Genomic DNA, 113,704 nt, shown 5'->3' on the forward strand with positions numbered 1-113,704 from the left:
ACGCTGGCCGGCGCCGCGCTGCGCAAGGGCGTGTCCCGCTTTATCCCCTTGCTGGGAGCAGTCAGCGTAGGGGCTTACGCCTATTACGACACGCTGCAGGTGGCGCACAATGCCGTCGCCTTGTTTGAAGATAAAAATGATGGTCAGCCCGCATAAACAATGCGCGAGCAGCTATCAAAAGAGGAGCGAATTTGGACATTCTGCACAACCTGCAATGGGTATTGCCCCTGCGCTCGCCCGCAGCCACCCAGCTGGCCGTCGCCTTTTCCTGGCTGGGCTATGCCACCTTTCTGATGTTCTTCATGGCCATTGGCTACTGGGTCTGGAACAAGGAGCGCTTCTACCGCCTGCTGCTCATCGTGGCCGGCAACGCGCTGCTCAACGCCTATGTGAAAGACCTGTTTCAAGACCCGCGCCCGCCGCTGGAGCTGCGCCTGGACGATCTGGTCGGCGCCAGCTACGGCCTGCCCAGCGGCCACGCCCAGCTGGCCGTGGCGCTATGGATGTGGTTGGCCTGGGAGGTGCGCCGCGCCTGGGTCTGGTGGGCCTGCAGCGCCATTGCGCTGGGCGTGATCTTCAGCCGTCTCTACCTTGGGGTGCATGACCTGGAGGATGTGCTCGTGGGCGCAGGTCTGGGTAGCGCCGGCCTCGTGCTGTTTGCTTGGGCCCTGCGGCAGTCCACCCGATTGCACCGCTCCCTCCCCCTGCAGTTGCTGGCCATCGTCGGCGTCGTGGCGCTGGCCCTCATCACCTGGCCGGGCGGCGAGCCGCCGGACTATGTGCCCATGCTGGCGGCCTGGCTGGTGATGGCCACGACGCTCCTGAACTGGGACCGACGCCATTGGCAGTTTACCAACCCGCAAGCCCCTGCACGTATCCTCGCTTGCGCACTACTGGGTGCTGCGCTGTTCTGGGGCGAGCAAAAGCTGCTCAAAACCTTGGGTCTGCACCTGCAGTGGAACCCCATGCTGTGGTCCGCCGCCAAGGGGGCCGTCAGTGGCGCCTTTGTGGCCTTCTTCGTTCCCTGGGTGCTGCACATGGTGCGCCTGGCGCCCGGCAAACCCTTGTAATGTTGTTGTTCTGATTCCCTGTTTCCATGGCCAAACTGTTTTTCCGCTATTCGGCAATGAATGCCGGCAAATCCACCTCGCTGCTGCAAATTGCCTACAACTACGAGGAGCAGGGCCAGACCGTGCTGCTGTTCACCGCCGGCATTGACGACCGCAGCGGCCACGGCCGCATCGCCTCCCGCCTGGGCCTGGAGCGTGATGCCCAGGTGTTTGACGCCCACACTGATTTTTGGGCCCTGCTGCAGGGCCAGAAGCAGCTGGCCTGCGTGCTGATCGACGAATCACAGTTCCTCACACCGGCCCAGGTCAGCCAGTTGCACCGCATCGTCCATGCGGAAGGCATCCCGGTCATCTGCTTTGGCCTGCGCTCGGACTTTCAGGGCAACTCTTTCCCCGGTGCAGCCCAATTGCTCACGCTGGCCGACGACATCGAAGAGATCAAGACCATCTGCAGCTGCGGCCGCAAGGCGACCATGAACATCCGCCTGGATGGCCAGGGCCAGCGCGTGCGCGAAGGGCAGCAGGTGGAGATTGGCGGCAACGAGCGCTACCAGCAGGTCTGCGCACGCTGCTTTTACACCGGGGCCTGAGCCGGGAGGCCCGCTTCAGTCGGGCGCGCGGTATACCAGCACCTTGAGCGCACGGGCGTCCGACACATCGGCAAACGCGACCGGGTTGGCGATGCGCTCCACGAACTGCAGCCCCGGCGCCTGCTCCTGCATGGCCGCGTGCAGAAAATCAGGGCCCAACTCGGGCGCGTTGAGGCACAGCAACGCATGGCCGCCGGGCAGCAGCAGCTCGGGCAGGCGGCGCAACAGGCGCGCGTAATCCTTGGTCGCCACAAAGCTGCCCTTCTGGTAGCTGGGAGGGTCCAGCACGATGAGGTCATACGGGCCGCAGCGCGTGATCTTGCCCCAGGTGCTGAAGATGTCGTGCGGCAAAAAGCTCACGCCCGTGGTCAGGCCGTTGCGGCGGTGGTTTTGCTGGCCAATGGCGAGTGCGCCCTGGCTCATGTCCACATTCACCACCTGGCGCGCGCCGGCCTGTAGCGCCACCACGGAAAAGGCACAGGTGTAGGCAAACAGATTGAGCACGCGCACACCAAAGCGCCCATCCTTGCGCTCAGCAATGTGCTCCCGCACCCAGCGCCGGCCTTCTGCCATGTCGAGAAACAGGCCATGGTTCTGGCCGCGCATGAGGTGCACCAGGTAGCTGCTGCCCTGCTCGGTCACCCAATGCGGCTCGGGTACGCTGCCCGCCATGCATCGCGTCTCAGTACGCCCCTGCTGCTGCCGGCACTGGAACACCCAGTTCAAGGACTGCCCTGGGGCCAGCTGCTCCCAGCGTGCGACCAGCGCAGCGTGCACCACAGCCAGATCTTCCTCGGATACAGGCTCAAAGCTGGTCAGCAGCCAAACCGGCGCAAACCAGTCCAGCGCCAGATGCTCACACCCCGGGTACAGCCCGCCACGCCCGTGGAAGACACGGCGCGCATCGTCCGACAGATCTGCGGTGGCGATGGCGTCGAACAGGGCTTGCATGCGAAAAAAAGGGAGGGCAGAAAAGAAGAAAGGACTTAGCTCCTTGCGAAGCTAAGTCCTTGATTCATTGGTCGGTGTGAAAGGATTCGAACCTTCGACCCCTTGCACCCCATGCAAGTGCGCTACCAGGCTGCGCCACACACCGATCGAGCCTCAAATTATAACCTGTGTTTTGACCGGTTTCAGGCTGCTTCAGCAAGAAGTTCACGAATCTCGAACAATTCGCGTTTGAGCTGCACCAATTCCATGGCCGGCAAATCAGCTGCTTCGATGTCCGCAAGCTGGCTGTCCTCAAAATCGTCCAGATCCATATCGTCGACCTCGACCACTTCAAGACCATCCAATGGCACCTCGCCGTTGCGTTTTTTGTCGCGCTCGCTTTGCAGGAGCTCCTGCATCTTGTTGCGCGCACCACTGATGGTGAAGCCCTGGTCGTAGAGCAAATCGCGGATGCGGCGGATCATCAGCACCTCATGGTGTTGGTAGTAGCGTCGGTTGCCACGCCGCTTCATTGGGCGCAGCTGCGTGAACTCCTGCTCCCAATACCGTAGCACGTGGGGTTTGACGCCGCACAGATCCCCCACCTCACCGATGGTGAAATAACGTTTGGCCGGAATGGGGGGGAGCGTTTTCTCCATTGAAATCAATGCTGTACGAGGCAAAGCGCAGAGGTTACTCTAACTTTACCCGGAGTGCAAAGCCCAAATGGATAGGCCCGAAAAATAGGGCCCGAGTGTGGCTTAAATCACGTTGACGACTTTGCCTTCGTCCTGGATTTGTTCTTTGAGCTTATGACTAGCGTGGAAGGTCACCACGCGGCGCGCGCGAATCGGGATGGCCTCGCCGGTACGCGGATTGCGACCAGGGCGTGGCGCCTTGGTGCGGATCTGGAAGTTGCCGAAGCCCGATATCTTCACATCGGTGCCGTCCACCAGACTTGCCGCTATCAGATCGAAGAAGGCATCGATCATGTCCTTGGACTCGCGCTTGTTCAGGCCAATCTGCTCGAACAGCATGTCCGCCAGTTGGGCCTTGGTCAGGGCCGGCGTTTCCAGACTTTCAACAGAAAATTCCATGGCGGATTGCACCTTCTGCGCTAGTAAGGGACTGCTCATACGCGCTGACGAGCGCCCACGGCGGCCGCCAGTTGCTCCACCACGGCCTTCACCGCGGCATCGATCTGCTCTTCGGTCAGCGTAGCCTCTTCGCTATTGAGCGTGAGGCGCACAGCCAAGCTGCGGTCGGTCGCGCCTTCCGTGGCCACGGCGTCCTTGGCCAGCTTGGGGCGGTACACGTCAAACAGCTGGGCATCGCGCAGCAGGCCAGCCGTGGGTGCGGCCCAGACGGCGGCCATCAGGGCGGCGTGGGTCACGCTGTCAGCCACCACCACGGCGATGTCGCGCTGTACGGCCTGGAACTTGGCCACGGGCTTGAACTCGGGCACGGCGCGCGCCAGCACCGCGTCCAAAGCCAGCTCGAACACCACAGGGGCGCTGGCGAGCTCATAGGACTGGCGCCACTTGGGGTGCAGCTCGCCCACATGGCCGATCACCTTGCCACCCAGCACCATCTGGGCGCAACGGCCGGGGTGCATGGCGGGGTGGATGCCGGGTGCGAACTCGGCCTCGAGGGGCGCGAGCAGCGCTTCCACATCGCCCTTGACGTCAAAGAAATCCACGCCCTGCTCCTTGCGGCCCCATTGCAGCGCATCCGCGCCACCACTGGCCAGGCCGGCGATGCGCATGGGCTGGTCAAAGCCTTCGACGCTGCTGTCGGTGCTTTTCACCGACGCATCGCGCAGGAACACGCGGCCGAGTTCGAACACGCGCACACGCGGCGCCTTGCGGGAGGCGTTGAAGCGCAACACCTGCAGCAGCGAGCCGATCAGCGAGGAGCGCATCACGCTCATCTGGCTGGCGATCGGGTTGAGCAGCTTGATCGGGTTGGGGTTGCCGGCGAGCTCGTGCTCCCAGCGCTCTTCCACAAAGCTGAAGTTGATGGTTTCCTGGTAGCCCATGGCGGCCAGCGCGCGGCGCACGGCAAACGGGCTGCGCTGCGCCTCGGTGCGGATCTTGGCAGTGATGGGGGCCTGCGGCGGTGTGTGCGGCAGGTTGTTGTAGCCCACCATGCGCGCCACTTCCTCGATCAGGTCTTCCTCGATCTGCAGGTCAAAGCGGTAGCTGGGCGGGGCCACGGTGACGGTGCCCTCGCCTTCGGTCACGGGCAGGCCTAAGCGTTTCAAGGCGTCGGCGCATTGCGCTTGCGTGAGCGGCATGCCAATCACCTTGACGGCACGTGCCACGCGCAGCGTCACGGGCGCGGGGGCCGGCACATTGGGGCTTTGGTCATCGACCGGGCCACAGACGGTCTCGGGCGTGCCGCAGATGTCGATGATGAGCTGGGTGATGCGCTCGATGTGCTCCACCGTCTGCACCGGGTCCACACCGCGCTCGAAGCGGTGGCCGGCGTCGGTGGAGAAGTTGTAGCGGCGCGAACGACCGGCAATCGCCTTGGGCCACCAGAAGGCGGCTTCCACATAGATGTTGCGCGTGTCGTCCGAGACGGCGGTGGCGTCACCGCCCATGATGCCGGCCAGCGACTCAACCTGGGAGGCGTCGGCGATCACGCCGACCTTGTCGTCCACGGTGATGGTGTTGCCATTGAGCAGCTTGAGCTGTTCACCGGCCTGGCCCCAGCGCACGTCCAGGCCGCCGTGGATCTTGTCGAGGTCAAAGATGTGCGAGGGACGGCCCAGCTCAAACATCACGTAGTTGGAGAGGTCCACCAGCGGGCTCACGCTGCGCTGGCCGCAGCGGGCCAGGCGATCCACCATCCATTGCGGTGTCTTGGCCTGGGTGTTGACGTTGCGCACCACGCGGCCGGAGAAGCGGCCGCAGAGGTCGGGCGCGCTGATCTTCACAGCCACCTTGTCTTGCGTGCCCACGGCCACAGGGGCAATGGGGGCTGTGATCAGGGGCGCGCCGGTCAGCGCGGCGACTTCGCGCGCCACGCCATACACGCTGAGGCAGTGCGCCAGGTTGGGGGTGAGCTTGAGCGTGAACAGGGTGTCGTCCAGGTCCAGGTACTCGCGGATGTTCTGGCCCAGGGGTGCGTCCAGCGGCAGCTCCATCAGGCCGCCATGGTCTTCGGAGAGCTTGAGCTCGCGGGCAGAGCACAGCATGCCCTGGCTTTCGACGCCACGTAGCTTGCCAACCTTGATCAGGAAGGGCTTGCCGTCCTCACCGGGCGGCAGCTCGGCGCCCACCAGGGCGCAGGGCACACGGATGCCCACGCGCGCATTGGGCGCGCCGCAGACAATGTTCAGCAGCTCAGTCTGGCCCACATCGACCTTGCAAACGCGCAAGCGGTCGGCGTTGGGATGTTGCTCGGCTTCCTTGATTTCGCCCACCACGATCTTGGTAAAGGGCGGGGCCACGGGCTGGAGCTCCTCCACTTCCAGGCCGGCCATCGTCAGCGTTTCGGCCAACTCGGCGGTGGAGAGAGAGGGGTTGCAGAAAGTGCGCAGCCAGGATTCAGAAAATTGCATGGTCGGTCAGGCGAGAAATTTGACGGTGGGCGATGGAGGTCGTATCGCAGTTACTGAAACTGGGACAGGAAACGGACATCGCCGTCAAAGAACAGGCGCAAGTCATTGACGCCATAGCGCAGCATGGTCAAACGGTCGGGCCCCATGCCAAAGGCGAAGCCGATGTACTTCTCGGGGTCCAGGCCCATATTGCGGACCACATTGGGGTGCACCTGGCCGGAGCCGGCCACTTCCAGCCAGCGGCCGGCCAGTGGGCCGGTCTGGAATTGGATGTCGATCTCGGCGCTGGGCTCGGTGAAAGGGAAGAAACTGGGGCGGAAGCGCAGAACCAGGTCGTCCGACTCAAAGAAGGTGCGGCAGAAATCGGTGAAGACGAACTTGAGGTCCTTGAAGCTCACCGCCTCACCCACCCACAGGCCTTCGCACTGGTGGAACATGGGCGAGTGCGTGGCATCGCTGTCGACACGGTAGGTGCGGCCCGGCGCAATGACGCGGATTTCGGGCATGTCACCGGAAAACAGGCCGTCGGCGGACGCGCCGGACGCGGCGCGGTATTTCTTGACATGCTGCACCGCGTAGCGGATCTGCATGGGGCTGGTATGGGTGCGCAGCAGATTGGGCGCAGTCTCCGAGCCACCTTCCACATAGAAGGTGTCGTGCATGGAGCGCGCGGGATGGTCTTCGGGCGTATTCAGGGCCGTGAAGTTGAACCAGTCGGACTCAATTTCAGGGCCCTGGGCCACGTCGAACCCCATGGAACCGAAGATGGCCTCGATGCGCTCGAGCGTCAGCGAGACCGGGTGCAGACCGCCCTGCCCGCGCTGGCGGCCCGGCAGCGTCACGTCCAGCGCCTCGGCCTGCAGTTGCGCCTGCAGCTCGGCGTCGGCCAGGGCCTGCCGGCGCTCGGTCAGCGCAGCCTCGATGGCCTGCTTGGCCAGGTTGATGGCGGCACCGGTGGACTTCTTTTCTTCCACGCTCAGGGCGGCCATGCCTTTCATCAACTCGGTGATGCGCCCCGACTTGCCCAGGAACAGGGCCTTGGCATTTTCCAGATCGGCGGGCGTCACGGCCTGGGCAAACGCTGCCTTGGCGGTGTCAATGAGGGCATTCAACTCGGTCATAGATTCGGAGAACTTCTTTAACAGTAAGAAAAAGGGCTAGTGCTCTTTCAAGCGCTAGCCCTTGTTTCTGGTGCGCGAAGCGCTACAAAACGTGTAGCACCCCGCCGCGAACTCAAGCAGCCAGTTTGGCTTTCACTTGTTCCACGATGCCAGCAAAAGCAGCCATGTCATGGATAGCGATATCGGACAGGACCTTGCGGTCGATCTCGATGTTCGCCTTCTTCAGGCCATTGGCAAACTGGCTGTATGTCAGGCCGCACTGACGGGCTGCAGCGTTGATACGCGCAATCCACAGCTGACGAAAGACACGCTTCTTGGTACGACGGTCACGGTAGGCATATTGCCCAGCCTTCATTACTGCCTGTTTGGCGATACGGAAGACATTACCGCGGCGACCACGGAAACCTTTTGCAAGGGCCAGAACTTTTTTATGGCGGGCGCGAGCCGTTACACCACGTTTGACGCGAGGCATGTGATTACTCCTTGTTCGTCGTTAAATTAAATGCCTTGGCCGGGCAACATCTGCGCCATATGACCCATGTTGGTCACGTGCACATTGGTTGCACCACGCAGGTGGCGTTTATTTTTGGTGGTCTTCTTGGTCAAGATGTGACGCTTGAAGGCTTGACCGCGCTTGACGGTACCACCGGGACGGACGCGGAAGCGTTTCTTCGCCGCGCTCTTGGTCTTCATTTTGGGCATGTAATGCTCCTTCTACTTTGTGCTCGTGAGGCGTCTGGAAACTGCTTCCAGCCTTGTTGGCCCCGAGCCACTTGTGTGGCGAGTTCTTAGGCTCTCCACTGCAGCAGACCTTGCAGTCTGCTACTTCATTTTTGCCAGTGACCGTACTGGCAAAAAGAATTCTTATGCCGCAGCCGCTGGCGTGTCCGCCGCCGGCTTGGCCACTGCACCTGGCTTCTTGCGGCCTGGTGCAATCATCATGATCATCTGGCGACCTTCCAGCTTCGGGAATTGCTCCACGATGATGGTGTCACCCAGTTCGTCGCGCATACGCTGCAACATGGCCAGACCAATTTCCTGGTGGGTGATTTCGCGACCCCGGAAACGCAAAGTGATCTTGCACTTGTCGCCTTCGGCCAAGAAACGCCGGATGTTGCGCATCTTGATGTTGTAGTCGCCGTCATCGGTACCCGGACGGAACTTGATTTCCTTGATCTCAATGACCGTCTGCTTGGCTTTCGCTTCCGCCGCCTTCTTCTGCTCCTGGTACTTGAACTTGCCGTAGTCCATCAACCGGCACACAGGCGGGTTGGCAGTTGCCGCAATTTCAACCAGATCCACATCCAGCTCGCCTGCCATGCGCAGGGCTTCCATCAGGCTGACGACGCCCAGCGGTTCATTCTCGGGGCCGGAGAGGCGTACCTCTGGGGCCATGATTTCCCGGTTCAGGCGGTGTTTGCGTTCTTCACGCTGACGGCGGTCACGAAATTCAGTAGCGATGGCTCAATCCTTCACAATTTTTGCTACACAAACTGTAGCGGTTGCTGCACAGCGCACGCGGGCAAACCTATTACTTGGGCAAAGACTCAAGCCGATTTGTTGGCAATGTCGGCGAGGATTCTTTGTACAAAGGCCTCTACCGGCATTGCACCGAGGTCTTGACCACCCCGGGCGCGCACTGCGACAGCGCCTGCCGCCATCTCCTTGTCGCCAATGACAACCAGATACGGCAGCTTTTGCATCGAATGCTCCCGTATTTTATAGGTTATTTTCTCATTGCGCAGGTCTAAATTGACCCTAAGCCCTTGATTTTGCAGCGTTTTAGCCACGGAGCGGGCATATTCGGCTTGGGAATCGGTGATATTGAGCACCGCCACCTGCACCGGCGCCAGCCAAGCTGGGAGGGCACCGGCACTCTCTTCGACCAGAATGCCGATGAAGCGCTCCAGGCTGCCCACGATGGCGCGGTGCAACATGATGGGGCGGTGGCGCGCACCGTCTTCGCCCACGAATTCGGCGTCCAGACGCTCGGGCATGTTGGGGTCGACCTGGATGGTGCCGCACTGCCAGGGGCGGCCCAGCGCGTCCTTGAGGGTGTATTCGATCTTGGGGCCGTAGAAGGCGCCCTCGCCCGGCAGGTACTCAAAATCGCAGCCCGAGGCACGCAGGCCCTCAGCCAAGGCGGCCTCGGCACGGTCCCAGCTCTCTTCGGTGCCGATGCGCTTTTCCGGGCGCGTGGAGAGCTTGTAGATGATGTTGGTGAAGCCGAAGTCCTTGTAGACCTTCTGCAAGAGCGTGGTGAAGGCCTTCACCTCGGCCTGGATCTGGTCTTCGGTACAGAAGATGTGACCATCGTCCTGCGTGAAGGCGCGCACCCGCATGATCCCGTGCAGACCACCCGAGGGCTCGTTGCGGTGACAGTTGCCGAACTCGCCAAAGCGCAGCGGCAGGTCGCGGTAGCTCTTGATACCCTGCTTGTAGATCAGGATATGGCCCGGGCAGTTCATGGGCTTCAGGGCGTAGTCGCGCTTCTCGGACTCGGTCACGAACATGTTTTCGCGGTACTTGTCCCAGTGGCCGGTCTTCTCCCACAGGCCCTGGTCCAGGATCTGCGGGCCCTTGACTTCTTGGTAGCCGTTGTCGCGGTAGACCTGGCGCATGTACTGCTCCACGTTCTGCCACAGCGTCCAGCCCTTGGGGTGCCAGAACACGGTGCCGGGCGAGTGCTCGTCGATGTGGAACAGATCGAGTTCGCGGCCCAGCTTGCGGTGATCCCGCTTTTCGGCCTCTTCCAGCATAGTCAGGTACTGCTGCAAATCGTCCTTGGTGGCCCAGGCCGTGCCGTAGACGCGTTGCAGCATCTCGTTGCGGTGGTCACCACGCCAGTAGGCGCCCGCGACCTTCATCAGCTTGAAGAACTTCAGCTTGCCGGTGCTGGGCACGTGTGGGCCGCGGCACAGATCTTCGAACTTGCCCTCGCGGTACAGGCTCACATCTTCATTGGCGGGGATGCTGGCAATGATCTCGGCCTTGTAGGCCTCGCCAATGCCCTTGAAATACGCCACCGCCTCGTCGCGCGGCAGCACGCGGCGCACCACGGGCTCGTCCTTGGCGGCAAGTTCGGCCATCTTCTTCTCGATGGCGGCCAGGTCCTCGGGCGTGAAGGGACGCTTGTAAGAGAAGTCGTAATAGAAGCCGTGCTCGATCACCGGACCGATGGTGACCTGGGCGTCGGGGAACAGCTCCTTGACGGCATAGGCCAGCAAGTGGGCGGTGGAGTGACGGATCAGCTCCAGGCCGTCGGCGTCCTTGGCGGTGACGATGGCCAGGCTGCTGTTGGCGGCGATGGAGAAGCTGGTGTCGACCAGCTTGCCGTTGACCTTGCCACCCAGAGCGGCCTTGGCCAGGCCGCTGCCAATGGAAGCTGCCACTTCGGCAACCGTTACCGGGCCGGGGAATTCGCGTTGGGAACCGTCGGGGAGCGTAATTTGAATCATGGTGTACCTAGGAAAGAGTCGAGAGCCAAAAGAAAAAGCGCGGAACAGTCCGCGCTTTACTATGAATTTGGTAGCTGCTTGCGCACAAGGCGCGCGGACTACGGCCTTATTCGCTTCTGAATGTCGCCGGTGTAGTTCGCGGTGTCATAACCAAACTGCCTTTCTCGCTCTTACATAAAAGTGGAAGCCGGATTTTACCCTGAGCCCGGCCCAGGGCCAAACCGCCCGCTGCACACAAGCAACGAAACCACACCGGAATCAGGTCTGCTCCGGTTCTGCCGATAAGCACAGGACATCCCAAATTCCGTCTCCATGCGCATCTCCAGCACCACCGCCCTCCCCGCCACCTGGCTCGCCAGCACCGCCCAGCGCGCGATCGCGAGCACCGTTGCAGCGGCCGCCCAAAGTACGGCCACCATCTCAGCCGTGACCGCCATCGATGCGTTGCATATGACCCAGTTGCCTGCCGGACTCAGCGATGACGACGCCACCTACGAGGCACTGGGACGCATACGCCTCACGGCCGGCCAGATGCAGGCTTGGGAGCAGGCGCCCAACGACGCGGTGAGCGACCTGCTGGCGCGCAACAGCAGCAGCCAAGGCACGGCGCAGCGCCTCTCCGGACTGGGTAGCGCCCTGCTGGAGCAAATCGGCAGCGGCAACAGCCAGTACCGGCAGACCGTGGTCAACACGGTAGCCCCCAGCACACGCAGCCAGATCAGAACCCAGGCCACGCTGGCCATCAACGCGCTGCAGACCCAGCCCAGCGCCAGCGTGGAGCTGCGCGTACAGACCCAGTCGGGCAGCACAGTCGCGCTGCGCCTCGTGGACCAGCAGGAAGGCGGCAGCGGCGGCACGGGCATCGCTGCCGAAATCCAGGTCGACGGCACGCTGAGCGCGGCCGAGCAGGAAGCCATCAAGGCACTGGCGGGTGGCTTCGAGCAAGCCCTGCGCGGCCTGGCCAGTGAAGAAACCCAAGTGGACCTGGCCCAGCTCACCCAGTTCGACAGCTCGCTGATCACGCGCCTGGACCTGAAGACCCAGATCTATGGCCGCGACAGCTACGGCGCGCGCATCCAGAAGCTGGCCGCCACCGTGCACGCCGATGCGACGACGCGTGAGATCAAGCTCAAGCGCCCCGAAGGGGAGGTCAGCATGTCGGTGGACCTGCGCCAACCGGCCTTCTGGGGCAGCGCAACGCAAAAGGCCAAGGCGGTGGACCAATACCTGGCGCGCTTTGACCAGGCCGCCACGCGCGGCCATGCAGACCGCGGCCTGGCTCAGCTCTTCAAGTCCGCCTTCAGCGCGCTCACCGCCTCCTATGGCACGCAGGCCACGGTCAGCCCGGATGCACTGGCCGCTGAAGACGCCAGCTGGCTCACCGGTTTGGCCGACTTCAAGACCCAGTTGAACGCCACCTCCAAGGTCAGCAATCCGCGCAAGCGCCAGGAGGTGGACCGCTTCCAGTACAGCGTGGACCAGACCACCACTGATATTCAGGGTGGCGCCGGTGCGCGCACCGTGACGCAAGCGCAGGACGCCCAGCTCAGCGCGGCCTACCACCAGTCGCTGTTTTCCTCGGGCGTGCCCTATCTGGACGACAGCGCCAATTCGCAGAACTACTTCTACAAACAGGTGGACGATCGCAGCAGCACCGAGGTGCGGCTGCAGTACGACAAGAACGGCCTGGTCGCTGCCAGCCTGACGCGCCTGGTCGAGCAGTCGCTGCGCATCCAGAAGTTTGAGCTCGACAAGCTGGTCGACGACCAGACGCACACCAGCCAGCAGCCCAGCGTCACCGACCTGCTGCCGCGCCTGCGCACCCTCAAGGACCGCGAAGCGCAGGGCGAGATCACGCCCGAGGAAAAGGCGCAGCTACTGGCCGACTGGAACGACGCCGTGTTCCAGGCATAAAAAAGCCCGGCACACCGTGCCGGGCTTTGACTGCGAAGGCCTCCTCGGGCCGTTCTTCTCTTCTTAGTGGAACTGCTCTTCTTCGGTGGAACCGGTCAGCGCCTTCACGGAGGAAGAGCCGCCCTGGATCACGGTGGTCACGTCGTCGAAGTAACCCGCGCCCACTTCCTGCTGGTGAGACACGAAGGTGTAGCCCTTGTCGCGTGCGGCGAACTCAGGCTCTTGCACCATGTTCACGTAGTGCTTCATGCCTTCGCCGTTGGCGTAGGCGTGGGCAAACTGGAAGGTGTTGAACCAGTTGATGTGGATGCCGGCCAGTGTGATGAACTGGTACTTGTAGCCCAGCGCGGACAGCTCTTCCTGGAAGGAAGCGATCTGGCTGTCGTTAAGGTTCTTCTTCCAGTTGAAGGAAGGCGAGCAGTTGTAGGACAGCAGCTTGCCGGGGCAGGCAGCGTGCACAGCCTGGGCGAACTCGCGGGCAAAGCCGATATCGGGCACGCCGGTTTCGCACCACACCAGATCAGCGTAGGGCGCGTAGGCCACGCCGCGGCTAATGGCTTGTTCCAGGCCGTTCTTCACGCGGTAGAAGCCTTCTTGCGTGCGCTCGCCGGTCAGGAAAGGCTTGTCATTGGCATCGTGGTCAGAGGTGATCAGGTTGGCGGCCTCGGCGTCGGTACGGGCCAGCACGATGGTGGACACGCCCATCACGTCGGCAGCGAAACGTGCGGAGATGAGCTTTTCGCAGGCCTCTTGCGTGGGCACCAACACCTTGCCGCCCATGTGACCGCACTTCTTCACGGCAGCTAGTTGGTCTTCAAAGTGAACGCCAGCCGCGCCGCTTTGAATCATGTTCTTCATGAGTTCGAAGGCGTTGAGCACGCCGCCGAAACCGGCTTCGGCATCGGCCACGATGGGAAGGAAGTAGTCGATGAACTCCTTGTCACCGGGGTTGATGCCACGGCCCCACTGGATTTCGTCGGCGCGCTTGAAGGTGTTGTTGATGCGGCGCACCATGGTGGGCACGGAGTCGTAGGCGTACAGCGACTGGTCGGGGTACATGGTCTCGGAGGTGTTGCCGTCAGCGGCAACTTGCCAGCCCGACAGGTACACGGCTTCCAGGCCAGCCTTGGCCTGCTGCATGGCCTGGCCCGCAGAGATAGCGCCGAAAGCGTTGACGTAGCCCTTCTTGGCGCCGCCGTTGATCTTTTCCCACAATTTTTCAGCACCGCGCTTGGCCAAGGTGTGCTCGATCGGCAGCGAACCACGCAGGCGGACCACATCGGCAGCGGAGTAGCCGCGCTTCACACCCTTCCAGCGAGGATTGGTCGCCCAGTCTTTTTCCAGCGCGGCGATCTGCTGTTCACGGCTCAGTTGCGAGTTGAGGTTTTGCGTCATGAGAACACTCCTAGGTTGGTTGATTGGCTGTGCACCTTTGCATTGCAATTCTGGTGCCCATGGGTGAATTCTATGTCTTATATAAGACATATTTTCAATCTTGTGTCTTATATAAGAGTTAAATTTAATTCATATAAATCAAATACTTATTTAATTCATTTCTCAATACAAAACACCATCAATGCATATGAAAAATCAAGATGCAGATTTCTCATCCAACGTTTCACCATAAGAAAAGGGCTGACGCCTATCGAAATGCGTCAGCCCTGAGGCGGTGCGTGGCTGCACCGCGCGGGTGCTGGATGGGGACGTGGCCTAGAAGAAGTTGGCGTAGCGCGCCAGTTCCCAGTGGCTGATGTGCTGGGTGAACGCAGCCCACTCGGCGCGCTTGAGTGCGAGGAACTGGGCGCAAAAAGCCTCACCCACTCCGGCGCGCAGCACCGTGTCCTGCTCCAGCGCCTGCAGCGCAGCGCGCAGATCCGCCGGTAGCGTGGCAGGCATGGGCCCGCCCTGCTGAGCGCGCTGGTAGAGGTCGTCAGCCACGGGCGTAGGCACCGGCAAGGCCGCGTCCATGCCATGCAGGCCGGCCACCAGCGTGGCTGCGATGGCCGCGTAGATATTGCAGGAGGGGTCGGGCAGGCGCCATTCGAGCCGGCCGTCAACCACCCGCACCAGGCAGGTCCGGTTGTTGTCACCATAGGCCTTCCAGACGGGCGACCAGGTGGTGCCCGAGGCGCTCTCGCTCACGGCCAGACGCTTGTAGCTGTTGACCGTGGGCGCGCACAGCGCGGCCAGCGCGTCAGCGTGGTGCAGCAGGCCAGCGGCAAACTGGTGACCCGCCGTGCTCAGGCCCAGCGCGCCCAGCGGGTCGGCAAACACCGAGCGGCCTTCGGCGTCGGTGATGCTCATATGGAAATGCAGGCCGCTGCCCGGCGCATGCGCCAGCGGCTTGGGCATGGCACTGAACACCATGCTATGACGCTCGGCCACCGCGTGGGCGGTGAGCTTGAACAGCATGTAGCGGTCGGCTGCGGCCAGCGCGTGGTCGAAGCGGTAGTTGATCTCGTACTGGCCGCAGGCGTCTTCGTGGTCGATCTGCTGCAGCTCAAAGCCCAGCTCCACCAGCGTACTGCGCATGTCTTCCAGCCAGACCGCGTTGCGGTGGATGGATTTGAGGTCGTAGGACGGCTTGGCCAGTTGGTCCTGCGTGTCGGCCACCTGCCATTGGCCTCCGGCCTGGCGCAGCAGGAAGAACTCGGGCTCCACGCCCACCCAAAGGCGCCAGCCACGCGCCTCCAGAGGCGCTAAAGCGCTTTTGAGTACCTGGCGCGAACAGGTGTCAAGCGCCTCGCCGCCGGCAAAGCCATCGCAGACGGCGCGCGCGACGCCAGGCAGAAAGGGCAAGGGCTGCAGCGACTCGGGCTGCACGCGACCGTAGTACTCGCTGCGCGGGCCCATGCGCGGCAGGCCCGTGCCCCAGATGCTGGGGCCGGCAAAGCCTGCACCCACCTCCACCCACTCCTGCAGTTTCTCCAGCGGCACCAGCTTGCCCTTGGCCACGCCATGGATGTCGCAGAACTGGGTCAGGATGCTGTGCACGCCCCGGGCTTGCAGGGCGTGGATGATTTCGGCGTAGTTATGCATGAAATTGGCCTCTAGCCCCCGTGGAATGTGCGCGAGAAGCTATGAAATAAGTAGCAAAACTGCTGCCGGTGCAGCACGGCTCCGGCTCACACCGGGCTGTCGATGCGCACCCAGGTGGTTTTGGTTTCGGTGTATTTGTCGAAAGCGTGCAGGGACTTGTCGCGCCCTACCCCGCTTTGCTTGAAGCCGCCAAAGGGGACGGTGATGTCGTCCTCGTCGTACTGGTTCACATGCACGGTACCCGCACGCAGCGCGCGCGCCACGCCATGGGCCTTGTTGATGTCACGCGTCCAGACGCCAGCCTGCAGGCCGTAGGCGCTGTCGTTGGCGATGCGCACCGCCTCGGCCGTGTCGGTGAAGGACAGCACGGACAGCACCGGGCCAAAGATTTCTTCGCGCGCAATCGTCATGTCGGGACGCACGCCGTCGAAGATGGTGGGCTGCACATAGCAGCCACCACTCTCGGCCAGCGCCTGTTCGCCGCCGGCCAGCAGCTTGGCGCCCTCGGCGCGGCCGCTCTCGATATAGCGCAGCACGGTGGCCATCTGGGTCTGGTCGACCACGGCACCCATGATGGTCTCGGGCAGCGTGGGGTTGGCTGGTGCATAGGCGGGCACCAGGGCCAGCGCTTTTTCCAGAAAGCGCTCCTTGATGCCGGCCTCGACCAACAGGCGTGAGGGCGCGTTGCAGCTCTCGCCCTGGTTGAAGAAGATGCTGCCCACAGCGGCCTCCACGGCCTTGTCCAGGTCCGGGCAGTCCGCAAACACGATATTGGGCGACTTGCCACCCAGCTCGGTCCAGGCGCGCTTGAGGTTGCTCTGCCCGGCCATCACATGGATCTGCTTGCCCACGCGCGTGGAGCCGGTGAAGGCGATGCAGTCCACATCCATGTGCAGGGCCAGCGGCGAGCCGGCCTCGGCACCAAAGCCCGGCAGCACGTTGAAGACGCCGGCGGGGATGCCCGCCTCCAGCGCCAGATCGGCCAGGCGCAACGCCGTGAGTGGCGATTTCTCGCTGGGCTTGAGCACCACGCTGTTGCCAGCGGCCAGGGCTGGCGCGATCTTCCAGGCCGCCATGATCATGGGGTAGTTCCAGGGCACGATGACGCCCACCACGCCCACCGGCTCGCGCGTGATGAGGGCCAACGCCGTCTCGGCCGTGGGTGCAATCTCATCGTAGACCTTGTCCACCGCCTCGCCATACCAGCGGATGCAGTTGGCCGCGCTGTTCACGTCCACCGCGCGCGCGTACTTCACGGGCTTGCCCATGTCCAGCGTCTCGGTCAACGCCAGGGCGTCTGCGTTTTCCAGCAGCAGGTCGGCAAAGCGGATCATCACGCGTTTGCGCTGTGCGGGCGGCAGACCGCGCCAGCGCTTGTCCTCGAAGGCGGCACGGGCGGCGGCCACAGCGCGGTCCACATCGGCCGCGCCGCACTGCGCTACCTCAGTCAACACTTGGCCGTCCACCGGCGAGACGCAGGCAAAGCGTGCGCCGCTGTGCGCATCCACACGCTTGCCATCAATCAGGGCCCGTCCATCGAACTGCATGTCTCGCTCCTCTTGTGTGTATTTATCGTGCGGCCACGGGCTCCACCCGCGCCGCAGCGGCGATCTCGCGCTCGCGCTTGCGCGTCTGGCGCGCCACCCATACGCTGTAGCTGATGATGACGATAGTTACCGTAGTGATGAGCAGCGTGGCAGCGGCGTAGATGGTGGGATTGATGCCGCGACGCGCGTAGCCGAAGATGACCTGGGGCAGCGTGCTCACGCCGGGGCCGGACAGGAACTCGGAAATCACCACGTCATCGAACGACAGCGTGAACGAGAGCAGGAAAGCCGCCAGAATGCCCTGCGCGATATTGGGCAGCGTGACCAGGAAGAACACCTCGTAGGGCTTGGCGCCCAGGTCCATGGCAGCCTCTTCCAGCGAGCGGTTCACCTCCAGCAGGCGCGACTGCACCACCACCATGCCGTAGGCCATGCCCAGCAGCGTGTGGCCCAGGATGATGGTGAGCATGCCGCGTTCGGGCCAGCCGAGCAGGTTCTGCGCGCCCACCATGAGCAGCAGCAGCGACAGGCCGATCACCACCTCGGGCATCACCAGCGGCGCATTGACCATGCCGGAGAACACGGTGCGTCCCAGGAAGCGCCGGTAGCGTACCAGCACAAAGGCCGCGAAGGTACCCAGCACGGCCGATAGCACGCCGGTGATGGCAGCCACCTGTAGCGAGAGCCAGAAGCCTTCGACGATCTTGGTGTCACGCGTGAGCGCCTCGTACCAGCGCAGCGAGAAGCCGGTGAAGTTGGCGTCCTGGCGCGTGCTGTTGAAAGAGAACACCACCATGAACAGCAGCGGTGTGTAGAGAAACAGGTAGACCAGCAGCATCCAGCCCTTGCCGAAGTGCTTGTGCAATGCATTCTTCATGGGGGTGCCCTTACTTCTTGCCAGCACCGTCTTGCGACTCGCCGGTGTAGTGGTAGTAGATGGCCAGCGGCACGATGATGAGCGCGATCATGACCACGGCCAGCGCAGTGGCGCGCGGCCAGTTGTTGCTGGTGAACATCTCGTCCCAAACCACGCGGCCAATCATGATGTTCTCCGGTCCGCCCAACAGCGAGGGAATCACGAACTCGCCAACAGCCGGAATGAACACCAGCATGAAACCGGCCACGATGCCCGCCTTGGAGAGCGGCACGGTGATGAGCCAGAAGGCCTTGAAGGGTGTGGTGCCCAGGTCGTAGGCAGCTTCCAGCAGGCGGAAGTCCATTTTCACCAGATTGGCGTAGAGCGGCAGTACCATGAAGGGCAGATACACATAGGTCATGCCCACCAGCATGGAGACATTGGTGTAGAGCATCTGCACTGGCTCGCTGGTCAGCCCCAGCGCCATGAGCAATTGATTGACAACGCCCTGGTCGGCCAGGATGCCCTTCCAGGCGTAGACGCGCAGCAGGAACGAGGTCCAGAACGGCAGCATCACCATCATCAGCAGCGCAGGCCGCACACTGGGGGCGGAACGCGCAATGAAGTAGGCAAAGGGATAGCCGATGAGCAGGCACAGCACGGCGGTGCACAGCGCATACCAGATCGAACGCAGGTAGGCTTCGATGTAGATGGTCTGAAACAGCGCGCCGTCCTCCGTGCTGCGGAAGATGGACCAGTAGTTCTCGTACTTGAGCTTGAGCAGGCCGGTGGCGGTGTCCCAAATCGGCTTGAAGGGGCTGATGTCGTTGCCCATGTCCACAAAGCTGATGTAGAACAGGATCAGGAAGGGCAACAGAAAGAAAACCAGCAGCCAGGTGTAGGGCACGCCGATGACGAAACGGCGGCCGGGCATGGACAGTGAAAGAGGAAGGGATCGCATGGCGGTCGTCCTCAGTCGCGCAGCACCACGGCCGCGCGATCACCCCACCAGAAATACACCTGGTCATCCCAGGTGATGTCGGTCAGGTCCTGGCGCGAGGTGTTGGCCTCGGTGATCTTCACGCGGGTGCCGTCTGTGGCCACCACGATGAAGGTGTTGTAGGAGCCGAAGTAGGCAATCTCCTTGACCTTGCCGGTGAAGACGTTGTGGTCGACAGGCGGGCGAGTCTTGCTGATTTCGATCTTCTCGGGGCGCACCGCAATGCCCACGGGCATATTGAGCGTGCCGCTCACGCCATGGCCCACGCGCACCTCGCCAATACCGGTGATGGCGGCGCAATGGTCCACCTCGTCCACGCTGAGGCGGCCCTCGAACATGTTCACATTGCCGATGAAGTCGGCCACAAAGCGGTTGGCCGGGTGCTCATAGACCTCTTCGGGTGTACCGACCTGCAATACACGCCCCTTGCTCATGACAGCGATGCGGCTGGCCATGGTCATGGCCTCTTCCTGGTCATGCGTCACCATCACGCAGGTCACGCCGACCTTTTCGATGATGTTGACCAGCTCAAACTGGGTTTGCTCGCGCAGCTTCTTGTCCAGCGCACCCAAGGGTTCGTCCAGCAACAGGAGCTTGGGCCGTTTGGCCAGGCTGCGTGCCAGCGCCACGCGCTGCTGCTGCCCGCCGGAGAGCTGGTGCGGCTTGCGCTTGGCGTAGGCGCCCAGCTGCACCAGGTCCAGCATCTCGCCCACGCGCTGCTTGATCTCGTCCTTGGGCAGGCCCTCGCGCTTGAGACCAAAAGCCACGTTCTCCCAGATGTCCAGGTGCGGAAACAGCGCATAGCTCTGGAACATCATGTTGATGGGGCGCTGATAGGGCGGCAGATTCGCCACGTCCTGACCGCCCAGCAGAATGCGGCCCGAGGTCGGCGACTCGAAGCCGGCCAGCATGCGCAACAAGGTGGACTTGCCGCAACCGGAACTGCCCAGCAGCGCAAAAATTTCGCCCTGCGCGATGGAGAGGGACACCTCGTCCACAGCCACCGCCTCGTCAAAGCGCTTGACGAGCTTCTCCGTGACCAAATACCCGACCTTGTCCGCTTGCATTGCCATGGTGAGAGAACCCTTGAACTTGTCTCAGAAACAAAAAGGGCTGTTCATACAGTCCGTACAAACAGCCCTCGCTGGTAGGCCTAGGCCTGCAGAGGCTTACTTGCCTTTCTTGAACGCATTGAATGCGTTGGCCATGCCTTCACGCGCTTCGTTGGTGAAGCTGCTGGGCGGGATCATCTTGCTGAAGTAGTCGGCTTCCACAAAGATTGACTTGTTACCGGCAATTTCAGGCTTGATCTTGTCAACTGCCGCCTTGTTGCCTGTGTTGTAGTTCATCTCGTTGGTCATCTGGGCGGCGTTTTCAGCGCGCAGATAGAAGTCGATGAAGGCCAAGGCGTTGTTCGGGTGCTTGGCGTCCTTGGTCAGCGCGATGGAGTCGATGAAGATCAGCGCGCCGGTGCTGGGCAGCAGGGCTTCAATCACGTCCTTGGAGCCGTTTTCCTTGGCGCGGCCGGCAGCGATGTTGATGTCGCCAGCCCAGCCGATCACGGCGCAGGCCTTGCCGCCTGCCACGTCGTCGATCATGGTGGAGCTGAACAGGCGCACGTCCTTGCGCACCTTGGCCATCATCGCAGCGGCCTCCTTGTAGTCAGCCGCGTTGTTGGAGTAGGCGTCCTTGCCGATGTAGTGCAGAGCCACAGGCAGGATTTCGGTGGGCGAATCCAGATAGGCGATACCGCAGGACTTGAGCTTGGCGGTGTACTTGGGGTTGAACACCAGGTCCCACGCGTTCTCGGGCATGGGCATGCCGCCCAGGGCCTTCTCAACCTTGGTCTTGTTGATGCCCACGGTGGTGAAGCTCCAGGCCCATGGCACCAGGAACTTGTTGTCCGGGTCGGCCTTGGTCATGGTGGACATCAGGGCGGGGTCCAGATTGGCCAGGTTCTTGACCTTGGACTTGTCCAGGGGCTGCAGCAGGCCGCCTTCGATCTGGCCCTTGGCGAACACGGTGCCGGGCACCACAATGTCATAGCCGGTGTTGCCAGCGACCAGCTTGGCGTGCAGGGCTTCGTTGGTTTCGAAGGTGTCGTAATTCACCTTGATGCCGGTTTCCTTTTCGAACGCGGCGACCATGCCCTCTGGAATGTAGTCGGGCCAGTTGTAAATATTGAGCACCTTTTCTTCGGTGTTCGCAGGCGCAGCAGGCGCACTGGCAACCGGTGCCGCTGCGGGGGCCGCAGCAGGCGCTTCTTCTTTCTTACCGCAAGCAGCCAAAGCCACTGCTGTCAGCGCAAAAGACCAGAGGATTTTGTTCATGGCGGGTGAATCTCCAATAAAAGAGCGTTGGGTTAGGGACAGTCAAATGCTTAAAAACTATAAGCAAATTTCAGACCAAAAATGATTATAGGAGCGCAAAAGCGCCTATTCACACCAAACCGCGTGCCTTCAGGTCCCTATGGGTCAAATCCAGCGCCTGACGGATCAGACGCATCATCTCGTCAATGTCGGAGCGGGTCATCACCAGTGGTGGCGCAATGATCATCCGGTCGCCCACGGCCCGCATGATGAGCCCGTTGCCAAAGCAGTGGCCACGGCAGACCATGCCCACCGCATACTCCTCGCGGAAACGCTCCTTGGTCGCCTTGTTCTTGACCAGCACCAAGCCGCCCACGAAACCGCAGGTTTCGGCCTGACCCACCAGCGGGTGCTCGTTGAGCTCGGCATAGCGCTGGGCAAAGTAGGCCCCCGTCTCACCGCGCACCTTTTGGGGGAGCTGCTCTGCCTCCATGAGGTCCAGATTGGCCAGCGCCACGGCACAAGCCACGGGGTGGCCGCTGTAGGTGTAGCCGTGGTTGAACTCGCCGCCCTGCTCTATCAACACCTTGGCCACGCGGTCGCCCACCATGACACCGCCCAGGGGGATGTAGCCGCTGGTTACCGCCTTGGCAAAGGTCACCAGATCGGGCTTATAGCCAAACTTCTCGTAGGCAAACCAATGGCCCAGGCGGCCAAAGGCGCAGATCACCTCGTCGCTGATGAGCAGGATGCCGTACTTGTCGACAATGCGCTGGATTTCTGGCCAGTAGGTGGCCGGTGGGATGATCACACCGCCCGCACCCTGCACCGGCTCGGCGATGAAGGCGGCCACCTTGTCCGGCCCCACGGCCAGGATTTTTTCCTCCAGCCAGCCGGCTGCGCGTATGCCGAACTCTTCGGCTGTCTCCCCGGGCTTACCGTTCTCGTAAAAGTAGGGCTGCTCGATGTGCGTGATGTTGGGGATGGGCAAGTCGCCCTGCGCGTGCATGCCGGACATGCCGCCCAACGAAGCGCCGGCCATGGTGCTGCCGTGGTAGGCGTTGTGGCGGCTGATGATGACCTTGCGCTGCGGCTGGCCCAGCAGGTCCCAATAACGGCGCACCATGCGCACATTGGAATCATTGCTCTCGCTGCCGCTGCTCGAATAGAACACATGCTGGAAGCTGCGTCCGCCCACGGTGGGCGCCAGCCCGGCCAGGCGCGTGGCCAGCTGCACGGCCGGCACATTGGTGGTCTGGAAGAAGCTGTTGTAGTAGGGCAGCGTCATCATCTGGCGCTGCGCCGCATCGGCCAGGGCCTGGCGGCCATAGCCGACGTTGACACACCAGAGGCCGCTCATGGCGTCCAGGATTTGCTTGCCCTCCGAATCCCAGACATAGATGCCCTCGGCGCGCGTGATCACGCGCGCGCCCCGGCCGGACAGGTCCTTGAAGTCGGTAAAGGGATGCAGAAAATGGGCGCTGTCCAGGGACTGGATCAGAGCGGTGTCAACAACAGTGTTCATGGCGGCTCAGGTCGTTGGAGTGGCTTACACGTGCAGCAACAGGTGCTCACGCTCCCAGGGAGAAATCACTTTCATGAACTCGTCGAACTCGAGTTCCTTGATCTCGGAGTACACGGTGATGAATTCTTTGCCCAGCACCTCATGCAGATCGGTTTCCTTGCGCAGCCAGTCCAGCGCTTCGCCCAAGCTGCGCGGCAATGCGTAGGGAGAAAGGTAAGCGTCACCGCGCATCTCGGGCTTGGGCTTGATCTTATTCTTCAGGCCCAGGTAGCCGCAGGCCAGCGTCATGGCCATGGCCACATAGGGGTTGGCGTCGGCACCGATCACGCGGTTTTCCACGCGGCGCGCGGCTGGCGCCGAGATGGGCGAGCGGATGCCCACAGTGCGGTTGTCATAGCCCCACTCGATATTGATGGGCGCGGCCGTGTTGCGCGAAAGGCGGCGGTAGCTGTTCACATAGGGCGCCACCAGCACCATGGCGGCCGGGATGTAGCGCTGCAGGCCGCCGATGTAGTGCATGAAAGCCTCGGAGGGCGTGCCATCCTCGTTGCTGAATACGTTCTTGCCACTGGCGATGTCGATCAGGCTCTGGTGCACATGCATGGCACTGCCGGGCTCGCCCGCAATCGGCTTGGCCATGAAGGTCGCATACATATCGTGGCGCAGCGCGGCCTCGCGCACCGTGCGCTTGAAGAAGAACACTTCGTCGGCCAGACCCAGGGGCTTGTTGTGGAAGAAGTTGATCTCCATCTGCCCGGCACCGACCTCGTGGATCAGCGTGTCCACATTGAGCTCCATCTTGTCGGAGTAGTCGTAGATCTCCTCGAACAGCGGATCGAACTCGTTCACAGCGTCGATGCTGTAGGCTTGGCGCGAGGTCTCGGCGCGGCCGCTGCGGCCGATGGGCGCACGCAGCAGGGTGTTGGGGTCAGTATTGCGCGCCGTCAGGTAAAACTCCAGCTCCGGCGCGACGATGGGCTGTAGGCCCTCGGCCGCGAAAAGATCGCAGACCCGGCGCAGCACGCTACGCGGTGCAAAGGGGACGAGTTTGCCTTCGTGGTCAAAGCAGTCGTGGATCACCTGGGCGGTGGGGTCGGTGGCCCAGGGCACGATGCGCACCGACGAGGGGTCGGGACGCAGCTGCATGTCCTTGTCGGTGGGGTCCACCACGTCGTAGTAGGGGCCACTCTCGGGGAACTCGCCGGTCACCCCCATAGCGACGATGGCCTGGGGCAGGCGCATGCCGCGGTCTTCGGTGAACTTGCCGCGCGGCAGGATCTTGCCGCGGGCCACCCCCGTCAAGTCGGGCACCAAGCACTCCACCTCGGTCACCCGGCGTTCATTCAGCCATTGCTCCAAATCATTGAAGCTCATTGTTTTGTTCTCGCTCATCACGATCTCCTTGCGACACACCACCCAGAGGGTCTGGAATGGAGCCAAAGCCACTGTAGCAGTGCGCGCTTCGTTAAAACCATTCTGCTGCACAATTGGCAGAAAAATAGAGCCATTTGGCAAAACCTGATGGTGCCACTTTAACCACATCACCAAAGCCCCTCCATGCTCTGTGAATGGCTGCTTGCCGATATGCATCAGGGTGCGACCAGCACCGCCCTGCCCCTGCACCGCCAGCTCTATGAAAGCCTGCGCCGCGCCATCCTGCAAGGCCACCTGAGCGGCGGCGACCGCCTGCCTTCCAGCCGCGAACTCACGCAGGACCTGGAGCTCTCGCGCAATACCGTCATGACTGCGCTCAACCAGCTCAGCGCCGAGGGCTATCTGGTCAGCCGCGTGGGCAGCGGTACCTATGTCAACGACCAGCTGCCTAGCCCGCGCCGGCGCAGCAGCCGCGCGGCCAACGCAGGGGCGCGGCTGTCGCGGCGCGGCCAGGCGCTGGCCACACAGTTCACCTCGGCCGCGCTGGAGATACAGCCCTTCACGCCGGGCGTGGCCGACTTCAGCGCCTTTCCGGTCGCGCTCTGGCAACGTCTGCAGAACAAGCACTGGCGCATGAGTCACCCCGACATGCTGGACTACTGCTATTCGGGCGGCCACGCCCCGCTGCGCCGCGCCGTGGCCGACTACCTGCGCATCTCGCGCAGCGTGCCGCTGGACGTGGATCAGGTCATCATCACCAGCGGCACCCAGCAATCGCTGGAACTCTGCGCCCAGCTGCTGGCCGACCATGGCGACACCGTCTGGCTCGAAGACCCGGCCTACTGGGGCGCCGTCAAGGCCTTTATGGCGACCGGCCTGCGCACCCATGGCGTGCTGGTCGACGCCGACGGCATGGCCCCCACCGCCACCGATGAGCGCCACCCGCCACGCCTGATCTACACCACGCCCTCGCACCAGTACCCCACCGGCGCCGTGATGTCACTGGCGCGCCGCCAGCAGCTGCTGGCCCTGGCGCAGAAGCACCAGGCCTGGGTGCTGGAGGACGACTACGACAGCGAGTTCCGATTCAGCGGCCCGCCCATGTCCTCGCTGGCCGGCCTGGCGCCCGACGAGCGCGTGCTCTACCTGGGCTCCTTCTCCAAGGTGCTCTACCCAGGCCTCAAGCTCGGCTACCTGGTGGTACCCAAGGCGCTGGCACCGGCATTTCGCCAAGCCCACTACGACCTCAACCGCCCCGGTCAATTGCCGCTGCAGGCCGCGCTGGCCGAGTTCATTGCGCTGGGCCACTTTGCCAGCGCACTGCGCAAGGCGCGCCACAGCTATGCGCAGCGGCGCCAACAGTTGCTGGACGCATTGCAGCCCTGCCTGGGCCCGCAGGCCCAGATCAGCGGTGCCGAACAGGGCCTGCACCTGTGCCTGCGCCTGCCCGCCACGGTGGATGACCAGGCGCTTGCGCTGCGCATTGCGCAAAAGGGACTGACCGTGCGCGCGCTTTCGGCCTACTGCCTGCAGCGCAGCGACGCACGCGGCCTGGTGATCGGCTACGGCTACGCAACGCTGCACGACATCGCGCAGTGGGGGCCGGTACTGGCCACCGTAGTGAAGAAGGAGTTGGGCTCCAAACCGGGTTACAGCACGTCGCGCAAGCGGTGATACAGCATGCCCAGCACCAGGCTGGGCGTGCGCAGCCAGGGTCCACCCGGAAACGGCCGATGCTGCAGGCGCGCAAACAGGTCAAAGCGTTCGGCCTGACCGGCAATCGCCTGGGCCGCCAGCTCGCCAGCCAGCCCGGTGAGCGCCACGCCATGGCCGCTGAAGCCCTGCAGGTAATAGAGGTTGGCGCCAAGGCGGCCGAAATCGGGCGCGCGGTTCATGCTGATGTCCACAAAACCACCCCAGACATAGTCCACGCGCGTGTGCTGCAAGGCAGGAAAGATGCTGGCCATGCGCCGCGCCATGCGTGCCTGCAGCCCGCTGGGCGTGCGCGTGGAATAGCTCACACGCCCGCCAAACAGCAGGCGCTGGTCGGCGCTGCAGCGGAAATAGTCCAGCACAAAGTTGTTGTCGCAGACCGCCGCCCCCGAAGGAATCAGCGACTGGCACACGGCCTCGGACAACGGTTCGGTGCCGATGATGTAGGTGCCTACGGGCATGGTGCGCGGCGCAAGCTCGGGGGCCACGCGCGGGCCGTACTCGGGCAACATGCAGTTGCCAGCCAGCACACCGAAGCGCGCGCGCACGGAGCCTTGCGCCGTGCGCGCCCACAGCGGCTCGCCGCGCTCCAGTGCGGTCACGGCCGAATGCTCGAACACTTGCACGCCCAGCGCCTGCGCCGCACGCAACAGGCCCAGGCCGTACTTGAGCGGGTGCAGATGGCCGGAGGTGTTCTCCACCGCCGCAGCGCAGTAGCGCGTGCTGCCGATGTGCTGGCCCACCTCGGCGCCAGAGTAGAAGGCCGATTCAAAACCATAGCGTGTGCGCAAGGCCGCTGTCTCCGCTTCGAGCGCGCGCGCCTTGCGCGCCGAATCGGCCACCGTCATGTAGCCCTTGTGCAAGTCGCAATCGATGGCAAACGTACGCACGCGCTGCTCCAGCAGTGCCACCGCGTCCAGCGACATGTCCCAAACCTGACGCGCTGCGTCCAGGCCCAGTTGCGCCTCAAACGGCCCCTGACCGCTGGCCACCCCCACAATGAACTGCCCGCCATTGCGTCCCGACGCGCCGCTGCAGACCCGGTCGGCCTCCAGCAGCGCCACGCGGTAACCGCGCTGCGCCATCGCAATCGCCGCCGACAGGCCCGCAAATCCACCGCCCACCACCAGCACATCGGTCTCGATATCGCCCTGCAAAGCCGGCAGCGCGGGCGGGCGCTGCACGCTGGCCTCGTAGTAGCTATTGCGGTTGAGCTGGGTGTCGGACTGCAGCAGCATGGTGCCTCCGCTCAGACTTGGCGCTTGGCGACCTGCGAGGCCAGGTAGGTCCAGACAAAGGTGGCCGCTGCGTTGCTGGTGAGCTCGGCGTGGTCATAGGCCGGGGCCACTTCCACACAGTCCATGCCCACAAAGTTGAGGTCTGCCAGGTCTTCTAGCAGGGTCAACACCTGCGAGCTGCTCATGCCACCGGGCTCGGGCGTGCCGGTGCCGGGCGCAAAGGCCGGGTCCAGGCAGTCGATGTCCAGCGTCAGATAGCAGAGCTGCTGGCCAATGCGCGCACGGATCTGCTGCACCACGTCCTGCAGGCCCGCGCCGTCGCGGCCACGCAGTGAACGCGCGGTAAAGATCAGGCCGCCCTGGTCCTGCACATACTCGCGCGCCGCGCGCGTGCCGCTGGAGCGCAGGCCGATCTGGACCGTCTGGCTGGGCACCACCAGGCCTTCCTGCAGCGCCTCGTAGGTCCAGGTGCCGTGGCCCGAGGCCTCGCCAAAGTGGTCTTCCCAGGTGTCGCAGTGCGCGTCGAAGTGGATCAGCGCCACCGGCCCGTGCTGCGCATGCAGCGCGCGCAAGAGCGGCAGCGTGACCGAGTGGTCGCCCCCCAGAAACACGCAGTGATGACGCGCCATGAGAGCCGCCGCCTGGGCCTGGATGGACTCCCGCACCTGTGGCAGCGCGCCCGCATTGGGTAGACGCAGATCGCCCGCATCACCCAGTACCTCCAGCGGCGAGACACCAAACACCGGGTGCAGGCCGTCGCAGAGCATGAGCGAGGCGCGGCGGATTTCCTGCGGGCCAAAGCGCGCGCCGGGGCGATTCGTCACCGCGCCGTCAAACGGAATGCCGGCCAGCGCAAAGGGCTGGGCCTGCAGGGGGTGGCTGGCCAGAAAACGATTGCTGTTGTTGGCGTAGGCAAATTCTCCAATGGCCATAGGGTCCTCGTAGCGTGAAAACGGATTGGCACGCACGTTAACGCAAAACCGGCGCCGCAATGGAGCCACTTGGCAACTGGTTCATGGGGACGCATGGTGTAGGCTTGCCGCTTTGCCCTGACTACCGCGCCACGCATGCCCCACTCCACTTCCGCCCCGAACCGCCTGCTCGCCTACTTCTTCCTGGCCCTGAGCATGGCGCTGGTGGGCAGCTATGTCGCTCTCTCCAAACCCCTGGTCGCCGCCCTGCCCGTGTTCCTGCTGGCCTGGCTGCGCTTTGGCATTGGCGGCCTGGCCATGCTGCACTGGCTCAAGCGCCCGGCGGGCGAGCCTGCCATGACGCCGCACACCAAGGCGCTGGTGTTTCTGGAGTCGCTCTTGGGCAACTTCCTGTTTTCCATCTGCATGCTGTTTGGCGTGAGCATGACCAGCGCTGTCTCGGCTGGCGTCATCATGGCCACCATTCCGGCCGTGGTCGCGCTCATGAGCTGGATCTTCCTGCGCGAGCGCATCGGCCTGCGCACCTGGCTGGCCGTGGCCTGCGGTGCGCTGGGCATTGGCTTGCTTGCGCTATCAAAACAGGAGCTATCCGCGCACACGTCATCGGGGCCAGAAGGCGATTTGGCACATAACAAGGCACTACTGGGCAATCTGCTGGTGTTTGGCGCCGTGGTCTGTGAGGCAGCCTATGCCGTCATCGGCAAGAAGCTCACCGGCGCGCTTTCACCCAAGCGCATCACGGCGCTCATCAACTTCTGGGGCTTTGTGCTGATGACCCCCATGGGCGCATACGCGGCCTGGCATTTCAACTTTGCCGGCGTGGCCACGGGCTCCTGGGTGCTGCTGGTGTTCTATGCGCTGGCCGCCAGCGTGTGGACCGTGTGGCTGTGGATGACGGGCCTCAAGACCGTGCCCGCCGCGCGCGCAGGAGTATTCACCGTGATGCTGCCGATCTCTGCAGCGCTGGTCGGCGTGCTGGTACTGGGCGAGAGCCTGAGTGGCATGCAGCTCCTCGCCTTCGGCATTGCGCTTGTGGGCGTGGTGCTCGCCACCCTGCCCTCACGCAACGGCAGTTCTACAGCAGCGCACTAGCCGACACGACGATGCCGTCTTCATCGGCATAGAGCCAGTCGCCGGGGCGCACCCACACGCCCTGCACCTGCACGGCCACACCGGCCTGGCCTTCATTGCGCTTTTCGGTGGGCATGGGCATGGCAGCCAGCGCGCGTATGCCTACGGCCTGGGTCGCCAGCTCGGCGGTATCGCGCACGCAACCGTCAATCACCACACCAGCCCAGCCATTGCGCGCCGCAGCGGCGCCCAGGTTGCCGCCCAGCAAGGCCTTGCGCAGCGAAGCACCGCCGTCGACCACCAGCACCTGGGCCACCTGGCCGGCGGGCGTGTCTATCCATCCCTGTGAATCCACGGCTGCCTTCACCAGCGTGTTGTCCTCGAAACACTTCACCGTGACCACCGGGCCGGCGAACTTTTGCACCGCGCCAAAGTCGCGAAACGCCGGGGGCAGCACCCGGAAATTGCCGCTGGTGTCGGCCTTGTGGGCATCGCAAAGATCACAGGTGGCAAAGGCAATCGGCATGAAAGAGGCTCCAGAACAAGACACAGAGCCATTCTCCAATGAAAAAAACAACATCCCAGAGGGAAAAATGCAGTTTCTCCCTTGGAAACGCGCTTTTTTGCCATTAGCATCCGCAATACCAGTGAAGAAGCAGTTTTTTGCTGGCGATTAATCAATCTTCTAGAAGGACAATCAATCATGGCAACTGCGAAAAAAGCACCGGCAAAAAAAGCCGCTCCCGCAAAAAAGGCGGCTCCTGCTAAGAAGGCAGCCGCTCCCGCGAAGAAAGCCGCCGTGAAGGCAGCACCCGCAAAGAAGGCGGCCCCCGCCAAGAAAGCCGCTCCCGCCAAAAAGGTAGCAGCCAAGAAGGCCCCCGCCAAGAAGCGCACCGTGAACGCCGCGTTCATGAAGGCCCTGACCCCCAGCTCCGCACTGGCTGCTGTGGTGGGCGCAGCCGCTCTGCCCCGCACCGAAGTGGTGAGCAAGCTGTGGACGTACATCAAGAAGAACAAGCTGCAAGACGCCGTCAACAAGCGCATGATCAACGCCGACGCCAAGCTGAAGGAAGTCTTCGGCAAGGCCCAAGTGTCCATGTTCGAGATGGCTGGCCTGATCGGCAAGCACCTCAAGTAATCACCAATAGCGTGATTCAAAAAGGCCGGTACACTCCGGCCTTTTTTTATTGGCACTCTGTTTGCTTGTCTCCTGGGTGACTGGTGTCTGACCCCATAAGGGAAAGTCGCTAGTTGTTATTGGTGTTGATCACGGTTCAACACCATCCTACATGCCTAGAATCCACCCCCTCATGCTGAGATTCCTCTTTACCCGACTGAGCCTCATCATCCCGACTTTCTTCGGAATGACGTTGCTTGCCTTCTTCCTCATCCGCCTGGTTCCGGGCGATCCCATCGAAACCCTCGCAGGTGAACGCGGCATCGATGCCGCACGCCACGCCGCCCTGCTCAAGGAATACGGGCTGGACCAGCCGGTCATGGTGCAGTACGGCATCTACATCGGCAAGGTGCTGCAAGGCGACCTGGGCCGTTCCATCGTGACACGCGAATCCGTGCTCAGCGAGTTCGGCACCCTTTTCCCCGCCACCATCGAGCTCGCACTCTGCGCCATCCTGTTTGCGCTGCTGCTGGGCATACCGGCCGGCATCATCGCGGCCGTCAAACGCAACTCCTTTCTCGACCATGGGGTCATGGGCGTGTCGCTCACCGGCTACTCCATGCCCATCTTCTGGTGGGGCCTGCTGCTGATCCTGCTGTTCTCGGTGCAACTGGGACTGACACCGGTTTCGGGTCGCATTGCCGTGCAGTACTTCATAGAACCGACCACGGGCTTTCTCCTGATAGACACGCTACTGTCCGAGGACAAAAGTGCGTTCTGGTCGGCGCTGTCGCACCTGATCCTGCCCACTATCGTGCTGGGCACCAACCCGCTGGCGGTGATTGCGCGCATGACCCGCTCCGCCATGCTCGAAGTCATGGGCGAGGACTACATCCGCACCGCCAAAGCCAAGGGCCTGACCGGCCTGCGCGTGGTGGCGGTGCATGCGCTACGCAATGCGCTGATCCCCGTCATCACCGTCATCGGCCTGCAGATCGGCGTGCTGTTCACCGGTGCCATCCTGACCGAGACCATCTTCTCCTGGCCCGGTGTGGGCAAGTGGCTGATTGAAGCCATCAGCCGACGTGACTACCCGGTCCTGCAAGGTGGCATGCTGCTGCTGGGCGTGGTCGTCATGACCGTCAATCTGCTGGTGGACATCACCTACGGCATCATCAACCCGCGCATCCGCCACCAAAAGTAATGTCTACTTCGACTCTCAACGCACCGGTGGCGAGCGCTCCGTCCCACCCCCTGCAGGAATTCTGGCGCTACTTCAAGGGCAACAAGGGCGCGCTGGCCGGCCTGGCCATCGTCATCGCCGTGCTGCTCATGGCGCTGTTTGCACCCTGGCTCGCGCCCTACCCGCCCGACCTGACCAACAACAACGCCTTCCTCAAGCCCCCGGCCTGGCAGGCGGGCGGCTCCAGCGCCTACCTGCTGGGCACCGATGCCATCGGCCGCGACATCCTTTCGCGCCTGATGCACGGCGCGCGACTCTCGCTGGTCATCGGCATTGCCGTGGTCTCGCTCTCCGTCGTGGCCGGCACCGTGCTGGGCCTGGTGGCGGGCTACTTCAAGGGCATGCTGGAAATCGCCATCATGCGCGCCATGGACATCATCCTGACGCTGCCCAGCCTGCTGCTGGCCATCGTGATCGTGGCCATTCTGGGCCCGGGCCTGGTCAACGCCATGCTGGCCGTGGCCATCGTGGTGCTGCCGCACTATGTGCGCATCACGCGCGCTGCCGTGATTGCCGAGACCTCACGCGACTACGTGACGGCCGCGCGCATGACCGGCGCCGGCCATCTGCGCCTGATGTTCCACGAGGTGCTGCCCAACTGCACCGCGCCGCTCATCGTGCAGGCCTCGCTGGGCATTTCCACCGCCATTCTGGACGCGGCCGCGCTGGGCTTTCTGGGCCTGGGCGCGCAACCACCCTCACCCGAATGGGGCACCATGCTGGCCGATGCACGCGAGTTCGTGCTGCGCGCCTGGTGGGTCGTGACCTTCCCAGGTCTGGCCATTTTGATCACGGTGCTGGCGTTCAACTTGCTTGGTGATGGACTGCGCGATGCGCTGGACCCCAAGCTCAAGCGCTAAGACCAACAGAGAACAACGCCCATGGCATTGCTAGAAATTGAAAACCTCTCCGTAGAGTTCCCGTCGCACAACGGCGTGATGCATGCGGTGCAGGATGTCAGCCTCTCACTTGAGGCTGGAGAAGTACTGGGTGTGGTCGGCGAGTCCGGCTCCGGAAAGAGCGTCACCATGATGGCGCTCATGGGCCTGGTGGCTTTTCCGGGCCGCGTACAGGCCAAGACCCTGCGTTTTGACGGACACGACCTGCTGGGACTGAGCGAGCGCGAACGCCGCCGCTTCACCGGCAAGGACATGTCCATGATTTTTCAGGACCCCACCACCAGCCTCAACCCCTGTTTCACCGTGGGCTACCAGCTCGCCGAAACGCTGAAGCTGCACCTGGGCCTGGACCGCAAGGCCGCGCACAAGCGCTCCATCGAGCTGCTCGAGCAAGTCGGCATCCCCGCTGCGGAGAGCCGCCTCAAGGTGTATCCGCACCAGCTCTCGGGCGGCATGAGCCAACGCGTGATGATCGCCATGGCGATTGCCTGCAACCCCAAGCTGCTGATTGCCGATGAGCCCACCACGGCGCTCGACGTGACCATTCAGGCGCAGATCTTGGACCTGCTCAAGAGCCTGCAAAAAGACCGCGGCATGGCCCTGGTGCTCATCACCCACAACATGGGTGTGGTGTCCGACATGGCCCAGCGCGTGGCAGTGATGTACGCCGGCCAGGTGATGGAAGAGCGCACCGCCGAGTCGCTGTTCGCCGCGCCGGCCCACCCCTACACCGAGGCCCTGCTCTCGGCCATGCCCGAGCGCAGCCTGCACCAGAGCCGCCTCAACACCATCCCTGGCATGGTGCCCGGCCTGCATGACCGCCCCAGCGGCTGTCTGTTCAGCCCGCGCTGCAGCCACGCGCGCCAAGGCAGCTGCGAGCAGCGCCCCAGCCTTACGCCCTGGAAGGGCGGCAGCGTGCGCTGCCACTTTGCCCTGGGCCAACAGGAGGTTGCAGCATGAGCACCCCCACGACAAACACCACCGTGGTCGAAGCCAAGGAACTGCGGCAGGTCTACACCATTCGCCGCGGCTTCATGCGCGCGCCCGACAAGCTCCAAGCCGTCTCTGGCGTGTCCTTCAGCGTGCAGGCCGGCCGCACCCTGGCTGTCGTGGGTGAGTCGGGTTGCGGCAAGTCCACACTGGCACGCATGGTTTCGCTCATTGAGTCGCCCACGGCTGGCGGCCTGCAGCTCACCGGCGTGGATGCCACCGACCCCAAACACAAGGCCGCGCTACGCCAAAAGGTACAGCTGGTGTTCCAGAACCCCTACGGTTCGCTGAACCCACGCAAGCGTATCGGCCAGATCCTGGAAGCGCCGCTGGAGATCAACACCGATCTCAACGCCGCCCAGCGCCAGGAAAAAGCCCGTGCCATGTTGGCCAAAGTCGGCCTGCGCCCCGAGCACTACGACCGCTACCCGCACATGTTCTCCGGTGGTCAACGCCAGCGCATTGCGATTGCACGCGCGCTGATGCTGGACCCGGCGCTGGTAGTGGCCGACGAGCCGGTCTCCGCGCTGGACGTTTCCATCCAGGCCCAGGTGCTCAACCTGCTGGCCGATCTGCAAAACGAGCTGGGCCTGGCCTACCTCTTCATCTCGCACGACCTGGGTGTGGTGCGCCACATCGCGCACGACGTGATGGTGATGTACCTGGGCCAGGTGGTGGAGCAAGGCGACAAGAGCACGCTGTTCGAGCAGCCGCTGCACCCCTACACCCAGGCGCTGATGGCATCCACCCCCGGCATGCATGCCAAGGGCCCGCGCATCATGCTCAAGGGCGAGTTGCCCTCGCCCCTTAACCCGCCTGCGGGATGTGTGTTTTCGACACGCTGCCCGCATGCCAATGCACGGTGCCATACTGAGCGCCCTGCGTTGCAAACTTTGGCTGGCAGGCAAGTTGCTTGTCACGAAGCTTCGCGTTTTAGTCAACCCGCTGCATAGGCAGCATCAACCCCAGAGGAGTCACTCCCATGAACCTGAACCTGAAGAAGGCCACGGCCACACGTCGCACCAAAAGTGCGTTGTTGTGCGCACTGGCACTGCCCGCTGCTCTGGCCCTTTCGCCGGTAGCCGCCAAGACCCTGGTGTACTGCTCGGAAGGCAGCCCCGAAAACTTCTACCCCGGTGTGAACACCACGGGTACGTCGTTTGACGTGACTGAACAGATCTATGACAACCTCGTGCACTTCGAGCGTGGCGGCACCAAGGTCGAGCCCTCGCTGGCTGAGAGCTGGACCATCTCCAAGGACGGCCTGGAGTACACCTTCAAGCTGCGCAAGGGCGTGAAGTTCCAGTCCAACAAGAACTTCAAGCCCAGCCGTGACTTCAACGCCGACGACGTGCTCTTCATGTTCGAACGCCAGTGGAAGGAAAACGACCCCTACTACCGCGTGACCAGCCCCAACCACGCCTACTTCGGCGACATGGGCATGCCCAAGCTGCTCAAGTCCGTGGACAAGGTCGACGAGTACACCGTCAAGATCGTGCTGAACCAGCCCGAAGCGCCCTTCCTGGCCAACCTGGCCATGCAGTTCGCCGGCATCCAGTCCAAGGAATACGCGATCGCCATGCTGAAGGCTGGCACGCCCGAAAAGATCGACCAGGACCCCCTGGGCACTGGCGCCTACCAGGTGGTGCAGTACCAGAAGGACTCCATCATCCGCTTCAAGGCCAACCCCCAGTACTGGGCCGGCAAGGCCAAGATCGATGACCTGATCTTCTCCATCACCCCCGACGCGTCTGTGCGCTGGGCCAAGCTGCAAAAGGGTGAATGCCATGTCATGCCCTACCCCAACCCCGCTGACCTCGACGCCATCCGCAAGGACCCCAACGTCACCGTCATGGAACAGCCCGGCTTGAACATCGGCTACCTGGCCTACAACACGACCAAGAAGCCCTTTGACGACGTGCGCGTGCGCAAGGCCATCAACATGGCCATCGACAAGAAGGCCATCGTGTCTGCCGTGTACCTGAGCACAGGTGTGGCCGCTGTCAACCCGATCCCCCCGGGCCAGTGGTCTTACAACAAGGCCCTGAAGGACGACGCCTACAACCCCGCTGAGGCCAAGAAGCTGCTGGCCGCCGCCGGCTACCCCAACGGCTTCAGCACCGACCTGTGGGCCATGCCCGTACAGCGTCCCTACAACCCCAACGCCAAGCGCATTGCAGAACTGATGCAAGCCGACTTGGCCAAGGTGGGCGTGACCGCCGAAATCAAGAGCTTTGAATGGGGCGAGTACCGCAAGCGCATGCAGATGGGCGAGCACCAGATGGGCATGCTGGGCTGGACCGGTGACAACGGAGACCCGGACAACTTCCTGAACACCCTGCTGGGTTGCAGCTCGGCCAAGCAAAACGGCTCCAACGTGGCCAAGTTCTGCTACCAGCCGTTTGAAGACCTGGTGCAGAAGGCCAAGGTCGTGTCCAACCCTGCCGAACGCACCAAGCTGTACGAAAAGGCCCAAGTGATCTTCAAGGAGCAAGCTCCCTGGTTCACCATCGCCCACGCCGTGCAGCTCAAGCCCGTGCGCAAGGAAGTTGTGGACTTCAAGCTGAGCCCCTTCGGCCGCCACACCTTCTACGGCGTGGACATCAAGCAGTAATTCTGCCCCGCAAGACGCAAAAAGGGCCGGTACACACCGGCCCTTTTTTTATGCCATTTCGACCTGTAGCCCCCCGCAAAATATGCGCGAGAAGCTACCAATTTAATAGCATAGGCTGAATGTCAGAGCGGATCTTGCGGAGTCGGGTAACCCGTGATCTCCGCCAGCGCCGGGTAGCCGGCCACCGCAAACGAGGCCAGGCGCCCGCCCATGACGGCCCCCTCTACACTGCCCACGTTCAGGCCGGTGTAGATCCAGTCGCCCGCCAGTGTGAGGTTGGCAAAGCCGCTGCCCCAGGCCTTGAGGCGCGCCGCCGTGCTACCCGGGGGCGAAGTCACGTAGCTCTCGGTGGGGTCGATATTGGCGCGCCAGAACTGCTGGTTGAAACGCTGCACGCCTATACCCGGGTGCACCGGGTCCGCATGCAGCAGGCTGAAGTCCAGGCCCATGGGGTCACCCGGCGGGTTGACGACATTGGTGGTCGACAGGGGTAGCAGCGGGCCCATGCTGGCCTGCAAATATTGCACGCACTGCGCCTGCACGCGCGCTTTGGCGCGCGCCGGGTAGCCCGTATCGCTGAACGGGGGCGGCGCCTCGTAATCGGCCATGGCGCCGCTGAAGTACCACAGCGATTTGGGCGCCGAGTCCTGGGGCCAGTCTTCCCACTTGAGCAAGTGCGTGAAGTCCACCTGCCCATCCAGCGGGTTCAAGTAGGTGGCACCAATCACGGTGTCGGTAGGGTTCTGGAACGGGATGTCCCAACCCAGCTCCGTGGTCGTGCGATTCAGCCAGAGCTGCATGGTCTGGGTCTGCACCGTGGTCACCTTCTCCACCATGGTGCGCCATGCCGGCTTGGCCTCCAGCAGCTCCCGGCAGAGGTAAGGCACGGCACCAATCGAAATGGCGAAGACGATCTCGTCAAAGCCCTCGCCCGCGCGCAGCGTGCGCTGGGCCACCGGTTGCCAGCCGTTCCAGTAGGACTCCAGGTCCACCCGGTCCTTGCGCAGCGCCTCGCCCTGCTCGATCTGGTCGTAGTGCGGCACACCCGGCCAGGCCGGCAAGCCCTTGACCACGATGAGCGGGTCGTAGGGCCGCGTCTTGTCCTTGAGCGTGGCCTGCACGCCAAAGTGCACCGCCTCCACGCGCGTCTGGTCCGCGCTGAGCTCCAGCGATTCGACCTTGTGGAAGAACTCGAACTTCACACCGCGCTTGCGCAACACCTCAAAGAGCGGCGCAATGACGGTCTCGCCCGTGCCGGCCTCGAACAACCAGGCAAACGCGCCCTCGTAGGCAAAGCTGCGCAACGTCCAGTGCAGGTAGCAGCCCGCGCCCATCAAGGCCGTACGCGTCGTGTCGCCCTTGGGATATTGGTAAGACAGGTTCACCGTATTGAGTGCCATGGGGCTGGACGCCACCATGACCGAGGCGCCGTGGCGAATCAGCCAGTCGCTGAAGTTCTCCTCGTCCAGCCGGTCAAAGCCCTTGGTGGCCACCTCGTCCTGGATGCAGCCGCGCACGATGGCGAGCAGGAACTCGGCCACGATGAGCAAGCGGCGCAGTTCGGTGTTGTCCTTCACCAGGGTTTCCGCCGCGTTGCGTACCCAGTCCCAGGCCGCGTCCAGCGCCTTCCAGAGTACCGAGTCCACACCGTGCAGCGCGACCGACTCCGACTTGAGCACAGCCACCACGCCCTTGACCAGCGTACGCCCCAGCGCCCATTCGGCAGACTTGACGATGCCCAGGTGGTCATAGGCAAACGCATGGTGGTCCAGCAGCGCATCCAGCACATCGGCCGTCGCCGCGATCCAGTGCTCTACCTTCTGCAGCTTGGCCGTGGTTTCCGGGGTACCCGGCACCAGCGCATTGCGCGGCGAGGTAAAGGGCCAGCGGGTCATCTTGCCGTCGATGTATTCCCACATGAGCACAAAGCTCTCGGGCTTGAAGGCCTCGTCAAAGGTCGCCAGCGGCTGGCCCGGCGCGCGGCCCAAGGCCTCGTAGCAGCGGCGCATGACGGGCAGCGCGTTGTAGTAGCTGCCCAGAAAACCGTGGATGCCGTGCTCCTCGATGCGCTTGTGCTCGCCGCGCGCAGTGGCGCACTTGCCCCCAAGGCGCCAGCCCATCTGGTAGAGCGTGATGTCCAGCGACTGCTCCCAGCCGGGCTGGCTGGTCAGTTCAAACGCGGTGGTCAGTGCGGAGAGGCCGCCGCCCAGAATGGCCACCTTGCGGGGCCGGGCGGGAGCGGTGGAGGTGTCAGGGATGGCAGTGGGCACAGCAAACTTTCATGACAGTGCGGCAGCCCCATGCCACCGCTCGCCAGAAAGTTTACGCGGCCCACCCCGCCTTGCGCAGCGCGGAGAGAAACTTCTCGCGGTGTTCGTTCTTCACGAAGGGGTGGCCGAACATGATGGCCTGCAGGTTGTAGCCCCGTCCGCCCAGGGCTTTGGTCAGGCTGTCCTTGGCGCCCGCTTCGTCCCCCACTTCGGACAGACAAGCCGCCATCAGCAGGTGGTTGAAGTACCAATCGGCGCGCTTGGCCGTGGCTTCGCGCGCATAGCGCACGGCGTCGGCATGGCGCCCCTCAATGAAGCAGCCAATGGCCCGGCTGCGGATCCAGAGGCTCAGATGCGGGTCGTGTGGGCTGGCGTCGATCGCCTGCAGGATGAACTCCTCGGCTTCTTCGGTACGCCCCGAGAACACCAGCAAACGCCCCAGCTCGCCGGCCGCGGCAGACGCCTGCGGGTACAGGCCCAGCGCGCACTCCAGCTCGGCAATGGCTGCATCCATCTGACCCGCACAAGACAGCGCAGTCCCCAGGGTGAAGTGGGCAAAGGCATCGCGCTCGTCGTTGCGCACTGCCACCAGAGCCAGGCGGTTGGCCTCGGCCACCGTGGCGCGGGGGTCTTCGGCCCAGGCGCCCCAAATCTTGGCCAAATGCGTGAAGGCCAGCAGGGCCAGCGTGGGCGAGTCGTTGGGTTTGATCTCCAGAGCACGGGCCAGCAGGGCCTGCGCCTGCAGCACATGGTCGGGCGTGGTTCGCCAGAAGTGCCATCGCGCGCGCATCAGCAGGTCCCAGTGCTCCAGGCTCTGGTTGGGCACCTCGGCGGCGACTTTTTCTTCGCTGTGCAGGTAGACGGGCTCGATGGCGCTGACGATCTGCGCCGAAATCTCGGCCTGCACCGCGAACATGTCCGTCATGGGGCGGTCATAGCGGTCCGACCACAGGGTTTCGGAGGTGGATGTGTCCACCAACTCAGCCGTCATGCGCAGCATGCTACCCGCCTTGCGCACGGTGCCCAGAACCAGGTAGCGCGCCCCCAGCGCCTGCCCCACGGCCTGGCTGCTTCCTGCGGACTTGCGATAGGCGAAGGAGGAATTGCGCGACACCACCAGCAGCCAGGGCGAGCGGGTCAGGTGGCTGATGATGTCCTCGGCCAGACCGTCCGAGAAGTATTCCTGTTCCGGGTCCGCATTCAGGTCCACAAAGGGCAGCACGGCGATGGTGCGGCGGTGGGCGCGCTGGTCTGCTACAGGCGCCACTGCAACCGGCACAACTGCGGCCGCCGGCGCGACCTCGTTCATGCGCATGGTGAAGCGGTAGCCACGGCCAGGCACGGTGGCGATGGCGTCGGCCCCCAAGATGCGGCGCAGGCTGGAGACGTGCACCTGGAGGTTGTTTTCCTCCACCACCAAGCCGGGCCAGACCTGCTCAAACAGCTGCTTCTTGGTGACCAGTTGCCCTGCGTTATCCACCAGCGTGCACAGCACGTCAAACGCACGTGCGCCCACCATCACGGTTTGGCCATCGCGCAACAGTCGCCGTTCATGGCGCTGCAGCGCGTAGGTTCCGAAAACGCTGATGCCGAAATCGTTTCCGGCTGGAGAGAGGATGGCGGACAAGAAGAGCTTTCTGCAGGGGCGTGAAACGCAAGCCTATCGTGAATTCAGGAATTTTAAGGAGTGATTGAGGACTTTTTTGCTGCGCCCCAGCAAACTTGCACCGAAGCCATCGAAAGAAGTGAACCCGTTCATGCCAAACGACACCGTCAGCTCCGCCGCCTCCATCACCAGCCCCGCACCAAAAGGGGTCGCTTGGCAGCAAACCGTTGTCATGCGCAACACCCAAAACCAGGAAGAAGCCTTCAGCATCGGCCCTGACGGCTGCGTCTGGAGCTTTATTGCCGGCACCGACGTCAGCGCACAGCGCCTGGAAAACCTGGGTCTGCAGGCCGATTTCCTGACCGTGGGCCGCAACAGCGCGGGCACGCTGGTGGTGATCGCAGCCAAAGGCCTGCAAACGTCCTACCGCACCGAAATCGCCCAGACCACCTTGGCGCCCTCCACTGAGCGCTGGTCCGATGCCCGCTCCATCCACCTGCCCACCATCCAGGGCGCGACCGGCGTGCGCCGCCTCTACACCCAGTCCGATTTCAGCGGCATGCGCATTGCCCTGATTGTGGACACGCAAACCCAGGAGCTGGGCAGCAGCTACGTGATGGCCTGCTCGCAATGGCGTGACAACGGCCCCGGCCCCTTCATCCTGCTGCCCCCCCTGGGCACCCAGGCCCAGGCGCAAGCCGGCAAATCGTCCGGCTCCGGTGGGCTGAAGATGTTTCGCGCCGCGCATTCCACCTAAAACCAGCCCTAGCCTGTGCCAATATTGCGCAAGCAGCTAGCAAATTCATAGCAATTTACGCCATGGCGGCCAGCCGCCGGAGTATGGCAGGCACCACACGGCGGTGAATCGGCGCCACCGGCAGCATGTAGAGGTGGCCCAGCCCGTTGTGCACCTGCACCACCGTGCTCACCACCAGGGAGCGTTTGCCATCCGCATCGGCCGGCAGGCGCATCACCGACACCGTGACCTCCAGGTGCTTGTCCTTGTCCCCCATCAGCACCTCGTCAGGCGTACGCGAGATCAGCGTGAAGATACCTACCCGGTCGCCGGGTACATATGCCGCCTCGGGCTTGGCAGCATCCATCCCGCGCAAGCCGCCCAAGTCCTTGAGCCCCAGCAAACGCACCACGCGGTTGCGCAGTCGCATCAGCGCCTCCACCCAGCCCGGCGTGCACTGGTCCAGGTGCAATACATGGCCCATGGCCGTGGTGCCGGTATCGGGCACCGCCACGCGGTAGCTGTCGTGGTAGTGCGAGCCCGGCACGCGCGGGCCTATGGCACTGCCGGGCGGGATGGCACAGGGGTGAATGGCCGCATTCATGACTGGTACAGCTCCAGAGGCAGGCCATCGGGGTCTGCAAAAAAGGTGAAAGGCCGGCCGGTGAACTCGTCGATGCGGATGGGCTCCACCGCCACGCCTGCGGCCTCCAGCGCCTGCTTGGCGGCGGCCACATCCGCCACCGCAAAGGCGAGATGGCGCAGCCCGCAGGCTTCGGGCCGCGAGGGGCGCGGTGGCGGGCTGGGAAAGGAGAACACCTCCAGCTGCGTGCCATCGGGCAGCGCCAGGTCCAGCTTCCAGGACTGGCGCTCGGCGCGGTAGTTCTCGGCCAGCACGCTCAAGCCCAACACCTCGGTATAGAAACGTTTGGAGCGCTCGTAGTCGGACGCGATCAGCGCCACGTGGTGCACGGTTTGCAGGGCCAGGCTCATCGCTGCAGCGCCGTCTGTACCAGCGCGTTCTGGGTCAGCGCCGCCAGGCTGCCGCGCGTGCTGATCAGCTCCGGTTCCAGCACGACCTCAATCACCGTGCCATTCGGCCGCTCCAGCGCGGCCAGCAGCTCAGCCTCAAAGTCTGCACTCTTGCGGATGGTGACGCCGGCATAGCCGTAGGCGCGGGCCAGCGCAGCGAAGTCAGGGTTGTTGAGCGCCGTGCCGGCGACGCGCTGCGGGTACTCGCGCTCCTGGTGCATGCGGATGGTGCCGTACATGCTGTTGTTTAGCAGCAGGATGATGCTCTTGGCGCCGTGCTGCACAGCCGTGGCCAGCTCCTGGCCATTCATCAAAAAGTCGCCATCGCCGGCAATCGTGAAGGCGGTGCGCCCCGTGGTGATGGCCGCCGCTATGCCGGCTGGCACGCCATAGCCCATGGCGCCGTTGGTGGGGGCAAGTTGGGTCTTGTGGCCATGCACCAGGCCGCGGTAGCGGTAGAAGCGGTGCAGCCAGCTGGCAAAGTTGCCAGCGCCGTTAGTCAGCACGGCGTCTTCCGGCAGATGCTTTTGCAGCATGGCAATCACGCTGGGCATGTCCACCAGGCCGTTCTCGTTGTCAGCGGGCAAATCCTGGATGGTGCTGGGCACCAGGTTGGCCTCGTAGTCGGCGTGGCAGCCGGCGGTCCAGGCGTCCCAAGGCAAGCTCACCGGCGCGGTTAGCACCTCCAGCGACCGGGCAGCGGCGCGCATGCTGGCGTGGATGGCCAGGTCCGCCTGGTAGACGCGGTTCAGCTCTTCGGCGCTGCTGTGGATATGCACCAGCGTCTGCGCCGCCTTGGGCGCCTGCAGCAGCGTGTAGCCGCCAGTGGTCATTTCGCCCAGGCGCGGGCCGATGGCGATGATCAGGTCGCTCTCGCGCACGCGCTTGGCAAGCGCAGGGTTGATGCCAATGCCCACGTCGCCCGCGTACTGCGGGTGGTGGTTATCAAAGGTGTCCTGAAAGCGGAAGGCATTGGCCACGGGCAGGCGCCAGTTTTCGGCAAAGCGCTGCAGCGCCTGCGCCGCCTGCGGCGTCCAGCCACCGCCGCCGGCAATGACCAGTGGCTGCTCTGATTTCAATAGCAGCTGGCGCAGATTCCGCAAGGCCCCAGGGTCACTCCAGGCCTCCACCGGCTCCACGCGCGGCAGCGGCTGGGGCAGTTGGCCCGCCGCATCCGGCACCAGCGTCTGCGTCAGCATGTCTTCGGGCAGCACCAGCACTACGGGGCCAGGCCGGCCATTCATGGCGGTGGCAAAGGCGCGGGCAATGTACTCAGGGATGCGCGCCGCATCGTCAATGCGCTCCACGCGCTTGGCCATGCCCAGTGCGCTGGGGCCAAACATCACGCGGTAGTCCATCTCCTGAAAAGCCTCCCGGTCGCGCTGCTCGCTGGCCACATCGCCCACCAGCAACACCATGGGCGTGGAATCCTGAAACGCCGTATGCACGCCGATGCTGGCGTTGGTGGCACCCGGCCCGCGGGTCACAAAGCAAACACCGGGCCGCCCGGTCAGCTTGCCATGCGCCTCGGCCATGAAGGCGGCACCGCCCTCCTGCCGGTTGATGACGAAGCGGATCTGGTTCTGGTAGCGGTGAAAACCGTCCAGGACTGCGAGATAGCTCTCGCCGGGCACCCCAAAGGCATGGGTCACGCCCTGGGCGATCAGGCATTGCACCAGCAGGTGGCCGGCGAGTTCGGGGGAAGCAGAGGTGGTATGCATGCGCACCATTGTGCCGCCATCAAAGTGGCGCCCTGCCCTCCGGCTGGACTACTGTGCCAGCGCCAGCCCGCCCGCCAGATGCCAGCTCTGGGCATGGCCGTGTGCGCGGGCCAGCTGCAATGCCTGCAAGCTGCGTCCGCCACTGCGGCAAACGAACACCACGGGGCGCTGGGCCTCGCCCTGCCAAGCTGGCAGCTGCTGCGCCAGACGCGCCAGAGGCACATGACACTGAGCCTGCGCGGGCCAAGGCAAGCCATGCGGCCCCACCGCATGCTCCGTCGCGTCGCGCACATCCACCAGCAGCGCGTCAGGGTGTTGTTGCAGGAAGGCCGGCAAGGCTGCGCTGCTCAACACGGCGTCCATCACGTCCCGCGTGGCAAGCTGCACTATAGACACGGGTTGCGGCATGGGCTGAGCCGCCAGATCGGTCGAATCCGCCGCAACCGCCCCTAAGGCCGCTCCGCAACGCGCAATGCGTGCACAAGCCTCGTCCACCTCGGCATCGCTGGTCAAGGCGCCGATGGACAGACGCGCCGCGCCCTCCGCTTGCCAGTCGGGCAGGCCCATGGCGCGCAGCACAAAGCTGGGTTCGGCCTTGGCGGCGCTGCAGGCGCTGCCCGCGCTGATGCGCATGCCGGCGGCGTCGAACAGGTTGAGCAATGCTTTGCTGGACAGGCCGGGTACCGAGAAATTCAGCGTGGTGGGCAGGCTGGTCTCGAAGGGCATGTTGAACACCAAGCCGGGGAAGGCCGCACGCAGGGCATCGGCCACGCACAGGCGGGCCTGCTGCAGCGAGGCGTGGGAGCGGAACACAACGCCCTCCCCGGCTTCCAGTGCCTGCAGCACCGCGCCCAGAGCCGCAATTCCGGGCATGTTTTCGGTGCCCGAGCGCTGGCCGCCTTCCTGCCCGCCACCCACCATGAGGGGCGTAAAGGGACTGCCGGCGCGCACATAGAGCATGCCAATGCCTTTGGGCGCATAGAGCTTATGGCCGGAGAACGGCGCGTAGTCGATGCGGGTGGACTGCAGGTCCAAGTCCAGCTTGCCCAGCGCCTGCACGCAGTCCACCAGCCACAGAGCGCGTGAGCCGCTGGCGTTCAGCAGGGCCTCGATGCCGGCAATGTCTGACACCACACCGGTTTCGTTGTTGGCAGCCATGGTGCACAGCAAGCCCGCGCTGGCGATGTGCGCCTGCAAAAAGGCCATCGCGTGGCGGCCCTGGTGGTCCACCGGCACCTCCACGATAGGCAGGTTCAGGCCCAGCACCGCATTCCAGTGCGCCAGGCTTTGCGGCACGGCCTTGTGTTCCGTGGCGCCCACCAGCAGCGGGCCGTCCACACGCTCACCCGCGTCACGGCGCTCGCGCAGCGCGCACAGGGCCGAGAGCACGGCGGTCTGTATGCCCTCGGTGGCACCACTCACGAACAGCAGGCGCCCTGCCCCCACACCCAGCAGGCGGCTTGCGCGGGCGCGCACGTCGTCGACCAACGCGCGGGCGCGCAGGCCGGTGCAGTGGCTGCTGCTGGGGTTGCCAAACTGTGCGCCCAGTGCCTGCAGCGCCGCGTCGCGCGCGGCGGGCAGCACGGGGGTGGTGGCATTGCAGTCCAGGTAGATCTCGGTGGTGGGCATGGCGGCATCTCGCTGCGGTGGGAATGTCGAAATCTTAGGTTTGCACCATGCGAATGGTTGTTTTCAATTTTCCAAAAAATGCCTAATTTGTAGAATGAACGTTCTTTTAAACCATCAAATAGCAGCATGAAAGAACTAGACCGTATGGACCGCTCCATCCTGGCGGCGCTGCAGGAAGACGGCACACTATCCGCCGCGCAGCTGGGCGAGAAGGTGGGCCTATCGGCCACGCCCTGCTGGAAGCGTGTGAAGGCCATGGAAGAAGCCGGCCTCATCACCAAGCGCGTGGCGCTGGTGGACCGTGCGCAAGCCGGCCTGCCGGTGACGGTGTTTGTGAGCCTGCGTACCAACCGGCACGACGAAGCCTGGCTGCGCAAGTTCGCGGCTTCGGTGTCCAGCATGCCCGAAGTGATGGAGTTCCACCGCATGAGCGGCGATGTGGACTATCTGCTCAAAGTAGTGACGTCCGACATCGCCGGCTACGACCGCTTCTACAAACGCCTGATCCAGAACGCGCAGCTGGCGGGGGTGTCGTCGGCGTTCTCGATGGAGGAGATCAAGAGCACTACGGTGCTACCGTTGTGATAGCTGCTTACGCAGTTTCTATGCGGGCTGGGGGCAAATATGGCTCTAAAGTACCGTGTGACTTCGTTGCACAATGCGAGCAAGCGAATCACCTGTTTGGGGGATGCGCTAGTACCAACAAGGCCAGTATGAGTTCCAGCCGTTCCGGGGTTTGGCGGCTTTTTAATTGAGGCTGCATGGCGTAAAAACGCCAAAAGTCTAATGTCTATGCGGCTTTCAAAGGAGATGAGATGTCCAGCTTATGGAGCAATGGCCAACTTATAGAGCTGGTTTTGCTCTGGACATTACGTTGGACCTCACAGAAGACATGAAAGCGCCGATCATTCTCGATGAGAACGGTGACGTATCACTATTCGCCACGCTCGAAGGCGCAGCGCGCTACATGGAACCGATCGGCGTTCGTAGCAACGAGTATGTTGCTTACGACAGTGAAGGGTACCGGCTCACCCTGATGCCGGGCGCGAAGAACGTGATGATTACGGGCCGCACGGACTGCAAACCGAGCCCCGAGGCGTTGAAGCGGATTCTGAGTTTGTTCTGGGAGCGGGCAACAACAGACAAACTGCCAAGCAACAGTACGTTGGAGCAATTGATTACTTCATGCGCACAGCGCTTCGGATACACCAAGTGAGGTCCAACTATGTGTTCCAGCGGACGGTCCCGCGCTGCGCGCGGGCCCGCCGCTGAACACGGCGTCAAGAGCACCACGGCGCTGCCACTATGAGACAGTGGCTCAGGCAACCGCCAGCGCGGCAGCATCGGCCTGCGCGAACACTGCTGCCATCGCATCGGCCACCCGCTCTACATTGTCTGCACGCAGACCCGAAATGCACATGCGGCCGGAATTCACCAGGTAGATCGCATGGTCCTCGCGCAGGCTGCGCACCTGCTGTTCGGTGAAGTTGGTGTAGCTGAACATGCCGCGCTGCGTCAGCAGGTAAGTAAAGTCGCGCGGAGGCAGACGGCGAGCCAATGCGGCATGCAATTGATGGCGTAAGCCACGAATTCGTTCGCGCATCGTGGTCAGGTCGCGCTCCCAGGAAGCACGCAGGTGTGGGTCTTCCAGCACACGGGCGACCACCTGGCTGCCATGGGCCGGTGGACTGAAATAGCTTTGGCGCACGGTGGATTTGAGCTGTCCCAACACCCGCTCGGCCTGCACCGCGTCAGCACACACCACGCTGAGGGCGCCGCAACGCTCCGCGTACACCCCCATGCTTTTGGACAAGGTGTTGGCCAGCAAAAAACACATGCCTGATTGCACCAGGGCCCGCACCGCGTAGGCATCCTCTTCCAGCCCCTCCCCAAAACCTTGGTAGGCCAAGTCCAGAAAGGGGATCAACGCCTTGTCCCGCAACACGGGGATCAGCAGCTGCCATTGCGCAGGCGTCAGGTCCACGCCCGTAGGGTTGTGGCAGCAGGCATGGAGCAGCACCACGCTGTGGCGGGGCAAGGCCCGCAGTGTCTGCAGCATCGCGTCAAACCGTAGACCGCCATCTGCGGCGTAGTACGGGTAGGCATGCACAGCCAGCCCTGCGCTCTCAAAGATGCTGCGGTGGTTGTCCCAACTGGGGTCACTCAGCCACACAGCACTGGCAGGAAACCACTGGCGTATGAACTCGGCCCCTGCCTTGAGCGCGCCGCTGGAACCCACAGTTTGCACCGTGGCCACCCGCCCCTGGGCCAGGACTTCATGCCCGGCCCCAAAGAGCAAGCCCTGTATGGCGTTGCGAAAACTGGAGCTTCCCTCCATGGGCAAATAGGGCTTGGGCTGGCGGGCCTGGGCCAAATACTGCTCGGCCTCACACACGGCATGCTGCGCGGGCACCCGCCCGTCCTCATCGCTGTAAATGCCGATCGACAAATTGACTTTGTGCGGCCGGGGATCGCGGTGAAACGCTTCGTTCAGCGCCACGATGGCATCGCCCGAGAAAGCTTCTACGTGTTGGAACATCTTGTTGGACCTCGCGTCAGCTCAAGCCACTCACAGGCAATGCCACGCCATGCACGGCGCGCGCTGCGTCAGACGCCAGGAAGGCAATGGCCTGGGCCAAGTCTTGCGGGGATACCCAGCGTGCGGGATCGACCTCAGGCATAGCCGCGCGGTTTTCGGGCGTGTCGATGATGGATGGCAGCACGCAGTTGACGCGAACGTTCTGCTCCCGCAACTCAGCGGCCATGGATTCAGTCAGCCGGATGACTGCGGCCTTGGATGCGGTGTAGGCCCCCACGTGGGCAGCACCGCGCAGGGCCGACTGGGCGCCCACGTTGACGATGCTGCCGCCGCCCGATGCCAGCATGCCGGGCACGACGGCCCGCACCATGTTCAAGAGCGTGCGGACGTTGATGTCCATCAGGAAATCCCAATCGCGGTCCTGGGTCTCATGCACGGGTGGCCCCATACGAAAGCCGCCTGCCAGGTTGCACAGCACGTCAATGCGCCCCCACTGCGCCAGCACTGCCTGGACCGCCTCCTGCACCTCTGCGGGCTGCAGCAGATTGACAGGCAGCAGCAAACGACGATCGGTGGCCTGGCCGTAGCGCTGCACCAGCCCGTCGCGCCGCAAGTCCAGCAGCACCAGACGGGCTCCACGGGCCGACAGCAATTCAGCCACCGCCGCGCCGAGGTTGCCCGCAGCGCCTGTGATCAGCACGGCTTTGTTGGCAAAGTCCATCTCACCGCCCTCCCCGTCGGGCATCGTGGTAGCGCCCTGTGCCACGGCAAATCACCACATCGTCAGGCAATACCTGGCCGGGTATGTACTCCGGCTGGTCCTCCACCTGGGCGTAAAGCGGCGCAAAGTCGATGTTCGCCAACGACAGCAACTCATCCAGGTGGCTGATGACGAAATACGTCTCCTGAAAATCGTCGATGCGGTAGCGTGTGCGCATCACGCGCGGCAGGTCAAAGCGCAGGCGGTTGGGCGAGGCATCGTCGAGCGAAAACACGGTTTCGGACGCCGAGGAGGCAATGCCCGCGCCATAGATGCGCAAGCCATCGGCCTGCTGCACCAGGCCAAACTCCACGGTGTACCAGTAGACCCGCGCCAGCTTGTCCAGCACACCCAGCTTCTGGGCGCGCAGACCGCCCTGGCCATAGGCCTGGATGTAGTCGGCAATGGCCGGATTCATGAGCATGGGCACATGGCCAAACACATCGTGGAAGACATCGGGCTCTTCCAGATAGTCCAGCTCATGCGGCTTGCGGATGAAATGGCCGGCCGGGAAGCGCCGATTGGCGAGGTGCTCAAAGAACACTTCATCGGGCACCAGCCCTGGCACCGCCACGATTTGCCAGCCGGTGCGGCGCATCAGCACTTCGTTGAGGCGGCGGAAGTCGGGAATCTGGTCCGCGTCGATGGGCAGATCGCGCATGCCCTGCACAAAGGCATCGCAGGCGCGGCCCGGCAACAGGCGGCTCTGGCGCTCGAAGAGTGTCTTCCAGGTCGCGTGCTCCTGGGCGCTGTACTGGTCCCAACCCTGGTCGATGGTCCAGTCCGCCCGCGTGGGGGCCAGACCTGCAGCCAGGCCGTGTTTGGTGGAGGCAGCTTGCGTGTTCATGGCTGCACCGCCTGTGGACGGCCGGCAAATACCGCGTCGATGTAGCGCGCCAGGTCCAGATCGCGCTGTGACAGGCCTTGTACATCGTGCGTGGTGAGGGTGATCTCCACGCGGTTGTAGACGTTGAACCACTCGGGGTGGTGGTTGCGCTTTTCCGCCATGATGGCCACCTGCGCCATGAAGCCAAAGGCCTGCGCAAAGTCGGCAAACACCAGGGTGCGTTTCATCAGACCACCGCGCTCTGCGCTGAATTGCCAGTGGCTCCACTCGGGTTGCAAGGTGCTAAAGGTATTGGGATCAATGCGTTCCATGCTTCACCTCCTTCACAGGGCCCGCGCGGCCAGCACGGTGCCGCGGCAATCACCAAAACCAATACGACGCGCGCCCGCACGTTCGCAGCGGCCGCGCAAGATGATGCTGTCGCCATCCTGCAAGAAGGTGCGCGTCTCGCCATTCGCCAGCGTGATTGGCTGTTTGCCGCCCTGGCTTAGCTCCAGCAGAGAGCCGCCCTGCTCCGGCTTTGGGCCGGAGAGCGTGCCGGTGCCCAGCACATCGCCACTGCGCAGGTTGCAGCCGTTCACCGTGTGGTGGGCCACCAGCTGCGCCAGCGTCCAATACGCGTCGCGCAGATTCGACTGCGAGAGCCGTTCGCCCGCGCTGCCCGCGGCGCGCATGGCGGGCGTCTGCAGCCACACTTCCAGTTTCACATCAATAGCGCCTGCGCTGCGGTTGTGTGCAGAGTCCAGATAGGCCATGGGTTGCGGGTCACCCGCAGGCCGCTCAAAAGCTGCACGGAACGGTGCCAGCGCCTCCATTGTCACCAGCCAGGGCGAGACCGTGGTGGCAAAGTTTTTGGCCAAAAACGGGCCCAGCGGCTGGTACTCCCAGGCCTGCACATCGCGCGCGCTCCAGTCGTTCAGCAGGGTCAGTCCAAAGATGTGGCTCTCTGCATCCGCTATGGAAACAGGAGCACCCAGCGCATTGCCCATACCGGTCCAGGCCGCCATTTCCAATTCGTAGTCCAGCCGTACGGTGGGGCCGAAGCTGGGCACGGAGGCGCCGGGCGCCAGTGTCTGACCACGCGGGCGGTGAAACTGCTGGCCGCTGGCACCGATGCTGCTGGCGCGGCCGTGGTAGCCAATGGGCACCCATTGGTAGTTGGGCAAGAGCGGGTTGTCCGGGCGGAACAGTTTGCCCACCGTGGTGGCGTGGTGGATGCCGGTGTAGAAGTCCGTGTAGTCCCCCACCTCGCAGGGCAGACCCAGTTCCACCTCGGTCTGGCGCAAGAGCGCATCGGCCCACACCTTTTGCAGGGCCGAACCTTCGCGCAACCCGTCCCAAATGGCCAAGCGCAAAGCACGGCGTTCCGCCACCGGCGCGGCCATCAGGCGCGGCATGTCGTGGTGGTCGATGAGGCCGGTGGCGTGCAGGTTGAGCACGCGGTCGCCAATGGCCACGCCGATCTGCCAGGGTTCCAGCGGGTTGTAGCGGAAGCGGCCAAACGGAAGGTTCTGGATAGGGAAATCGGTGCCCTCCGCGTTGGCCGACTCCACCCAGCTCTGCGTGGCGGGGTCGTGTGTTGCGTCCAGCGTGATCAGTGCAGCGCTCATGCCTGGGCTCCCAGCTCTTTGGCGTGCAAAAAGGCGGCGTGTTTGGGCGCGCGCTTGGTCACACTCCACTCTTCCAGCATGGCCCATTTCACGGCATCGGCTTGTGCGATCTTGGCGGTCTCTTCGGGGTCCGGGCAGGCCAGCTCAAGGCGGTGGCCGTTGGGATCGAAGAAGTAGATGCTGTGGAACATGCCGTGGTCGGTCACGCCCAGCACGTCCACGCCGTTGGCTTCCAGGTGCGCCTTGAACTCAAGCAGCTCGGCTCGGTCCTTCACGCGGAAGGCGATGTGCTGCACCCAGGCGGGGGTGTTGGGGTCGCAGCCCATTTCGGGCTGCGTGGGCAGCTCAAAGAAAGCCAGCACATTGCCCATGCCCGCGTCCATGAAGATGTGCATGTACGGGTCCGGCGCCTTGGTACTGGGCACCACGTCTTCGGCAATGGCCAGCACAAAGTCCATGTTGAGCATCTTCTGGTACCAGAGCACGGTTTCCTTGGCGTCCTTGCAGCGGTAGGCCACGTGGTGAATGCGGTCGATTTTCATGGTGTTGTCTCCTCGGTCCGTCTGGGTTTGCCTGTGCTTATTTGGCAGCTTCGAGCACGCCACGGTTGATCTGGTCACGTTCCAGCGATTCGAACAAGGCCTTGAAATTGCCTTCGCCAAAGCCCTCACGGTAGTTGCCCTTGCGCTCGATAAATTCGAAGAACACCGGGCCCAGCAGCGGCTGCGAGAAGATCTGCAACAACAGGCGCGGCCGGCCGCCTTCGGTCGTGCCGTCGAGCAAAATGCCGCGTGCCTGCAACTCGCCCACCGGCTGGCCGTGGCCCGGCAGGCGCTTGGCCAGGTTCTCGTAGTACACGTCGTTGGGTGCCGTCAGCAGCGGAATGCCCGCCATCTGCAACTTGTCGATGGCGCTCGGCAGGTCCTCGCACAGCAAGGCGATGTGCTGGATGCCCTCGCCGTTGAACTGCATCAGGAATTCCTCGATCTGCCCGCCGCCCTGGCGTGCTTCTTCGTTGAGCGGAATGCGGACCAAGCCGTCCGGCGCGGTCATGGCCTTGGAGGTGAGGCCGGTGTATTCGCCCTGGATGTCGAAGTAGCGGATTTCCTGAAAGTTGAACAGCTTGCTGTAGAAGTCTGCCCAGTACGCCATGCGGCCCCGGTAGACGTTGTGCGTGAGGTGGTCCACCACGCTGAAGCCGTGTCCCACGGGGTTGCGGTCCACGCCTTCAATGAATTCAAAGTCGATGTCGTAGATGGACTTGCCGTCTTCATAGCGGTCGATGAGGTAGAGCGGCGCACCGCCAATGCCCTTGATGGCAGGCAGGTTCAGCTCCATGGGGCCGGGGCGCAGTTCCACGGGTTGGGCGCCCAATTCCAGCGCGCGCTTGTAGGCGTGGTGAGAGTCCTTCACGCGGAAAGCCATGCCGCAGGCGCTGGGGCCGTGTTCGGCGGCAAAGTAGCCGGCCACGCTTTTGGGCTCGCGATTGACGATGAAGTTGATGCCGCCCTGGCGGTACAGCACCACGTCCTTGGAACGGTGCTTGGCCACCAGCGTGAAGCCCATGCGCTCGAATATGGGTTCGATCACGCCCGCCACGGGCGCCGCAAACTCCACAAATTCGAAGCCCATCAGGCCCATGGGGTTCTCAAACAGATCGGTGGATGTTGCTGACATGGAAAGCTCCTCGTGTTCTGGGAAAAGATACTGAATTGTGGTCAGGAGCGCACGCATTGGGGTTGCGTTTTCTCACCCACAAGCCTATAGAAATGCATAATTCATGCATGAAACCTTCCAACAACGAAGATTCGCTGCTCGATAGCTTTGATGTGAGCCTTCTTGCTGCATTGCAGCGTGATGCCTATGCCACCCACCAACAGATTGGCGAGCAGGTGCACCTCTCGGCCTCGCAGGTGAGCCGGCGCGTGCAGCGCCTACAGGCCGCGGGCATCATCCGCCGTTATGTGGCACTGCTGGAGCCCGCCGCTATCGGCCTGGGCGTGCGCGCCATCTCCTACGTCACCCTTACCCGCCACAGCGGCGACGAGGGCCTGGCCTTCGAGCGCGAGATTGCCAGCTTTCCCGAGGTGCTGGAGTGCTACTCGGTGGCCGGCGAATCGGACTACATCCTGCAGATCGTGGCGGCCGACCTCGCCGTCCTCTCCGAACACGTCCTACGCCGCCTCACCCGCATCCAGGGCGTGGGGCAGATTCGCTCAAACATCGTGCTGAACCGGATCAAGAGCAACACGGAGTTGCCGCTGGCCCATCTCAAGCGTGGCGGCTAGAGCATCAACCGATACCCCACCCCCGTCTCAGTCAACAGATGCTGCGGCTGGCTCGGATCCACCTCCAGCTTCTGCCGCAGATGCCCCATGTAGATGCGCAGGTAGTGGCTCTGGCTGGCGTGAGAGGGGCCCCAGACTTCGCGTAGCAGTTGGCGGTGGGTGAGGACGCGGCCGGCGTTGGCGACCAGAACGAGGAGTAGGCGGTACTCGATGGGGGTGAGGTGGACTTCGGCGCCTGCGCGGTGCACGAGGCGGGCCTGGCGGTCGATGGCGATGTCGCCGAAGGTGAAGACAGAGTCATCCGCCCTGCCCTGTTCGGCAGCGGCGCGCGGGCGGCGCAGGTTGGCGCGCACGCGGGCCAGCAGTTCGCCCACGCCAAAGGGTTTGCTGAGGTAGTCGTCGGCGCCCGCGTCCAGCGCGGCGATCTTGTCGCCCTCGTCACTGCGCGCCGAGAGCACCACGATGGGCACGGCCGACCAACTGCGCACATCGCGAATCACGTCCAGCCCGTCGCCGTCAGGCAGGCCCAGGTCCAGCACCAGCAGGTCGGGTTTGCGGGTGGCGGCGTCGCGCAGGCCGTTCTGCGCGGTCTCGGCCTCGAACACCTGCCAGCCTTCGGCCTCCAGCGCGGCGCGCACAAAGCGGCGGATCTGGGGCTCGTCTTCAATCAGCACGGCAACGGGCACAGGGGTAGACATGGGGCTCAGGTTTCGTTGGCTTCGTCGGTTTCAGTGGGCGCGGGCGGCGGCGCGCGACGCGGCAGGGTGATGGTGAATTCTGCACCACCGCCCTCGGCATTGCATGCGCTGATGCGGCCCTTATGGGCATCCACCACGGCCTTGCAAATCGCCAGGCCCAGGCCCACGCCACGGGTGGACGATTCGTTTTTGCCGCGCGTGAATTTTTCAAACAGGTCCGCCTCTTTGCCGCGGCTGGCGGGCGGCAGGCCCGGGCCGAAGTCGCGCACGCGCAGCTCCAGCGCGTCGGCCCGCACCTGGGCAGACACCACGATGGCCGGGCTTTCGGGCGGCGTGCTCACGCCGTATTTGGCGGCATTCTCCAGCAGGTTTACCAGTACGCGCTCCATCAGTCCGGCGTCAAATTCCACCAGTGGCAGATCGGCCGGCAGGTCGGCGCGCACCTGCAGCGCACCCAGGCCATGGCGCGCCGCGCGGATGGCGCTGCCCACCACCTCTTCGGTGGACTGCCATTCCATGCGCAACTCCACCTGCCCGCTTTCCAGCCGCGCCATCTCCAGCAGGTTGCCCACCAGTGCGCTGAGCTCACGCGCCTCCTGGCTGATGGCCTGAGCCGAGATTTTTTGATCCGCACTGAGTGTGTTGGAGGCCGCCAGCGATTCCGCCTGGCCAACCAGCGCCGTGAGCGGCGTGCGTACATCGTGCGACATGGCCGCCAGCAGCGTGTTGCGCAGGCGCTCCGACTCCATCTGCACCACCGCGCCCTGCGCCACATCCACGTAGTGCACGCGCTCCAGCGCAATGGCAATCTGCCGCGCCAGTGTGTCGAGCTGCTGCACCTGTTCAGGAATTAGCAGCCAGCGCGCCTGCGCCGGTTGCAGCACCAGCACACCGCGCAGGCGCATGGGGGCTTTCAGCGGAACGTAGTGCCAGGGGTTGGACGGCAATGTGGAGGTGGCCAGCCCGGCATGCTGGCCGTTGTTGAAAGCCCAGTCGGCAATGCTGCCATCCAGGCCGGGCGGCAGGTCGGCGGGCAGCGCGAGCTGGTCACCGCTGTCGGGCAACAGCACCTTGGCATCGCCGCCAAAAGTGCGTCGCACGGCGGCCTCACCCAACTCCACCACCTGCTCGGTCTGCAGCGCGGCAGACAGGTCGCGCGTGAGTTCAAACAGCGCCTGCGCACGCCGCTCGCGGCTGGCCGCAACAAAGGCCGAGAAGCGCAGGTTGGCGGTGAGTTGGCCAATCAGCAGGCCCACCACCAACATCACCGCAAACGTCACCAGGTACTGCACGTCACTCACCGTAAACGACAGGCGCGGCTGCACGTAAAAGAAATCAAACGAGGCCACCGACAGCACGGCCGCCAGGCTAGCTGGGCCACGGCCCAGCTTGACTGCCACCAGCACCACACCCAGCAAAAAAAGCATGACGATGTTGGCCAGGTCAAACCAGGGCAGCAGGGGCTGGGTGAGCGCCGTGGTGAACAGGCAGGCCGCCACCGCACCGCCGTAGCGCAGCCAGGTTTCCCGCTGGCCGGTACTGGCTTGTGGCGCGTCTTCGCCCTCACGGCGCAGAGCCTGGCCCAGCTTGCGCACGCTGTCGGTAAAGCCCACTTCCACAATGTCCAGCGTGGGCGCCAGATTGGCGAGCTGGCGGGTGAGTGTGGGGCGCAACAGGCGCAACACGCTGCGCCAGTTGCTCGGCACCGGGCGGCCCAGTACCACCGTGGCGCAGTTGAGGGTCTGGGCATGCTGCAGCAAGGCGCTGGCAATGTCGTCGCCTGCCAGTACGGCCGTGCTGCCACCCAGCTCTTCCGCCAGCTTGAGCACGGCCAGCGTGCGATCGCGGTCCTGCGCGGCCAGCCGTTGCAGGGCAGGCGTCTCCACATAGGCCGCATGCCAGCGCACATTGAGCTGCCCGGCCAGGCGCGCGGCGCTGCGCACTGCATGTTCGGCGCCCGCGTGCGGGCCCACGCAGACCAGCAGCACGCCCGAGGTGTTCCAGGCCGGTTGGTCCGCCGCATTCTGCTGGCGTGAGGTTTGCACCAGGTGTTGGCGGTAGCTGCGCACGTCGTCGCCCACGTGTTCCGCCGTGCGGCGCAGGGCAATCTCGCGCAGCGCAATCAGGTTGCCCTTGCGAAAGAAGTTCTGGCTGGCGCGCTCGGCCTGCTGCGGGATATAGACCTTGCCGGCCTTCAGGCGTGCCAGCAGTTCGTCCGCCGTCACATCCACGAGCACGATTTCGTCTGCCCCGTCCAGCACGGTGTCGGGCACGGTCTCGTTCACGCGCACACCGGTGATGGCACCCACTGTGCCGTTGAGGCTTTCCAGGTGCTGCACGTTGAGCGCGGTCCAGACGTCAATGCCCGCGTCCAGCAACTCCTGCACGTCCTGCCAGCGCTTGGGGTGGCGCGAACCGGGGGCATTGCTGTGGGCCAGTTCGTCCACCAGCAGTATGTCGGGTTTGGCGGCCAGGGCGGCGTCAATGTCCAACTCGAACAGAACCTGGCCTCGGTAGGCGATTTCCTGCAGGGGCAGCACCTGCAGCCCGGTCTGCAGCTCCATGGTGTCCTTGCGGCCATGGGTTTCCACCACGCCCACCAGCACCCGCTGGCCAGCGCGCTGCGCACGCTGTGCCGCGCTGAGCATGGCGTAGGTCTTGCCCACGCCTGCGTTGGCGCCAAAGTAGATACGCAGCTTGCCGCGCCGCTGCGTGGCCTGCGCCTCCTGCAGCTGCGCCAGCAGGGCGTCCGGGTCGGGCCGGGAATCAGAAAGGCTTGCCATCTACTTAGTGTGCATCAAGCGCCAGGTTCAGCTGCAGCACGTTGACCACGGGTTCACCCAGCACCCCCAGCAACGGGCGTGTGGTGTGTTGCGCCACCAGAGCCTGCACGGCTTGCGGCGCCAGCTTGCGGGCGGCGGCCACGCGCGCCAGCTGGTATTGGGCCGCGGCGGGGCTGATATGCGGGTCCAGCCCGCTGGCCGAAGCGCTCACCAGCTCTACCGGCACAGGGGCGGTATTCGTCGGGTCGGCGACGCGCAGGGCTTCCAGGCGGGCCTTGGCGGCGTCTACCAGCGCCGGGTTCAGCGGGCCCTGGTTGGAGCCGCTGGATGCGGCTGCATTGTTGCCAAACGGGCCGGTAGCCGAAGGGCGGCCCCAGAAGTGGCCAGGATCGCTGAAGTTCTGGCCGATGAGGGCCGAGCCCACGGCTTTGCCATCGCGCACGATCAGGCTGCCATGCGCCTGGTGCGGGAACACGGCTTGCCCTATCCCCGTAACCACCAAGGGGTAGGCCACACCGGTGACCAGCGTGAGAGCTGTAAAGAGAACCAGCAGGGGACGAATGGATGTGTTCATGGCAGAAGTCCTTAAACCAGATTCAGGGCGACAAGCAACAGGTCGATAGCCTTGATACCCACAAAGGGCACCACCAAACCACCCAGGCCGTAGATGGCAAGGTTGCGGCGCAAGAGCGCGGCCGCACCCACCGGCCGGTATTTCACGCCCTTGAGTGCCAGCGGAATCAGCACCACGATGATCAGCGCGTTGAAGATCACGGCTGACAGAATGGCCGAGTTGGGGCTGCCCAGGCGCATCACATTGAGCGCAGCCAGCTGCGGATACGTGCTCACAAAAATGGCCGGGATGATGGCGAAGTACTTGGCCACGTCGTTGGCAATGGAGAAGGTGGTGAGCGAGCCGCGTGTCATCAGCAGGGCCTTGCCGGTCTCCACAATCTCCAGCAGCTTGGTGGGGTTGGAGTCCAGGTCCACCATGTTGCCGGCTTCCTTGGCGGCCTGCGTGCCGCTGTTCATGGCCACGGCCACATCGGCCTGGGCCAGTGCGGGCGCGTCGTTGGTGCCGTCACCGGTCATGGCGACCAGGCGGCCTTCAGCCTGGTAGCTGCGGATCAGCGTGAGCTTGTCTTCGGGCGTGGCCTCCGCCAGAAAGTCATCCACACCAGCCTCGGCGGCGATAGCGGCCGCCGTGAGCTTGTTGTCGCCCGTGATCATCACCGTCTTGATGCCCATGCGGCGCAATTCACCAAAGCGCTCCTTGATGCCGGCTTTCACAATGTCCTTGAGCTCCACAACACCCAGCACCTGGGTGCCATCCACCACGGCCAGCGGTGTGCTACCGCGGCGCGAGACTTCGTCCGCGGCGCGCAGCACTTCGGCTGGCATGCTGCGGCCCTGAGCCTCCAGGTACTTGCGTACAGCATCCACTGCGCCCTTGCGCAACTGGCGGGTACTGCCGTCGGCACGCGTCAAATTCAGACCGCTCATGCGGGTCTGTGCCGTAAAGGCGATCTCTTCGATGCGCCCCACCAGCGGCTCGATCTTCACCTTGCCCTGCGCCAGGGTCACGATGCTGCGTCCTTCGGGGGTCTCATCGGTCATGGACGACTGCGCGGCGCACTGGGCCAACTCGGCCAGGCTGACGCCAGGAGCGGGAATGAACAGCGCGGCCTGGCGGTTGCCGTGGGTAATGGTTCCGGTCTTGTCGAGCAGCAATACGTCCACATCGCCAGCCGCTTCCACCGCGCGGCCCGAGGTGGCAATTACGTTGGCCTGCATCATTCGGCTCATGCCCGCCACACCCACGGCCGACAGCAGACCGCCGATGGTGGTGGGGATCAGGCAGACCAGCAGTGCGATGAGGGCCGTGATGCCGACCACGGTGCCGCTGCCTGCGGCTTCCACGCTGAAGATGGAGAACGGCAGCAGCGTGACGGTGACCACGAGGAATACGATGGTCAGCGCCACCAGCAGGATGGTCAGCGCCACCTCATTGGGAGTCTTCTGGCGCTTGGCGCCCTCCACCATACCAATCATGCGGTCCAGAAAGGACTCGCCGGGGTTCACGCCAATCCGTACCACCAGCCAGTCCGACAGTACCCGCGTGCCGCCGGTAACCGAGGCAAAGTCGCCGCCCGATTCGCGTACCACCGGAGCCGATTCGCCCGTGATGGCGCTTTCGTCTACGGTCGCCACGCCCTGGATCACGTCGCCATCGACGGGGATCATGTCGCCCGCTTCAACGAGCACCACATCGCCCTTGCGCAGGTTTTCCGCCTGCTCGGGCAACCAGGTGGAACCATGGACAGGCTCCTTCAGCTTCTTGGCCCAGGTGCTTTTCTTGAGGCCCTTGAGCGAATCGGCCTGTGCCTTGCTGCGGCCCTCAGCCAGTGCCTCGGCAAAGTTGGCAAACAGCACGGTAAACCAGAGCCAGACGGCCACGGCGAGGATGAAGCCCGCGGACTCGCCCACGTTGCCCTGCAAGGCTTGCAGGCCGAGCAAGGTGGTGACGATGCTGCCGATATAGACCACAAACATCACCGGGTTGCGCCATTGCACGGCAGGGTGCAGTTTGGTGAACGCGGCCCACACGGCGGGTTTGACCAGTGCGGGGTCCATCAGGGTTAAGGAGTTTTTGCTTGTCATACAGAGTTCTCGCAAATAGGGGCTGTGTTTACGCGGCAGGCCAGAGCATCAGGTGCTCCACCACCGGGCCCAGGGCCAGCGAGGGCACGTAGTTCAACAAGCCCACCAGCAGCACCGTGCCAATCAGCAGCACCACAAACAGCGGGCCGTGTGTGGGGAAAGTGCCCGCGGTGGCGGGCAAGCGTTTCTTGGCAGCCAGCGCACCGGCAATGGCCAACACGGGCACGATCACGCCAAAACGGCCAAACCACATGGCGATGGCCAGCAGGTAGTTGTAAAACGGCGTGTTGGCTGACAGGCCCGCAAAGGCGCTGCCGTTGTTGTTGGCGGCAGAAGTCAGCGCGTAGAGGATTTCGGAGAAGCCGTGGGCGCCAGGGTTGGCAATGCCGGCCTTGCCAGCGCCAGCAAGCACGGCAATGGCGGTGCCTGCGAGCACCAGGATGGGCGTGACCAGAATCGCGATCGAGGTGAGCTTCATCTCATGCGACTCGATCTTCTTGCCCAGGTACTCGGGGGTACGGCCAATCATCAGGCCCGCAATGAACACCGCCAGGATGGCGAAGATGAGCATGCCGTACAGGCCGGTGCCCACGCCGCCAAACACCACCTCGCCCAGCTGCATCATCACCATGGGCACCATGCCACCCAGGGGTGTGAAGGAGTCGTGCATCGCGTTCACCGCACCGCAGGAGGCCGCGGTGGTGATCACGGCAAACAGGCTGCTGGCGGTGATGCCAAAGCGGGTTTCCTTGCCTTCCATATTGCCGCCGCTTTGCAGATCGCTGGTGGTCTGGTCCACACCCAGTGCGGCGATCTGCGGGTTGCCCGCCTGCTCGGCGGGCATGATGGCCGCCACGGCGATGACAAACATCACCGTCATCGCCGCCAGCACGGCCCAGCCTTGGCGCTGGTCGCCCACCTCGCGGCCAAAGGCAAAGCACAGGGCGGCGGGGATCAGGAAGATGGCCAGCATCTGCAGGAAGTTGCTCAGCGCCGTGGGGTTCTCATAGGGGTGGGCCGAGTTGGCGTTGAAGAAGCCGCCACCGTTGGTGCCAATCATCTTGATGGCCTCTTGCGACGCCACCGGGCCCATGGACAGGGTTTGCATCGAGGTGCTGGCGTCTTCCATCACCGGGGCGCCCTTCTCATCCAGCATAGGCTGGCCGTCTGCTCTGAGCTTGGGCTGCTGGAAAGCCGTGGTTTCCAGCGTAGTGACTTGCTGGTAGGCGTCAAAGTTCTGGATCACGCCCTGCCCCACCAGCAAAATGGCAAAGACCAGCGACAGGGGCAGCAGCAGCCAGGTGGTGATGCGCGTGATGTCGACCCAGAAGTTGCCAATCACGGCGGTCGATTTGGCGGCAAAGCCGCGGAAGAGCGCAAAAACCACCGCAATGCCAGTGGCGGCGGACAGGAAGTTCTGCACCGCCAGGCCCAGCATCTGGGTCAGGTAGCCCATGGTGGACTCGCCTGCATAGCCTTGCCAGTTGGTATTGGTGACAAAGCTCACTGCGGTGTTGAACGCCGAGTCCACCGACACATCGGCCATGCCTGCGGGATTGAGCGGCAACACGGTCTGCCAGCGCTGCAGCAAAAACACCGCCAGCACGCCCAGCGCATTGAAGGCCAGCAGCGCCCAGGTGTATTGCTTCCAGGACATGGGCTGGTCGGGCGAAGTGCCAGCCAGCCGGAACAAAGGCGCCTCCAGGCGCAGCATCCACTGTGGCAATTGGCCGGAACTCAAGCGTGCAATCCAGATGCCCAGGGGCCAGGATGCGATCAAGAGTGTGGTGAGAAAAAGGGCCAGCAGCCCCCATGCCGAGCTGCTCATCAGAAGTCCTCCGCACGCACCAGGGCGTAAACCAGATAGGCCAGCAGGAGGCCGGCGCAGGTACCACCCAGGCCGTAGACCACATGCAATGTGTTCACCGTTTCCATCATTTCTCTCCATCAAGATTGGATGGGGAAAGTGTGGTCAGACGGGCATAAAAACGGGGTTGAGATTCAGGGCATGGGTATAAAAAAAGCGTAAACGCCCAAGAAAAAACCCCTGACGGCACAGGCCGTCAGGGGTTGAATCCTTTACTAGGCAGCGCTTACTTGGCAGTACGCAGCCCGACGCCCAGCGCCGCGCCCACGCTCAGCAGCAGCACCAGGGCCGCGCCCAGCAGCGTGGCGCCGTACCAACCACGGTCCATGAAGACGCCAAAGACGATGGGCGAAATGGCAAAGCCGGTGTCCAGGCCGGAATAGACCAAACCATAGACTCGGCCGGTAGCGCCCTTGGGGGTGGCCTTCTTGATCATCATGTCGCGCGAGGGGCCGCCAATGCCCACCGCAAAGCCGGTGATGGCCAAGACCACCATGGTGCCTGTGGCGCCCAGCAAACCCGTGCCACACAGGGCCAGCAGCACAGCCCCAGCCGCCATCGCCCAGGCCACCACGCGGTCAGAGTGGGCCGATTTGGCGGCTACAAAGCCGCCAATGAACATGCCCACGGCGCCGCACAGCATGTAGGACGAGATGGTGAGTGTGGCTGCCTCAAAGCTCACGCCGTGCATGGCTTTGAGAATGGACACCGCGTAGCTCTGCACCACGGCAAGCGTCATGGTGGAGAGCAGGAAAAAGCCAAAGCACCACCACACCACTGGCAGCTTCATGAAGGCCAGGTCGTGTTCCTTCTTCGCATGGTCTTCAGAATTCGGCGCGGGACGCGCGACCACCTTGGTGCTCAGGTGCTTGCGCTGTACCACCAGCAGCGCCAGGATGGCCACGTACATGACCGCCGCAGCCAGATAGGCATGGCGCCAGCCGATCAGCGCGCCCAGCCCCGCAAAGAACACAGGTGCCACAGCCCAGCCCAGGTTGCCGGTGAGGCCGTGTGCACTAAAGGCATAGCCCAGACGCGGCGCGGAGACACGCTGGTTGAGGATGGTGAAGTCCACCGGGTGGAAGGTAGCGTTACCCAGACCGGCCAGCGCAGCCACGACAAACAGGCCCGCATAACCCGTCACCAGGGAGGCCGCCACGCAGGACAGCGCAAAAGTGGCCAGCGCGGCAAACATCAGGGGACGGGCACCCAGGCGGTCCACCACAAATCCGGCGCAGGCCTGGCCCACACCCGACACGACGAAGAACACTGTCATCAACAAGCCCAGCTGCGAATAGCTCAGGCCAAACTCTTTCATGAAGACGGGGAACAACAGCGGCAGCAGCAGATGGCCGAAGTGCGAGCTGGCATGTGCCAAGCCGACGAGGCCGATGACGGTGGCGTCCTGCTTCATGGGATTGGCAGGCGCGGCGGGGGTGGAAGCGTTGAGCGTGGCGGTAGTCATGGCTGCATCGTAGGCGCGCCCGCAGTTTCCTGATTACGATAAAAAGACAATAATTACCGAAATCCCGCCAAACCTGACCTACCGATCAAGCCCCATGCAACGCAAGCCCGCACGCAACCCCGTGTCTTTCGACACATCGGCAAACCGTCCGCCCACGGCGGCGCGCCCAGTGCGCAGCAGGGCCCGCTCGCTGGCCATGGACGCCCACATTGAGCCACACCAGCACCCCTGGGCCCAGTTCACCTACTGCGCCAGCGGCCTTATGCAAGTGACGGTAACGCAGGACGAACGCGAGACCACCTTCATCGTGCCGCCCAGCCGCGCGGTGCTGATTCCGCCCGGCGTGCAGCACAACGTAGTGGTGCTGGAGACGGCCGAGCTGCGTACGGTAGACATTTTTCCGGGCGCACTGCCCGCCAGTTGGACGGAATGCCGCGTGCTGATGGTGAGCAAGCTGCTGCGCGAGCTGGTGCATGCGCTGGAAGGCAGCGAGCCCGGACCGCGCGACGATGCCTTGATGACACTGACCGCCGACGAGATGGCCCGCGCCGACACCCAGGCCCTGGGCGTGCCCATGCCCCACCCCGAACATGGCGACAAGCGCCTGCGCGCCTTGTGCGAAGCCGTGCTGCGCGACCCGGCCGAGCGCGGCCAGCTGCGCGAATGGGTGGCCGACGTGGGCGCCAGCGAGCGCACCATGGCCCGCCTCTTCCGCGACGAGCTGGGCACCAGCTACCAGCAATGGCGATTGCAGGCTGTATTGGCCCATGCCCTGCCCCAACTGGCACGCGGTGTGCCCATTGCCCAGGTGGCCGCAGCCGCCGGCTACGCGACCGACAGCGCGTTTTCCGCCATGTTCAAGCAGGCCATGGGCAAGCCGCCCAGCCACTTTTTGGCCAAAAACGCCGCCTGAGCTGCGCAAACCGCTATGGTTTTCATAGCTGCTTGCGCAAATAGCACGGGGGCTGGAGGCGTATTGGCCATAGGGTCTTGGCGCCGAGGCTAGAATCCGCCCCGCAGCCCGCAAGGGTTGCCGCGTTCTCAGGGCGGGGTGAAATTCCCCACCGGCGGTATCTGGAGCCTGACTCCAGCAGCCCGCGAGCGCCCACGCCAGCCCTTGCCGGCGTGGGGTCAGCAGATCTGGTGAGATGCCAGAGCCGACGGTCACAGTCCGGATGAAAGAGATCGCGCACACCAGATCGGGCACGCCCATACGCGCGCCTGTTCTGCGTTTGCGTGCGCCCTGATTCTTGTTAATCCTCTTTTGAGACCACCATGAATCAGACTTCCTCGCCGCGCATTGCCATCATCAGTTCTTCGTGGCATCGCGACATCGTCCACAGCAGCACCAACGCCACCAAGGCCGAGCTGCAGCGGCAAGACATAGACCCCAGCCAGATCGATCACTTCGAGGTACCCGGCGCCTTCGAGATTCCCCTTCACGCCCAGCGCCTGGCGCGCAGCGGCCGCTATGACGCCATCATTGCCGCGGGCCTCATCGTCAACGGCGGCATCTACCGCCACGAGTTCGTCACCACCGCCGTCATCGACGGGCTGATGCGTGTGCAACTGGACACCGATGTGCCTGTCTTCAGCGCCGTGCTCACCCCGCGCGACTTCCACGAGCATGAAGAGCACGTGAATTTTTTCCGTGCGCACTTCGTCAAGAAGGGTACCGAGGTCGCTCAGGCCTGCCTGCAAACCCTGCGTGCCCTTCAGGAATTGCCGGTCGCCGGATAATCTTCCGACTCCCCTGCCTCTTCCACCCGGATACCGACCATGCACCTCTCCAACTGGCTAGTTTTCTGCGGCGTTGCCTTCCTGGTGTGCTTCAGCCCCGGCCCCGGGGTGCTGCTGGCCATCTCCAACGCCATGGCGCATGGCAAGCGGGACTGGGTGGCGAGTTCACTGGGCAATGCCACAGGCCTGTTCATCATCTCGGGCGTGGCCATGGCCGGCATGGGCGCCATCCTGGCGGTGTCGGCCTTGGCCTTCACGGTTCTGAAAGTGGCCGGCGCCCTGTACCTCATCTACCTGGGCATCAAGCAATGGCGCAGCCAGGCAGTGTCGTTTGCTGCGGCAGAGTCGGCCGCCCATGTGGCCGGCTCCGCAGAAGACAAGGCCATCACCCGCCGGCTCTACGGCCAGGGCATGGGCGTGGCTCTGACCAATCCCAAGGCCATCCTCTTCTTCTCCGCCCTCTTCCCCCAGTTCATCACGGCAGAAGCGCCGGTGTTTGAACAGGTAGCGGTGCTGACCTGCACGTTTGTGGCCATGTCGCTGCTCTCGCACCTGTCGTATGTGCTGGTAGCCCGCATGTTCAAGGGTCAACTGACCAACCCGCTGCGGCAACGCCTGTTCAACCGCGTGTCCGGTGGGCTGTTTGTGCTGCTGGGCCTGAGCCTGCTGCGACTCAAGAACAAGGTCGCGGCCTGAACCGCTATCAAAAAAGAAGCTGCTTGCGCAGATTCCACGGGGGCTAGAAGCCTTTTTAGTGCTTGACTTGCTGGCGAAGCGACTGCACCAGCCCCAGAGTCAGAAGCACCACCACCAGCAGGTCAAACCCAATCGTCAGCCCAGCCTGGCCCAGATAAGCCTGGCCATACGTCAGCACCAGGCTAATGAAGACCAGCTTGCTCACCACGGCAAGCGTGAGCACCAGCGGCCGGCTGGCGGGCCGGTAGGCGCCGTAGATCAGCAGCGCCCCCACCAGTGTGATCAGCACACCCCAGTTGCGCACGACGATCTGCACCAGCGGCCCGTCGTCCAGCGTCGCGCCAAAGGTGGCGCGCAAGGCGCCCAGTGGGTCGATGGCGGCGTACAGCATGGTGCAGGTCAGCACACCGGCGATCAACATGATCCACTTCAACGATTTGGCAATCCACTGCATGTGCGGCTCCTAAAAATGTGTTCAGGGGGATGAGGTGCGGGCCGATTCAGGCAAGCCGAACACCTTGTCAAAGGCCCAGGTAAACGCGACGGTGTAGACAAAGAAAAACAGCAGCAACCCGAAGTCCGCCACCATCGCGGCCCAGAGCGAAATGTCCAGCCAGTACGCCATCACCGGCGCCAAGATAAGCGCGAGCCCGCCCTCAAAGCCGATGCCATGCGCCAAACGCCGCGCGGGCGAGCGCCCTTTCACTGCCTGACGCGCTTCCCAGCGCTCAAACAGGCTGTTGAACACGTAGTTCCACGCTAGGGCAATGGACGACATAACCGCCGCCAGCAAAAAGGCCGAACCGGGTGGGTGGGAGAACAGCAACGCCAGCGTGGGCGTCACAACGGCGATGGCAATGCTTTCGTACAGGATGGCCTGCAGGATGCGGCGGCGAATGGGAGACATGGGGGCTGATAGTAAGGGCTGCCTCCCTGGCCTGCTGGCACCGCACACCAAAACAGTGCAATTCATCTGGCACACCAATTGCTTGATCCAGATCAGAGTAGAAGCTGTCAGTAACCACCGGGCGCACGCCCAGGTTATCGGTCATTGCTCTGGTGACGGTAGTGCCGTCGCATGCTGAAAGTGCGCTTTCAGCATTTGGGTTTGCACCCAACAGAGACTGGCGGCCATCAGGCTGCTGCTTAGCCTCGGCACTGTCGTCTTTCCATATCAACTTTTGGAGAGATTGACGATGCAACGCAAACTGACCCAACACTTCACCCGCCTGGCCTGCGCTACCGCACTGGCCGCCCTGTCCACCGCCACCTGGGCGCAAGACAAGGTGACCTTCCTCACCTCCTGGTACGCACAGGCCGAACACGGTGGCTTCTACCAGGCGCTGGCTGCAGGCATCTACAAAAAACACGGCCTGGACGTCACCATCAAGATGGGCGGCCCACAGGTCAACGGCATGCAGCTGCTCACCGCAGGCCAGGCCGACTTCATCATGGGATATGACCTGCAGGTGCTCAAGTCGCTGGAACAAGGCCTGCCAGTCACCACCGTGGCCACGTCCTTCCAGAAAGACCTTCAGGGCCTGATGACGCATGAAAACGTCAGTGGCCTGGGCGACCTGAAAACCAAAACCATACTGGTCTCCACCTCGGGGCGCCCCACCTGGTGGCCCTGGATGAAAGCCAAATATGGCTACACCGAAGAACAGGCGCGCCCCTATACCTTCAACCTGCAGCCCTTCTTTGCCGACGCCAACGTAGTGCAGCAAGCCTACCCCTCGTCCGAGCCCTTCCAGGCCAACAAGGCGGGCGTCAAAACCAAGTTCTTCCTGTTTGCCGATGAGGGCTACCCGCCCTATGGCACCACCATCGTGTCCACCACCAAGCTGGTGGCCGAGAAGCCCGACGTGGTGCAGCGCTTCGTGCGCGCCAGTATCGAGGGCTGGAAGGCCTACCTGGCCAACCCTGCGGCGGGCAATGTGCTCATCAAGCAGGACAACCCCAAGATGGATGACGAGCAAATCACCTTTGCCATCCAGCGCATGAAAGAACTCAAGGTGTTTGACGGTGGCGACGCCGCCAAGCTGGGCGCCGGTGTGATGACCGATGCCCGCTGGAAGCAGACCTACGACTTCATGGTGGGTGCGGGCCTGCTCAAGGCTGAGACCGACTGGAAGAAGGCCTACACCACCCAGTTCGTTAAAGACCTCAAGGTCATGCCCTGACCGCTCACCAAACCTGACTGAGAGTCCCGCTGGCGAAGGCGACCATTCTGGCGCGCCGGCCAGCGCTGCCCCACCGTACTCACTGCATACACGCGTGGGGCAGCACATCTGGAGAGAGAACCATGTTGGTAACTCAACAACCCGTGCTGCGCCGCTTCTGGTACGCACTGATGCCCATCAGCCACCTGGACGATGGCCCCAAACCTTTCACACTCCTGGGTGAAAACCTGGTGCTGTGGAAGAAGGCGAATGGTGAACCCGCCGCCCTGCACGACCGCTGCTGCCACCGCACCGCCAAGCTGTCCAAAGGCTTTGTCGAAGGCGACCACATCGTCTGCGGCTACCACGGCTGGACGTATGACTGCAGCGGCGCCTGCGTGCGCATCCCGCAAAACCCCGACGCGGCCATCCCCGCCGGTGCCAAGGTGCCCGCCTTCCACTGCCAGGAGAAATACGGCTACGTGTGGGTAGCACTGGAAGACCCGCTGCGCCCCATCCCTCACTTTCCCGAAGATGGTGCACCCGGCTACCGCCGCATCTTCCAGTTCTATGAGGAGTGGAAAACCAGCCCGGTGCGCGTGATGGAAAACTCGTTCGACAACTCGCACTTCAGCTTTGTGCACAAAGCCAACTTCGGCATCCTGAACCAGCCCGTGCCGCAGAAGTACGAACTGGTGGAAACCGTCTTTGGTTTTGAGGGCGAAACCACCATCCCAATCAACAACCCACCCGCCGGCCACCGCGTCACCGGCGCCACCACGCCCACCACCACGCGCCGCCTGGCCAACAAGTACTACCTGCCCTTCTCGCGCCGCTTTGGCTGCCACTACCCCGACAGTGGCATCGACCACATCATCTACAACTGCGCCACCCCCATCAGCGACGACCGCCTCATGTTGGTGCAATGGCTGTACCGCAACGACACCGAAGAACAGTGCAGCACGCAAGAGCTGATCGACTGGGACGCGGCCATCACCGCCGAAGACCGCGACATCCTGGAGGCGACCGACCCCGACGCCTGCATCGACACCAAGCGCCGCCAGGAATTCCACATGCCGTCCGACAAACCCGGCCTGCTGATCCGCCGCATGCTGATGGACGTGTTGGCCGAACACGGCGAAGTGGAAATGCACGCCGGCAACCGCCGCACCGTGGTGCCCATCCATCTCGAGTCTTCTGCGAAGGAGTGAGCATGCTCATGAAAACCAGCACCGACACGGCCATGGCCGACGAAGAAGCCCCGGCCCCGCCCATACCAGATACCCCCGACGCGCAAACCGTGCTGCACGCCAACAAGGTGGAGAAGACCTATGGCAACGGCACCCACGCGCTGGCACGCATGAGCTTGCGCATCCAGCGCGGCGACTTTGTCTCCCTGCTCGGCCCCTCGGGCTGCGGCAAGAGCACGCTGCTCAAGATGTTTGCCGGGCTGGAAGAGCCCAGCCACGGCCATATCCGCTGGGCCGGGGCCGACCACCCATCCAAGTCCGGCCTCACCTCGGCCATGGTGTTCCAGGAAGCCACGCTCATGCCCTGGGCCACCGTAGCCGCCAATGTGCGCCTGCCGCTGGACCTGCAAAAGGTGCCCGTGCAAGAGGCCAATGCACGCGTGGCCACGGCACTGGCCCAGGTGGGCCTGGGCGCCTTTGGCCACGTGTACCCGCGTGAGCTTTCAGGCGGCATGCAGATGCGCGCGTCCATTGCGCGTGCCTTGGTGACGAAGCCCGATGTGCTGCTGATGGACGAGCCCTTTGGCGCGCTGGACGAGTTCACGCGCAACAAGCTCGACACCGACCTGCGCGCCCTCTGGCAGGCCACGGGCCTGACGGTGGTGTTTGTCACGCACAGCATTTACGAGGCGGTGTTCCTCTCCAGCCGCGTGGTGATGATGGCCGCGCGCCCCGGCCGCATCGTGGCCGATGTGCCGCTGGATGAGCCCGACCGCTCCGAGGCCTACCGCCTTTCGCCCCCGTTTGCCGAGCATTGCCGCGAGCTGTCCGCCATGCTGATGGCCGCCAGCGACCCCGCCGATTTGCACTGAGTTGCATCAAGGAACACACGCTATGCAAACCTCTTTTTTCAAAAGCGCCAACACCCTCAAATGGCTGGCCCCGCTGGTGGTGGGCGCCGCCTTCTTGCTGCTGTGGCAGGGCATCTGCACCGCCTTTCAGGTGCCGGTCTATCTGGTGCCCAAGCCCACAGACATTGCGCACACGCTGCTGACGGACGGCCCCTCGCTGCTGCTGGCGCTGGGCACTACGCTCAAGATCACCGTGCTGGCCTTTGTGCTGGCCACGGTGCTGGGCGTCATCGCAGCGTTTCTGTTTGTGCAGAGCCGCCTCATCGAGGCCAGCCTCTTCCCCTACGCCATCCTGCTGCAGGTCACGCCCGTGGTGGCGGTGGCGCCGCTCATCATCATCTGGGTCAAGCAGCCCACGCTGGCGCTGGTGATTTGTGCCACGCTGGTCACGCTGTTTCCCATCATCTCCAACACCGTGCTGGGCCTGCGCAGCGTGAACCCCGGGCTGATCAACCTGTTCAAGCTCAACCGCGCCAGCCGCTGGCAAACGCTGTTGCGCCTGCGCATACCCAGTGCGCTGCCCTTCTTCTTTGGGGGCTTGCGCATCTCCAGCGGGCTGGCGCTCATTGGCGCGGTGGTGGCCGAGTTTGTGGCCGGCACGGGCGGCACCGGCGCGGGCCTCGCGTATGAGATCTTGCAGGCCGGTTTCCAGATCAACATCCCGCGCCTGTTTGCCGCGCTGGCCCTCATCTCGCTCACCGGCATCGCCCTCTTCGTCAGCATGGACTGGCTCAGCAAAAAAGCCCTGGGCCACTGGCACGACAGCGCGCAAGGCGCCTAACTACATCAACACAATGACCTCTACCCTCATCCGCAACGCCGCCGCCATCGTCACCGGTCAGCGCGGCGCTGCCTCCCGCACCGCCGGGCCCGACATTCGCATTCGCGGCAACGTGATCGACGCCATCGGCCAACTCACGCCCGAGCCCGGTGAACGCATCGTGGACGCCACCGACTGTGTGGTCTACCCCGCCTGGGTCAACACGCACCACCATCTGTTCCAGTCGCTCATCAAGGGCGACGCGCATGGGCTGGACCTGCCACTGACCGCCTGGCTGGCCGCCACGCCCTACCGCTTTCGCGCCGCGTTTGACGAAGGCCTGTTCCGCACCGCCGTGCGCATTGGCCTGCTGGAGCTGGCGCTGTCGGGCTGCGGCACCGTGGCCGACCACAACTACCTGTACTACCCCGGCATGCCCTTCGACAGTTCGGCCATCCTGTTTGAGGAAGCCGAGCGCATGGGCCTGCGCATGGTGCTGTGCCGCGGCGGCGCCACCAAGGTGCGCCAACTGGAAGCCGAACTGCCCCAGGCCCTGCGCCCCGAGTCGCTAGATGGGTTCTTGGGTGACGTGCAACGCCTGACCAAGCAGTACCACGACGCATCCCCCAACGCCATGCGCCGCGTGGTGATGGCGCCCACCACACCACCCTACTCCATGGCCCCGGCCGAACTGGTGGAGTGCGCTCGCACCGCGCGCAGCTTAGGGCTGCGCCTGCACTCGCATTTGTCAGAGACGGTGAGTTACCAGGACTCCGTGCACAACATGCACGGCATGAGCCCGGTGCGCTTTGTGGCGGAGCACGAATGGCTGGGCGGCGACGTGTGGTTTGCGCATCTGGTGAAGCTGGACGCCGAAGAGATAGCCCTCTTGGGCAGCACCGGCACCGGCATCGCCCACTGCCCGCAAAGCAACGGCCGCCTGGGCAGCGGCATCGCCCCAATCCTGGCGCTACAGGCTGCCGGCGTGCCCATCTCCATGGGCGTGGACGGCGCTGCGTCCAACGAGGCTGCCGACATGATTTCCGAAGTGCACGCCGCCTGGCTCATGCAGCGCGCTGCCGCGGGTGACCGCTGCCAACCGCTCTATCGCGGTGGCAATGGCGAAGGACAAAGCACCGCTGTGACTGCCGACGACGTGGTGGCCTGGGGCACATCCGGCGGCGCCAAGGTGCTGGGCCTGGACGCCATAGGCACGCTAGCCCCCGGCATGGCCGCGGACATTGCGCTGTATGCGCTGGACGACCCGCGCTACTTTGGACTGCACGATGTGGCCGTGGGGCCGGTGGCGAGTGGCGGGCGGCCTACGCTGACGGGGCTGTGGGTAAATGGGCAGCTCGTTGTCGAGGACGATGTGCTGCGGGGGGTAGATGTGGGGAAGCTGAGGGCGGAGGCGCGGGGGGCGGTGAAGAGGCTGATGGCAAGTTAAGAGTATGCGAGATTGCCATATGACATCAATGAAAACTCAATCTCATTTTTGGCAATCAATTTGCACACCCAATTAAGTCACTTACACCAATTTCATAACCTCAACCAAATTTCGGCTTATGAGGACACTAGTTCACAACAAACATGCTTAGCTTTTCGCAAAAAATTGGAACCAATCGCTTTCTATCAACGTTATATTCCCAAAGTGAGTTTTCAAATCGTCTAACTTGATCATTAACATCCAGCTTCTCGTACTCTTCGTCAGTAAACAAGCTGAACTTGATCCATGAAGTTATCCAAGATAGCTTTAGATCATCGTAATCTTTTGAATCTTGAACCATAAACTCTACTTCAGCGCGAAGTTCGGAATACCGCAAATTACCAAATAGAAGTCGACTAAACACGTTTGGTTTCACAACCTTCAGGACACTTAAAAAAGTGATGACAGGAACAATTCTTAATTGATTTTTTGTGGAAGTTCCGTAAATGATCGACAAATTCGTAAAGACCTTCTCAAGTTGCCGTAAGGAAAGATTGAAGTGGCGCGCAAGAGAACCAAGACATTCAACGATATTTCGCTCGTCCCCCCATGTTTCAAGTTCATGTAGTTGAATCAGCTTTTTGCAATAGGTATCCAAATCATTGGTATAAGGGTTCGAAACCCTCTTGGGGACCGTAGTTTCAATATTTATAAACTTTTGAAGATACGTATGTGCATCAATGTTATTGCCATACATGCACTTGATTGCTTCTTGTAGCTGTTCCTTGTGCATTACTAGAAGAAACACTACGTTCTTTACTGAAAATAGATGCTTTATCTTCTCAAGCAATTCAACAGAAAAAGAGGGCCTGCATCTGTCGAGTTCATCAACAATGATGACTAAACGACCACTATGGTTATCTTTTAGTTTTTCAGGTAGCTCAGATAGAGATTTTCTGAATGACCCAATTAGGTCACCCTCTTTGGAATGGGAATTTAATCGTTCTGTTACCAACTCTGCAACTGCATCAGATGTATCAGTGGCAACGTCATCCGCTAATTCCGATAACGAGTCAATGTCTGACTCCTTGATCACACCAAGGGTGGCCGCCTTAACACCGACTTTTGCGGTCCAAGATAGAAGACGAACACCCACCTTCATAGCCTTTGCTTTGAAACTCTTCCCCCCTCCGGTCTGAGTGGAGTTTCGCTCCACATATGAAGTAATTGCGCTAGCTATTGAAATGAAGGCATCGTCTGTGTAGTCATTCTGAAATGCATCGATGTAAATGCTGGGAACACCTTGCTCCTTCAGAAGTCCTTGCCACATTTTGACGAAGGTAGTCTTCCCTTCACCCCACTTTCCGTCAAGAGAGATGACGAGTTCGTCGGTCGAACGTAGTACCAAGTTTGACAATGCTTCACCGAAAGCCCTGCGTTGAAGTACATCATTCTTAAATCCGTCGTCATCTTCGACGGTAATTGAAGGGGTTACGATTTTCATGAGCAGCCCGAAATGTGTGGCGTTAAATTTCTCGTTTTTCTTGCTTTCACTTCAGTATATGACCGTGCGTTAACCTCTCCACCATGTCACAAACACCTCTCCACCTACAAACCCCTCTCCTGGAATCCCGCGCCCTCAGCCAGCTCGTGCAGCGCACCGTCTGGCTCAAGATGGAAGCCCTGCAGCCGCCCGGCAGTTTCAAGATTCGTGGCATTGGCCATGCCTGCCAGATCTATGCGCAGCGCGGGGCCAAGCGTTTTGTGTCGTCGTCGGGCGGCAACGCGGGCATGGCCGTGGCGTATGCGGGGCGGGTGATGGACATCCCCGTGACGGTGGTGGTGCCGCAGACCACCACGGCGCGGGCGCAAGAGCTGCTGAGGCTGGAGGATGCGGACGTGATCGTGCATGGTGCGTCTTGGCAAGAGGCGAATGAGGTGGCGCTCTCGCTGGTGGGGCCGGACGATGCGTTTTTGCATCCGTTTGACGACCCGCTGCTGTGGACGGGCCACGCAACCATGATTGACGAAGTGGCCCACGCGGGCGTGGTGCCCGATGCGGTGGTGCTGTCGGTGGGTGGTGGTGGCCTGCTGTCGGGCGTGGCCGAGGGCATGGCGCGCAATGGCTGGGAGCAGGTGCCCATCATTGCGGTAGAGACAGAGGGCGCCGCTTCGCTGCACGCAGCCATGCAGGCGGGGCACACGGTGGCGCTGGACGCCATCACCAGCGTTGCCAGCTCACTCGGGGCCAAGCGTGTGTGTGAACAGGCTTTCCAGTGGACGCAGCAGCGCCCGGTGCAGAGTGTGTTGGTGTCAGACGCGAGTGCGCTGAATGCGTGCGAGCGTTTCTTGACCGACCACCGCGTGCTGGTGGAACCGGCCTGCGGCGCCAGCCTGGCGCTGGCCTACGAAGCCAACGCGGCGCTGACGCCCTACCGCAACGTGTTGTTCATCGTGTGCGGTGGCGCCACCGCCACGGTGGCGCAAATCCGCCAGTGGCGAGGCGCCTGAGAACGGATTTTTCGCAGGCTTAGCACTATAAAACCAGTAGCTGCTTGCGCATATTCCACTGGGGCTAGAGGCACTTTTTATCCATATTCCCCTGGTATCCCGGTCAGCGCGCGTATTACTTACACAGGCGCCTCATGGGCTTCGTTCACTGCGGCCTTGTCATCTTGAAGAGTTGCTCTGGCCCAACCGTGAAATAGTCTGCCGGGCCACCGCCCCGCAAGATGTGTCCGGCGTGGGCCGTGTCGTAAATGTCTGCCGCCAGATGCGTCTTGGCGATATGAACAAAAACGACCTCGCCCAACACCAGCCAGGTGGGAACTTGCTGCCCGTCTATCCCTTGCAGTTGCAGGATCTGCGTGACCTTGCATTCAAACGACACCGGGCTCTCGCCCACGCGCGGGGGCTTCACGAGACGGGACGGGAGCGGTGTGAGCTGGGCCAATTCAAACTCGTTGACGTGAGGCGGCACCGGGGCGCAGGTCTGGTTCATGGCCTCGGCCAGGGGCTTGGTCGCCAGGTTCCAGACGAATTCACCGGTCTGCTGTACGTTGCGAATCGTGTCCTTGAAGCCAATGCTGGAGAACCCGATGATGGGCGGCACGTAGTTGAACGCGTTGAAAAAGCTGTACGGGGCAAGGTTGACCCGCCCTTGTTCGTCCGCACACGATATCCAGCCAATTGGACGCGGCCCCACGATGGCGTTGAAGGGGTCGTGTTTGAGGCCGTGGCCCAGGCGCGGCTCGTAGGAGTGGAAGGTGTCGGACATTGCAGCGTGTTGGTTGCGAATATGGCCACAATACTCGCATGCCACGCCTGACCCAAGCACCCAATCTGCAGATAGCAACGCTGTGGGCAGATGCGCTCACGACAGAGGGGATTGAAGCCAGTGTGCAACGGCAATTCCTGGGCAGTGCGGCGGGTGAACTGCCACCCGACCAATGCATGCCCGAGGTGTGGATTCGGCACCCGGAGCAGGAGGCTGCAGCCCGGCAAATGCTGCACCACCTGCAGCACGTTCCGCAGCGGCAGTGGTGGTGTGTGTGCGGCGAACTGGTGGAAGGCGGTTTTGAGCAGTGCTGGAACTGCGGTGTGTGGATGCCCCGATAGGCACTGGCCGACAACACAACGCAAAACAGGCCTTCAGCGCATGACGCCAAAGGCCTGTGTTGTCAGGGAACGGGCTGGGGATTAGGGAGCAGCGTTCTTCTTGGCAATTTCATTGCCCACGTAACCACCGCCTACGGCACCAGCGATGGTGGCCAGGGTTTTGCCATCGCCACTGCCGATTTGGCTACCCAGAGCACCACCCACCAGGGCACCCACGCCGATACCGATGGCGCTGTTCTTCTGGGCCGGCGCAGCGGCGGGTTGCGCAGGCGCCGTAGACGCAGCGGCCACTTGGGAGGACGTCTTTTGGCTCGTGGCCTTATGGCTTGCGGAGGTCTGCGCGGGCAGTGCCGGCAGCGGTTTCACGTCCGCCGCAGCGCTTGCCGCAACGGCAGCGGGCGAATTGGCGTTCGAGGTGGGAAGAATGCCCGTAATGGCAGCGGCGCCCAACAGGCTCACCAAAATCACAGAGCCCGCAGCGACTGCAATCAGGGGATGCAGACGGAAAGCACGGGGTTGATTGGCAGGGATGGGGGACAAGTTCATGGTATTTCCTTCTGTGGTGACTCAAAAAACCACGACGTCAGTTTGGCTGACGCACGCGCTTGGTACCAGAGGACAGAATCCCGACTTGACGTAGGACTGCGCCTACAAAGTGATGCCACCACGTACTGCGCGAGCGGTTTTCGCTACAGAATCAGTAGCTGCTCGCGCATATTTCACGGGGGCTAGAGGCCAATTTACTCCTGAACCAGCTTAGGCCGTAACCTGCACGCCCTTCCAGAAGGCCACCCGGTCGCGCACCATGTCGGCCTCGGGTTTGGGGTCGGCGTAGTACCAGACGGCGTCGGGGTTCATCTCGCCGTTGACCAGCAGCGAGTAGTAGCTGGCCTGGCCTTTCCAGGCACAGCTGGTCTTGTGGTTGCTGAACTGCACGTAGTCACGGTTCAGGCTGCTGGCGGGGAAGTAGTGATTCCCCTCCACCATGACCGTGTCGTCGCTCTCGGCAATGACTTTGCCGTTCCAGATAGCTTTCATGCAATCTCCTGTTAACTGAAGTGAAACTCGCCCGGCGCCTGGATGGGGTCCACGCCCACGCTGATGGTGGCCTTGGGCGCGAACTTGCCTTCCAGCAGCAGCTTGGAGAGTGGGTTCTCGATGCGCTGCTGAATTGCGCGCTTGAGCGGCCGCGCGCCAAACACCGGGTCGAAGCCGACCTTGGCCAACTCGGCCACTGCCGCGTCGCTCACGGCCAGGGTCAGGTCCATCTTGGCCAAACGGCCCATGAGGGTGGCCAGCTGGATCTTGGCGATGGACGCAATATGGTCCGCGCCCAGCGAATGGAAGACCACGGTCTCGTCGATGCGGTTCAAGAACTCTGGGCGGAAGTGGTTCTTCAGCTCGCCGGTCACCGCTTCCTTCACGTCTTCGTAGTCCTGCCCCACCATGCTCTGGATGAGCTGGCTGCCGATGTTGCTGGTCATCACGATGACAGTGTTCTTGAAGTCCACGGTGCGGCCCTGGCCGTCGGTCAGGCGGCCATCGTCCAGCACCTGCAGCAACACGTTGAACACATCGGGGTGGGCCTTTTCCACCTCGTCGAGCAGCAGCACGCTGTAGGGCTTGCGGCGCACGGCCTCGGTCAAGTAGCCGCCCTCCTCGTAGCCCACATAGCCAGGGGGCGCACCGATCAGGCGGGCCACGGAATGCTTCTCCATGAACTCGCTCATGTCGATGCGAATCAAGTGCTCCTCGCTGTCAAACAGGAAGCCGGCCAGCGCCTTGCACAGCTCGGTCTTGCCCACGCCCGTGGGGCCCAGGAAGAGGAAGCTGCCCGTGGGGCGGTTCGGGTCAGAGAGGCCGGAGCGAGAGCGGCGGATGGCGTTGGCAATGGCGGAGATGGCTTCGTCCTGCCCCACCACGCGGTCGTGCAGCTTGGTCTCCATCTGCAGCAGCTTGTCGCGCTCGCCCTGCATCATCTTGCTCACCGGAATCCCGGTGGCGCGGCTCACCACTTCAGCAATTTCTTCCGCACCCACCTGGGTGCGCAGCAGCTGGTTGGCGCGGCCGGCGGCGGCCTTGCCGGCCTCCTGGTCCTGCGCTTCCTTGAGACGCTTTTCCAGCTCGGGCAGCTTGCCGTATTGCAGCTCGGCCACCTTGGCCAGGTCGCCCTTGCGGGTCAGGCCCTCGATCTGGGTGCGCAGCTTGTCGATCTCTTCACGCACCTGGGCGCTGCCCTGGGCGGTGGCTTTTTCGGCTTTCCAGATTTCTTCGAGGTCGGCAATCTCTTTCTGCAGGCTGGCAATCTCTTCGTTGATCAGCTCAAAGCGCTTGAGCGAGGCTTCGTCCTTTTCTTTCTTGACGGCTTCGCGCTCGATCTGCAGCTGAATCAAACGGCGGTCAAGTTTGTCCATGACCTCGGGCTTGGAGTCCAGCTCGATCTTGATCTTGGAGGCGGCTTCGTCGATCAGGTCGATAGCCTTGTCGGGCAAGAAGCGGTCGGTGATGTAGCGGTGGCTCAGCTCAGCCGCGGCCACGATGGCCGGGTCGGTGATGTCCACACCGTGGTGCACCTGGTAGCGCTCTTTCAGGCCGCGCAGGATGGCGATGGTGGCCTCCACCGTGGGCTCGCCGACCAGAATCTTCTGGAAGCGGCGCTCCAGCGCGGCGTCTTTTTCGATGTATTTGCGGTATTCGTCCAGCGTGGTGGCGCCCACGCAATGCAGCTCGCCGCGCGCCAGCGCGGGCTTGAGCATGTTGCCGGCGTCCATGGCGCCCTCGCCCTTGCCGGCGCCCACCATGGTGTGCAGCTCGTCGATGAAGACGATGGTCTGGCCTTCGTCTTTGGCCAGATCCTTGAGCACATTCTTCAGGCGCTCTTCAAACTCGCCACGGAACTTGGCTCCAGCCAGCAAAGCAGCCATGTCCAGGCTCAGCACGCGCTTGCCCTTCAGGCTGTCGGGCACCTCACCGGCGACGATGCGCTGGGCCAGGCCTTCCACAATTGCGGTCTTGCCCACGCCGGGCTCACCGATCAGCACAGGGTTGTTCTTGGTGCGGCGCTGCAGCACCTGGATGGCGCGGCGGATTTCATCGTCGCGGCCAATCACCGGGTCCAGCTTGCCCAGACGGGCGCGCTCGGTCAGGTCGATGCAATACTTCTTGAGCGATTCACGCTGCTCTTCGGCATCGGCGCTGTTCACATTCTGACCGCCGCGCACGGCCTCGATGGCGGCTTCCAGGCTCTTGCGGGTCAGGCCGTTGGCGCGGGCGATGTTGCCCACGTCGCCCTTGTGGTCGGCCACAGCCAGCAGGAATAGCTCGCCCGCAATGAACTGGTCGCCGCGCTTGATGGATTCTTTTTCGGCCGCTTGGAGCAGGGACACCATGTCGCGCCCCACGGTCACCTGCTCGTGGCCTTGCACCTGGGGCAGCTTTTTGATGGCGGCTTCGGCCGAGGCCAGCAGACCGGCGACGTTGACGCCAGCGCGGTTCATCAGCGCTTTGGGGGCGTCGTCAGTGCGAATCATCGCCGCCAGCACGTGCACAGGCTCAATGTAGGCGTTGTCATGGGTGAGGGCCAGGGTCTGGGCCTCGCTCAGGGCCTCTTGGAATTTGGTGGTCAGTTTGTCGATGCGCATTGGAGTTTCCGCGACGAAAATATTGGATGCCTCTCAGCTTGGGGGCAGGAGGCACGAATTTCAAGGCCTGAAAAGCCAGCCGTCCCGCCACCATGGCCCCAGTTTGACCTATCTCAAGCCCGGCGGCCAGCGCCGGGCACCAACCTAGCTCAGCGCAACTCCCATTCCGTTACCCGGTGGTCCGGCTCAGCCACATCAAAGCGTTGCATGCGGAAAGCGGCACGCAGATGCTGACCGCCGCCCGCCAAGGGCTGCAGCGCGCACTCCAGCCAGCCATCGCCATTCCATGCCTGGGCGTTGATCTGCGCCTGCCCAGCCGCCAGCGGTACGGTTTCCTGCGCCAGCATGTCATGCGCAGCCACGTTGGCAAAGCGCAGGGGCGCATGCAAAGCCGGGGTTACGAGCGCATAGGCCTTGACCGGGCTGTGGCTGAAGGTGATGGTGGCACTGGCCGCGCAGTGGTAATCGCCCGAGAGGAAGACCACGTTGCGGATGCGCTGTTCGGCGATGAAGTCGAGCACGCGCTGGCGCTCGGTTTCCACCAGTTGCCAGTTGTCGGTACAGCGCGGCGAGGGCCAGCCCTGCCCTTGCACCAGCCCCGGCGCCAGCACGGAGCCCGTGGCAATGAACTTGGCGTGCGCACCGCGCGCCTCTTCCTGCAGCAGCCAGTCTTGCAGCAACTGCCACTGGCCCGGGTCCAGCAGGCGGCGCTTGGGCTCCAGCGCGCGGCTGCGGTGCACCCGGGTGTTGAGCGAAAGAAAGGCCGCGTCCGCATGCGACACCACACCGTCGTGGCCTTGCGGCCCCATGGGCGCCGGGCCGTGCGCGCGCTGGAAGGCCGCAAAGGCGCTGAGCGCATTGCGCGTCAGCACGGCGCGCGGCGTACCCAGGCGCTCTTCGTCGCGGCTCCAGTTGTCAGCGATCTCGTGGTCGTCCATCACCATGTACAGCGGCAGGCTGCGGGCCAACTGCTTGAACCCGGGCGAAGCAAAGGCCTCGCGGTAGCGCGGCAGCAGCGCTTCGATGGGCGAGCTGCCAGAGGCCAGGCCGGCGCGTGCATCAGCATAAATTTGGTCACCCAGCATCCACATGAAGGACGCGGGGGCCTGGCGCTGATGCTGGGCCAGTTGCTGCAACACGTGGTCGCTGCGTGCGGCCTCCAGCTCGGTGATGCCGGGGTGGCGGCAGGTGGCGGCCACAAAGCGCAAGCCACCCTGCGGCACCAGCAAGCGCCCCTGCAGGCGCAGCACACAGTCGCGCATCCAGCGCAGGCTGCGGCGCTGGCGCGACAGCGTGCCGGGCAGCGCGCGCAGGGCCACATCGCGTTGCTCCCGCACCAGGGCGGCCAGTGGCCGCAACAGGGCGATGGCATCGTCCAGCGTCAGGTCCAGCGGCTGGGGCTGCAGTACCCCGTGCCCCACAGCGGTTTGGGGCACCGCGATGCCGGTAGGCGCCAGTTCCCAGCCCGCAGCTCCTCTGGCCTGCGCCAGGGTTTGGCGGTGATCGGCCAGAGCCGCCTCAAAGGACGGGGGCACAGCGGGTACCGGGCTGCGCCCGGCATTGCCAGTGACCTCTTCCACCGTAAGCGGCTGGCCCCATACGTCGGGCCAGTGCAGCGGGGCGGCTGGCGGCTCCATCGGAGCATCTGCGGCAATGCGGTGCAGACTCACCATGGCCACGGTGATGGCGCCCTGCCAGTCAGCCGGCACCCGCAGGTCGGCCACCGCGTAGACGATGCTCTGGTCGGGTGTCGCATCCTGCGCCACGCCCACCAAGCCCTCCAGCGGGCTGCTCACCAACGGCCAGGCCTGCACCGTGCGTTGGCCTCCGACCGAGAGCAAGGTCATGGCGCCCACGGCCGTGTCGGCCTGCGCGTTGTCCACCTCCATCCAGACGCGCAAGACGGTGTCCGCCCCCTCGCGCCGGACCCAGCCGGTCAACGGACCGGTACGCGGCAGGCGCGCGCGCAGCCGGTTTTGCGTGGCGGGCTCGGGTAGCTCGGCGGCCTGGGCTTTGTTGAAGAAATCCACCACCTCCGAAAAGATGACTTCGGGCGCACGCTTGCCGATGGTGCAGTCAAAGTGGGCGTGCTGTGGCGCGACCAGAAAGCGGTCCAAGCCGGTGGCCAGGCGCTGGCCGCCAAAAGCACGGCTGAACTGGCGCTGGGTTTCGTGCAGCGATTCCTGGTCGAACAGCACGTTGTCTGCACCGTGCAGCAGCATGACGGGCATGCCCAGGTAGCGGCGCACGTTTTCGTCCGTCACATAGATGTTCTGGCCATCGGCGTCCACCAGATGTTCGTACTCCACGCACTTGGCGCCGTGCAGGAACACGCCCAGGTTGGTGCGACCGAAGTACAGGTCCAGCTTCTCGTGGGTTCCGGGGCGGCCGGGTTGGCTCTCGATGAGCTGGTCGTGGCGGAACAGGCGGCTCAGGAAACCGGCCATGCGCTTGCAGGAGGTGCTGTCGGGCTGGTGCACACGCAGGTCGTGCTCGTGCGGGCAGCGCTCGGCCTCGTCATAGTGGAAACTGGCAAATAGCCGGTCCATGAGCGCGTGCAGGCCATCGGCCTGGGCGGTACCGGCGGCAAAGTTCACATACTCCAGGCCCAGCGCGTTGACCATGAGCGAAGCAACCTGCAGGCGCATTTGCGCGGTGACCGAACCGATCACATAGGGCTGGAACTGCGAGAACAGCACGGCGGCCACCTTGGGCTGGCCGGACGCATGCGTAAGGTGGCCACCCAAGAGCGACATGGCGGTCGACGCCGAGCCCACGCAGTGGCTGAACACACTGAGCTGGCCAGGCAGCAACTCAGGCTCGCTGCGCTCGGCCTGCAATACCTCCAACGCGTGGTTCACCGCAGCCGGCAGATCGCAGGCGCCAATGTCATCCATACTGGAGAGGCGTGCCGACGATCGCAGGAAGGGGCTGACGCGGTACTCCAGCAGCCACACGTCCCAGCCCTGGGCGTAGAGCATGGTGGCCAGCGCCCGCTCCCCCAGCTCTTCGGCCACAAAGGGCAAGGTGTTTTGCGCAAACCCGTTCAGCAGGATGATGGACTTGAAGCGACGCTGCCCTTGCGCCGTGACGGTGGATTCCACGCGCGGCTGGGCATAACGCACCATGCCAATGCGGATGGTTTCGGTTTTGGGATCGGAAGCATCCGCCCCGGCCCGCAGCGGCACCGTGAGGCACACCGGCGCCTGCGGCGCCACCGTGCGGCCGCCAGGCAGCTGGATGGGCGGGTACTGGTCAGCGGTCAGCTCGAAGAGGCCGTCATCGGGTGCCTCGGCCGGGTCGGCGGCGGGCAGGTCAGCCTTGTAGTCAGGCAGGCGGAAGTCGAGCATGCGGCTGCTCACCACATAGCGCAGGATAGTGAGCGGGTAGGTGATGAAGGCCGCCAGCGCGTTGACCGTGTCGGGGCCGGGCTTCATCTGAGGTGCAATGCGGCGCACCATCTCGGGCACATCCATGCTCAGGCGGCCCGTGGCCAACACGCGGCCGCCCTTGGCCCGCATGAGGCGCACATCAAGCTGGGTCAGCTCGTCCCAGACGCTGCGGCGCTGTGGCGCAGGCCAGCCGCCCTGCTGCCACTTCTTGCCCGCCCAAGCCCAGAGTTCGCTCCAGCTCAGGGCGGGCTGGATCAGCTTCTTGCCATCCAGGTACCAGCTGTTGTCGCCATCGCTCAGCGTGAGGCGGTAGTCAAAGGTACGCGCCGCACTGGCATGCCACAGCATCTTCAGGCCATCCCACAGCATGCGAGGCAGGGGCTGCTTCTGGCCGGCCTCCTTGGGACGCGTCATGTCGGGACGCCAGCGGGCAACCCAATAGGTGAGCCCGGCCCGAACTACACGGCTGACACGTGAAAGCAGGCCCTCGGACGCGGGGCGAAACAACTGCACCGTACCGCCGGTCACCCTCAGCACTATGGACGGACCATGCGGCGTATCCACCACCAAACACGAATCGGTCAGGCTGCGGGACGTGGGCGTACCCGGCATGGCTTGCAGCGTATGGCTCGGGTCTTGCCACAGGCGCTCCCAGTCGGCCACATCCATCTCCAGAAACAGCGCAGCCGGGGCGTCCTGCCCGGTTGGCCACCACGCTGGCAGTGTGACATCGGGCACCGCTTGCAAGGGGCCGCGCAGCACCTCAGCAAGCACTGCACCACGAAGAGCGCCGGGCTCGGCATGGACGGTGGGGGCGACGGGCGGATGCGCCGGCAGTGCCTGGGTCAGCGGCGCAGAGGCGGGCTCGTGTTGCAGCACCAGACGGCAGGCACGCTCGGCCAGGGCAGTGATGGTGAGCAAGGGGTTTACGCCCAAAGAGGTGGGAATCACTGAGCCATCCACCACCATGAGGCCCGCATGCACACTGCCGTCGGGCAGGAACACCTGCCCCTGGTGGTTGACCACCCCTTGCGCGGGAGAAGCAGCCATGCGGCAGCCACCCAGCGGGTGCACAGTGACCCAGCCACCGTCCCCCTTGGGGCCGCTGAGCACGCTGGCAATCTTGTCGGGCAAGACGCCACTGGCGGGGTTGGGCAGAAATTCGGCGCCCACCTCTTCCACACTGGTGCCGCGGCTGCGGTGCAGGCCCGGGGCGGCATCCAACGCGCCCTTGGCCCAGGACCAGGACAGGCGGGATTGGGGTTTGGCCAATCCGGCCTCGCCAGCCGCGCTGTCGTGCCCCATGCCCAGCATGACCAGGCTGCGCGCCACGCGTTGCGGGTCGCTTACCAGCGGGTCCCGGCTACCACGCTGGCGCAGGCCAAAGCGCGCCAGCTGTGGCAATACGCCAAGGGTGGACAGCATCTCGCCCACGATGGGCGCCAGCATGCCGGGGATACCGCCGTCTTCGGTGATCGTGCTCTGCGTGTGGTCCTTGCGATGGTTGAAGCGGATCACCGAACTGATGGTGGGGCCCACCTTGCCATCAACCGGGCGTGGTGCGCCACTGCCCTCCCCCAGCGCGTTGGCCGTGTCGTCCAGATCGTAGGCCGCGCTAAGGTCATCGCCATTGGCGGAGATGCCCTTGCCCAGCCAGGTGTGCGCCACCAGCAGGCCATGCGTTTGGGAGCGCAGCAGGATTTCGCTGGAACCAAAGGTGCCGGCGCTGAGGACCACACGCCCCGTCCGCAGCGTGAACTCATAAGCACCGTTGAGGGCGCCTTCCTGCGCCTCGAACGATTGCTCCCAGGTGCCGCGCTCGGTGGTTCGCACGCAGTGCACCACCCAGTCGCGGCCGGGGTGGGCGGGGTCAGGGCTGTGCGACACATACAGCACGCTCACCCCGGTGAACAGCTTGGCTCCGGCCTGCACCGCACGCGGCAGGTAAGTTTTGTCCAAGCTCAGCTTGGCGTTGTGGTTGCAACCCGAGCAGCAGTCGCCGCAGCCCACACAGGCATCGCGCGGGCCCAACCCTAACGGTGCGTCGCGCCGGAACTCGATAGCCAATGGCACGTCTTCGGTGCTGACCTGGAGATCAGAGGTGGCAAACTGGCTGGCTGCTGCAGCCCCCATGTCCTGCATGCGCTGGTACTTGGCGGTTTGCTGCGGCACGCAAGCCGGCGACGCACGCTGCGCCGCCGGGGACTGGATTTCCAGCATCTGGTTGGCCAGGGCGTAATCCGCATCGAGCGAGGATTCACGCAATGCCACGGGCCAGGCCTCCTGCTGGAAGACCCGCTCGTCCGGTCGCAGAGCCACCGCAGCATTGATGAGACTGCCCCCGCCCAGGCCATTGCCCACCAGCGCACTGGCCCGGGCGCCCAGGCGAAAGTCGAACAGGGCATCTTCGTAGCCCACGGCAGCGGCACCGGCGCCGCGCTCCGGATTGCCTCCCACTTCGGCGCGCACAAAGCCGCCAAACTGCCCGAAGTCCGTTGGAAATTCACCGGCAACATACTCATTGCCCCGCTCCAGCAGGGCCACGCTACGGCCATGTTCGGCAAAGCGCAAAGCAGCGACCGAGCCTCCGTAGCCCGAGCCCACCACAAGCACCTCGGGGGCGTAGCCCTCCTGTTGCACGTTGGTGATTAGTTGCTCCACACCGTGTGACAGCCAGTGCATCGCGAGTCCCCCTGAAAAGTTGGTTCACATCATCGTAGAAACGGCAGCCGGGTCTCACGCCAGCGCTCAAATTCTTCTATCGGCATGGGCGCTGCGGCAAACCAGCCTTGCGCATAGTCGCAGCCGATCGCCGTCAGCAGAGCCCATTCATCGGCGTCTTCTGCGCCTTCCGCCACCACCACCAGCCCCAGTCGGTGGCCCATGGCGATGGTGGATTCCAGCAGGGCCGCACTGTCGCTGTGCGGGCGCACATTGCGCACAAAGGCGCGGTCGATCTTGAGCTCCGCCACGGGCATCTTCTGCAGGTAGGCGAGCGAGGAATAGCCGGTGCCGAAATCGTCAATGGACAGGCTGAAGCCACTGTTACGCAGCGCATTCATGACCTCCAGCGCAGAGGCCGGGTCCTGCATGGCACCGCTCTCGGTGATTTCAAAGCGGATGTCGGCAGGCTCCACGCCCACCTCTCGGGCCAGCGCCGCGGTGCGCGCGGCAAAACCGGCCTCGCTCAGGTCGAAGATGGAAAGGTTGACCGAAATCTGCAAGGGCTTGCCCTGCGCGCGGTACTGCGTGGCCAATCGCATGGCCCGCTCCAGAACCCAGCGGGTAATCAGCGTGATCCGGCCGGTTTTCTCGGCAAAGGGCACAAAGTTGCCGGGCGGAATCATGCCGCGCACCGGGTGCTCCCAGCGCACCAGGGCTTCGGCGCTGTTGACGGTGCCATCGTGCAGCCGGACCTTGGGTTGCAAATAAAGGCGCAGTTCGCCCGCCTCGACCCCGCGCTTGAGCTCGGAGAGCAAATCCAGGTCGGCGCGCTGGCTGCTTTCCATGGCCTGTTGGTAATGCAACCAGTTGCGGTGCTGGGCACGGCCGGCATCCAGCGCAATCTCGGCATTGCGCAGCAGCTGGGCCATGGTGGGACTGTCCTCAGCCGGCAGCGCCACGCCAACGGACAGCGCAATATCGACAGCTTGGCCCTTGATTTCTGCAGGGTGGTTGAATTCGAGCTCAATCTCTTCCCGTACAGCCGCCAGACTCAGCTGGCCGGGGAACACGAGGCAAAACTGGTCTGCATGCATGCGGCCCACACGCGCCGTGGCATGTTCGCGGCAGACAGACAGCAGGCGGCGCCCTGTTTCCTGCAGGATCTGGTCGCCCAGCTCCGGCCCCAGAGTTTCGTTGATGGCGTGGAAGCGCTCCACATTGAGCATCAGCGCCACGGGCCTCTGGCCCTCGTCGATGCACAACTGGCCATATTGGCGCGCACCTTCACGGTTGAGCAGGCCGGTGAGCGGATCGAAGCGCGCCATGCGCGAAGTCTCACGTTGCAGGCTGAGCGTACGGTCGGCAATGCCGTAGCAGAAGGCAATGGGCAGCAACAGCGTGCGCACGAAATCAAAAGGCGAACCCAGCGCAAGCTCCGAGGGCATGGGCTCACGCAACACCACGCTGTAAAACAAAAAGGTGAGCCAATAGGCCGCAATCGGCGTCATGCCCAGCAACAGGATGCCGCAGCCACGCTCGCCGGCACGCCAGCCGCGCCAATTGCCAGTCAGCAGCACCAGGAAGTGCAGCGGGACGACGAGGTAAATCAGCATATTGGCCACGGACGGCAACATGTAATGCAGCGGAATCAGCAGCACGAACATGCAGGCCACGCCATAGGCCACACGGGCCGCCAGCGGGCTGTGGATCCGAAAGCGCCCGAAACGCACGCTCAGCAGCACCGACAGCACACCGACTAGGTAGTTGAATATCCAGGCGTTGAGCCACAGCGCGGAATGCGCATCCAGCACAAAGGGCAGTCCGCTCTTGGTGAAGATGGTGATGGACTGCATGCCAGCATAGAGCGCGTAAATACCGTAGTTCCAGTCGCGCAGTGCCACGCAGAAAAACAGGGCCACCAGTGCGGTGGTGAAGAGGAAGATGGCGCCACTGTGGTTGATCAGGTCCACGCCCTGCTCTGCCCGCAGGCTGCTTTCCGCCTGGACGGACTCCACCACCAGCTCATGCGCCAGCCCCGGGTAAGCCAACACCCCCGAGGGCGGAGCGAACTGCGCATAAAGCGGGAACTCCGCCTGTGGGCTGGGTGTGAAGATGGCCCGCAGGCCGGTGACCAGCGCGCCACTACTCTGCCCCAAGCGCACAGCTTGCCCCAAGGAACGCCCTTTGGCATCGAAGAGGCGTATATCCACACGTTGCACATTGAGGTCGGCAAAGGACAACCAGTCTGACGTGCCCAAGGACTGGCCCGAAGGCAGTTTGGCGATACGGATCCAGCAAGGCTGGCTATGGGTGGCAACGGGCACCTTGCCGTCGGAGGCCGCCGTCCAGCCGGCAGTGACTTCGGTGACCTGGGGCATGACAAAGGCGTCGCAGCGGTAGTCCACCGCCAGCGGGGCTGCAGAGGCGGCCGTACCCCATAGCAAAGCGGCCAGCCAAACTAGAAAACGCAGCGCCCTTAGCCCCAGATTCATGACCACCCTTGTCGCGAAAATTAATAGGTTTATCGCGCCATGACCGCTGGGCACACACCCCATCGGCAGGCTGGTTTCATTGTAGGGGTGCCCCATTCACAAACGTTACAGGATCATGTATTTCAGGCTCTTGCAATCGCTGCGGCGCGGGCCGACCAGGTCACTGGCAAAGCGTGGCTGGTGGCGACGGCAATGACCTTGCCATTGGCGTCCAAGGTTTCGCGGCGTGCACCGGTGGCGTGCTTGAGCAGGCCACGTATGAGCTCGTTGCTGGGCTCCAGCGGGCGGAACTGAAAGCCGCAGCTCTTGAGGTAGCCCACAGAGAACTGCTTGAGCCGGGCGAAGTAGCCGGTGGCAATGTCGAACTCGCCGCGCTTGCCGGGGGCGGCGGCCGACTGGGTGCCGTCGTCGTCGAACAGCTCCACCATGGTCATCAGGCTGCCGGCCAGGCCAGAGTTGAGCGTGAGCATGGGAATGATGGCGCTGGCGCGGCAACCTTCCTGAAAGAACTCGGTAAAGGCCTTGGTGTCGGTGATCAGGCCGCCGGCCTTGGTATTGGGCTCGCGGTTGCCATAGACGCCGCGCGCCGGACCAGGCTGCAGGTCGGCCCGAGCACGCTCCTTGGCGAACTCTTCGCGTGCCTTGCCCAGGAAATCGGCAATCGCCGAGCGCTCCAGCAGGCGGTAGATCAGCTTGATCATCCATTCAATCGCGGAGATCACCACGCTCACCAATGCGCCCAGCCCGGGCAAAAACACACCCACGGCCACCTTGCTGGCACCCTTGAGCACATCGGCCAGACCCTTGAAGACGCCCATGCTCATCTGGTGTTCGACCGCATTGGCCATCTCCTCGGGGTGGCCGGCGCGCAGGCGGATGCGGCGACGATCGTTCCAGGAGGCAATGCGGGTGCAGGCTTCGTCGATGGTGCGCGCCAGGCCAGTGCCCACGTCCATGGCGCCGCCCAGAAAGGGCAGCGCGTTTTTCATCACCAGGTCGAGGATGTACTTGGTGCAGGCCTTGATCAGCGCACCCGCCTTCTCCGCCGTGTTGATGCTGCCGCGATCGCGCCAGGCGTCGGTGATCAGGCGGGCCACTGAGCCCAGCGCTTTCTTGACCGCCTCCCACAGCGCGCGCGCGGCGCGCGCAATCGCCAGCGCGCCGTCGGCCAGCAAGGCACCGGTGGCGATCAGCGGCGAGGCGATGCCCGCCCCCACATAAGCCGCAGCGCCCAGGTATTTGTTGTGGTTGTACACATCACTCAGGCCGGTGGTCACGCGGTTGAGCGCGGCCTCGCTGGTCGGAAACCAGGTCTTGGCAGGCACCACCACCGGCGTGGACGAGACCTTGCCGGCTGTGGTGCTGGCGCCCTTGACCACCCCCAGCACGCCCTTGCCCGCACCCACGAGGTGGCTGGTCTTGATCGGTTGACCCAGAGCGTCGAAGACGGCCTTGTTGGCCTTGGCGGCGTTGCCGAGCTTGTGAAAGTCGGTGCCAAAGCCGGTGCCCACGGAGGCGCCCACGGTGCTCAGGCCCTCGATCACTACCGAGGCCACATCCATCTTGAGCTCGATATTGGCGAGGAAATACAGCACGCCGTAGCGCGAATGCGGAATCTCGGTCTCACGGATTTTCTTGGCTGCCGCCAAGTCCAGCGCGCGCGCCTTCTGGGGCGATATGCGCACGCTGTCGGGGGCAAGCTCGTTGTGCATCCACTCCAGCAGGCCGCCGCTGACCGTATTGCGCTCGCAACTGCGCCAGTCACCGCCATGGGCCAGGCGGTAGTCTTGCAGGGCTTGGTAGAGCTGCTTTCTCTTGTAGTCCGACTGCGACTCCCAGTAGGCCGCATAGGCCAAGTCCAGCTTCTGGGTGCCGGCGCTGCGTGCGTGCAGGCGCAGCGAGGTGCGCTCCTTGAACTCCTTGGGAGATACAAATGTCAGCGGTCCCTTTTTGCCCATGCCCTGCTCCGTGTTGTACGAACTGCATTCTAGGGAGAAGCAGGGCGTTGTAACAGCGTGTTTCAGTCAGCCGCAGGCGCGTTACCCGCAGCAATGCCCCAGCGCGCCAACGCCGCATCATCGCTCACCCGGGCATCCACCCAGTGCGCGCCTTGGGGCGTTTGCTCTTTCTTCCAGAACGGGGCCTGGGTCTTGAGATAGTCCATGAGGAACTCGCAGGCCTGGAAACTCTGGCCGCGGTGTGCCGAGCTGACGGCCACCAGCACCACGCCCTCCGTCGGCTGCAACAGGCCGATGCGGTGGACCACACGGGCACCGAAGATGTCGAAGCGGGCCATGGCTTCGTCCACCATGGTCTCGATGGATTTCTCGGTCATGCCGGGGTAATGCTCCAGCTCCATGCTTTGCACAGAGCCCGCCGCACCGGGTGCATTGCGGTCACGCACCAGACCCACAAACGTGCAAACCGCCCCGACGCGCGGGTCACCGGCTTGCAGGGCGGCTATCTCCTGCGCCACGTCAAAAGGCTGTGGCTGGATACGGACACGGGCGTGGGAAGCGGCATCAGAAGGCATGGCCAGATTGTGGCATCGTGCTAGGATGTGTCCCATGTTCGCACTCACCACACTTCTCGCCGCAGCCACTCTGGCACTGGCCTGCGCATGTGTGGTGGCCGCAAACAAATCCAAAAAACCCAAGCTCATTTGACCGGAGCTGCGGTTCCGTCCTCAAGTGAGCGATGGAACTGCGAACAACACCCCTCCCCCGTTTTCCGCACCCGCCGCGCACCTGTCGATGGTTTCCTTCCATCGGTCGCTTTTTGCAAAGGATGTTCGCGTGCACGCTTCTGACAACTCTGGCCACCAACCCACCGGCCTGTGGATTCCCCTCGTTACACCGTTTCACCACCATGCAGTCGACCACGCAGCGCTGCGCACCCTGGTGCAGCACCTGGTACCGCAAGGCATCGCCGGCATCGTGGTTTGCGGCTCTACCGGCGAGGCTGCGGCACTGAGCGAGGACGAGCAACTGGCCGTGCTGGACACTGTGCAACAGGCCGCGCCCGGGCTGCCGCTGGTCATGGGCCTGTCGGGCTACCACCTGCCCGACACGCTGGACTGGGTGCGCACGCTCAATGATCGGGAGCTAGCAGGTCTGCTGGTGCCCGCCCCCCACTACATCCGCCCGTCGCAGGCCGGGCTGCAACACTGGTTTGAGGCCATTGCCAGCACCAGCCGCGCCCCTGTCTGGCTCTACGACATTCCGGCCCGCACCGGCAGCACGCTGCAGCTCGCCACCCTGCGTGCGCTGGCGCAGCACCCCAACATCCGCTCCATCAAGGACTGCGGTGGCGACGCCGCCAAGACCCAGGCCCTGATTGCCGACGGGCAGCTGCAGGTACTGGCGGGGGATGACGCCAACATCTTTGCCACCCTGGCTTGGGGCGGCGCGGGCGCCATCGCCGCAGGCGGCCATGTGCACACGGCCCGGCTGGTGCGATGCATGCGCGCACTGGAACAAGGAAAGCTGGCCCAGGCCCGGACCGACTGGCAGGCGCTACAACCGCTCATGGAAGCCTTGTTCGCAGAGCCCAACCCGGGACCGGTCAAAGCCTTGCTGGCGCAACAGGGCCTGATTCAGGATGGACTGCGCGCGCCCATGACCGCAGCTAGCGCCGCACTCGGACAACGCCTGCAGGCCCTCAGCGCTGCAGTGGGAGCGGCCTAGCCGCCAGTCACCGGGGGGAAAAAGGCGACTTCGCAGCCCTCGCTCAGGGCTGCGCTGCCGTCGCTCATTTGCTGGTTGAGCGCCATACGCACTGCGCGGCCGGGGGCCAGAGCCTGAGCAGCCACACCACCCCGCGCCACCAGCTCAGCGCGCAGAGCGTCGAGCGTGCGGGACTCGGTGCTGAGCTGCTCGCTGCTGGTACCCATGGCTTCGCGCACGGCGGCGAAGTAGCGCACGGTGAGCTTCATGCCGATAGCTCGCTGAAGGGGATGTAGCGCACCGTTGCGCCGTACTGGATGGGCTCGCCCGCGGGCACGTCGATCAGGCCATCGCCCCAGGCGGCGGAGGTGAGCACACCCGAACCCTGGTTGCCAAACAGGTCCAGCCCGCCATTGGCATTGCGGCGTACGCGCAGAAATTCACGCCGTTTATCGGCTCTGGGCCAATCAAAATCTGCGCGAGCAGCTATGGTTTTCATAGCAACGTCCTGGACACCCTGGAGGCGCAAGAGGAAGGGCCGCACCAGCACCAGAAAGGTGACGAAGCTGGACACCGGATTGCCCGGCAGGCCGATGAAGTGCACTTCGCCCACACGGCCATGCGCAAACGGCTTGCCCGGCTTGATGGCGATCTGCCAGAGGTTCAGCTGACCCAATGCCTGGACGGCGGGTTTGATGTGGTCTTCCTCCCCCACGGACACGCCGCCGCTGGTGAGGATGAGGTCGTGCGAGCCAGCCGCATCACGCAGGGCCTGCACAGTCGCGTCCAAGCGGTCGGGCACGATGCCCAAATCCGTCACCTCGCAGCCCAGGCGGCGCAGGAGACCGTGCAGGAAAAAGCGGTTGGAGTTGTAGATGGCGCCCGGAGGCATCTGCTCGGGCGGCACGGTGCCAGGCATGACCAGCTCATCGCCCGTGGAGAACAGCGCCACACGCGGGCGGCGAGCCACCTGCAGCTGCGCCATGCCTACGCTGGCAGCCAGGCCCAGCGCCGCAGGCCCCAGACGGGTACCGGCAGCCAGCACCACATCGCCACGGGCGACGTCTTCACCCGAGCGGCGGATGTTCTGGCCGGGCAGCGGCAAGGTGTTGATCTGCACGCGGGCATTGCCATCAGCATCCAGCAGCGTGCAATCCTCCTGCATCACCACCGCATCCGCGCCTTCGGGTACAGGGGCACCAGTAAAGATGCGGGCCACGGTACCGGGCTGCAAGGGGTCGCCCACACTGCCAGCCGCAATGCGCTGGGACACCGGCAAGGGTCCCTGCCCGCCCAGCACGTCATCCACCCGCAGGACATAACCGTCCATCGCGCTGTTGTCGCAGGGCGGCACCTGCAGGCCCGACACGATGGTCTGCGCCAGTACTCGGCCGTCGGCCTGGGCCACAGGCAGGGTTTCGTGCTCCACCAAGGGCTGCACATCGGCCAACAGCTGGGCCAGCGCGTCGTCCAGCGGCATCAGGGGTTTGCGGGGGGCGGTGGACATGCTGGAGATCGCTATGGTTTTAATAGCTGCTCGCGCACATTTGATGCGGGCCAGGTAGCTATTTCGTCTTCAATGGCTCAGTAGCCACACTCGCTGGCGATCAGCGCCTGGACGGCAGCCACATCGGCGTCCATCACCTTCACGCGCTTGGGCAGGGCTTCGATGCCTTCGAACTTGGCGGGCCGCTCGGGCTCACGGCCCAGAGCTTCGACGATGGTGGCGGCGAACTTGATGGGCAGCGCGGTTTCCAGCACCACCATGGGCACGCCGGCCTCGCGGCGCTCCAGCGCCACCTTCAGGCCATCGGCCGTGTGGGTGTCGATGACCATGCCGTGGCGGTTCCAGGTGTCCTTGATCGTTTGCAGGCGATCGGCGTGCACGCTCTTGCCGCTGACAAAGCCGTAACGGCTGGCGGCCTGGGCGAACACGGGATCGGCGCTCAGGTCGAACTGGCCGGTCTTGGACAGGCCTTCACCAAACAGCGCCTTGGTACGCGCACCGTCGCGGCCCAGCAGGTCGAACACAAAGCGCTCGAAGTTGCTGGCCTTGGAAATGTCCATGGAGGGGCTGGAGGTCTCATGCGTGTCGGCCGTACCACGCACGCGGTAGACGCCGGTGCGGAAGAACTCGTCGAGCACATCGTTCTCGTTGGTGGCGACCACCAGCTTGTCAACGGGCAGGCCCATCTGACGCGCCACATGGCCGGCGCAGACGTTACCGAAGTTGCCTGACGGCACTGCGAAGCTGACCTTCTGCGAATTCTTCTCCGTGGCCTGGATGTAACCCGCAAAGTAGTACACCACCTGGGCCAGCAAGCGTGCCCAGTTGATGGAGTTGACGGTACCGATCTTGTATTTGCGCTTGAACGCCAGGTCGTTGGAGACGGCCTTCACGATGTCCTGGCAGTCGTCAAACACGCCGTTGATGGCGATGTTGTGGATATTGGCGTCCTGCAGGCTGAACATCTGCGCCTGCTGGAAGGGGCTCATGCGGCCGTGCGGGCTGGTCATGAAGACGCGCACCCCCTTTTTGCCGCGCATGGCGTACTCGGCCGCGCTGCCGGTGTCGCCGCTGGTGGCACCCAGGATGTTGAGCTCTTCGCCACGGCGGCCCAGTTCGTACTCGAACAGGTTGCCCAGCAGCTGCATGGCCATGTCCTTGAAGGCCAGCGTGGGGCCGTTGGACAGGGCTTCGATCCACACGCCGTCTTCCAGATGGCGCAGCGGCACGATCTCGCCGGTGCCAAACACCTCGGCGGTGTAGGTCTTGGCGCACAAAGCGCGCAGGTCGTCAGCGGGAATGTCGTCGATGTAGAGCGACAGGATCTCGAACGCCAGGGCCGCGTAGCCCTGCTCATGGTAGACCTTGCGCCACTGGCTCAGCGTCGCATCGCTGACCTGCGGGTAGGCCTCGGGCAGGTAGAGGCCGCCATCGGGCGCCAGGCCTTCAAGCAAAATTTCGCAGAAGCGTTTGCGGTCGGGGTTGCCACGGGTGGAGAGGTAACGCATCAGTTCAACTCCTCTTTGCGGATACGGGTGATGGGCGCCAGCACCGTGGGCAGGGCCTGCATCTGGGCGATGGCCGCGTTCATCTTGGCTTCGGTGCACTCGTGCGTGAGGATGATGACGTCGGTCTGCGTACCGGCTTCGCCACTGATCTCGTCGGCTTCACGCTGTAGCACCGCATCGATGCTGATGCCCGCCTCGGCCAGGATACCGGTGACCTTGGCCAGCACGCCGGCTTCGTCCGCCACGCGCAAGCGCAGGTAGTAGCTGGTCACCACCTCACCCATGGGCAGGATGGGCGTGTTGCTCATGGCGCCGGGCTGGAAGGCTAGGTGCGGCACGCGCTGGGCGGCGTCAGCGGTGTGCAGGCGGGTGATGTCCACCAAGTCGGCAATCACGGCGCTGCCGGTTGGCTCGGAACCCGCGCCCTTGCCGTAGTACAGCGTGGTGCCCACGGCGTCACCGTTGACGACCACGGCGTTCATGGCACCTTCCACATTGGCGATGAGGCGCTTGGCCGGAATCAGCGTGGGGTGCACGCGCAGCTCGATGCCGTTGGCCATGCGCTTGGTGATGCCCAGCAGCTTGATGCGATAGCCCAGCTGTTCGGCGTATTTGATGTCGGCCGAGCTCAGTTGGGTGATGCCTTCCACATAGGCCTTGTCAAACTGCACGGGAATGCCGAACGCAATCGCGCTCATCAGAGTGAGCTTGTGTGCGGCGTCCACGCCTTCGATGTCGAAGGTGGGGTCGGCTTCGGCGTAGCCCAGACGTTGCGCCTCTTTCAGCACCACGTCAAAGTCCAGACCCTTGTCGCGCATCTCGGACAGGATGAAGTTGGTCGTGCCGTTGATGATGCCGGCGATCCATTGCACACGGTTGGCGGTCAGGCCTTCGCGCAGCGCCTTGATGATGGGAATGCCACCGGCCACAGCGGCTTCAAACGCCACCATCACGCCCTTGGCGGAGGCAGCAGCAAAGATCTCGGTGCCGTGCACGGCCAGCAAGGCCTTGTTGGCAGTCACCACGTGCTTGCCAGCGGCAATGGCTTCCAGCACCAGCTCCTTGGCCAGCGTGTAGCCACCGATGAGTTCCACCACGATGTCGATGTCGGGGTTACGGATGATGTCGCGTGCATCGGCCACCACCTTGGCCTTGTCGCCCACCACGGCCAGTGCCTGGGCCGTGTTGCGGCGCGACACCATGGTCACCTCGATGCCACGGCCTGCGCGGCCCTTGATCTCTTCCTGGTTGCGCTGCAGGACATTGAACACACCGCTGCCCACGGTGCCCAGGCCCATCACGCCCACTTGTATCGGTTTCATAAGCTCTTCAAGTAAAAATACGTCTGACCCGCATGAATAGTGCGCGAGCCGCTATCAAAATCAGAGTGATTCAGGTCCCATTGCGTTTGCGGTAGCTCTCCAGGAAGCGTGCGATGCGGCCAATGGCCTCGCGCAGGTCGTCCTCATGGGGCAGGAACACAATGCGGAAATGGTCGGGCTGTTGCCAGTTAAAGCCCGTGCCCTGCACCAGCATCACGCGGGTCTCGCGCAGCAGCTCCAGGAAAAACTGGCGGTCGTCCGAGATGGGGTACACCTTGGGATCCAGTTTGGGGAACATGTAGAGCGCGGCCTGCGGCTTCACGCAGCTCACGCCGGGAATGGCGGTGATCAGCTCGTAAGCCAGGTCGCGCTGGCGGCGCAAGCGGCCACCTTCGCATACCAGGTCGTTGATGCTTTGGTAACCACCCAGCGCTGTCTGGATCGCCCATTGGCCCGGCACGTTGGAGCACAGCTTCATATTCGAGAGCATGTTCAAGCCCTCGATGTAGTCCGACGCGGCCTTCTTGTCGCCCGATACCACCAGCCAACCCGCGCGGTAACCGCAGGAACGGTAGCTCTTGGAAAGCGAATTGAAGGTCAGCGTCAGCACGTCGGTGGACAGGCTGGCCAGCGCGGTGTGCTTGATACCGTCGTACAGGACCTTGTCATACACCTCGTCCGCCAGAATCACCAAGCCATGCTCACGCGCAATGTTGATGATGCCCTTGAGCAGCTCATCGGAGTACAGCACGCCCGTGGGGTTGTTGGGGTTGATGACCACGATGCCCTTGGTGCGCGGCGTGATCTTGGCGCGGATGTCGTCCAGGTTGGGCATCCAGCCATTGGCTTCGTCGCACAGGTAGTGCACCGGCGTGCCGCCCGAGAGGCTGGTGGCTGCGGTCCACAGCGGGTAGTCGGGCATGGGCAGCAGCAGCTCGTCGCCATTGTCGAGCAGCGCATTGGTAGCCATGGTGATGAGCTCACTGGCGCCATTGCCCAGGTAGATGTCATCAAGCGTAACGCCGGCAACACCCTGTTTCTGTGTCTCGTGCATCACGGCCTTGCGCGCCGCGAAGATGCCCTTGCTGTCCGAATAGCCCGCCGAGTTGGGCAGGTTGCGGATCATGTCCTGCTGGATTTCCTCGGGCGCATCAAAACCGAACACCGCCAAATTGCCCAGATTGAGCTTGATGATCTTTTGGCCTTCGTCCTCCATCTGACGCGCCGCGTCCATGATGGGACCGCGGATGTCATAGAGCACATTGGCCAGCTTGGCAGATTTCTGAACGGTTTTCAAAGTCCCTCCGGGAGGTGGCTACACAGGGTGAAACCTATAATTTGACCACAGAACGCCGGGCAACTGCCCGCACGACCACTGCCCTTTCAGGCGCTGCATACGCCATACGCTCCAAGCCACCATGAAATTCATCCCCGATGCCGCACAAGGCCTGTCCATCACCGGCTATGGGCCGGGCTGGATAGGTGTTAACGGTGAGCAACACCGCACCAGCGTGCTGGTCAGCAGCCAAGGTGTATGCCGCCCCTGGGGCGGCGCCACATTTGCCGACCTGCAGGCAAGCCATTTCGACGAGTTGGCCGAGCTGGCCCCGGAACTGGTGCTGTTTGGCAGTGGCACGCGCATCCAGTTTCCCCCGCCGCAATGGCTCACCGCTTTGTATGCCAAGCGCATCGGCGTGGAAACCATGGACACCCAGGCTGCGTGCCGTACTTACAACTTTCTGGCGGGCGAAGGCCGCCGGGTTCTGGCCGCCCTGCTGGTTTAGGGAATCCACCAAAGGAGCCGCTGCAGGAACGGTTCCTATTTCAGAGTAAAATTGCGGGTTGCGGTCTGGGGCGAAAAATTGCTGTCACGTTTGACGCCCCGCACACCATGACTGACACATCAAGCACGCGAGACTGAAATACCCTATGGCGATCGTTGTCAACAAACCCCTCCCCGAATTTGAAGCCAACGCCACCGGTGGCATCAAGGTGACCAACACCAGCCACGTCGGGAAAACCATGGTTTTGTACTTTTACCCCAAGGACAACACCCCCGGCTGCACCACGGAAGCCATGCAATTCCGCGACAAATACAAGGATTTCGTCAAGGCTGGCGCCGAAGTTTTCGGTGTCTCCCGCGACAACATGAAGTCCCACGATGAGTTCAAGGCCAAGCTGGAACTACCCTTCGAACTGATCGCCGACACGGAAGAAAAAATGTGCCATATGTTTGGCGTGGTCAAGAACAAGATCATGTACGGCAAGAAGGTCAAGGGCATCGAGCGCAGCACTTTCCTGGTGGGCGCCGATGGTGTTCTGAAAGAAGAATGGCGCGGCCTGAAGGTCCCCGGCCATGTGGACGACGTGCTCAAGGCAGTCAAGGCGCTCAAGAAAGCAGCCTGATTTACCGTCTGTTGTTTTGCTGCACAAGCAGAACAACAGCGCCATTTGGCTCATGCATAATGGTTTCATGCCGTTGAACGTCGCAACCGCGCTCTCACAAAAAGCCGCCTTGGCTCAAGGCGGCTTTTTCGTTTTTCCGGCTACGGTTTTTCTCTTTCCTTCCTCTGCGAGCCCACTCCATGCCATTGCCTCCAGCCCCGTCCAAGCGCGCCGATCGCCTGACCGCCAAAGACTTTGACGCGCCTGCACGAGCGACCCCACGACCCCAGCGCAAAGCGCAGGCAGCCTCAGAGCCTGCCCCCATCGTCACCAGCAACGGCGTGACCCGCGACAAACCCGTGGCCAGGAAAGCCCAGACTGCGGCACTGACGCACACCCCGCCGGTGAGCATCCCCTTGCCCGTCAAGGCAGCCAGCGCGGCCAAGGCTGTGGCACCCGCCACCCCGGTACGCCGCGCCAAGAAAACCAGTACCGGCCCAAGCAAGCTGTTCGTGCTGGATACCAATGTGCTGCTGCACGACCCGATGTGCCTGTTCCGCTTCGAGGAACACGACATCTACCTGCCCATGATCGTGCTGGAAGAGCTCGACGGTCACAAAAAGGGCATGACCGAAGTGGCCCGCAATGCCCGCCAGACCAGCCGCACGCTGGACACGCTGGCTGGCGCACCGGGGGCTGACATTGCCGCCGGCTTCCAGCTCGACAGCACCGGCCACAAGGATGCACGTGGCAAGCTGCTGTTCCAGACCCAGCCCCTGAACTACACCCTGCCCACCAGCCTGCCCCAGGGCAAGGCCGACAACCAGATCCTGGGGGTCGTGGAGGCCCTGCGCCAGCATTACGCGCCGCGCGAAGTGGTGCTGGTGTCCAAGGACATCAACATGCGCGTCAAGGCACGCGCCCTGGGCCTGGCCACGGACGACTACCAGAACGACAAGACACTGGAAGACGGCGACCTGCTCTACTCCGGCTCGCTCGCCCTGCCCTCCGACTTCTGGGCCACGCATGGCCAGGGCGTGGAGAGCTGGCAACAAGGTCAGCACACCTTCTACAAGGTGGATGGCCCTGTGGTGCCCAGCATGATGATCAACCAGTTCGTCTACTTCGAGTCGCCTGGAGAGCCCAGCCTCTATGCCCGCGTTACAGAGATTCGCGGTACCACTGCCGTGCTCAAGACACTGAAGGACTTCAACCATCTCAAGAACGCCGTCTGGGGCGTGACCACGCGCAACCGCGAGCAGAACTTCGCGATGAACCTGCTGACCGACCCGGAAGTCGATTTCGTCACCCTGACCGGCACCGCCGGCACCGGCAAGACGCTGATGGCACTTGCAGCCGGCCTGACCCAGGTACTGGACGACCGCCGCTACACCGAAATCATCGTGACGCGCGCCACTGTCAGCGTGGGCGAGGACATTGGTTTCCTGCCCGGCACGGAAGAAGAGAAGATGGGCCCCTGGATGGGCGCACTCGACGACAACCTGGAAGTGCTGGGCAAGACCGACACCAACGCCGGTGAATGGGGGCGCGCTGCCACCAACGAGCTGATCCGCAGCCGCGTGAAGATCAAGAGCATGAACTTCATGCGCGGACGTACCTTCCTGAACAAGTACGTCATCATCGATGAGGCGCAGAACCTGACGCCCAAGCAGATGAAGACGCTGATCACGCGCGCCGGCCCTGGCACCAAGATCATCTGCATGGGCAACCTTGCGCAGATCGACACGCCCTACCTCACCGAAGGGTCCTCGGGCCTGACATTTGCGGTGGACAAGTTCAAGGGCTGGCCGCACGGTGGGCATATCACGCTGGCACGCGGTGAACGCTCTCGCCTGGCCGACTTCGCCAGCGAGGTGCTCTGATTTGCTATTGATTTAATAGCTGCTCGCGCACAAACGACAAGGGCTGGATGCCAGTATGGCATCCAGCCCTTGTTTTTTGGATCACAACCGGCGTCAGTAGTCGTCGCCACCACCCATGCCACCATGGGCGAGGTTCTCGAACTTGGTGAAGCGGTTCATGAAAGCCAGCTTCACCGTACCCGTCGGGCCGTTACGCTGCTTGGCAATGATGACCTCGGCCACACCGGGTTCCTTGCACTGGTCCTTGGTGTAGTACTCGTCGCGGTAAATGAACATGATGATGTCCGCATCCTGCTCGATAGCGCCGGATTCGCGCAAGTCACTCATCATGGGGCGCTTGTCAGGGCGTTGCTCCACCGAGCGGTTGAGCTGCGAGAGCGCAATCACCGGGCACTTGAGTTCACGCGCCAGCATCTTCAGGCCCCGCGAGATTTCGCCCAGTTCGGTCGCGCGGTTCTCACCATCCCCGCTGCTACCGCTCATCAGCTGCAGGTAGTCGACCACGATAAGGCCTAGCTGGCCGCACTGCCGCGCCAGGCGGCGTGCATTGGCGCGCACCTCGCTGGAGTTCAGGCCCGCGCTTTCGTCAATGTGCAAGGAAATGGTGCGGAGCTTCTCGATCGCCTCGGACAGACGCGGCCACTCGTCGTCGGTGAGCTTGCCGGTGCGCAGATGGCCCTGGTCGATGCGACCGATAGAACCCACGATACGCACGGCCAACTGGGCGGCGCCCATTTCCATGGAGAAGATGGCGACCGGCAGGCCTTCATTGAGAGCCACGTGCTCGGCGATATTGATGGCCAGTGCGGTCTTGCCCATGGAGGGACGCGCTGCCAGCACGATCAGGTCACCGGGCTGCAGGCCGGCTGTCATGCGGTCGAAATCGTAGAAACCCGTGGGCACCCCGGTCACGTCGTTGGGGTTGTCAGCCATCTCCTGCACGCGGTCGAGCAGATTGACCACCAGCGTATCCATGGCCTGGAAGCCCTGCTTGTTGCGCTTGCCGGCTTCACCGATGTTGAAGATCTTCTGTTCGGACTCATCCACGATCTCCGACACCAACCGCCCCTTGGGGTTGAAGGCATTGGTGGCGATTTCGTCGCTGGCGCTGACCAGCTTGCGCAGGATGGAGCGGTCACGCACGATCTCGGCGTAGCGCCGGATATTGCTGGCGCTGGGCACATACTGGGCTAGCGAATTCAGGTAGGCCAGACCACCAATCTCTTCGGCCTTGCCTTGGCTTTGCAACTGCTCGAACACCGTGATCACGTCGGCCGGCTTGTTGCCGTTGATCAGGGCACCGATGGTGGCGTAAATCAGGCGGTGCTCGTAACGGTAGAAGTCGTCATCCACCAACACATCACCCACGCGGTCCCAGGCCTCGTTGTCCAGCAAGAGGCCACCCAGCACGCTGGACTCCCCCTCGATGGAGTTGGGTGGTACCCGCAATTGGGCGACCTGGCGGTCGGAATCAAAGCTCTCGCTGGCAGACAGTACGGCGGACATGGAGGTGTTCTTTCAAGCCTTTCATCTTACGTCGCGACGCGCGCGCAGCACGGGAAAAGGCTGGGGAAATCTTGTGGGGAAATGTGTACAACCCGGGACAACCGGTGCACAGCTCGCTCCAAAAGCAAAAAGCCGCCGGGGACCAGCCCCTGCGGCTTTTTGCGTCGGATGCACATCCTTGCGGATGCACACCCTCAAAGTGCCATTAAGCGGTTTCGCCGTACACGGACACGGTGATGTCAACCACCACGTCAGTGTGCAGAGCCACGCTCACGGTGCTGTCGCTCACGACCTTGATAGGACCGTTGGGCATGCGGATCTGGGACTTGACAACCTTGTAACCGGCCTTGACCAGTTCTTCAGCGATGTCGTAGTTGGTCACGGAACCGAACAGACGGCCATCCACGCCAGCCTTTTGGGTCAGCTTGATGGTGGTACCAGCCAGCTTTTCGCCCAGGGCCTGGCTTTCGGCCAGCTTGGCGGCAGCAGCCTTTTCCAGTTCGGCGCGCTTGGCTTCGAACTCAGCCTTGGCGGCTTCGGTCGCACGGCGTGCACGGCCGGAGGGGATCAGGAAGTTACGGGCATAACCGTCTTTCACCTTGACGATTTCGCCCAGGTTGCCGAGGTTCACGACCTTGTCGAGCAGAATGATTTGCATGGTCGGAGCTCCTTAGATCTTGTGCTGGTCGCTGTAAGGCAGCATCGCCAGGAAGCGAGCGCGCTTGATAGCGGTGTTCAGTTGGCGCTGGAAAATCGCGCGGGTGCCGGTCAGGCGTGCGGGGATGATCTTGCCGTTTTCAGCAATGAAATCGCGCAAGGTGTCGATGTCCTTGTAGTCGATTTCTTCCACACCGGTCACGGTGAAGCGGCAGAAACGCTTGCGCTTGAACAGCAGCGATTGGGTGTTGCGCTTGGGGCGCTTGTCTTTGTTGAAACGTTTTGGTCCGGGCATGATGGACTCCTAAAAATTAGTCTTGCAAAAAATCTTGAATGTGGAATACGACCGCTTTGCCTTGGCGTGCATTGGCAAGAAAACCGTTGAACTTCCAGACACTGCCGATGGCCTGCTTTGCAAGCCGCTCTGCCAATGTGCCGAAAGCCACTGCTTTCATTGCCACTTTCACGGTGCGCTGGCCTCCTGCTTCAGACACCTGGGACTCATGTTCGAGCCGCAGGTTCAGGGCGGGCAAGCCGGCTGGTGTGTAACGCATGGCTTCCACCTCTGCGATACAGGCACCAAGCACCAGTGCGTTGGATTGCACTCCTTGGGGCAAGGTAGGCGAATTACGCCTGTTGGTACTCGGCCTGTTGGGCCTTGCGTGCGTCTTCGCGTTCCACGGTCTTCATCATGGAAGAAGGACCAGTTTCGGCTTTCTTCTTCAGCACGGTCAGGTGGCGCAGCACGGCGTCGTTGAACTTGAACGCGTGTTCCAGTTCGGACATCACAGCCTGGTCGGCTTCGATGTTGACGCACAGATAGTGGGCCTTGGCCAGCTTGTTGATCATGTAGACCATCTGACGACGGCCCCAGTCTTCAACACGGTGCACCTTGCCACCGCCAGCGGTGATCATGCCCTTGTAACGTTCCAGCATTGCGGGAACTTGTTCGCTCTGATCCGGGTGGATCATGAGGATGATTTCGTAATGACGCATTGATACTCCTTGAGGATTTCCCGACACTCACGTGCCAGTCAAAAGTGAAAGCTGCCCCCGGCGTCTAAAACGGGGTGCAGCAAGGCGAAGCCAAAGATTATAGCTCAGCCCAAGTGTGGTGCCAAATCCTCGTCTGGTGTGGCCTGCGGGCGCCCCAATACGCTGCACAGCAAACCAGCCACAAAACCTGCCGGCACGCCAAAAACACCGGCAGAGATGGGCTGTATGCCCCACCACAGCCCATCCCCCTGCAAACCCAACGCTTGGCGCACGACCGGCAGGTTGATGGTCATGTAATAGACCGTGACGCCCAAGCCTGTCAGCATGGCCCCCACCGCACCGGTGCGCGTCATGCGCGGCCAGAAGATGCCCAGCACCATGGCTGGCACAAAGGCCGCCCCGGCCAGCGAGAAGGACGCCGAGACCAAATAGAGGATGCCGGCCGGGCGCTGCGCTGCCGCATAAGCGGCCACCAGCGCCACCACCAGCAATGCGAACTTGGACCACATGACACGCCGCATGGCCTGGGCCTTGCTGCTATTGCCTTCGAAATACACGTCATGGGCCAAGGCGTTGCCGATGGTGAGCAACAGGCCATCGGCAGTCGACAGGGCCGCGGCCAAGCCGCCAGCCGCCACCAACACCGAAACCACATAGGGCAAGCCACCGATCTCCGGTGTCGCCAGCATCACCAGATCGGGACCGATTTTCAGTTCGGCAAACTGCAGAATCCCATCCCCGTTCACGTCACTCACGCTCAGCAAAGCCGGGTCACGGGACCACTGGGAGATCCAGTGCGGCAAGGCATCCATGGGCTGGCCCACCAAATGCGCCATGACTTCGTACTTCACCAGCACGGCCAGCGCCGGTGCCGAGAGGTAGAGCATGGCGATAAACACCAGGGACCAGGCCACCGAGCGCCGCGCCTCAGCCACCGAAGGCGTGGTGTAGTAGCGCGTCAGCAGATGGGGCAGCCCCGCTGTGCCCACCATGAGGCAGAACATCAGGGCCAGGAAATTCGCGCGGGAGGTGTTGAAGTCCTTCTGCTCCTGGACCGTGCCATCCGGATTGCCGGCATAGGGGCGAATGTGCTCGGGCATGCCACCCAGAGGCTGGGCGCGTTCCAGGTTGTCGGCCAGGGCGCGACTCCAGCGTTCGCGCGCCGCATTGGCGTCGCGAGGCAAGGCTGCCAGCTCGCGTCGCAGATGCTGGGCCTGTGCACCATCGGCTTTCTGGTCTCCCAGCGCGCGCAACTGACGGCGCAATTCCTGACGCTCCTCTCGGAGCGCCGCCTCCACGTTCTGCAACTTGCCTTCCAGCTCGCGCGCCCGCTGGGCGTAAATGGCAATCACCTCCTGCTCCTGCGGCGAGGCCTTGAACTGGCGTTCCAGTTCGCTGATCTTGTTGAGTTGCTGCCCATAGGCCAGCGGCGCCAGCGGGTTGCCGGTCTGCTTGTAGGAAAGCCAGGACACCGGGATCAGAAAGGCCAGAATGATGATCAGGTACTGGGTAACCTGGGTCCAGGTGACTGCACGCATGCCGCCCAGGAAGGAGCAAACCAACACCCCACCCAGCCCGAGCAGGATGCCAATCTCGAAATGCACGCCAGTCAGGCGTGAAGTGATGAGGCCCACACCATAAATCTGCGCCACCACGTAGGTGAAGGAGCACAACACGGCCGCCAGCGCAGCCAGCATCCGCGGCCAGCGCCCCCCGTAGCGCACAGCAAAGTAATCAGGCACCGTGTAGAGATTCATGCGCCGCAGATAGGGAGCGACCAGCAGCGCCACCAGGCAAAAACCGCCCGTCCATCCCAGCACGTAGGCCAGGCCGCCTGGCAGGGCCCCTGCTCCCGAAAATCCTTGGAGGTACAAACCGCCAGCCATGCTGATGAAGGAGGCCGCGCTCATCCAGTCTGCCGCTGTGGCCATACCGTTGTAGAAGCCCGGAATGCGACGCCCTGCAACGTAATATTCGTTGGCATCCGCGGTGCGACCCACCACACCAATCACAGCGTAGAGCACCAGTGTGATGGACAGAAAAATGCCGGCCACCCAGGCTTTGGACAGCCCCAATGACTCACCCACTGCCAGCGCCACAATCAGCAGCACCACGGCCAGCACGTACCACGCAAAACGGCGGTGAATCCGCCGCTCGTACTGGCTGTAGTCAGCCGGATCAAAAACCATGGATTCGACATGGCGGCGGTTGGCCCGCCAGGCGAATACCACAACGATAGCGATGAAGGCCAGCACAGCGCCCTGCGCCGCGAACCAGTAGCCGATCGGCCAGGAAAGAACTTCCTGCTGCAGGTCGTGGGCAAAGAAGACCACGCCAAAAGACACTGCAAACCACAGCGCCAGCAGCCCTCCATGGAGCTGCCAGCGGCGTGTGGCTTGCGTGCCGGCCATCAGGCCATCAACCCGCGAGCTGCTGCCAGGTCGCGACGACGGAGTCCGGGTTCAGCGAAATGGACGAAATGCCCTGCTGCTCCAGCCACTGCGCGAAGTCGGGGTGGTCGCTGGGGCCTTGGCCGCAGATGCCCACATACTTGCCCTGCTTCTTGCAGGCCGCGATGGCCAGGCTGATCAGCGCCTTCACCGCAGGATCACGCTCGTCAAAGTCGGCGGCCAGCAACTCCAGGCCGGAATCGCGGTCCAGGCCCAGGCTCAGCTGGGTCAGATCGTTGGAGCCGATGGAGAAGCCGTCAAAGTGCTCCAGGAACTGCTCGGCCAGGATGGCGTTGCTGGGGATCTCGCACATCATGATGAGCTTGAGCCCGTCCACGCCGCGCTTGAGACCGTGGCGACCCAGCAGCTCGGTCACGCGCTGGGCCTGGCCCAGGGTGCGTACAAAGGGCACCATCACCTGCACGTTGCTCAGGCCCATCTCGTTGCGCACGCGCTTGAGTGCCTCGCATTCCATCGCAAAGGCCTCGCCGAACTCGGCGCTGATGTAACGCGCTGCACCGCGAAAGCCCAGCATGGGGTTTTCTTCCTCGGGCTCGTAGCGGCTGCCGCCGATGAGCTTGCGGTACTCGTTGCTCTTGAAGTCCGACAGGCGCACGATGACGGGCTTGGGCCAGAAGGCGGCGGCGATGGTGGCTACGCCTTCGGCCACGCGGTCCACATAAAAGGCGCGGGGCGAGGCGTGGCCGCGGGCCACGGATTCCACGGCCTTTTTCAGGTCGGCGTCCACATTGGGGTAGTCCAGGATGGCCTTGGGGTGCACGCCAATGTTGTTGTTGATGATGAACTCCAGGCGCGCCAAGCCCACGCCCTCGTTGGGCAGCTGGGCAAAGTCGAAGGCGAGCTGGGGGTTGCCCACGTTCATCATGATCTTGACGGGGATCTCGGGCATGGCGCCGCGCTGCACTTCCGACACCTCGGTTTCCAGCAGGCCGTCATAGATGAAACCGGTATCACCCTCGGCGCAGCTCACGGTAACCAACATACCGTCCTTGAGCAGGTCAGTCGCGTTGCCACAACCAACCACGGCCGGAATGCCCAGCTCACGCGCAATGATGGCCGCGTGGCAGGTACGGCCGCCGCGGTTGGTGACGATAGCGCTGGCGCGCTTCATGACCGGTTCCCAGTTCGGGTCGGTCATGTCAGTGACCAGGATATCGCCGGCCTGCACGGTGTCCATCTCGCTGATGTTGTGCACGATGCGTACGGGGCCGGTGCCAATCTTCTGGCCAATCGCGCGACCTTCTACCAGCACATTGCCTTTGCCCTTGAGCTTGTAGCGGTACTCGGCCTGGGTGCCGGCCTGGCTCTTCACAGTCTCGGGGCGGGCCTGCAGGATATAGAGCTGCCCGTCCACGCCGTCCTTGCCCCACTCAATGTCCATGGGGCGACCGTAGTGCTCTTCGATCACCAGCGCGTACTTGGCCAACTGTTCGACGTCGGCATCGGTCAGCGAATAGCGGTTGCGCAGCTCGGTGGGCACATCAATGGTCTTGACCAGCTTGCCGCCAGCGGCCTTTTCCTCGGGGGTGGCAAACACCATTTGCAGCAACTTGGAGCCCAGGTTGCGGCGGATCAGCGCACGCTTGCCCGCCTTGAGCATGGGCTTGTGCACATAGAACTCGTCAGGGTTCACAGCACCCTGCACCACGGTTTCGCCCAGGCCATAGCTACTGGTGATGAACACCACTTGGTCAAAGCCGGATTCGGTGTCGATGGTGAACATCACGCCGGCCGCCCCGAGGTCCGAGCGCACCATGCGCTGCACGCCAGCCGACAGGGCCACCACGTCGTGGGCAAAGCCCTTGTGCACGCGGTAGCTGATGGCGCGGTCGTTGTAGAGGGAGGCGAACACCTCCTTCATCTTGTGCAGCACGTCTTCGATGCCGACCACGTTGAGGAAGGTCTCCTGCTGACCGGCAAACGAGGCGTCAGGCAAATCCTCTGCCGTGGCCGAAGAACGCACCGCAAAACTGGCCTGGACGTTACCTGCGGACAGTGTGGCAAAGGCCTCACGAATGGCTTTTTCCAGATCGGCAGGGAAAGGCTGGGCCTCCACCATGGCACGAATTTCAGCCCCAACCTGGGCCAGGGCCCGCACGTCTTCGGTGTCCAGATTCTTGAGCTTGGCGCTGATTTTGTCGGCCAGGCCGGCGTGCGCCAGGAACTGGCGGAAGGCATGGGCGGTGGTAGCGAAGCCCGTGGGCACGCGCACACCCTGCGGCAGCTGGGAAATCATCTCCCCCAGGGAGGCGTTCTTGCCCCCCACGGATTCCACATCGGCCACGCGCAGCAGCTCGAAGGGGACGACCAGGTCAGTCGGGTTGAAAAGTTTAGACATAGGATGCTCCAGAAGTTAAAACCTTTACAGGGCCCCGCGGGGAGATGTCACCCGCCTGCCGCAGCGCACGACCGTTCGTTCTCTGTTGTTGCTGTTATGGAATAACGAAGCGGTTACCAAATGCGCTAAATTGCACCGATTGTAGGTGGCAGGCGCAGCCCGCCGACCACCGGAAACCCGCCCGCGCTTGCAGATCACTGACACCCAGGACCACCGCACCATGCCCCAACGCACTGTTTTCTTCATTTCCGACGGCACCGGCATCACCGCCGAAACCTTTGGCAACGCCATCCTGGCCCAGTTTGAGATGAAGGCCCGTCATGTGCGCCTGCCCTTTGTGGACACGGCCGACAAGGCCCACCAGGCGGTACGCCAGATCAACCACACGGGCGTGGTGGACGGCGCCAAGCCCATTGTGTTCACCACACTGGTGAACATGGAGGTGCTGAAGGTCATCCAGGAGGGCTGCCAGGGCATGCTGTTGGACATGTTCGGCATGTTTGTGCACCCGCTGGAGACCGAGCTGCAGATCAAGTCCAACCACCGCATCGGCCGCTTCAGCGACGCCAGCAAGAGCAAGGAGTACCAGGACCGCATCGAGGCGATCAACTTCTCGCTGGCGCACGACGACGGCCAGAGCAACCGCGACCTGGAGCAGAGCGACGTGATCCTGGTCGGCGTGAGCCGTAGCGGCAAGACGCCCACCTCGCTGTATCTGGCCATGCAGTACGGCCTGAAGGCGTCCAACTACCCGCTGATCCCCGAAGACTTTGAGCGCCGCCAACTGCCCCCGGCGCTGGTGCCTCACAAGGGCAAGATCTTTGGCCTGACCATCCAGCCCGAACGCCTGAGCGAGATTCGCAACGAGCGGCGGCCCAACTCCAAATACGCCTCGCTGGAGAACTGCCGCATGGAAGTCAGCGAGGCCGAGGCCATGATGCGACGCACCGGCATCCGCTGGCTGTCAACGACTACCAAGTCCATCGAAGAGATTGCCACCACCATCCTGCAGGAAATCCACCCCGAGCGGCTGGTGTACTGATGGACTAAAGCCCCCACGCTCCGCCGCTACGCGGGTTGCCCCCAGGGATTGGCATTCATTCGCTATGAATTTCATAGCTTCTTGCGCATATTCCACGGGGTCTAGAGGCCAATTTCTTTAAAAACCGCTATTCCGGCACATAGACGATGTCGCCGTCCTTCATGCGGTAAGCGGTGCCGGCCTTGGCGCCCTCGCCCTGCCCGATCTGGCCGCTGGACTTGTAGCGCTCGATCTTCTCGCCCTTCTTCACCATCATTTCCATTGAGGGCTTGCCGGCGTCGGTAATCACCGTCACGTCCTGCTTGCTGAAGGCATTGAGCATGGGGTTTTGCGCCACGGTGATCAGCAACGCGGCGATGATGACGAGGAAGATGTCGATGATGTTGACCACCGACAGGATGGGGTCGTCGTTCTCGGGTTCGTGCAATAGCTTGAGGCTCATGCTGCTTTCCTCTTCTGCAGGGTTACCAGCTCTTCGGCCAGCCAGCGGCGGCGCACATTGGCCACCCAGTAGGTGATGCTGGCGGCGATCAGCGCCAGGATCACGGCAGAGAACGCCACGGTCAGGCTGCCCGAGACCTGGGCCAGGTTTCCGTCGGAGAGTGATTTGAGCGCGGGGCCCATGGGGATCATGGTGCCCACCAGGCCCAGCATGGGCGCGATACGGCTGGCCAGGCGCTCGGGTTCCAGCAGCTTGTGGGCAAACAGGTCGAGTTCGTCTTCGGTCGCTGCCGGGTTCTTCTCCACATAGCGGATCAGCGGAAAGCCGCCCGAGGTATCGGGCTTGCGACGCTGCAGCGCCTGCACGGTGAACGCGCCCAGCGCATAGAGCGCGTAGACAAACAACAGGGCCACCAGGGCCAGCACCGGCAGCAGGAAGAGCTGGCCGATCTGGTACATCAGGATTTCAATGGTCGAGCTTTGGCTCATGGTCTTTCCTCAGGGCTTGGGATTGGGGTTGGGAGAAGGAACTGGAGCGGCCAGGCCCGGCAAGGGCGTGGCGCACGGGTCGGGCTGCTCGGGCCCGGCGGCGGTGAACCACAGCAGGTCAAAGCCGGCACGGTCGTAATCGGCGGGCTGGCTGCGGTTGGCCGAGGTTTCCACCATGGCAATCGCCAGCGCGCGCGCCGGTTCTGCCAGGTAACGCGGCACGGCGCGGTCTGCCCGGACATGGCCGGCGCCGGCAATCAGCACCACGGGGCCGCCGGCGGCATCCAGCGTCTGGGCCATGCGGGCGTCACGGGCGCGCTGTGCGGCCACGATGCCGGCCAAGCGCGCGGCCTCAGGGCGATGGCCACAATGGCCCTGCACCACATCGTCTTCGAGAGCGGCCTGCTGCGCGGGCGTGGCCGGCGGCAACACCGGCACCACTTCGCCCAATGCAATCGGGCGAGCTTCAGCGCGCGAGAGGTTGGCCGCGCGCAGCGGCCATTGGCGCTGGGCAGCGAAGGCGATCAAGTCCTTGTACATGGGCCAGCGCCAGCCTTTGCGGTTGAGCTGGCCTGCGTCGGCCAGGGCTTCAGCATCGGTCTGGCCAGCGCGTTGCGCCTGGGTCAGCGCCGCCTGAAACTCGGAATCCAACTGTTCCATGGCCAAGGCAGGCTTGGCGCCCAGGGCAGCGAGACCTTTGAGCACATCCAGCTGGCGCGCATGGTGGGCCTCGCTGTCATGCTTTTCTCCCAACAGTACATAGCGTGCGGCCGCGGCGCGCTGGTAGAGCGCCTCCTCGGTGATGAACTGCTGCGCCCGCGTATCCCAGATACGGCCTTGCAGGGGGTGCGCTGTCTGGGCGTGGGTAGCCGTGGCCATGCACAGCCCCAGGCACAGCAGCACGCGCGTACCCAAGGTTTTCGTCTTCATGCTTTTCTCCATTGGCGCCAGGCCCCGATGGCCGGCATCACTAACAACAAGCCCACGGCGAACATCAGCATGGCACTCAGAGCTTGCACCACGGGCTCAGCCACCTTCTCCAGCTTCATGCCCTCGATCAGCGGGGGCGCTTCCTGGGGCACGGGCTTGGGTTCCGCCGGTGCCTGTTGCTGGGCCGGTGCGGCCGCAGCCGGGCGGGCTGCTGCCGCAGGGGCCGGGCTCACCGCACCATCCACAGGCTGGGCCAAACCATAGCCGGAGAGACCGACAAACTCTTGAAAGGTGGTGTTGCTGGTGCGCACGTCATAGCGCTTGGCCAGATCCTTGTAGCGGTCCTTGAGTTCATCCACTGTGGCGGCGTCGGCCTGCCAGTAGCCCTGGCGCGCCATTTCCAGCATGCGCTCCATCATCTGGGCCAGGGCGTGGGGGTTGTTCTTTTCCATGTACTGGCGCATACCCAGGTTGTGCTTATCGCGTACATAGACGTCGGCAAACTCCTGCCACTGGTCGTCCCGCACGATCTCGCGCGCCACCGTGGTCCAGCCGGTGAAGTTGTTCAGGCCGTCCAGCATCTGCAGCGTGCCCGCGTAGCCCTCTTTCATGAGGCCTTCGATATAGCCGGGGTGAAAGTTGCGCGTGTTGAGTTCCTTTGCCAGGAAACTGGCGGCATCTTCGGCCTTACCCGGGCCCGAACCGCGCAGGTTGGAGATGAAGAGCTCCGGCGCCTTGCCATCCAGGTAGCGCACCGCCGTGGCAATGCCACCCAGGTACTGGAAAGGATCGTCGGTGGTGAGCATGCCGTAGAGGTTGGAGCTGCGCGCCAGCACCGCACCCTGCGTGCCCTTGAGGTGGGCGGCATACAGGTTCATGCTGGCACCGCCGCTGTTACCGCCGGCCTCGCGCGCCAGGTCACCGCCGCTCTTGCCCCAGTCCGCCTCCACGGGGCCATAAGCGAACTGCATCTTGCGCAGGTAGAGCTCGGCCATCTTGCGGTCGCCCTCCTCCTTGGTCTTCCAGGTGTCGGTGGCCAGCGCCGCATCGTCCAGGCCCGAGCCGTAGTTGCCCGAGGCACCCGAGAAAATGCGCGTCTCGCCTGCACGCTGTGCCGCGTCAGCACGCCAGCCCTGGGCCACGAGTTGGCTGGCAATCGCCTTGGCGTTCTTGGCCACGGCGTTGTCCGCCTCGGCCGTGGCTTGCGAGGCAAGCTGGGCCGCGCGGGCTAGCTGCTTCATGACGTTGGGAAAGTGGTCGCGGTACAGGCCTGTGGCGGACAGCACCACGTCAATGCGCGAGCGGCCCAGATCCTTCCGCGGCACCAACTTCACATCGGTCACGCGGCCGCCGGCGTCCCACACGGGTTCCACACCCATGGCCCACAGGGCCTGCGCTTCGAGCATGCCCTGGTGGCGCATGGTTTCCACCGACCACAGCGTGAAGGTGAACTTGGAAGGCGTCACACCCGTCTTCTGCTTGTGCGCGGCGACCAGCTTGTCCAGCGCCTCTTTGCCGGCTGCCCAGGCGGCCTTGGTGGGCATGCGCGAGGGGTCAAAGCCGTACATATTGCGACCCGTAGGCAGGCTGTCGGGGTTCTTGATGGGGTCGCCACCGTAAGAAGTGGGAATGTAGCGCCCGCCGAGTGCTGCGAGCAGGCTGCGTGTTTCGTTTTCGGCCTGCAGGTCGGCGTAGTAGCGGCGCGCCTGCTCGACCATGGTCTTGAGCCTGGGTGGCAGGCCATCAGTGGGCTGCCCCTGCACCACATGCTTGACGAGCAGCTTGTAGGGGGCGGTCTGCGTCATCTTGCGGTAGTCGGCAATGATGGCTTCGTCGGCCTCCAGATCATTGCCGTCGACAAAGGTGGCCGTGGCTTCCCAGAACGGGGCACCCAGCATCATCAGCGTCGTGTAGAGGCGCCCCTGCTCGTCCGAGCCCTTGCCGAAGGTGTGCAGACCCAGCGGCTGGGCCGATTGCGCAAGCTCGTGCAGATGGTCGTGCAGGGTGTTGATGAACAGCGGGAACTCGCGCTCCATGCGCTCGGGTGTCCAGCCCATGTCGCGGTCAATGCGCTCCTTGCGCACCTGGGCGGTGATGGACAGGCGCAGTTGCTCCTTCACCGCGCCCTGGTCCTGGGCCAGCCAGGCGTGCAGGTCGTCATGCAGCTTGGTGAGCACGGCGTGCAGGCCGGCGGGGGCAAAGGGTGGCGTCTGGTGGCTGATGTTGACAGCGCGGCCACGGCGCTTGGTCTGCACGGCCTCGCCAATGTTGTCGACTATGTAAGGGTAGATCACGGGCACATTGCCCACGGCCATCAGCGGGTAGTCGTAGGCCCAGAGGCCACGCTCCTTGCCGGGCAGCCATTCCTGCGTGCCATGGGTGCCAAAGTGGATCAGTGCATCGGCCTTGAACTGGCTGCGCATCCACAAATAGCCCGCCATATAGGAATGAGGTGGTGCGGCACTGCTGGAGTGGTAAATGTCCTTGTTTTTGGCGTAGAGGCCACCGCCCAGGGGCTCGCCGCGCGGGGGCTGCGGCATGATGACCACGTTGCCCAGCTTGAGGCACGGGATGGCGAAGAAGGCCTCGCCATTGCGGCGCACCAGGAAGACCGATTTCTCGGGCTGCGCCACAGCCGCAGACCAGACCTCGCGCCGCTCCTCGGGCAGGCTGTCCAGCCATTTGCGGTAGGCCGACATGGGCAGCAACTCGGCCAGACCGTCGCGCACCAGCGCCTCCATTTCCTCGGCCACCGTGCCGGGCCGGTAAAACGGCGTGAGCAGACGCTGCAGCTTGCTGCGCAGCGTGTCGGCATCCATGACCTCGGTGCGGTAGCCCTCGGCCTTCATCGCTTCCAGCGTGCTCTGCAGGCTGGTGGGCAGGTTCATAAAAGAGGCGCCCAGGTTCTTCTCGCCCGCCGGGTAGTTCCAGAACATGATGGCCACGCGCTTGTCGGCATTGGGCGCATGGGCCAGGCGCGACAGGGCCAGGGCCTTGCCGACCACGGCGTCCGCCTGCTCGGGAATGGGCTGCAGCTGGTCGTTTTTGTCGGTGGCGGCGATGACCATGATGTCGTGCACACCCGCATACTCGGGCTGGGCCAGGTAGAAGGGCACATCCATGAGCGCAATGCCGGCGGTGTCGTTCCACCAGGCATCAGCCCCGCCCTTGCGGTAGGCCATGGCCTGGATGACCGGAATGCCCAGCGCCTCGAACTCGGTGCGGCGCCCCTCGGGATTGAG

Annotated in this window: 100 protein-coding genes, 1 tRNA gene and 1 riboswitch (2 of these 102 only partly in view); of the genes, 32 read left to right on the forward strand and 69 right to left on the reverse strand. The window is 63.3% G+C overall.

Features of this window, described 5'->3' with window-relative positions; translation table 11 throughout:
• The 3 genes in view from AC1RNN_RS06255 to AC1RNN_RS06265 are tightly spaced (at most 35 nt apart) and all read left to right on the forward strand, a layout consistent with a single transcriptional unit that may run on beyond the window.
• Positions 1 to 156 carry the 3' portion of a hypothetical protein gene (locus AC1RNN_RS06255; protein WP_493087705.1) on the forward strand. It extends 432 nt beyond the left edge of the window, so 156 of the gene's 588 nt are visible here — the last part of the coding sequence; its start codon lies beyond the left edge, outside the window; it ends in the stop codon at positions 154 to 156.
• Between the two features lie 35 nt (positions 157 to 191).
• A complete protein-coding gene (locus AC1RNN_RS06260) occupies positions 192 to 1,070 on the forward strand; it encodes a phosphatase PAP2 family protein (protein WP_493087703.1) in 879 nt (292 codons plus the stop codon).
• Between the two features lie 26 nt (positions 1,071 to 1,096).
• The gene (locus AC1RNN_RS06265) at positions 1,097 to 1,660 is read left to right on the forward strand and encodes a thymidine kinase (RefSeq protein WP_493087701.1); all 564 of its coding nucleotides are present in this window, start codon (positions 1,097 to 1,099) and stop codon (positions 1,658 to 1,660) included.
• 15 nt (positions 1,661 to 1,675) lie between these two features.
• Here AC1RNN_RS06265 and AC1RNN_RS06270 read toward each other — a convergent pair whose 3' ends face one another.
• The 10 genes from AC1RNN_RS06270 to thrS form a co-directional block, all read right to left on the reverse strand.
• Positions 1,676 to 2,611 (reverse strand): class I SAM-dependent methyltransferase, encoded by a 936-nt coding sequence (locus AC1RNN_RS06270; protein WP_493087699.1) that lies wholly within the window; start codon positions 2,609 to 2,611, stop codon positions 1,676 to 1,678.
• 68 nt (positions 2,612 to 2,679) lie between these two features.
• A tRNA-Pro gene (locus AC1RNN_RS06275) sits at positions 2,680 to 2,756 on the reverse strand.
• A 37-nt stretch (positions 2,757 to 2,793) separates the two neighbouring features.
• Positions 2,794 to 3,249, reverse strand: a complete 456-nt coding sequence (locus tag AC1RNN_RS06280; RefSeq protein ID WP_493087697.1) for a MerR family transcriptional regulator — start codon at positions 3,247 to 3,249, stop codon at positions 2,794 to 2,796.
• A gap of 102 nt (positions 3,250 to 3,351) precedes the next feature.
• Complete coding sequence (locus AC1RNN_RS06285) at positions 3,352 to 3,687, reverse strand: integration host factor subunit alpha (RefSeq protein WP_493087695.1); 336 nt, start codon at positions 3,685 to 3,687, stop codon at positions 3,352 to 3,354.
• Between the two features lie 35 nt (positions 3,688 to 3,722).
• Positions 3,723 to 6,158, reverse strand: coding sequence for a phenylalanine--tRNA ligase subunit beta (gene pheT / locus AC1RNN_RS06290; protein WP_493087693.1), 2,436 nt, complete (start codon positions 6,156 to 6,158; stop codon positions 3,723 to 3,725).
• A gap of 50 nt (positions 6,159 to 6,208) precedes the next feature.
• Positions 6,209 to 7,279, reverse strand: a complete 1,071-nt coding sequence (pheS, locus tag AC1RNN_RS06295) for a phenylalanine--tRNA ligase subunit alpha (RefSeq protein ID WP_493087691.1) — start codon at positions 7,277 to 7,279, stop codon at positions 6,209 to 6,211.
• Positions 7,280 to 7,391: 112 nt separating this feature from the next.
• Entirely contained in the window at positions 7,392 to 7,751 is a 360-nt protein-coding gene (rplT, locus tag AC1RNN_RS06300; protein WP_094480549.1) for a 50S ribosomal protein L20, read from the reverse strand.
• Positions 7,752 to 7,777: 26 nt separating this feature from the next.
• Complete coding sequence (gene rpmI, locus AC1RNN_RS06305) at positions 7,778 to 7,981, reverse strand: 50S ribosomal protein L35 (protein WP_294770873.1); 204 nt, start codon at positions 7,979 to 7,981, stop codon at positions 7,778 to 7,780.
• A 162-nt stretch (positions 7,982 to 8,143) separates the two neighbouring features.
• Positions 8,144 to 8,740 carry a translation initiation factor IF-3 gene (gene infC, locus AC1RNN_RS06310; RefSeq protein ID WP_493088229.1) on the reverse strand — a complete coding sequence of 199 codons (597 nt, stop codon included), beginning with the start codon at positions 8,738 to 8,740 and terminating at the stop codon, positions 8,144 to 8,146.
• 86 nt (positions 8,741 to 8,826) lie between these two features.
• Positions 8,827 to 10,737 (reverse strand): threonine--tRNA ligase, encoded by a 1,911-nt coding sequence (gene thrS, locus AC1RNN_RS06315; protein WP_493087689.1) that lies wholly within the window; start codon positions 10,735 to 10,737, stop codon positions 8,827 to 8,829.
• 312 nt (positions 10,738 to 11,049) lie between these two features.
• Between thrS and AC1RNN_RS06320 the strand changes: the two genes are divergently transcribed.
• Positions 11,050 to 12,651 carry a hypothetical protein gene (locus tag AC1RNN_RS06320; protein WP_493087687.1) on the forward strand — a complete coding sequence of 534 codons (1,602 nt, stop codon included), beginning with the start codon at positions 11,050 to 11,052 and terminating at the stop codon, positions 12,649 to 12,651.
• Positions 12,652 to 12,714: 63 nt separating this feature from the next.
• On the opposite strand, the gene aceA is transcribed toward AC1RNN_RS06320, so the two are convergent.
• The 9 genes from aceA to AC1RNN_RS06365 form a co-directional block, all read right to left on the reverse strand.
• Positions 12,715 to 14,046: an isocitrate lyase gene (gene aceA / locus AC1RNN_RS06325; protein WP_493087685.1), complete on the reverse strand. Its 1,332-nt coding sequence runs from the start codon at positions 14,044 to 14,046 to the stop codon at positions 12,715 to 12,717.
• Positions 14,047 to 14,361: 315 nt separating this feature from the next.
• Positions 14,362 to 15,690 carry a type III glutamate--ammonia ligase gene (locus tag AC1RNN_RS06330; protein WP_493087683.1) on the reverse strand — a complete coding sequence of 443 codons (1,329 nt, stop codon included), beginning with the start codon at positions 15,688 to 15,690 and terminating at the stop codon, positions 14,362 to 14,364.
• Between the two features lie 86 nt (positions 15,691 to 15,776).
• Entirely contained in the window at positions 15,777 to 17,237 is a 1,461-nt protein-coding gene (locus AC1RNN_RS06335) for an aldehyde dehydrogenase (RefSeq protein ID WP_493087681.1), read from the reverse strand.
• 22 nt (positions 17,238 to 17,259) lie between these two features.
• On the reverse strand, positions 17,260 to 18,114 hold the full coding sequence (locus AC1RNN_RS06340; protein ID WP_493087679.1) for an ABC transporter permease: 855 nt from the start codon (positions 18,112 to 18,114) through the stop codon (positions 17,260 to 17,262).
• Positions 18,115 to 18,124: 10 nt separating this feature from the next.
• Positions 18,125 to 19,054: an ABC transporter permease gene (locus tag AC1RNN_RS06345; RefSeq protein ID WP_493087678.1), complete on the reverse strand. Its 930-nt coding sequence runs from the start codon at positions 19,052 to 19,054 to the stop codon at positions 18,125 to 18,127.
• 11 nt (positions 19,055 to 19,065) lie between these two features.
• Positions 19,066 to 20,166 carry an ABC transporter ATP-binding protein gene (locus tag AC1RNN_RS06350; protein ID WP_493087676.1) on the reverse strand — a complete coding sequence of 367 codons (1,101 nt, stop codon included), beginning with the start codon at positions 20,164 to 20,166 and terminating at the stop codon, positions 19,066 to 19,068.
• Positions 20,167 to 20,262: 96 nt separating this feature from the next.
• Positions 20,263 to 21,423 carry an extracellular solute-binding protein gene (locus AC1RNN_RS06355; protein ID WP_493087674.1) on the reverse strand — a complete coding sequence of 387 codons (1,161 nt, stop codon included), beginning with the start codon at positions 21,421 to 21,423 and terminating at the stop codon, positions 20,263 to 20,265.
• Positions 21,424 to 21,532: 109 nt separating this feature from the next.
• Positions 21,533 to 22,927: an aspartate aminotransferase family protein gene (locus AC1RNN_RS06360; protein WP_493087672.1), complete on the reverse strand. Its 1,395-nt coding sequence runs from the start codon at positions 22,925 to 22,927 to the stop codon at positions 21,533 to 21,535.
• Between the two features lie 24 nt (positions 22,928 to 22,951).
• Complete coding sequence (locus AC1RNN_RS06365) at positions 22,952 to 24,319, reverse strand: glutamine synthetase family protein (protein WP_493087670.1); 1,368 nt, start codon at positions 24,317 to 24,319, stop codon at positions 22,952 to 22,954.
• A gap of 165 nt (positions 24,320 to 24,484) precedes the next feature.
• Between AC1RNN_RS06365 and pdxR the strand changes: the two genes are divergently transcribed.
• Positions 24,485 to 25,975 carry a MocR-like pyridoxine biosynthesis transcription factor PdxR gene (gene pdxR, locus AC1RNN_RS06370; protein ID WP_493087668.1) on the forward strand — a complete coding sequence of 497 codons (1,491 nt, stop codon included), beginning with the start codon at positions 24,485 to 24,487 and terminating at the stop codon, positions 25,973 to 25,975.
• Here the strand turns inward: pdxR and AC1RNN_RS06375 are convergent.
• Both AC1RNN_RS06375 and speB read right to left on the reverse strand, forming a co-directional pair.
• Positions 25,951 to 27,252, reverse strand: a complete 1,302-nt coding sequence (locus tag AC1RNN_RS06375; RefSeq protein WP_493087666.1) for an NAD(P)/FAD-dependent oxidoreductase — start codon at positions 27,250 to 27,252, stop codon at positions 25,951 to 25,953. The genes pdxR and AC1RNN_RS06375 overlap by 25 nt on opposite strands.
• 11 nt (positions 27,253 to 27,263) lie before the next feature.
• A complete protein-coding gene (speB, locus tag AC1RNN_RS06380; RefSeq protein WP_493087665.1) occupies positions 27,264 to 28,184 on the reverse strand; it encodes an agmatinase in 921 nt (306 codons plus the stop codon).
• 135 nt (positions 28,185 to 28,319) lie between these two features.
• Between speB and AC1RNN_RS06385 the strand changes: the two genes are divergently transcribed.
• Positions 28,320 to 29,276 carry a DMT family transporter gene (locus AC1RNN_RS06385; RefSeq protein WP_493087663.1) on the forward strand — a complete coding sequence of 319 codons (957 nt, stop codon included), beginning with the start codon at positions 28,320 to 28,322 and terminating at the stop codon, positions 29,274 to 29,276.
• Here the strand turns inward: AC1RNN_RS06385 and rraA are convergent.
• Positions 29,260 to 29,781, reverse strand: coding sequence for a ribonuclease E activity regulator RraA (rraA, locus tag AC1RNN_RS06390; protein ID WP_493087661.1), 522 nt, complete (start codon positions 29,779 to 29,781; stop codon positions 29,260 to 29,262). The genes AC1RNN_RS06385 and rraA overlap by 17 nt on opposite strands.
• Between rraA and AC1RNN_RS06395 the strand changes: the two genes are divergently transcribed.
• The 7 genes from AC1RNN_RS06395 to AC1RNN_RS06425 all read left to right on the forward strand — a co-directional run bounded on the left by AC1RNN_RS06395 (position 29,780) and on the right by AC1RNN_RS06425 (position 36,118).
• Entirely contained in the window at positions 29,780 to 29,932 is a 153-nt protein-coding gene (locus tag AC1RNN_RS06395) for a hypothetical protein (RefSeq protein WP_493087659.1), read from the forward strand. The two genes, rraA and AC1RNN_RS06395, sit on opposite strands and share 2 nt — an antisense overlap.
• A gap of 26 nt (positions 29,933 to 29,958) precedes the next feature.
• Positions 29,959 to 30,393 carry an SWIB/MDM2 domain-containing protein gene (locus AC1RNN_RS06400; RefSeq protein ID WP_294769943.1) on the forward strand — a complete coding sequence of 145 codons (435 nt, stop codon included), beginning with the start codon at positions 29,959 to 29,961 and terminating at the stop codon, positions 30,391 to 30,393.
• Between the two features lie 172 nt (positions 30,394 to 30,565).
• Positions 30,566 to 31,576 (forward strand): ABC transporter permease subunit, encoded by a 1,011-nt coding sequence (locus AC1RNN_RS06405; protein ID WP_493087657.1) that lies wholly within the window; start codon positions 30,566 to 30,568, stop codon positions 31,574 to 31,576.
• On the forward strand, positions 31,576 to 32,475 hold the full coding sequence (locus AC1RNN_RS06410) for an ABC transporter permease subunit (RefSeq protein ID WP_493087655.1): 900 nt from the start codon (positions 31,576 to 31,578) through the stop codon (positions 32,473 to 32,475). Before AC1RNN_RS06405 ends, AC1RNN_RS06410 begins: the two co-directional genes overlap by 1 nt.
• Positions 32,476 to 32,496: 21 nt before the next feature.
• Positions 32,497 to 33,474 carry an ABC transporter ATP-binding protein gene (locus AC1RNN_RS06415; protein ID WP_493087653.1) on the forward strand — a complete coding sequence of 326 codons (978 nt, stop codon included), beginning with the start codon at positions 32,497 to 32,499 and terminating at the stop codon, positions 33,472 to 33,474.
• Positions 33,471 to 34,457, forward strand: coding sequence for a dipeptide ABC transporter ATP-binding protein (locus AC1RNN_RS06420; protein WP_493087651.1), 987 nt, complete (start codon positions 33,471 to 33,473; stop codon positions 34,455 to 34,457). The genes AC1RNN_RS06415 and AC1RNN_RS06420 overlap by 4 nt, the downstream gene beginning before the upstream one ends.
• A gap of 29 nt (positions 34,458 to 34,486) precedes the next feature.
• Complete coding sequence (locus AC1RNN_RS06425; RefSeq protein WP_493087649.1) at positions 34,487 to 36,118, forward strand: ABC transporter substrate-binding protein; 1,632 nt, start codon at positions 34,487 to 34,489, stop codon at positions 36,116 to 36,118.
• A 122-nt stretch (positions 36,119 to 36,240) separates the two neighbouring features.
• Here AC1RNN_RS06425 and AC1RNN_RS06430 read toward each other — a convergent pair whose 3' ends face one another.
• Together AC1RNN_RS06430 and AC1RNN_RS06435 are read right to left on the reverse strand one after the other, a co-directional pair.
• The gene (locus AC1RNN_RS06430) at positions 36,241 to 38,388 is read right to left on the reverse strand and encodes a flavin monoamine oxidase family protein (protein ID WP_493087648.1); all 2,148 of its coding nucleotides are present in this window, start codon (positions 38,386 to 38,388) and stop codon (positions 36,241 to 36,243) included.
• Between the two features lie 52 nt (positions 38,389 to 38,440).
• Complete coding sequence (locus tag AC1RNN_RS06435) at positions 38,441 to 40,015, reverse strand: winged helix-turn-helix domain-containing protein (protein WP_493087646.1); 1,575 nt, start codon at positions 40,013 to 40,015, stop codon at positions 38,441 to 38,443.
• A 130-nt stretch (positions 40,016 to 40,145) separates the two neighbouring features.
• Between AC1RNN_RS06435 and AC1RNN_RS06440 the strand changes: the two genes are divergently transcribed.
• On the forward strand, positions 40,146 to 40,751 hold the full coding sequence (locus tag AC1RNN_RS06440) for a hypothetical protein (protein WP_493087645.1): 606 nt from the start codon (positions 40,146 to 40,148) through the stop codon (positions 40,749 to 40,751).
• A 55-nt stretch (positions 40,752 to 40,806) separates the two neighbouring features.
• Here the strand turns inward: AC1RNN_RS06440 and AC1RNN_RS06445 are convergent, their stop codons facing one another.
• The 4 genes from AC1RNN_RS06445 to AC1RNN_RS06460 are packed head-to-tail and all read right to left on the reverse strand — an operon-like array spanning position 40,807 to position 45,112.
• Entirely contained in the window at positions 40,807 to 41,334 is a 528-nt protein-coding gene (locus AC1RNN_RS06445) for a DUF2867 domain-containing protein (protein WP_493087643.1), read from the reverse strand.
• A complete protein-coding gene (gene gloA2 / locus AC1RNN_RS06450) occupies positions 41,331 to 41,723 on the reverse strand; it encodes an SMU1112c/YaeR family gloxylase I-like metalloprotein (RefSeq protein WP_493087642.1) in 393 nt (130 codons plus the stop codon). Before gloA2 ends, AC1RNN_RS06445 begins: the two co-directional genes overlap by 4 nt.
• Positions 41,720 to 43,483, reverse strand: coding sequence for a thiamine pyrophosphate-binding protein (locus AC1RNN_RS06455; protein ID WP_493087641.1), 1,764 nt, complete (start codon positions 43,481 to 43,483; stop codon positions 41,720 to 41,722). Before AC1RNN_RS06455 ends, gloA2 begins: the two co-directional genes overlap by 4 nt.
• 48 nt (positions 43,484 to 43,531) lie before the next feature.
• Positions 43,532 to 45,112, reverse strand: coding sequence for an aminotransferase class V-fold PLP-dependent enzyme (locus AC1RNN_RS06460; RefSeq protein WP_493087639.1), 1,581 nt, complete (start codon positions 45,110 to 45,112; stop codon positions 43,532 to 43,534).
• A 126-nt stretch (positions 45,113 to 45,238) separates the two neighbouring features.
• Between AC1RNN_RS06460 and AC1RNN_RS06465 the strand changes: the two genes are divergently transcribed.
• Both AC1RNN_RS06465 and AC1RNN_RS06470 read left to right on the forward strand, forming a co-directional pair.
• Positions 45,239 to 45,697 carry an Lrp/AsnC family transcriptional regulator gene (locus AC1RNN_RS06465; RefSeq protein ID WP_493087638.1) on the forward strand — a complete coding sequence of 153 codons (459 nt, stop codon included), beginning with the start codon at positions 45,239 to 45,241 and terminating at the stop codon, positions 45,695 to 45,697.
• Between the two features lie 289 nt (positions 45,698 to 45,986).
• Positions 45,987 to 46,328: a hypothetical protein gene (locus AC1RNN_RS06470; protein ID WP_493137348.1), complete on the forward strand. Its 342-nt coding sequence runs from the start codon at positions 45,987 to 45,989 to the stop codon at positions 46,326 to 46,328.
• A gap of 102 nt (positions 46,329 to 46,430) precedes the next feature.
• Here the strand turns inward: AC1RNN_RS06470 and AC1RNN_RS06475 are convergent, their stop codons facing one another.
• The 7 genes from AC1RNN_RS06475 to hppD are packed head-to-tail and all read right to left on the reverse strand — an operon-like array spanning position 46,431 to position 52,545.
• The gene (locus tag AC1RNN_RS06475) at positions 46,431 to 47,651 is read right to left on the reverse strand and encodes an amino acid aminotransferase (protein WP_493087636.1); all 1,221 of its coding nucleotides are present in this window, start codon (positions 47,649 to 47,651) and stop codon (positions 46,431 to 46,433) included.
• Positions 47,652 to 47,667: 16 nt separating this feature from the next.
• On the reverse strand, positions 47,668 to 48,372 hold the full coding sequence (locus AC1RNN_RS06480; RefSeq protein WP_493088227.1) for an SDR family oxidoreductase: 705 nt from the start codon (positions 48,370 to 48,372) through the stop codon (positions 47,668 to 47,670).
• A 1-nt stretch (position 48,373) separates the two neighbouring features.
• The gene (gene phhA / locus AC1RNN_RS06485; RefSeq protein WP_493087635.1) at positions 48,374 to 49,258 is read right to left on the reverse strand and encodes a phenylalanine 4-monooxygenase; all 885 of its coding nucleotides are present in this window, start codon (positions 49,256 to 49,258) and stop codon (positions 48,374 to 48,376) included.
• Complete coding sequence (locus AC1RNN_RS06490; RefSeq protein ID WP_493087634.1) at positions 49,255 to 49,569, reverse strand: 4a-hydroxytetrahydrobiopterin dehydratase; 315 nt, start codon at positions 49,567 to 49,569, stop codon at positions 49,255 to 49,257. Before AC1RNN_RS06490 ends, phhA begins: the two co-directional genes overlap by 4 nt.
• Positions 49,570 to 49,581: 12 nt before the next feature.
• Positions 49,582 to 50,868, reverse strand: a complete 1,287-nt coding sequence (gene fahA, locus AC1RNN_RS06495) for a fumarylacetoacetase (RefSeq protein WP_493087632.1) — start codon at positions 50,866 to 50,868, stop codon at positions 49,582 to 49,584.
• Positions 50,865 to 51,410 (reverse strand): VOC family protein, encoded by a 546-nt coding sequence (locus tag AC1RNN_RS06500; RefSeq protein ID WP_493087630.1) that lies wholly within the window; start codon positions 51,408 to 51,410, stop codon positions 50,865 to 50,867. Before AC1RNN_RS06500 ends, fahA begins: the two co-directional genes overlap by 4 nt.
• Before the next feature lie 37 nt (positions 51,411 to 51,447).
• Positions 51,448 to 52,545 carry a 4-hydroxyphenylpyruvate dioxygenase gene (hppD, locus tag AC1RNN_RS06505; protein WP_493087629.1) on the reverse strand — a complete coding sequence of 366 codons (1,098 nt, stop codon included), beginning with the start codon at positions 52,543 to 52,545 and terminating at the stop codon, positions 51,448 to 51,450.
• Positions 52,546 to 52,652: 107 nt separating this feature from the next.
• Here hppD and AC1RNN_RS06510 point away from each other — a divergent pair, with 107 nt between their 5' ends.
• Positions 52,653 to 53,156, forward strand: coding sequence for an Lrp/AsnC family transcriptional regulator (locus tag AC1RNN_RS06510; protein ID WP_493087627.1), 504 nt, complete (start codon positions 52,653 to 52,655; stop codon positions 53,154 to 53,156).
• Here the strand turns inward: AC1RNN_RS06510 and kdpE are convergent.
• The 7 genes from kdpE to AC1RNN_RS06545 all read right to left on the reverse strand — a co-directional run bounded on the left by kdpE (position 53,153) and on the right by AC1RNN_RS06545 (position 62,630).
• Positions 53,153 to 53,854 carry a two-component system response regulator KdpE gene (gene kdpE, locus AC1RNN_RS06515; RefSeq protein WP_493087626.1) on the reverse strand — a complete coding sequence of 234 codons (702 nt, stop codon included), beginning with the start codon at positions 53,852 to 53,854 and terminating at the stop codon, positions 53,153 to 53,155. The genes AC1RNN_RS06510 and kdpE overlap by 4 nt on opposite strands.
• A 5-nt stretch (positions 53,855 to 53,859) precedes the next feature.
• A complete protein-coding gene (locus AC1RNN_RS06520; RefSeq protein WP_493087625.1) occupies positions 53,860 to 56,637 on the reverse strand; it encodes a DUF4118 domain-containing protein in 2,778 nt (925 codons plus the stop codon).
• Positions 56,638 to 56,641: 4 nt separating this feature from the next.
• Positions 56,642 to 57,211 carry a potassium-transporting ATPase subunit KdpC gene (gene kdpC, locus AC1RNN_RS06525; protein ID WP_493087624.1) on the reverse strand — a complete coding sequence of 190 codons (570 nt, stop codon included), beginning with the start codon at positions 57,209 to 57,211 and terminating at the stop codon, positions 56,642 to 56,644.
• Between the two features lie 11 nt (positions 57,212 to 57,222).
• Positions 57,223 to 59,298, reverse strand: coding sequence for a potassium-transporting ATPase subunit KdpB (gene kdpB, locus AC1RNN_RS06530; RefSeq protein WP_493087623.1), 2,076 nt, complete (start codon positions 59,296 to 59,298; stop codon positions 57,223 to 57,225).
• Positions 59,299 to 59,326: 28 nt separating this feature from the next.
• Complete coding sequence (gene kdpA / locus AC1RNN_RS06535) at positions 59,327 to 61,126, reverse strand: potassium-transporting ATPase subunit KdpA (protein ID WP_493087621.1); 1,800 nt, start codon at positions 61,124 to 61,126, stop codon at positions 59,327 to 59,329.
• A complete protein-coding gene (locus tag AC1RNN_RS06540) occupies positions 61,126 to 61,233 on the reverse strand; it encodes a potassium-transporting ATPase subunit F (RefSeq protein WP_493087619.1) in 108 nt (35 codons plus the stop codon). Before AC1RNN_RS06540 ends, kdpA begins: the two co-directional genes overlap by 1 nt.
• A gap of 158 nt (positions 61,234 to 61,391) precedes the next feature.
• Positions 61,392 to 62,630 (reverse strand): MFS transporter, encoded by a 1,239-nt coding sequence (locus AC1RNN_RS06545; protein WP_493087618.1) that lies wholly within the window; start codon positions 62,628 to 62,630, stop codon positions 61,392 to 61,394.
• 94 nt (positions 62,631 to 62,724) lie between these two features.
• Here AC1RNN_RS06545 and AC1RNN_RS06550 point away from each other — a divergent pair, with 94 nt between their 5' ends.
• The 3 genes from AC1RNN_RS06550 to AC1RNN_RS06560 all read left to right on the forward strand — a co-directional run bounded on the left by AC1RNN_RS06550 (position 62,725) and on the right by AC1RNN_RS06560 (position 65,066).
• The gene (locus AC1RNN_RS06550) at positions 62,725 to 63,543 is read left to right on the forward strand and encodes an AraC family transcriptional regulator (protein ID WP_493087616.1); all 819 of its coding nucleotides are present in this window, start codon (positions 62,725 to 62,727) and stop codon (positions 63,541 to 63,543) included.
• A gap of 120 nt (positions 63,544 to 63,663) precedes the next feature.
• Positions 63,664 to 63,821, forward strand: a riboswitch (FMN riboswitch).
• Between the two features lie 84 nt (positions 63,822 to 63,905).
• Complete coding sequence (locus tag AC1RNN_RS06555) at positions 63,906 to 64,370, forward strand: 6,7-dimethyl-8-ribityllumazine synthase (protein ID WP_493087614.1); 465 nt, start codon at positions 63,906 to 63,908, stop codon at positions 64,368 to 64,370.
• A gap of 39 nt (positions 64,371 to 64,409) precedes the next feature.
• Positions 64,410 to 65,066, forward strand: coding sequence for a LysE family translocator (locus AC1RNN_RS06560; protein WP_493087612.1), 657 nt, complete (start codon positions 64,410 to 64,412; stop codon positions 65,064 to 65,066).
• Between the two features lie 55 nt (positions 65,067 to 65,121).
• Here AC1RNN_RS06560 and AC1RNN_RS06565 read toward each other — a convergent pair whose 3' ends face one another.
• Positions 65,122 to 65,520 (reverse strand): hypothetical protein, encoded by a 399-nt coding sequence (locus AC1RNN_RS06565; protein ID WP_493087611.1) that lies wholly within the window; start codon positions 65,518 to 65,520, stop codon positions 65,122 to 65,124.
• A 21-nt stretch (positions 65,521 to 65,541) separates the two neighbouring features.
• Entirely contained in the window at positions 65,542 to 65,973 is a 432-nt protein-coding gene (locus AC1RNN_RS06570) for a PACE efflux transporter (RefSeq protein ID WP_493087610.1), read from the reverse strand.
• A gap of 289 nt (positions 65,974 to 66,262) precedes the next feature.
• Between AC1RNN_RS06570 and AC1RNN_RS06575 the strand changes: the two genes are divergently transcribed.
• From AC1RNN_RS06575 to AC1RNN_RS06595, 5 genes are all read left to right on the forward strand, one after another.
• Positions 66,263 to 67,249, forward strand: a complete 987-nt coding sequence (locus AC1RNN_RS06575) for an ABC transporter substrate-binding protein (protein WP_493087609.1) — start codon at positions 66,263 to 66,265, stop codon at positions 67,247 to 67,249.
• A gap of 122 nt (positions 67,250 to 67,371) precedes the next feature.
• Positions 67,372 to 68,439 (forward strand): aromatic ring-hydroxylating dioxygenase subunit alpha, encoded by a 1,068-nt coding sequence (locus AC1RNN_RS06580; RefSeq protein ID WP_493087608.1) that lies wholly within the window; start codon positions 67,372 to 67,374, stop codon positions 68,437 to 68,439.
• 32 nt (positions 68,440 to 68,471) lie between these two features.
• Positions 68,472 to 69,290, forward strand: a complete 819-nt coding sequence (locus AC1RNN_RS06585; protein WP_493088225.1) for an ABC transporter ATP-binding protein — start codon at positions 68,472 to 68,474, stop codon at positions 69,288 to 69,290.
• A gap of 22 nt (positions 69,291 to 69,312) precedes the next feature.
• Positions 69,313 to 70,110: an ABC transporter permease gene (locus AC1RNN_RS06590; RefSeq protein ID WP_493087607.1), complete on the forward strand. Its 798-nt coding sequence runs from the start codon at positions 69,313 to 69,315 to the stop codon at positions 70,108 to 70,110.
• Between the two features lie 13 nt (positions 70,111 to 70,123).
• A complete protein-coding gene (locus AC1RNN_RS06595; protein WP_493087606.1) occupies positions 70,124 to 71,536 on the forward strand; it encodes an amidohydrolase family protein in 1,413 nt (470 codons plus the stop codon).
• Positions 71,537 to 71,663: 127 nt separating this feature from the next.
• On the opposite strand, the gene AC1RNN_RS06600 is transcribed toward AC1RNN_RS06595, so the two are convergent.
• Entirely contained in the window at positions 71,664 to 73,019 is a 1,356-nt protein-coding gene (locus tag AC1RNN_RS06600) for a KAP family P-loop NTPase fold protein (RefSeq protein WP_493087604.1), read from the reverse strand.
• A gap of 83 nt (positions 73,020 to 73,102) precedes the next feature.
• Between AC1RNN_RS06600 and AC1RNN_RS06605 the strand changes: the two genes are divergently transcribed.
• Positions 73,103 to 74,026 carry a pyridoxal-phosphate dependent enzyme gene (locus AC1RNN_RS06605; protein WP_493087603.1) on the forward strand — a complete coding sequence of 308 codons (924 nt, stop codon included), beginning with the start codon at positions 73,103 to 73,105 and terminating at the stop codon, positions 74,024 to 74,026.
• Between the two features lie 145 nt (positions 74,027 to 74,171).
• On the opposite strand, the gene AC1RNN_RS06610 is transcribed toward AC1RNN_RS06605, so the two are convergent.
• A complete protein-coding gene (locus AC1RNN_RS06610) occupies positions 74,172 to 74,792 on the reverse strand; it encodes a flavin reductase family protein (protein WP_493087601.1) in 621 nt (206 codons plus the stop codon).
• A gap of 38 nt (positions 74,793 to 74,830) precedes the next feature.
• On the opposite strand from AC1RNN_RS06610, the gene AC1RNN_RS06615 reads away from it, so the two are divergent.
• Positions 74,831 to 75,133 (forward strand): DUF2007 domain-containing protein, encoded by a 303-nt coding sequence (locus tag AC1RNN_RS06615; RefSeq protein WP_493087600.1) that lies wholly within the window; start codon positions 74,831 to 74,833, stop codon positions 75,131 to 75,133.
• Positions 75,134 to 75,214: 81 nt separating this feature from the next.
• On the opposite strand, the gene AC1RNN_RS06620 is transcribed toward AC1RNN_RS06615, so the two are convergent.
• From AC1RNN_RS06620 to AC1RNN_RS06650, 7 genes are all read right to left on the reverse strand, one after another.
• Positions 75,215 to 75,679, reverse strand: coding sequence for a glycine zipper 2TM domain-containing protein (locus AC1RNN_RS06620; protein WP_493087598.1), 465 nt, complete (start codon positions 75,677 to 75,679; stop codon positions 75,215 to 75,217).
• 210 nt (positions 75,680 to 75,889) lie between these two features.
• Complete coding sequence (locus AC1RNN_RS06625; RefSeq protein ID WP_493087596.1) at positions 75,890 to 76,171, reverse strand: DUF427 domain-containing protein; 282 nt, start codon at positions 76,169 to 76,171, stop codon at positions 75,890 to 75,892.
• A gap of 11 nt (positions 76,172 to 76,182) precedes the next feature.
• Positions 76,183 to 78,774, reverse strand: coding sequence for an ATP-dependent chaperone ClpB (clpB, locus tag AC1RNN_RS06630; RefSeq protein ID WP_493087595.1), 2,592 nt, complete (start codon positions 78,772 to 78,774; stop codon positions 76,183 to 76,185).
• Positions 78,775 to 78,923: 149 nt separating this feature from the next.
• Entirely contained in the window at positions 78,924 to 84,848 is a 5,925-nt protein-coding gene (locus AC1RNN_RS06635) for an alkaline phosphatase D family protein (RefSeq protein ID WP_493087593.1), read from the reverse strand.
• Between the two features lie 29 nt (positions 84,849 to 84,877).
• Entirely contained in the window at positions 84,878 to 87,322 is a 2,445-nt protein-coding gene (locus tag AC1RNN_RS06640) for a putative bifunctional diguanylate cyclase/phosphodiesterase (protein WP_493087592.1), read from the reverse strand.
• Between the two features lie 122 nt (positions 87,323 to 87,444).
• Positions 87,445 to 89,280, reverse strand: a complete 1,836-nt coding sequence (locus AC1RNN_RS06645; RefSeq protein WP_493087590.1) for a hypothetical protein — start codon at positions 89,278 to 89,280, stop codon at positions 87,445 to 87,447.
• Between the two features lie 62 nt (positions 89,281 to 89,342).
• Positions 89,343 to 89,855, reverse strand: coding sequence for a molybdenum cofactor biosynthesis protein MoaE (locus AC1RNN_RS06650; RefSeq protein ID WP_493087589.1), 513 nt, complete (start codon positions 89,853 to 89,855; stop codon positions 89,343 to 89,345).
• Between the two features lie 262 nt (positions 89,856 to 90,117).
• Between AC1RNN_RS06650 and dapA the strand changes: the two genes are divergently transcribed.
• Positions 90,118 to 91,008 (forward strand): 4-hydroxy-tetrahydrodipicolinate synthase, encoded by an 891-nt coding sequence (dapA, locus tag AC1RNN_RS06655; RefSeq protein WP_493087587.1) that lies wholly within the window; start codon positions 90,118 to 90,120, stop codon positions 91,006 to 91,008.
• Here dapA and moaD read toward each other — a convergent pair.
• The 5 genes from moaD to AC1RNN_RS06680 all read right to left on the reverse strand — a co-directional run bounded on the left by moaD (position 91,005) and on the right by AC1RNN_RS06680 (position 96,621).
• A complete protein-coding gene (gene moaD / locus AC1RNN_RS06660) occupies positions 91,005 to 91,256 on the reverse strand; it encodes a molybdopterin converting factor subunit 1 (RefSeq protein ID WP_493087585.1) in 252 nt (83 codons plus the stop codon). The two genes, dapA and moaD, sit on opposite strands and share 4 nt — an antisense overlap.
• Positions 91,253 to 92,494 (reverse strand): molybdopterin molybdotransferase MoeA, encoded by a 1,242-nt coding sequence (locus tag AC1RNN_RS06665; RefSeq protein WP_493087584.1) that lies wholly within the window; start codon positions 92,492 to 92,494, stop codon positions 91,253 to 91,255. Before AC1RNN_RS06665 ends, moaD begins: the two co-directional genes overlap by 4 nt.
• A gap of 77 nt (positions 92,495 to 92,571) precedes the next feature.
• A complete protein-coding gene (gene thrC / locus AC1RNN_RS06670; RefSeq protein WP_493087582.1) occupies positions 92,572 to 94,002 on the reverse strand; it encodes a threonine synthase in 1,431 nt (476 codons plus the stop codon).
• The gene (locus AC1RNN_RS06675) at positions 94,002 to 95,324 is read right to left on the reverse strand and encodes a homoserine dehydrogenase (RefSeq protein WP_493087580.1); all 1,323 of its coding nucleotides are present in this window, start codon (positions 95,322 to 95,324) and stop codon (positions 94,002 to 94,004) included. Before AC1RNN_RS06675 ends, thrC begins: the two co-directional genes overlap by 1 nt.
• Before the next feature lie 70 nt (positions 95,325 to 95,394).
• Positions 95,395 to 96,621, reverse strand: coding sequence for a pyridoxal phosphate-dependent aminotransferase (locus AC1RNN_RS06680; RefSeq protein ID WP_493087578.1), 1,227 nt, complete (start codon positions 96,619 to 96,621; stop codon positions 95,395 to 95,397).
• Between the two features lie 121 nt (positions 96,622 to 96,742).
• Between AC1RNN_RS06680 and AC1RNN_RS06685 the strand changes: the two genes are divergently transcribed.
• The 3 genes from AC1RNN_RS06685 (at position 96,743) to AC1RNN_RS06695 (ending at position 99,592) form a co-directional block, all read left to right on the forward strand.
• Positions 96,743 to 97,108: an Mth938-like domain-containing protein gene (locus AC1RNN_RS06685; RefSeq protein WP_493087576.1), complete on the forward strand. Its 366-nt coding sequence runs from the start codon at positions 96,743 to 96,745 to the stop codon at positions 97,106 to 97,108.
• A gap of 145 nt (positions 97,109 to 97,253) precedes the next feature.
• Positions 97,254 to 97,730: a peroxiredoxin gene (locus tag AC1RNN_RS06690; RefSeq protein ID WP_493087575.1), complete on the forward strand. Its 477-nt coding sequence runs from the start codon at positions 97,254 to 97,256 to the stop codon at positions 97,728 to 97,730.
• A 179-nt stretch (positions 97,731 to 97,909) separates the two neighbouring features.
• Positions 97,910 to 99,592: a PhoH family protein gene (locus AC1RNN_RS06695; protein WP_493087574.1), complete on the forward strand. Its 1,683-nt coding sequence runs from the start codon at positions 97,910 to 97,912 to the stop codon at positions 99,590 to 99,592.
• Positions 99,593 to 99,685: 93 nt separating this feature from the next.
• Here AC1RNN_RS06695 and dnaB read toward each other — a convergent pair whose 3' ends face one another.
• The 7 genes from dnaB to ppsA all read right to left on the reverse strand — a co-directional run bounded on the left by dnaB (position 99,686) and on the right by ppsA (position 107,560).
• Entirely contained in the window at positions 99,686 to 101,098 is a 1,413-nt protein-coding gene (gene dnaB, locus AC1RNN_RS06700) for a replicative DNA helicase (protein WP_493087572.1), read from the reverse strand.
• A gap of 205 nt (positions 101,099 to 101,303) precedes the next feature.
• Entirely contained in the window at positions 101,304 to 101,756 is a 453-nt protein-coding gene (gene rplI, locus AC1RNN_RS06705; protein ID WP_493087570.1) for a 50S ribosomal protein L9, read from the reverse strand.
• Between the two features lie 12 nt (positions 101,757 to 101,768).
• Positions 101,769 to 102,050, reverse strand: coding sequence for a 30S ribosomal protein S18 (rpsR, locus tag AC1RNN_RS06710; protein ID WP_029708819.1), 282 nt, complete (start codon positions 102,048 to 102,050; stop codon positions 101,769 to 101,771).
• Positions 102,051 to 102,066: 16 nt separating this feature from the next.
• Positions 102,067 to 102,360, reverse strand: coding sequence for a primosomal replication protein N (gene priB, locus AC1RNN_RS06715; protein ID WP_493087568.1), 294 nt, complete (start codon positions 102,358 to 102,360; stop codon positions 102,067 to 102,069).
• Positions 102,361 to 102,382: 22 nt separating this feature from the next.
• Complete coding sequence (gene rpsF / locus AC1RNN_RS06720) at positions 102,383 to 102,751, reverse strand: 30S ribosomal protein S6 (protein WP_493087566.1); 369 nt, start codon at positions 102,749 to 102,751, stop codon at positions 102,383 to 102,385.
• Positions 102,752 to 102,855: 104 nt separating this feature from the next.
• The gene (locus AC1RNN_RS06725; RefSeq protein WP_493087564.1) at positions 102,856 to 105,162 is read right to left on the reverse strand and encodes a VC_2705 family sodium/solute symporter; all 2,307 of its coding nucleotides are present in this window, start codon (positions 105,160 to 105,162) and stop codon (positions 102,856 to 102,858) included.
• 7 nt (positions 105,163 to 105,169) lie between these two features.
• Positions 105,170 to 107,560: a phosphoenolpyruvate synthase gene (gene ppsA / locus AC1RNN_RS06730; protein ID WP_493087563.1), complete on the reverse strand. Its 2,391-nt coding sequence runs from the start codon at positions 107,558 to 107,560 to the stop codon at positions 105,170 to 105,172.
• Positions 107,561 to 107,780: 220 nt separating this feature from the next.
• Between ppsA and ppsR the strand changes: the two genes are divergently transcribed.
• The gene (gene ppsR / locus AC1RNN_RS06735; RefSeq protein ID WP_493087562.1) at positions 107,781 to 108,602 is read left to right on the forward strand and encodes a posphoenolpyruvate synthetase regulatory kinase/phosphorylase PpsR; all 822 of its coding nucleotides are present in this window, start codon (positions 107,781 to 107,783) and stop codon (positions 108,600 to 108,602) included.
• 127 nt (positions 108,603 to 108,729) lie between these two features.
• Here ppsR and AC1RNN_RS06740 read toward each other — a convergent pair whose 3' ends face one another.
• The 4 genes in view from AC1RNN_RS06740 to cobN are tightly spaced (at most 9 nt apart) and all read right to left on the reverse strand, a layout consistent with a single transcriptional unit that may run on beyond the window.
• Positions 108,730 to 109,044: a DUF2149 domain-containing protein gene (locus AC1RNN_RS06740; protein ID WP_493087560.1), complete on the reverse strand. Its 315-nt coding sequence runs from the start codon at positions 109,042 to 109,044 to the stop codon at positions 108,730 to 108,732.
• Positions 109,041 to 109,532 carry a MotA/TolQ/ExbB proton channel family protein gene (locus tag AC1RNN_RS06745; protein ID WP_493087558.1) on the reverse strand — a complete coding sequence of 164 codons (492 nt, stop codon included), beginning with the start codon at positions 109,530 to 109,532 and terminating at the stop codon, positions 109,041 to 109,043. The genes AC1RNN_RS06740 and AC1RNN_RS06745 overlap by 4 nt, the downstream gene beginning before the upstream one ends.
• A gap of 9 nt (positions 109,533 to 109,541) precedes the next feature.
• On the reverse strand, positions 109,542 to 110,462 hold the full coding sequence (locus AC1RNN_RS06750) for a ChaN family lipoprotein (protein ID WP_493087557.1): 921 nt from the start codon (positions 110,460 to 110,462) through the stop codon (positions 109,542 to 109,544).
• Positions 110,459 to 113,704 carry the 3' portion of a cobaltochelatase subunit CobN gene (gene cobN, locus AC1RNN_RS06755; RefSeq protein WP_493087555.1) on the reverse strand. It continues 813 nt past the right edge of the window, so 3,246 of the gene's 4,059 nt are visible here — the last part of the coding sequence; its start codon lies off the right edge, out of view — the gene reads right to left on this strand; its stop codon occupies positions 110,459 to 110,461. The genes AC1RNN_RS06750 and cobN overlap by 4 nt, the downstream gene beginning before the upstream one ends.

The organism is Rhodoferax sp. GW822-FHT02D07, assembly GCF_058802405.1.

Bases quoted from the DNA above. Each gene is read 5' to 3' on its own strand.
- thrS (WP_493087689.1), bottom strand. From the start codon at position 10,737: ATGATTCAAATTACGCTCCCCGACGGTTCCCAACGCGAATTCCCCGGC.
- rplT (WP_094480549.1), bottom strand. From the start codon at position 7,751: ATGCCTCGCGTCAAACGTGGTGTAACGGCTCGCGCCCGCCATAAAAAA.
- AC1RNN_RS06330 (WP_493087683.1), bottom strand. From the start codon at position 15,690: ATGCATAACTACGCCGAAATCATCCACGCCCTGCAAGCCCGGGGCGTG.
- AC1RNN_RS06520 (WP_493087625.1), bottom strand. From the start codon at position 56,637: ATGGCAAGCCTTTCTGATTCCCGGCCCGACCCGGACGCCCTGCTGGCG.
- AC1RNN_RS06335 (WP_493087681.1), bottom strand. From the start codon at position 17,237: ATGCAGTTCGATGGACGGGCCCTGATTGATGGCAAGCGTGTGGATGCG.
- kdpC (WP_493087624.1), bottom strand. From the start codon at position 57,211: ATGAACACATCCATTCGTCCCCTGCTGGTTCTCTTTACAGCTCTCACG.
- AC1RNN_RS06420 (WP_493087651.1), top strand. From the start codon at position 33,471: ATGAGCACCCCCACGACAAACACCACCGTGGTCGAAGCCAAGGAACTG.
- AC1RNN_RS06665 (WP_493087584.1), bottom strand. From the start codon at position 92,494: ATGTCCACCGCCCCCCGCAAACCCCTGATGCCGCTGGACGACGCGCTG.
- thrC (WP_493087582.1), bottom strand. From the start codon at position 94,002: ATGCGTTACCTCTCCACCCGTGGCAACCCCGACCGCAAACGCTTCTGC.
- AC1RNN_RS06570 (WP_493087610.1), bottom strand. From the start codon at position 65,973: ATGTCTCCCATTCGCCGCCGCATCCTGCAGGCCATCCTGTACGAAAGC.
- AC1RNN_RS06365 (WP_493087670.1), bottom strand. From the start codon at position 24,319: ATGAGCGAGAACAAAACAATGAGCTTCAATGATTTGGAGCAATGGCTG.
- AC1RNN_RS06500 (WP_493087630.1), bottom strand. From the start codon at position 51,410: ATGAAAATCGACCGCATTCACCACGTGGCCTACCGCTGCAAGGACGCC.
- AC1RNN_RS06585 (WP_493088225.1), top strand. From the start codon at position 68,472: ATGGCCGACGAAGAAGCCCCGGCCCCGCCCATACCAGATACCCCCGAC.
- AC1RNN_RS06400 (WP_294769943.1), top strand. From the start codon at position 29,959: ATGGCAACTGCGAAAAAAGCACCGGCAAAAAAAGCCGCTCCCGCAAAA.
- rplI (WP_493087570.1), bottom strand. From the start codon at position 101,756: ATGCAAATCATTCTGCTCGACAAGGTCGTGAACCTCGGCAACCTGGGC.
- ppsA (WP_493087563.1), bottom strand. From the start codon at position 107,560: ATGTCTAAACTTTTCAACCCGACTGACCTGGTCGTCCCCTTCGAGCTG.
- AC1RNN_RS06650 (WP_493087589.1), bottom strand. From the start codon at position 89,855: ATGCCTTCTGATGCCGCTTCCCACGCCCGTGTCCGTATCCAGCCACAG.
- AC1RNN_RS06620 (WP_493087598.1), bottom strand. From the start codon at position 75,679: ATGAACTTGTCCCCCATCCCTGCCAATCAACCCCGTGCTTTCCGTCTG.
- AC1RNN_RS06445 (WP_493087643.1), bottom strand. From the start codon at position 41,334: ATGAATGCGGCCATTCACCCCTGTGCCATCCCGCCCGGCAGTGCCATA.
- phhA (WP_493087635.1), bottom strand. From the start codon at position 49,258: ATGAACACGCAAGCTGCCTCCACCAAACACGGCCTGGCTGCAGGTCTG.
- AC1RNN_RS06695 (WP_493087574.1), top strand. From the start codon at position 97,910: ATGCCATTGCCTCCAGCCCCGTCCAAGCGCGCCGATCGCCTGACCGCC.
- AC1RNN_RS06635 (WP_493087593.1), bottom strand. From the start codon at position 84,848: ATGCACTGGCTGTCACACGGTGTGGAGCAACTAATCACCAACGTGCAA.
- AC1RNN_RS06320 (WP_493087687.1), top strand. From the start codon at position 11,050: ATGCGCATCTCCAGCACCACCGCCCTCCCCGCCACCTGGCTCGCCAGC.
- AC1RNN_RS06280 (WP_493087697.1), bottom strand. From the start codon at position 3,249: ATGGAGAAAACGCTCCCCCCCATTCCGGCCAAACGTTATTTCACCATC.
- AC1RNN_RS06510 (WP_493087627.1), top strand. From the start codon at position 52,653: ATGAAACCTTCCAACAACGAAGATTCGCTGCTCGATAGCTTTGATGTG.
- AC1RNN_RS06595 (WP_493087606.1), top strand. From the start codon at position 70,124: ATGACCTCTACCCTCATCCGCAACGCCGCCGCCATCGTCACCGGTCAG.
- AC1RNN_RS06285 (WP_493087695.1), bottom strand. From the start codon at position 3,687: ATGGAATTTTCTGTTGAAAGTCTGGAAACGCCGGCCCTGACCAAGGCC.
- AC1RNN_RS06480 (WP_493088227.1), bottom strand. From the start codon at position 48,372: ATGGACTTTGCCAACAAAGCCGTGCTGATCACAGGCGCTGCGGGCAAC.
- aceA (WP_493087685.1), bottom strand. From the start codon at position 14,046: ATGACGCAAAACCTCAACTCGCAACTGAGCCGTGAACAGCAGATCGCC.
- AC1RNN_RS06690 (WP_493087575.1), top strand. From the start codon at position 97,254: ATGGCGATCGTTGTCAACAAACCCCTCCCCGAATTTGAAGCCAACGCC.
- AC1RNN_RS06625 (WP_493087596.1), bottom strand. From the start codon at position 76,171: ATGAAAGCTATCTGGAACGGCAAAGTCATTGCCGAGAGCGACGACACG.
- clpB (WP_493087595.1), bottom strand. From the start codon at position 78,774: ATGCGCATCGACAAACTGACCACCAAATTCCAAGAGGCCCTGAGCGAG.
- fahA (WP_493087632.1), bottom strand. From the start codon at position 50,868: ATGAGCGCTGCACTGATCACGCTGGACGCAACACACGACCCCGCCACG.
- AC1RNN_RS06465 (WP_493087638.1), top strand. From the start codon at position 45,239: ATGAAAGAACTAGACCGTATGGACCGCTCCATCCTGGCGGCGCTGCAG.
- AC1RNN_RS06645 (WP_493087590.1), bottom strand. From the start codon at position 89,280: ATGGGCAAAAAGGGACCGCTGACATTTGTATCTCCCAAGGAGTTCAAG.
- AC1RNN_RS06615 (WP_493087600.1), top strand. From the start codon at position 74,831: ATGCCACGCCTGACCCAAGCACCCAATCTGCAGATAGCAACGCTGTGG.
- AC1RNN_RS06740 (WP_493087560.1), bottom strand. From the start codon at position 109,044: ATGAGCCTCAAGCTATTGCACGAACCCGAGAACGACGACCCCATCCTG.
- AC1RNN_RS06605 (WP_493087603.1), top strand. From the start codon at position 73,103: ATGTCACAAACACCTCTCCACCTACAAACCCCTCTCCTGGAATCCCGC.
- AC1RNN_RS06545 (WP_493087618.1), bottom strand. From the start codon at position 62,630: ATGACTACCGCCACGCTCAACGCTTCCACCCCCGCCGCGCCTGCCAAT.
- AC1RNN_RS06455 (WP_493087641.1), bottom strand. From the start codon at position 43,483: ATGCATACCACCTCTGCTTCCCCCGAACTCGCCGGCCACCTGCTGGTG.
- dnaB (WP_493087572.1), bottom strand. From the start codon at position 101,098: ATGTCCGCCGTACTGTCTGCCAGCGAGAGCTTTGATTCCGACCGCCAG.
- AC1RNN_RS06540 (WP_493087619.1), bottom strand. From the start codon at position 61,233: ATGGAAACGGTGAACACATTGCATGTGGTCTACGGCCTGGGTGGTACC.
- AC1RNN_RS06590 (WP_493087607.1), top strand. From the start codon at position 69,313: ATGCAAACCTCTTTTTTCAAAAGCGCCAACACCCTCAAATGGCTGGCC.
- AC1RNN_RS06675 (WP_493087580.1), bottom strand. From the start codon at position 95,324: ATGAAACCGATACAAGTGGGCGTGATGGGCCTGGGCACCGTGGGCAGC.
- AC1RNN_RS06385 (WP_493087663.1), top strand. From the start codon at position 28,320: ATGCCCCACTCCACTTCCGCCCCGAACCGCCTGCTCGCCTACTTCTTC.
- AC1RNN_RS06375 (WP_493087666.1), bottom strand. From the start codon at position 27,252: ATGCTGCTGCAGTCCGACACCCAGCTCAACCGCAATAGCTACTACGAG.
- hppD (WP_493087629.1), bottom strand. From the start codon at position 52,545: ATGTCAGCAACATCCACCGATCTGTTTGAGAACCCCATGGGCCTGATG.
- AC1RNN_RS06575 (WP_493087609.1), top strand. From the start codon at position 66,263: ATGCAACGCAAACTGACCCAACACTTCACCCGCCTGGCCTGCGCTACC.
- AC1RNN_RS06600 (WP_493087604.1), bottom strand. From the start codon at position 73,019: ATGAAAATCGTAACCCCTTCAATTACCGTCGAAGATGACGACGGATTT.
- AC1RNN_RS06640 (WP_493087592.1), bottom strand. From the start codon at position 87,322: ATGAATCTGGGGCTAAGGGCGCTGCGTTTTCTAGTTTGGCTGGCCGCT.
- AC1RNN_RS06440 (WP_493087645.1), top strand. From the start codon at position 40,146: ATGCCAAACGACACCGTCAGCTCCGCCGCCTCCATCACCAGCCCCGCA.
- AC1RNN_RS06425 (WP_493087649.1), top strand. From the start codon at position 34,487: ATGAACCTGAACCTGAAGAAGGCCACGGCCACACGTCGCACCAAAAGT.
- AC1RNN_RS06550 (WP_493087616.1), top strand. From the start codon at position 62,725: ATGCAACGCAAGCCCGCACGCAACCCCGTGTCTTTCGACACATCGGCA.
- kdpB (WP_493087623.1), bottom strand. From the start codon at position 59,298: ATGACAAGCAAAAACTCCTTAACCCTGATGGACCCCGCACTGGTCAAA.
- pdxR (WP_493087668.1), top strand. From the start codon at position 24,485: ATGCTCTGTGAATGGCTGCTTGCCGATATGCATCAGGGTGCGACCAGC.
- AC1RNN_RS06405 (WP_493087657.1), top strand. From the start codon at position 30,566: ATGCTGAGATTCCTCTTTACCCGACTGAGCCTCATCATCCCGACTTTC.
- AC1RNN_RS06360 (WP_493087672.1), bottom strand. From the start codon at position 22,927: ATGAACACTGTTGTTGACACCGCTCTGATCCAGTCCCTGGACAGCGCC.
- AC1RNN_RS06345 (WP_493087678.1), bottom strand. From the start codon at position 19,054: ATGCGATCCCTTCCTCTTTCACTGTCCATGCCCGGCCGCCGTTTCGTC.
- AC1RNN_RS06350 (WP_493087676.1), bottom strand. From the start codon at position 20,166: ATGGCAATGCAAGCGGACAAGGTCGGGTATTTGGTCACGGAGAAGCTC.
- AC1RNN_RS06555 (WP_493087614.1), top strand. From the start codon at position 63,906: ATGAATCAGACTTCCTCGCCGCGCATTGCCATCATCAGTTCTTCGTGG.
- pheS (WP_493087691.1), bottom strand. From the start codon at position 7,279: ATGACCGAGTTGAATGCCCTCATTGACACCGCCAAGGCAGCGTTTGCC.
- speB (WP_493087665.1), bottom strand. From the start codon at position 28,184: ATGGCCATTGGAGAATTTGCCTACGCCAACAACAGCAATCGTTTTCTG.
- AC1RNN_RS06460 (WP_493087639.1), bottom strand. From the start codon at position 45,112: ATGCCCACCACCGAGATCTACCTGGACTGCAATGCCACCACCCCCGTG.
- AC1RNN_RS06685 (WP_493087576.1), top strand. From the start codon at position 96,743: ATGAAATTCATCCCCGATGCCGCACAAGGCCTGTCCATCACCGGCTAT.
- AC1RNN_RS06490 (WP_493087634.1), bottom strand. From the start codon at position 49,569: ATGGAACGCATTGATCCCAATACCTTTAGCACCTTGCAACCCGAGTGG.
- AC1RNN_RS06725 (WP_493087564.1), bottom strand. From the start codon at position 105,162: ATGGCCGGCACGCAAGCCACACGCCGCTGGCAGCTCCATGGAGGGCTG.
- rpmI (WP_294770873.1), bottom strand. From the start codon at position 7,981: ATGCCCAAAATGAAGACCAAGAGCGCGGCGAAGAAACGCTTCCGCGTC.
- AC1RNN_RS06355 (WP_493087674.1), bottom strand. From the start codon at position 21,423: ATGAACAAAATCCTCTGGTCTTTTGCGCTGACAGCAGTGGCTTTGGCT.
- AC1RNN_RS06475 (WP_493087636.1), bottom strand. From the start codon at position 47,651: ATGTTCCAACACGTAGAAGCTTTCTCGGGCGATGCCATCGTGGCGCTG.
- kdpE (WP_493087626.1), bottom strand. From the start codon at position 53,854: ATGTCTACCCCTGTGCCCGTTGCCGTGCTGATTGAAGACGAGCCCCAG.
- AC1RNN_RS06340 (WP_493087679.1), bottom strand. From the start codon at position 18,114: ATGAAGAATGCATTGCACAAGCACTTCGGCAAGGGCTGGATGCTGCTG.
- rraA (WP_493087661.1), bottom strand. From the start codon at position 29,781: ATGCCGATTGCCTTTGCCACCTGTGATCTTTGCGATGCCCACAAGGCC.
- moaD (WP_493087585.1), bottom strand. From the start codon at position 91,256: ATGAAGCTCACCGTGCGCTACTTCGCCGCCGTGCGCGAAGCCATGGGT.
- AC1RNN_RS06610 (WP_493087601.1), bottom strand. From the start codon at position 74,792: ATGTCCGACACCTTCCACTCCTACGAGCCGCGCCTGGGCCACGGCCTC.
- ppsR (WP_493087562.1), top strand. From the start codon at position 107,781: ATGCCCCAACGCACTGTTTTCTTCATTTCCGACGGCACCGGCATCACC.
- AC1RNN_RS06560 (WP_493087612.1), top strand. From the start codon at position 64,410: ATGCACCTCTCCAACTGGCTAGTTTTCTGCGGCGTTGCCTTCCTGGTG.
- AC1RNN_RS06265 (WP_493087701.1), top strand. From the start codon at position 1,097: ATGGCCAAACTGTTTTTCCGCTATTCGGCAATGAATGCCGGCAAATCC.
- pheT (WP_493087693.1), bottom strand. From the start codon at position 6,158: ATGCAATTTTCTGAATCCTGGCTGCGCACTTTCTGCAACCCCTCTCTC.
- AC1RNN_RS06580 (WP_493087608.1), top strand. From the start codon at position 67,372: ATGTTGGTAACTCAACAACCCGTGCTGCGCCGCTTCTGGTACGCACTG.
- kdpA (WP_493087621.1), bottom strand. From the start codon at position 61,126: ATGAGCAGCTCGGCATGGGGGCTGCTGGCCCTTTTTCTCACCACACTC.
- AC1RNN_RS06410 (WP_493087655.1), top strand. From the start codon at position 31,576: ATGTCTACTTCGACTCTCAACGCACCGGTGGCGAGCGCTCCGTCCCAC.
- AC1RNN_RS06395 (WP_493087659.1), top strand. From the start codon at position 29,780: ATGAAAGAGGCTCCAGAACAAGACACAGAGCCATTCTCCAATGAAAAA.
- AC1RNN_RS06415 (WP_493087653.1), top strand. From the start codon at position 32,497: ATGGCATTGCTAGAAATTGAAAACCTCTCCGTAGAGTTCCCGTCGCAC.
- rpsF (WP_493087566.1), bottom strand. From the start codon at position 102,751: ATGCGTCATTACGAAATCATCCTCATGATCCACCCGGATCAGAGCGAA.
- AC1RNN_RS06750 (WP_493087557.1), bottom strand. From the start codon at position 110,462: ATGAAGACGAAAACCTTGGGTACGCGCGTGCTGCTGTGCCTGGGGCTG.
- AC1RNN_RS06745 (WP_493087558.1), bottom strand. From the start codon at position 109,532: ATGAGCCAAAGCTCGACCATTGAAATCCTGATGTACCAGATCGGCCAG.
- gloA2 (WP_493087642.1), bottom strand. From the start codon at position 41,723: ATGAGCCTGGCCCTGCAAACCGTGCACCACGTGGCGCTGATCGCGTCC.
- AC1RNN_RS06270 (WP_493087699.1), bottom strand. From the start codon at position 2,611: ATGCAAGCCCTGTTCGACGCCATCGCCACCGCAGATCTGTCGGACGAT.
- rpsR (WP_029708819.1), bottom strand. From the start codon at position 102,050: ATGCCCGGACCAAAACGTTTCAACAAAGACAAGCGCCCCAAGCGCAAC.
- AC1RNN_RS06565 (WP_493087611.1), bottom strand. From the start codon at position 65,520: ATGCAGTGGATTGCCAAATCGTTGAAGTGGATCATGTTGATCGCCGGT.